The sequence below is a fragment of the Ruegeria sp. HKCCA4008 genome (genome assembly GCF_013033125.1).
Classification (GTDB): Bacteria; Pseudomonadota; Alphaproteobacteria; order Rhodobacterales; family Rhodobacteraceae; genus Ruegeria.
This window is the reverse complement of record NZ_WQDM01000011.1, coordinates 1-115,343: the sequence shown is the minus strand read 5'-3', so window position 1 is coordinate 115,343 and position 115,343 is coordinate 1. Positions and strand designations below refer to the sequence as shown.

Here is a 115,343-nt window from a genome sequence, read left to right as displayed (position 1 = left end):
GGCACAGCTTCATCCAGCACGGTGACCTCAAAACCAGCCTCTTCCAACTGCTTGACCAACTCGTCGCGCCCGAAAATCCGCATTTCGAGCACCGTGCCTGGGCCACCGTGGAAAACAACATGTTCATCATAAACCTGATAACTGCCATCGCTCTTTTTTGAGACAACCAGCCAGTCTTCCCCCATCTGGCATGTTGCAAAATCAACCATGCCCGGGAAGTGCTCGATTGTCTTTGGCGCATCACCAAACGGGGTCGAAAAGACAAGATGGCCGCCCGTTTTGAGCATCTTGCGCATGTTCGTGAACCCAGGCTCCAAAGGCTGCAGCACATGTTCAAAGACTTCGGTGCAGATCAGGAAATCACTACCTTGATAGTTTTGCCAATGCGTCTGTGAAACCACATCAAGGAATGGCTCTTGGTGAAAGAACGTATTGGTGAAGTCGAATTTCTCCGAAAGGACCCGCGCATATCCCTCCCACTCGCTCATTCCGATCCCTTTCACATGAGGGTCGGACGTAAACTGTTTGAGCGGAAGCGACTGCTTCATCAGGCCGAGGCTGAGAGCGTGAATAATCCCGCGAAAACGCGGCGTGGATCCGCAGCCGGAACAATTTGGGGCCTCTCGGTGAAAGGTGCCTGCAGCCTGGGTATTAGACCGACCACAGATATTGCAAGCAAAGGAGATTTGGTGGTCTGGAGAGAAGTCCGTTTTCATATGGCACCTGATAGTAACTAGCGCGTGCTGACAGAAGCATGTGCGGATGAGGTTTCAAAGCGCTGGGATGCTTTCTTTTCCATTGACACCAAAACATCGGCAAAACGTGCTTCAAAAGCCGCAAAAGAATAAAGCTGGGCTCGGGCCTGCGCATTGTCACGCAATTCGGTCAACTTATCCTCCGAATAGGACAGAAGCGCGCGCGTGATCTGCACAAGCTCTTCCCGGGAGCCATAATGGAACCCCGATATGCCGTCCTCAACAATCGTGGACGGCCCTCCATTGTTGACCACGACCGGGATGACCCTTGCTGACATCGCCTCTACGACACTGATGCCGAAATGCTCACAATGCTCAGGCCACTTTTTGACATCAACACCAAGACCCGCCCCATGCCAATAGATCGACGCGCGCTGCAAAAGCCCCGACAGGACAGAAACAGGGGCGTCGATATGGAATGAAACCGGCAGATCCCGAGCCATCTGTCGGCAATTGGCCAGATAGTCGCGATGGATCGGTTCGGGATGCAAAGAGCCAACAAGATCAAGGCTTGTATCTGCTCCCAGCTCGGACAGAGCCTTCATGGCCTTGACCATCTCATCCTGACGTTTGCAATGATCTCCGATAAAGAAACGGCCAATTCCGAGAATGCCGGATTTTGCCATCTGAGGATCGACCTCGGCAACGATCCCGACCGGTGGGGCCACCACATGAATGGCAGGCTCGGGTGCCTCGAAATGGCGCAACTGTTTGCGGATCTCTTGCTCGACAAATCCCGAATAACAGATCACCGCATCGTAGTCCTTGAGCAAGGATAGATGCTGCCGGGTATGATCTTCGTTGGTTTTGAAGGGAAATTGACAGCAAAACAGATTGATGTGCCCCATAGCGCGCGATGTCGGAACAAGCGAATTTCCCAGACAATAGAACAGATCAAATTGCGCACCCGCCTCTGCCTGGGTATGCGTGATGATGTCGATCCCATCCAGATCAAGGTCGAGTTGATCAAGAACCAGCGATATACGAAGCCGGGAGTAAAGCTCTGGCACAATGAGCGTCAGACCATAGCCCTGCGCGGCCAGCACTTTCATAATGCTGAACAGGTAGCGTTCTCCCCCTCCGGGGATAATATTATAGGGCGTATAGATTCCCGCTGTCTTACGCGCCGAAGCAACCCGGGCCGGCAGCAGTGGAGCAATATAGGATTTGCCGTCATGCACGCCGGTCGTCAGAAAGTTGTGCCAGCGATCAATGAACTTGGCCTGGTTGACCTCAACGATATTGTTAAGCTTGTCTTTAAGGCTCTTGTCAGCTGTCGTGGCATTTTCATGGTGGATGACCTCTGACCTAGGGACGTAATACGTCTTTTTCCCCAAAGTGCCTATCTTCAGGCACAGGTCACAGTCTTCGTAATAGGCAGGTTCATAACGGAAATCGAAACCCAGAACGGCGTAGAAATCCGCTTTGCGCATCAAAACAGTGGCCGCCGAGACGTAGTCGACAACCCGCATTCTATTAAAGCGCGGCTGATCAGGGGACTGGAACTTACCAATCTGAACGGAGAACCCTTCGGGATCGAGAAGCACTCCGGCTTCTTGCAATTCACCGCTTGGATAGATGAACTTGGGGCCTACGCATCCCGCATCGGGATGAGTGTCGAAAACATCGACCAGAGGCGGTAGCCAATCAGGCGTCACGATGACATCATTGTTCAAAAAGAGCAGGTATGTGCCTTTGGCAAATTCCGCTCCGATATTGTTCCCCTCACCAAAAAAGCGATTGATCGCAAGCGGAATAAATTTGTGCGGCCCTTCATAAGCCGCAAGGCGCTTTTGGTTTTCTGGAGAGCTGCCATTGTCAACAACAATAACTTCGTACGGGATGCCTGTCGTGTTTTTCCAAATACTTTTCAGACAGTCGATCGTCATGTCTGGCTTGTTGAGATTCAAAATAATGATCGAAACCAAAGGGGCGTCGCTGCTGTAATCAGAAGCGTTTTGCGGGGAGTCGTCTGACATTTCTGTCTCCGAAAAAATAAGCGCGCTATCTGCAGCACAAAGAGCATTCATTTTTTATTTGCTTGCATCTGAAGTTCGGGCACGAAATGTGGACGAGGAGAACCGTCCTTCTTGAAAACAATTCTTTTGGCATATCCGCGCGCCTTGCCATTGGACTTGAAAAAGGCAACTTTGAACAGCTTTTTGGGTTTTCCGGTTTTGCGGAAAACGATCCGCTTCCAGAGTGTGTCGCGGATAAATGTGTGACTTGGAATAGTTACAGGGCGCACAATCCCGGTTTGCCGCAGGATTTCTCTGATCTGCAGTTGTAGTTGCATTTCTGATTGATGAAAAGCAATTTCCATCTGGCGCATATCAAAGGCATGCTGTCTTTGAAGGGCTTCTACCTTTTCATTCAGCGCCGCGACCTGCCGTGCAAGCTCTTCCATTCTGCCCCCTTGTCCGGACTTGATTTGTGCACCGTGCAGCATGCCTTACACAACCATCCCTGCGAAGCACTCTGTCGCTGTCTTGGCATCCGAAACACTACGTGGGTTCTTATAAAGTTGCAAAATACAAGTGACAAGAGACCAAGCAGACCCCAAGCAAATCACACTATTCCAAGCCTTTACGCCGGCAGAACGTAGAACCCAAACCCGGACCATGACACGGGCCGTACAAACCGATCCAAAATCGCTTTGGCCACCTGTAGGGCTTTGAAACCAGCCCGGCACCGCTCGTTTTTGGAGCCGTGACTTGAGCGACCTTTATTGGCTGACTGATGAGCAGATGGCCAAGCTCACCCCTTTTTTCCAAAGTCGCACGGCAAGCCTCGGGATGATGATAGGCGGGTCTTGAGCAGGATTATCTTTACCAATCGCAATGGGTTGCGCTGGCGAGATGTGCCCAAGAAATACGGTCCACATAAGATGCTCTGTCTGAAGTCAGACAAAAACCGAACCAGAGCCTCCGTTACGAAACTGCTTGCGCTGTCCGGAAAACTCTGACGACGGACAACCCACCGGCTTAGGGTCGCATGATCAAACTGCACGTCCCTCTCCGCCATGATTTCTACAAGGTCGCGGTGCGAGACCCCAAAACGGACGTAGAAATAGACCACGAACAGGATCACAGATCGTGGATAGTGCATACCCTTGAAACTGATCATCAGACATTCCCAAGCGTTGTCGCAAGCCAAGCTCCAGTTGGATCAAAACGCGCGAAGGTGCGGTTTCGTTGCAAAGTTTTAGGTCAGCCAAATAGATCTGCGATCGCTTCAGTTCAGATTGCCAACTCGGAAAATTGACGAAACGGGCAGAGTCCGGGCGTGAACTGGCCTTTACGGATCATGTGCGCAACCTCGATACCCGCCAGAGTCGCTGATGCCGAAGCAAAAGACTTGAAGCCGAGCATCGGGCGGGTTCGTCTCTTGATGAAACGATGGTCCTGTTCCACGATGTTGTTCAAGTATTTCCGCCTGACCATTTCAATTGGGACCGGGCAACCAAAACCTTTTAGCATCTTGTTGATGGCCTTGAGGCCAGCGGTGTTAGCTCCACATTTTGTCAATGACAATCTTTCTCGGAAGGCCGTTGACCTCCAGCATTCGGGCGAAGAACATGGTGGCCGCGGGTTTGTTTCGTCGCGGGGAAAGCATGAAATCAAGCGTCTTGCCGTGCTTGTCGACGGCTCGATAGAGATAGACCCAGTTGCCTTTCACCTTGATGTAAGTCTCGTCCATTCTCCAGGAGCGGTCGCACGGTCCCTTTCGACGACGCGCCGCTTCAGCGATTGCGCCTGCATACCGCGTCACCCAGCGATTCAGCGTCGTGTGATCCACTGCAACGCCTCGCTCATGCATTATCTCTTCTAGATCGCGATATGACACACCGTATCGGACATAGAAGAACACAGCGAAGAGGATTACATCTTTCGGATACTGCGCGCCTTTGAAAGAGATCATAAAAAAGACTTTCGACTTCAATGTTTCGATTTCCATTCACTCGACGCACTTATGGGCGTCAACAGTCAAAAGTTTGCAACAGAGCCTTCGGATGTATCCCCGGCTGCCCCGAAACACACGTCATGGACGAAACCCCTTACTCTCCCTTGTCCGGGCATATGCGGGCACCATGTGCCCCTGCGACCGGAAAGGGTTTTACACAATAGATTACAGACTCCGCGCCTCTGATCTGATATTGTTCAAGGCTGAGCCATACTAAAACATGGCCATCATATGGCAGGTGCGCAGTACGTCAAAGGTATCCTCGACAAAGATACGTCGGGAGGGTGAGTGGATGTACGAAGCAATTGGCCAGCCTGCTGGCGAAGAAAATTTTGAAAGCACTGAAACAGCCGTAACCGACAAGGTTCTCATCGTCACGGGTGGGGCTACGGTTGGCGGCAGCATGGTGGAAAGCAACAGCACCATCGTCGATGCCCTTGGCCGACAATTGGGCATCATGCGCACGTCCTCGGCCATCTGGCAGGATGTGGCGCTGAAGGCGGTCAGCGCCGAAATGCTGTTGGCCCGCACACTTTTCAAGCGGCGGCCGAAATTCCGGCGGGCGCCTTACCGCGCCGCAGTCGAGCGGTATTTTTCATCTCAATCCTATGTCAGCGCTCCTGAACTGACCGAAGTCGTGCTTGCAGGCGATCTGCGCAAGGAAGGGATTGCTTTTGAAGCGACCACTTTCGCCGGGCTTGCTGATGCCGAAACACGCAACCGACTTCTGGGTGAATGCAAATGCGTCTTTGTTTCAAGCACATTGATGCGAGATATGAGCGAGCTCATACCGCTGGTTAAGATGCTGAAACAACCGCATAACAAGGTTGTTGTCGGGGGGGGCCTGGTTTCACTTTTGCATGATGACTGGACACATGTTCCGGGTGCCGATCTTGTCGCCATCGGCTATGGGGAAATGCTTGTTCCCGTATTGGCACGCTGGATCAAAAGCGGCTATCGCGACATTGAACCCCCTGAAAACGGTCGCGTCGTGGAACGTCTGGGCAATACGCTGGTCTACAGCGGCAGCCCATCCGGAAAAAGCCTCGACTGGCTGCCCACTCCGGACTGGAAACTGGCCGAGGCATATCACGGCCGCAGTTTCGAGATGATCAATTATGAATCCGTCCGCGGCTGCCCCTATCGGTGTTCTTTCTGCAATTTCCCCTTCCTGTTCGAAGACACCATGTTCCGGGTCAAATCCGCCCGCAAGATTTTCGACGACTGGATGATCTACGCCAAGGGAGGAGCAAAGATCATCAATTGCATGGACAGCCTGTTCACCATCCCGCCCAAGCGCCTCAAGGAACTGTGCGAGCTGTTGATCGAAGCAGGCAGCCCGGTCGGCTGGACCTGCTATGCGCGCGCGGGTGATCTTGCCAAACCGGGCACCGCAGCGCTGATGAAAGCGGCAGGCTGCCAGCTGGTGCATATCGGATACGAGACCGGCGATCAGGGCGTTTTGGACAACATGAACAAGAAATCCGATGTCGGGCACAATGTTCAGGCGCTGATCAATTGCCGCGAAGCGGGGCTGACAACGGCCATTACATTGATTGTCGGTTTCCCGGGCGAGACAAAAGCCAGCCTGCGCGAAACACTGAAACGTTTGAAGGAAGCGCCGCCGGACCTGTTCTTTGGCGGAGGCTTCAACACCCGCATGGTGTCCATGCCCGTACTGCAACCCGATCAACGGCGGCGTTTCGGGCTTGTCACACAACTCGATCATCTGTCCTCTGCGCCTTACTGGAAGCATGACACCATGTCATGCCGTGACGTACCCAGCGGATTGCGCTGGCTCAACCGCAGCTTGATAGAAGAGAAAGTCGCGCTGGAAGGCAGCCTCTTTTATGAGGGGCTTTTGGGATATGATGCTTCCGACCGCGACGACCTGCTTGATTTTCAGGCCGATCTTGTGGCGACGCTGGGACCGTTGAAATACGGGTTCGATCTGGCCCAACAAGTTCTTCGCGGAATTCTGCATTTCGATGTCTGGCGCAAGCTTCGGCACATAACCCCGGAAACCGAGATGCGAACCCCTCAGATAGACCGTACCCCTGAGCAAATTGAGCAAGCTGGCTGAGTGGGTCAAACCACTTCGACGGTGTTGTCACATTAGCTGGATGTGAAAGATAAGAAACAGTCCCCCTCATTCCCGCGCACTGTCTATTCGCAGTATTTCTCAGGGGACCTGCAAACCGCGCCAGAAAGGAAAAAGATCAGAAACCCAGACTCTTCCATATTTCTCCTTCGACGACCGAGGAGTTTCGTGTAGCCTTGGTGTGTTATTGTATCAAGTTCAGGCACGCATTTTCAATCGGAAGCCCTTGTTTAGCCGTTTGTCTATTGTGCCTGCCTATTTAGTGAGGAGACATTGCGCATGGGTGTTGGCCAGAACATAGCCGCTGAGAATGCGAGCTGGACCTTTGGGGGCAGTGTTCCCGATACGTTTGTAGACCACATCAAATTGTCTGTTCCTCTTTACGAAATGGGTCACGGCCTGATCTGTCAGGTTTCGGACTTCTTCGTCCGCAATGACAGTCTCTGCTATGAAATCGGCACATCGACCGGAGAGTTGATCCGCAAGCTGGCAGAACATAATGCGGGAAAGCCTGACGCACGCTGGATCGGCATCGATGTCGAACCTGAAATGGTGAAGGTCGCCGAAGCGCATTGCGCGGATGTCCCGAACATTTCCATTCTTCATGACGATGCCCGTCATATGGAGATGGAAAAGGCGGACATGATCGTCAGCTATTATACAATGCAGTTCATCCCGCCCCGGTACCGGCAGGAACTGTTCACCAAGATCTACAACACCCTGAACTGGGGCGGGGCGTTTGTCATGTTCGAAAAGGTCCGGGGGCCGGATGCGCGGTTCCAGGATCTTGTGACTCAGCTCTACAACGAATTCAAAATCAGTAACGGATTCTCAAGCGAGGAAATCGTCGAAAAGGCGCGCAGCCTGAAAAGCGTGCTGGAGCCGTTTTCCACCCAGGGCAATCTGGATCTGCTGGGCCGGGCCGGTTTCAAGGATGTGATGAGTATTCAGAAGTATATTTGTTTTGAAGGTTTTCTTGCTATCAAATGATTGCTTAACGCCATGCCGGCAGAGACCGGAGTGGGATAACACCGCTTATGGCCCGATTGATGGAGGCTGCCGAGGACGCTGATGAACGCGCCTGATTTTGATCCCTGTGAAATGGCACTGGAAGACGGGCTGAATGCAATAGTTGCTTGCTTTCAGCACACCGTACTTGCGGCGAAGCTGGTCGCAGAACGGATATGACCGTGTCGGCTCTTTCGGATAAGCCATCTTGGACGGTCGGGGCTTTCCTCCTGTTGATCGCGGCGCTGTTGGTCTGCCTGTCCGTTCTCATAATCAATGGCGGGCCGCTTTATTACTTCGATACCGGCAGTTACATCCGGCAGGGAAATGTGGCCTTGAGCAGTTTCCTTCCGCCGACAGCTGATAGCGTTGCGGCAGGTGTAACCCACAACGCCGATGAGGATAACACCGCAACCGGATCACGGTCACTGATCTATGGCCTCATCATGGCTGCGCTTGTTCGGGTCGATGCCCTGTCCATCCTTCCGGTATTGCATCTGGCTGCCACGCTGCTGGCCGTCTGGATGCTGGCGCGAACCGCTGGCCGGTCGCCGGGTGGAACGCCGAACACAGTCATGATGACCGCAGTGCCTTTGCTGGTGGCAGCCAGCACTTCATTGCCGTTTTATGTCGCCTATATGATGCCGGATATTTTTGCACCGGTGCTGCTGATCGTGATTGCCTCACTGACGGCCTTTGGGCGGATGATGCAAACCTGGGAACTGTTTTTGGTATCCAGTCTGGCCCTGTTCAGCGCCCTTCTGCACCCGTCTCATCTGGCGGTTGCGGCGTTAATGATACCCTTTGTCGCTTTGGCCGCGCTCTGGGGGAAAAGACCACGACGCTGGCGCGCGACAATCTTGATGATGATGGTTCTGGCGCTGGCATTGGCCGAGCGCAAGGCCTTTCAGGTCACCGTGGAAATCGCCACCAACAAAGAGGTCGTCTATACGCCGCATATCACTGCGCGGCTCATCGTTGACGGGCCGGGCATGGATTATCTGGACGAGGTCTGTCCGAATGCCGAAGTGCCCACCTGCGCTCTACACGAAGCGCTGTCGTGGTCAGATGACCCCTACAGGCTGACACCCTCCCATATCATTTTCGAACGCTCGCCCAACCTGGGTTCTTTCCGGCTCATGTCGCCCGAAGATCAGAAACGGGTTGCCCTGTCCCAACGGGAATTCGCCAAGGCGGTTTTCCTGTCCCGGCCCCTTTCCACCTCGTTAGCACTGGCCCGGAACGGCTATCAGCAGGTATTGCGCTATAGCATCGCCATGACGATCACGACGGATGTAGAGCTGGAAAACGCCCGCTGGTTGGCCAGAATGGAAGATATCCGGCCCGATATGTTCCAAGGCGGTTCATTGTCTCAGGACAGGGGCTGGATCGAAACCATCGATATCGTACACGGCGTGATCTATGCCGTCTCTTTTGCCTTTATCGTGTTTATTCTGCTGCGGCCGGGTAGTGTGTCGCGTGACATGAAGCTGTTTGCGCTGTTCATCCTGATCGGAATAGCGGTCAACGCTCTGGTCTGCGGGGGAGTATCACAACCCGCGGATCGTTACGGCGCGCGCGTGATGTGGTTGTTGCCCTTTACGGCGGCCTTTCTTTTCCTTGTTCAGCGCTCAGGCGCTTCGCGTATCATTGCCGGAGATCCTTCGTGAGTTCAGATCAACCCCTTTCCATCAGCGTGGTCATGCCGGCCTACAATGCCGAACATCTGCTGCCGCGCGTTTTGCCGCCATTGATTGAAATGTTGAATACCGGACAGGTGCAGCAGGTTCTGGTGGTGGATGACCAGTCCCCCGACGGCACCGCGGCGCTGGCACGGGAAATGGGCGCAACTGTTCTGACCACGCCCGTCAATGGCGGGCCAGGGGCTGCCCGCAACCTGGCCGCCCAGCAGGCCACGGGCGATATCCTGTGGTTCGTGGATTCCGATGTCATCGCCTGGCCGGACGGGCCGGACCATATTCGCCGGGCGATGTCCGAAGACAATGTGGGCGCCGTGTTCGGATCCTATGATGATGCCCCGGACGGGCAGGCCTGGTTTTCACGCTACAAGAACCTTCTGCACCGCTATCACCATCAACGCGCCCGCCGCGAGGCGCGCACCTTCTGGGCCGGGTGTGGCGCCATCCGGCGCGACGTGTTTCTTGAAGTCGGTGGGTTCGATGTCAAAACCTACGAAGTCCCATCGATCGAAGATATCGAACTGGGCTACCGGATAGCGGCCACCGGTCGCCGTATCCTGGTCGAGCCGCTTTTGCAGGGCAAACACCTGAAGGTCTGGACCATCCGCAACAGCCTGAGCACGGATATCTTCTGCCGCGCCTTGCCCTGGGCCCGGCTGATGATCTCGCGCGAGGGGTTGACCGATGACCTGAACACCTCGATGGCCGAGCGGGCACGGGCCGCAATTGCCGGGCTGTTGCTGCTGTCGCTTCTGGCCCTGCCAGTCTGGCCGGGGGCCTGGCCCCTGCCCCTTTTGTTACTGGCTGCGGCCCTTGTCGCCAATCTGGATCTGGTCCGCGCCATGTCCGGGCATGGCGGACCCTGGTTTGCATTCAAATGCCTGCTCTATCATCAGGTCTATTACGTCTACTCGGCCACCGTCTATGTCTGGTGCCTGTTCGAATATCACGTGCTGGGGCAGAAGCAGAAACTGCGCGTCACGCGAAACTGACAGATCGCGTGACATGGTTGATTAATCGGGCCGGGATCAGAACTGCTTGGCAGGCAGCTGCTCGAACGGCAATTTCTCGATCTGATCGAAACGCGGATTGCTTTCGTGCACATAGAACGAGTCGTAAAGCGAATTGCGCACGAAATGATAGCCGTTGGCAAACAGCAGTTCGTTGAGCTCCGGCGTCGGGCGTTCGATTGTCATCGCCAGGAAGCGGTACTTGTCGAAAGGGAAGTTGCGCAAAATCCGTGTCTCTGACCCTTCGACATCCAGGCTGAAATAGTCGATGTCCTTGGGCGCGTTATAGCGGTCGAACACTTCATCCAGAGGCACAGCTTCTACCGTGACAACTTTGCCTTTCTCACGGAACCTGGCCAGCTTCGCGGCACGGCGCTCGGTCATGTTATCGGCTTCATCCACCAGCAGGCTGCTGCGCTGGCCGTCGATCATGAATTCCAGCTGGCCGGGCTCGGGATCGACCGCCAGCGGGACTGGTGTGGCTGAACGATGATGCCAGTTGATGATCTTGTTGTAATTGACGGGGTTGGGCTCGATCAACAATCCGGTCCAGCCATAATGCTTTTCCAGAGCAAAGGTGTTGGAATCTGAAAACCCGTCCGCAGCACCCAGTTCGACAAAAAAACCATTGCGCTTGCCGTTATAGACTTCGTTGATCACCCACATACCCTGCCCGCGGTCCGAGACCTGTTTGGGCAGGTAACCAAGATTGTTCATGGCAAACCGACGGCTGAAATTCCGGGTGCTGACCACGCCGATATAAGCGAAATAGGCTGGCTTATGGAGGAGCGGATAGGCTTCAACCAGCTTGGTGAGATTCTGCTTCATAAAGTTCTCCACTTAACCGCCCGCTCTTGGCTTTTCGGGCAAAAATATTGTTGCATAGACATCGGCTATCTTAACCCTGCAATTTTCGCGATATCCCACACCGGGTACAGCGTTTCGCGCGTTCCACGTCCGAAAATTATGTCAAATGGCACGTGATAGACACGCGCAATGCTGATCGGAACGTCGGTGTTTCCAAGGTCGCTTTCGTAAGCCGCCCGATCACGCGCCACCAGGATCCGATCTTCGACCACTTCGCCGATCATGATCTCTCCGTCTCGCAGGGGCTCGGATGCAGGACGAATGAAATAGTCCGCGACGCTGTTGTCTGGTGCGGGCATTCCGGCATGCACATAAACCGAGAGCTCACCGGCCATATAACGGTTTTCAAGCTCGGCCTGTGTCCAGATCGGCGGAAAGGCTTTCTCGAGCAGTGCCTGCACGATGCGCATCTCGTCCAGATCAGGGAACGGGGCAGTCTCGGTTTCAATGGCAATGCGATGTCCCAAGTCCCGCGTCAGGGTAAAGGGGCGTAGTGTTTCCGGCCAGCTGATCCATGCGCTGATCGCCACCCCGGCCAAAGCACAGACCAACGCCGGGGCAGGTGCGGCCTGAACCGGGCGCAGGCGCCAGAAAATGATCAACGGAATGACTGCGGCGGGCGCAAAATGATGCGGCAGGATGCGATAGGCCTGAATATAGAAAAACAAAACATAGGCAATAACTGTCAGGGTCAGGGCTTTGGACAGTTTGTCCTGCCACCGCCACGCCAGCAGAGCCAGACCAGGCAATATTCCACAGGGCAGCAGCCAGAACAGGATTCGTCCGGTGTCAAAGATCGTGACGAACCGCAAGCGGCGTAGGATGCTGCCTGTGTTGAACTCACTGGACACATTTGTCAGTCCCGACGACTGCAGCCCCATTTCAAGCAGCGATGCGAGGGCCACGACGCCAACGGCGATCACCCCTCCTGTGATCACCTGCCGGAACGGCAATGGCCGTGTCAGCAGGAAATAGGAGATCAGAAAGAAGCCAATCAGCAGAATACCGTTCGGCGCGGTCAGCAACGCCAGCGTGGACACAACCGCCATCCAGCCGAACTTCCGTTCGGTAAAGAACAGGATATAACCCAGCACCCCCAACAGGATCATCGGCTCGCGCGTCATCGGCAGGGCGATATCGGCAAAATACGGATTGTAAGACGGATTGAATGCCATCACGAAGGAAAACAGCAGCAGGGCAGCCCCAAACCCAAGAACAGAGCGCACATCAATGCGCCCGTCCGGCGGCCTGCGCACAAACCCCAGCATGACCCCGAACAGAACCGACAGGCCGGGCAGATAGGCCAGACGAACGGAAACTTCATAGGGCCCAAAGAACCGCATGAACCCGGTTTGAAGAAAGGTCTCGGTTACCATCTTCGGGGTCGGATACCCTCCGATTGCACCGGAGTCCGGAGGCCAGAATGGCAGACCTCTGGTTATGAACAACATTGCGTTCAGAAAGCTGTGCGCGCCGTCATCGTTCAGCGCCTCCCAATAGAATTTGGGAGACATCAGCAACAAGACGACCAGAGGCAGCAGGACCATGCCTGCTATATCCCAGCCTCTGCCCTGAAACACCTTGGGCTCGGAACGGGCCGGAAACAGGTAAAGGCCCATCAGGCAGAGCAGCAGGATCAGCACGATGAAGGTCGTCCCCGTTATCTGAACACCGCTGACAGCCTGAACCAATGCCGCCATGGCAGGGACACCAAACAGGGACAACGTAAATCCCTTGAGCAGCCAATGTTCAAACCGATCTCCGGACGTGCGAATTCCCCATGCCAAAATCAGACCCGGGGCCAGAAAAAACGCCGAAGCCGACAAAGCGATCAGGGGAACCCATATGTAAAGAAACAGCGCGTCATCCGCCACGAAGTAAGGGGATGCCCCGTCCGCCAACGCGGCTTTTGCAGACACTGTTGCTGCAATATCCTGCCCGGCCAGCAAAAAACCGGCCAATACAATCAGAAACAAAGAAAGGCGCAATATCATCACGTCTTGAATAAACTCGTTAAAACAGGGCAAGCGAAGGTTAACCGGCGAAAGATATCCTGTTTTCTCACCTAATGTCGCTTCATTTGACCAACCAATTCACTGATAACATGTAAGCCTTATCACCTTGCCAGTTTTTTGCCGATCGGAAGAATCGCGCGCATTATGCGACATCAATGCAGCAAATTTGCTCGTATTGATAAGCTAACGTGAACAGAAAAGTTCAGGCTTCTATTATCCCCGGAAGCATGACCGATACTCGGGCTCCTCCCAAAGGTGATGTCCCGATATTGACCGCACCGCCATAAAGCTCGGCGATATCCTGTACAATCAAAAGCCCCAGCCCATGCCCCTCGGTCTCTTCCTGATCACCTCTCTGAGCGGGTGCTCCCAGTTTTGCCTTGCCCGCTTCCATGCCAGGACCATCATCCTCGATACTCAACGTGATCATGCCCGGCTCGGGTGCTGCCACGGATATGCGCACATGGCTCTTGGCCCAGAGACAGGCGTTTTCAAGCAGATTGCCCAGGATCTCCTGAATGTCGGCCTCCTCGCCCCAAAAGGTGGTTCCGGCGTCTATGGCGTTTTCGATATGCGGCATCCTGTTTCGGAGTGTGATGCCAAGTGCAAAGGATACATCTTCGGCGCAGGCATGCACCGGAGAGGATTTTCCATAGGGGCGTTCGGTACGCGCACGGCTGAGGTTGCGTTTGATGACACCGGTCATACGCCCCACAAAATCCGTTATCTGATCTCTTTTATCTCCCTCAAGCTCTTCGGCAACGCGCGCCAATGCCGCCAGCGGCGTTTTCAGACCATGCGCCAGCTCTGCGTTTTTTCGACGGTGTTTTTCGATGATCGTGCCGTTGCGCCAGTGCAGCTCGCGCAGTTCCTCGACCACGGGAACCAGATCGGGGGGCCATTTCTGATCGTCTATGATCGTGTCGTTTTTACGCATGACTTTCACGGAATTGCTGAGCCGCTTGAGCGGCATCAGCCCCCTGTTCACGGTGATGTAGACCGAAACCGAAACCACTATGGCAAGACCAATGAAAATCAATGCAATCAGCTTTGCAGCCCGGCTGGTCTCTTCCGTGACATGCATCAGCGGGGCCGCAATCCGGAAGGTCAATGTCTCATCCGGTTCCATCCCGGGAAACTCAGCCCGCCTTCCACGCAGAACATCTCCGCCCGGGATTACGAAATTCCCCCCGGCTTCCGGGACGTCCAGAACCCAGCTTTCCGCGGTGACAGGGCCAAGCGACGGGGATTGCAGCAGGATTTCGTCAGACCCGTCGCGCGTCAATTGCCAGAACCATTGCTCATTGGTCAGATCATAAAAGCTCGGGCCAACGCTCTCGAGCAGTTCAGCCTGTGCCCCGTCATAGGCGACCCGCCGGGCCTCGATCAACAAATCCTGTCCAAGCAGCAAATCCATTTCGCTGATTTCATGAGCCCGGTAGACCTGAATGCAGATCATGGCCCCGATACCCAGTATGGCGCAGCAGATCGCTATCGTGGCAATCGAAACGCGACGGGGGATCGTAGCCCAATTATGCGTCATCTACCGGAATCCGATACCCATGCCCCCGCACGGTTTCCACCATTCCCGCCGAAGTCTTCCGACGCAAACGTGAGACAAGAACATCGATGACGTTCGATTGCAGATCCATATCCTCGGCATAGATATGTTCGATCAGATCTGCCCGGCTGACGACAGATCCCGCATGTCGGGCGAGATGCTCCAGCGCCCGGAACTCGAAAGCGGTCAGCGATACGCTGCGCCCTTTGAAAAAGGCGGCTTTTTCATCCGGCAGAACCGAAAGATCTCCGACATCGATCGAGGGCGTGCCACGCCCGCTTGCACGGCGCACCAAGGCCTCGAGCCGGGCCAGAAGCTCTTCGGAATGAAACGGCTTTGACAGATAGTCATCAGCCCCGCTGCGCAGCCCGGAAACGATATCGTTCCAGCTGTCACGCGCCGACAGGATCAGAACCGGCACAGCCACATTCCGACTGCGCCATTCCCGCAGGATCGACAACCCGTCCAGCCCCGGCAGCCCCAGGTCCAGCACAATCGCGTCCCAATCCTCGGTCTCTCCCAGAAACAGCGCATCATTGCCGTTTCCTGACAGTCTTACGATATCACCCCGGGCGCGCAGCAAACATTCAAGATCACCGCGCAGTGTATCGTCATCTTCCGCAACCAGTACCTTCATAACCCCTCATACGGGACAAACGGCCCAAACGTGAACACAGCATGACAAGAGCCGACATGCACCGTTCACCCCCCCTTTTATATATTTCACCTGATCGGTTGTCGAAAGCGATCCGCTTCAGAACCCGAAATTAAGTTTTAACGATTTGAGGTGCCGGATGTGCGGTCTGTTTGGAATTTTCCCAGAGGATACAACCTCATCCCCTGATGTCACACGGCTTCGTCAAAGTGGTTTCGCCATTCGACACCGCGGCCCCGATGCCAGCAACATTCTGAGCGAGCCCGGTCTTGGCCTGGCCCATCAGCGCCTGTCTCTGGTTGATACCGACACCCGGTCGGATCAGCCATTTACGGACCCAAGCGGCCGTTACATCCTTGTCTACAATGGCGAAGTCTACAATTTCAGAACCCTGCGCGCTGAACTTGAGGCTTTGGGCATCCCGTTCCGCACCACCTCGGATACCGAAGTGGTGCTGCACAGTCTGATCCAATGGGGCGAAGATGCGCTGGCCCGGTTCGATGGCATGTTCGGGCTTGCCTTTATCGACCGGCAGACACACCGGGTTCTGCTGGCCCGGGACCGGTTCGGCATGAAGCCTCTTTACTGGATGCAAGGTATGACCGAACAAGGCCCCGCCTTTCTGTTCGGCTCAGAGATCAAGGCCTTCGAACCCTGGATAACCCTGCAACCCGATGTCAACTCGATCGCGGCTTACCTGATGAAATTCGGAGGCCCGACCAGCGGCCCGACCTTCTATCAGGGGATCCGCAGCCTGACACCCGGCACTTACCTGTGGCATGACGGATCGGGCAATATCGACACCGCCTCTTTCTTCCACCTGACCGACTTTCTCGACCTTGATGAGATGACCCGTCTCGATGGCCTGTCGGCTGCCGATATCGTCGATGAATATGCGGATCTCATGCATAAATCCGTGGCCTCTCATTTATTCGCGGATGCACCGGTTGGCGCGTTTTGCTCAGGCGGGGTGGATTCATCCCTGATCGTTGCCATCGCAGCGGCCCAGCACCAGAATATCGCCCTGTTCCACGCCAATGTGAAAGGCGCCTGGAGCGAGGTGGACGCCGCCTCGGAACTGACCAAAAGCCTGAAACTTGATCTGCATGTCATCGAGGCCGAAGAGCAGGATTTCGTCGACATGATCCCGCGCGTAATGCGTCACTACGAATACCCGTTTTCCTATCACCCCAATTGCGCGCCACTGATGATGATCGCCCAGCTCGCGGCGGATTCAGGAATCAAGGGGCTGTTGTCAGGCGAAGGATCGGATGAGCTGTTTCTGGGCTACCCCTGGCTTGGCCGCAAACGCCTGACAGACGGGTATGAAAGGATGATCAGCGGGTTGGGTTCGGCCATACGCGCACTACCGGGGGTTGGCCCGATCCTGGCACCTGACCGGATGGGAAACATGGAAAACGTCCGCGACATCCTGAATGGTCGCGAGATGGCGCAGGACAAGCGGGCCGTAGCCGACAGCCTGGCACAGCTGCCTCGCAAGTTTCAGGAAAGAGGTCGGCAATGGAGCCTGGATTACATGCACCACCATCTGCGAACGCTTTTGCATCGCAACGATACAATGGGCATGGCTGCCGGGATCGAGGCGCGGTTCCCGTTTCTGGACACACAGGTTGCCCGGTTCGGGATCAATCTGCCGACCCGCTACAAGCTCAGGGGCTCTCCGTTCGTTTTCGAAAAGGCACACCCCTTCATCCGCGACAAATGGGTGGTCCGCGAGGTTGCCAACCGCTACATCCCCAACGCCCTGAGCCAGCGCATCAAGATCGGGTTCTGGACGACGGTGTTTCAGCGGCTTGAGATCCGGCCGGAATACTTCAGGAACGCCCATTTGGGGGATCTTTTCAGCCTGACCCGGACACAGATGACGAACACCATCGAAGAGGCCGGTCCGGATCTGCGGCTGCGGTTGCTGCTGACCGAGGTTTGGCTGCGATGCCGGCTGGATCATCAGGACGAAGATCGCGAAATCAACAGATTACGCGATCACGTCAGCATCCGGCCGGACAGATTCCGGCCCCGACCGTCCTCGGCCAACAAACCTGTGGGCGCTGCGGTCCACAGTTGAAGGGCTGCCCCTTCCTCAGAGAGCCGTGCTTTTGCGGACGGCGGATTGCGGGGCCGCCTTTTTCTTGGGCTTGGCTTCAAACTCTTCGTGATACGAGCGCTCAACATTGACATCCCAGACGTCATGATCCTCGCCCAGAATATTGCGCGCGGCGTACATCGCCGACAGCATGGAATGATCCTGGTTGTTGTAGCGGTGCAGACCATTGCGACCCACGGTCTGGAAGTTTTCCAGCGTCTTCAGCCAGTCGCTGACCGTGTCCAGGGCGTCCTTGTATTCACTGTCATAGACCGGATAGGCCTTGGGCTGCCGGATAACCGCGTGGTCGATGACATCGCTGGCCTTGGCCAGACCCAGCTTTTCAAGCTCTTCACTGGCGAGATGCCTGAGATCCTCGTCACTTGACGACCACAACCCGTCACCTTTCTGGCAGAAATACTCCATCCCGATCGACGCGGTGTTCTGATCGGGCAGCATTTCCGCGGACCAGGCGCGGAAATTCTGGATGCGCCCCACCTTCACCTGCGGGCTGTGGATGTAGATCCAGTTGTCCGGGAACGGATCCGCGTGATCCAGGATCAGGGTCACGATCAGGAAATCACGATACCGCAGACGGTCTGCCGCCTCGACCACCTCGGGTGGTGGCGGCGGATCAAAAGCATGGATCAGGTCACGAACGGCCATCGAATTGACGAACTCTTCACCCTCCACCCGCTCGGTGTGTTTTTCGCCATCTTCAGTCCAGTGGCGCACATCGATCGAGGTGACGCGATTGCCATCACGGTTCACCTGAATCACTTCGGAATGGGTTTCGACCGAACCGCCCTTCTCCTTGATCAGATCGCGGGTTTTTTCCCACATCATGCCGGGGCCCAGGCGGGGATACTGGAATTCCTCGATCAGGCTGGCGGTGTCATTGGCCCCGGAAATCGCGTTCCAGACCGCCTTGGGCAAAGACAGGTTCTTGATCCGCTGCGCGGCCCAATCGGCGCGGATTTCGGACGGCGGAATACCCCAGACCTTCTTGGTGTAGCTGTGGAAGAAATGCATATAAAGCCGCCCACCAAAGCGGTTGACGACCCAGTCTTCGAACGTGTCCTCCTGCTGGCGTGGACGAATCTTCCATTTGATGAAGCTGCCGATGATCTTGTAGGTCTCGTAGGGGCCGATATTGCCAAGGGCGTTGAAGATACGCAGCGGGTAATCGTAGAATTTGTTGCGATAGAAGATGCGGCTCAGGCGTTGCACGGTGATGAAATCATCCCCCATCACCTCGTGCCACATATCCTCGACTTCGCGCACCTTGGTGAAAAACCGATGCCCGCCAATGTCGAAGCGATAACCTTTGTGCGTTTCGGTTCGCGAGATGCCACCAACCATGTCCGAGGCTTCGAACACCCGGGGAACATGTGTGTCGCTCAGTTTCTGAAGTTCATAGGCTGCTGTCAGCCCTGCTGGACCACCACCAATGACGACAACGGGAACAATATCTTTTTTCAAATGACTAACACCCATACCAAAACACTGACCTAAAGCTACAAGAGGTTATCCGAGATTCACAACAAAATCCTGTCAGTTCCCGAAACGGGGCTCCTGCGTATTAAGCTCCACCCCTTCCGTGCAGAAAAATCAACCATTCCGTTTGATGAACCGCACTTGCGCCCTTCTGTGCAAATCGATGACAGGCCAAACCCGCGTCACCTGTGCCCAAAGCCGGTTTGGGCTTTGCGAAACCGACGGTCTTTCACACCGCCTGAAACAGCACGCGTTTTCCACAATACCCTGAAACATAACGATGATTGCTGACTGGCACAGCCAGCCGAAACTCCCCGCCCGGAAGCGAAACATAGATTGGATCCATACACCTCTTGCACGGTGCCTGACCCGGACCATGACCGCTTTTTTCAGGCTGCGTCTGTGATGTCCTTCACTGTATCGGCGAACCGAAAGGGCGCATCAACAATGCTGTGACTTTTCTCGCATTGTGTATGGTTGAGCGCCAGAGCAACAGGAAATTCAGCGCCTCACGACTCGTGGCCTTGTGAATCTTGACAGGGTGGCAGCACTGCCGTCCTAATGCGTGCAAATGTTTGCAAAAGACCAGATACCCAGATCCGGGTTAAGATGAGTGTATTGGTAGCCAGTCTCGTTGTTAACGAGGGAGCAATTTTATGAAATGCGTTATTCTGGCCGGTGGCTTAGGCACGCGGCTCAGCGAAGAAACCGTCAAGATACCAAAACCCATGGTCGAGATCGGTGGTAGACCGATCATCTGGCATATCATGAAAATCTACGCGGCCCATGGCGTCACTGATTTCATCGTCTGCCTGGGGTACAAAGGTTATGTCATCAAGGAATTCTTCGCGAATTTCTTTCTGCACAACTCGGACGTTACGATCGACCTGGCCAATGGCAGTCTTGAAATTGCAAACAGCAAGTCAGAACCGTGGCGCGTGACATTGATCGACACCGGAGACAACAGCCAGACTGGTGGGCGACTTCGCCGGGTCATGCATCTGCTCAAGGATGAAGAGGCGTTCTGCCTGACCTATGGCGACGGTGTTGGTGATATCGACATTCGGGCCGGGATCGATTTTCACCGGGCGCATGGCAAGCTCGCAACCGTCACGGCAGTTCCTCCGCCCCGCCGCTTCGGCCAGCTCGAGCTGCAGAGCAATCAGGTCCTGAATTTCTCTGAAAAACCCGTCGGGGATGGTGGGCTGATCAATGGCGGGTTTTTCGTGCTGTCCCCCAAAGTGGGCGATTACATTGACGGCGACGATACCGCCTGGGAACGCAGCCCCCTGATGAACCTGACGCGCGATGGCGAGCTGATGGCCTTTGAACATAAAGGCTTCTGGCAGCCCATGGACACTATTCGCGAACGCCAGGAACTGGAAGAACACTGGGCCACAGGCAATGCGCCGTGGAAAGTCTGGGAATGAGTGCGAGCGCGTTTTCCGGACGCAGGGTGCTTGTAACCGGGCATACCGGCTTCAAAGGCGCCTGGCTGGCTGCCTGGCTGGCCGAGGCTGGTGCAGAAGTCACCGGATACGCCCTTGCCCCCGAAACGAAACCCAATCTCTGGGCGTTGCTGGATCAGAACAAAATAAGATCGGTCACCAGTGACCTGAATGATCGCGCGGCGCTGGACCAGATCATCGCGGAAACCGACCCTGAATTTGTCTTTCATCTGGCGGCGCAATCCCTGGTCCGGCGCTCCTATCGCACTCCGGTTGAGACCTTCGCCACCAATGTTCTGGGCACGGTTCAGCTTTTGGACGCACTGCGTGCAGCCCCGAGCCTGCGCGCGGTGGTGGTGGCAACTTCGGACAAGGCCTACGAGAATGTCGAACAGGTCTGGGGCTATCGCGAAACCGACCCGATGGGCGGGCATGATCCGTATTCCGCATCGAAGGGTGCGACCGAAATAGCGGTCGCAGCAATGCGGCGCAGCTATTATTCACCGGATGCTGCCGATCCACATCCGGCCCGGATTGCCAGCGCACGCGCGGGCAATGTCATTGGCGGTGGCGACTGGGCCGAAGACCGTTTGGTTCCCGATATCGTGCGCGGCTGTCTGAGCGATGAAGGACGCGTCATATTACGCTATCCCGGCGCAATCCGCCCCTGGCAACATGTTTTGGAACCTCTCAGGGGGTACATGATGCTGGCCCAGAAGCTCGAACAGGACGCCGCCTTCGCAGCGGGCTGGAATTTTGGCCCCGAACGTGACGATGAACGCCCGGTTCTGGATGTGGCCCAGGCGGTCATCAAGGCGCTTGGGCAGGGCTGGATCGATATCGACACCCCGGCGGATACGCCGCATGAGGCCAAGATGCTCCGGCTGGATGTATCACAGGCGCGTGCACTGCTTGGCTGGCGCCCGGTCCTGAGCTTTGACGATACCGTCAGGCTGACGGCAAGCTGGTATGCGGGCTGGGCCCGTGGCACCCCGGCAACCGAGCTGTGCCACGCCCAGATTGCCGAATTCGAAACATTAAGTATGAGACAGGTATGACCGGCACGACCCATCCCACCTGCCGCCATTGCGGCGCGGATCTTGAGATGACGCTTGTCGATCTCGGACTGTCCCCTCTGGCCAATTCCTATGTCGACCCCGCGAAAGCGGACAAACCGGACCCGGTCTATCCATTGCACGCCCGCGTCTGCACCGAATGCTGGTTGGTTCAGGTGGATGATGTCGTACCGGCGGAAGAGATTTTTTCGACCGATTACGCCTATTTCTCCAGCTTCTCGGACAGCTGGCTGGCCCATTGCCGGGATTACGTGGAAAAAATGGTCAATCGGTTCGATCTCGGGCCGGATGATCTGGTGATCGAGATCGCCTCGAATGACGGGTATCTGCTGCAGTATTTCGTTGAAAAAGGCATCCCGGTTCTGGGGATCGAGCCATCAGGCAATGTGGCGGCGGCGGCACAGGAAAGGGGTGTGCGCACGCTGGTCGATTACTTCGGCGAGGCGCTGGCCCAGAAGGTTGTTGCGGCTGAGAAACCCCCGGCCTTGATCGCCTCTGCTAATGTTCTGGCGCATGTGCCCGACATCAACGATTTCGTCGCCGGGATCGCCACTTTGTTGAAAGGGGATGCGGTCTATACGGTCGAATTTCCGCACCTTCTGAACCTGATCAAAAGCGTCCAGTTCGACACGATCTATCACGAACATTACTCCTATCTGTCGCTGCTGGCGGTCGAGGCAATCTTTGCCAAGGCGGGCCTGCGTGTGTTTGACGTTGAAGAGCTGCCGACCCATGGCGGATCGCTGCGGGTGTTCGCCTGTCTTGAAGGGGCCAGCCACCTCGAAGGGCTTGGTGTGGCCAAGGTGCGCGCGGATGAAGCCGCGGCGCAGTTCGACAAGCCTGAGGGCTATATGCATTTCACCACGCAGGTCGAAGCGCTGCGCGACGGGCTGCTTGCTTTTCTGCGCGAAGCAAATGCCAGGGGGGACACCATTGCCGCCTATGGTGCCGCCGCCAAGGGCAACACACTGTTGAATTATGCCGGGATCGGCCCCGATCTGATCACTTATTGTGTTGATCGCAACCCGGCCAAGCAGAACACGCTGCTGCCCGGCAGCCATATCCCGGTGCACGAGGTCGAGGCGCTGCGCGAGACGCCGCCGGATTACGTGCTGATCCTGCCCTGGAACATCCGGGACGAGGTCACAGATCAACTGTCCGACCTGAAGGCGCAGGGCACCCGGTTCGTGACCGCCGTGCCGGAGGTCAGGATCAGCTGATGGCACGGGTTCTGCTGACCGGCGCAACCGGATTGATCGGACGCGCGACAGCCCTGGCTCTGACACAGGCGGGCCATGAGGTGGTGACGCTGGGCCGCAATCCGACCAGCGACATCACCTGCGATCTGCTGGATCCCGGTGCCACCACAACAGCCCTTGAAGCGGCCCGCGCCAGCCATCTGGTTCATCTGGCCTGGCATGACGGTCCACGCGACCGATGGATTTCTGCGGCCAATCTGGACTGGATGGCCGCCACGCTGCATCTGGTGCAGGAGTTCGCACGCACAGGCGGCCAACGCGCGGTCTGCGCCGGAAGCTGCGCCGAATACGACTGGTCGATACCGAACCTCACCGAAACCAGCCCCCTGCGCCCTCGCACCTTGTATGGTGCAGCCAAGGCCGGAACCGGTCTGGCACTGTGTGCAGGACAGGTTTCGCTTGGCCTGTCCCTGGCCTGGGCGCGCATCTTTTTTGTCTATGGCCCGAATGAGCCGCCGGGTCGACTGTTTGGCGATCTGATTTCAAACCTCCGGGCGGGTCAGCCGGTCGATTGTACCGATGGACGGCAGGAACGGGATTTTCTGCATGTCGACGATCTGGCGCTCGCGGTGTCACGATTGCTGGAAACCGATGTGACCGGCCCGGTCAATGTCGCCAGCGGCACCGCAATCCAGGTTCGGAAACTCATTGAAGAGGTTGCAAACCAGATGCACCGACCCGATCTGATCCGTTTAGGAGCCATCGCCCGTGCAGCAGATGATCCGGCCCGGTTGGCGGCAGACGTGAGCCGATTGCAGGACATGACCGGTTTTTTGCCACAATATGACATTACTTCCGGAGTCGCCCGCTGCCTTTTGACGAAAGAGGAGGTTGTATGAAATCTTCGCCTTTTCTACGCAAGCAATCCTTCATGCTTTTTGCGCTGGTCGGTATTGTGAATACGGCCTTTGGATACGTGGTTTTTTCTATTCTGAGTCTGTCGGGACTGCCGGCACAGGCGGCTCTTGCGATCTCATTCGTCATCGGCGTGTTATGGAACTTCATGACCCACGCCCGGATTGTTTTCGACACCAAAGGGTTCAAAAAACTACCGTTTTATCTGCTGGCATACGTCATAGTTTACGTTTTCAACGCCTTTTCGCTGGAAGCCCTCCTGAGCACGGGACTGCATCCGATCGTTGCACAGGGCCTGCTGGTTCTACCCGCTGCCGTACTGGCATTCATCCTTGTTTCCCGGGCGCTGACCGACCGCTTTCCGTGGCAGCCAGAGGTCTGATATAATGCGTCAAAACCACAGACAAAAACACTTTCACCCCCGAACCGGTCCATCTGATACAGTAGGATATGGACTGTTAAATGTATTTGGTACCAGTGCTGGAAGGATAATCGTCAATGCGTCTTTATCTTGCTGATCTTGGACATAACCTTGTTACCGCGACGTCGGACACTTACCCCCTGGGTGTCGGAAATCTTGCGACCTTTGCCCAGGCCTATGCAAAGAGCCCGACACCGATCGAGGTCGCGATCTTCCGTGATCCTCAAGAACTCAAAACAGCCATCGACACGGCCGCACCGGATGTAATCGGCTTTTCCAGCTATTCCTGGAACCATCATCTGGCCCTGTCCTTTGCCGACTATGCCAAGGCAGTGAACCCAGACAGCCTGACCCTGATGGGCGGTCCCAACTTTCCCCTAACCGAAGACGAGCAGGACAGCTGGATCCGGACCATGCCGCAGATCGACATGCATGTGCGTGGCCCCACTTATGAAGGTGAGCGCGCTTTTCTGAGCACGCTGCAACGGTTCATCGATGTCGGCGGCCAACGCGAAGGCATGTGGGAAGAAGCCGTCGATGGCGCGCTTTATGTCCATCCTCAAAGCGGTGAAATCCTGCGCGGAGGCGAACCGCCCCGCATCCGTGATCTGGACGAAATTCCATCGCCCTATCTTGCCGGGCTGATGGACAAGTTTTTTGACACCGGCCTGTTTGCACTGATGCAGCTGGCACGCGGCTGTCCGTTTACCTGTGCCTTCTGCAACTCGGCGGTCAAATCGAATTCAAAAGTCTTCCGCCATTCGTTCGAACGCACCAAGGCCGATCTGGATTACATTGTGGCTCGTATCAACCATGCCAGCCCGCTTTGTTTTGCTGACGACAATTTCGGCATGTATGTGCAGGATGAAGAGGTGGCCGACTACCTGGGGCATCTAATGGACCGGTATGACTGGCCCAAATACATCCGGACAACCACGGGCAAAAACCGCGGCGACCGGATTATCAAGGTGATGCGCAAGGCCAAGGGCCGTTTGCCGATGACCTCGTCGGTTCAATCTTTGAATCCGGAAGTTCTGAAGAACATCAAACGCGACAATATCAGCCTGGACACCTATGCCGAGGTACAGCAGGAGCTGCATTCAAAGGGCATGCAGTCCTATGGTGAACTGATCCTGTGTATGCCCGGTGAAACCAAGGAATCCTTTATGGATGCGGTGGACAAGCTGATCGAAACCGGTGTCAGCCGGGTGGCCGCACATCAGCTGATGCTGCTGCATGGCGCGCCGCTGGCCAATCCCGACAGCCGCGAAAAATTCGGGTTCAAGACCCTGCACCGGGTCGTCGCCCGATGCCTTGGCAAATATACCGGCCCAACCGTGGTCGAGACCGAAGAAATGGTGGTCCAATCCGAGAATTTCTCATTCCAGGATTATCTGGACACCCGCGTTTTCCATCTGCTGCTGACGATCTTCTATTACGAAGACAATTTCGAAGAAGCCTTCCGGCTGGCGCGGTCTCTGGGCATCCGGCCATTTCAGATCATCGAACATATGCAAAAGATCTTGGATCAGGCTCCGGAACCGTTCCGCAATGCGGTGGCCGGTTATCTGGAAGAGAACCAGCAGGAGCTGTTTGAAACCCGCGCCGAATGCGTGGCCTGGGCTCGGGAAAACTATGACGATCTGATCGACGGAGAGCTTGGAGGCAATCTGCTCAGCAAATACTCGATGATTGGCCGGTTCATTGTGCTGGACGAAGCGCTTGTCTTCCTAAAGCGGGCCATCTCGGATCTGCTGGACGAGAACGATACCGAAGCACATGCGATGCTTGATACGATCATCAACTATTACGGTGCCGTAATGCTGCATGTGCCCTTCTCTCAGAGCCTGGAGAACGAGCCGGTCTGGAGTTCATCCTTTGATGTCGAAGCCTGGCGGAACTCGGGGTATGAGGGCGCTCTGACCGATCATCAGTTCGACGCGCCGCGCAATTTCCAGACACAGGTCGACCCGCGCATAAAAACGACTCTGCTGTCCCGGATCGACACCTTTGGTGAACATGCTTCGGGGCTAGGGCGCTTTACGCGGACGATGTTTGCCAATGATTTCAGGCGTAATTTCGTGTCAGGCGAAAACCAGCATGCCGCAGAATAATCCGCGTCCGGGAAAGCCAGACCGTCACTCTGTGTCAGTGAGGTAAACAACCTCACGTCCGGGAAAAGCTGCGATGATGGCGATGTTCTGCTCGGGACCCATATCGCGCAGGAAAATCGGCTTGTCCGGCGGCAGGAAGGGATCGTTGAGGTAAAGTGCAGATCCGATGTCTCCTTCTGTTGAGACAAAGACCAACGCATTGCCAAGATCGGTCGCCTCGACCTGTCGCCGAATGTCGCCGGTATATCCGCCATACCCGTCATATTTCGAAACACCACGCCAGGATGTGAAACTGACAACAGAAACGGCACAGAGCAGCAGGACAACACAGTACAGGCGGCCGCGATGCTGTTCAGGCAGCCGGTCATGGATTGCCTCGATTCCAGCGGCGGATAAAACCAAGGCAGGCAGCAATGCCGTATGCCAATAGCGCGGGCCAAGATAGAAGGTCCCCGTAAACCAATAGAAGAACAGAACCGCCACGAGGGCCGCAAAGACCACCAGCATCGCCCGGTCAAAACCGGTTAGTTTTTTGCCCCAGACAAAAACGATCCAGATCGGAACCAAAGACCCGAAAGTCCAACCCAAAAGCTCGAGGTTGAGTGACGCAATCGCGTTGATCAGATTCAACACGGCCTCAGCCGGGCTGTGACCGACCCAGATATCCAGCGCGCCCCAGCTTTGGACGGGCGGGCCTACATTCTCGCCAAATCCGAATGCGTTTTGCGTATCCGGCCACAGGCGACTGAGATAGTCGGCCTGCGCCGTCAAAAACGGATCACCCGTGATGGCGGAGTTGAACAGAAAAATGGCACCCCCGGACAGGATGCCTCCAACGCCGCAGGCAAGCACCTGACCGACCCCACCAGGCAACCGGCGCATCAGCCACAAGCCCGTCAAGCCGCCTACAATCAATCCGTCCAGTGGGCGGGTGACAAACCCCCACCCCAAGGCCAATCCAGCAACAAATGCCAGCAACACCGCCCGGCGGGCGGGCGCTTCTCCGGCCCGGAGCAAGCACCACCAGGCCAGCAAGATTGTCACCAGCATAAGCGCGTGGTTCATCAGTGTGGCTCCAACAGCCAACACCCAGGGCGAGGTCGCCATCAGCAACGCAACCATATCCGCGCGCTCGCGGCTGACAGCGCGACGTACAATGTCATGCGCCAGCCAGACCGCGACCCCGGTCAGGATCGGATTGATGACCCAGGGCTCTCCGATCAGCACGCCAAGGCTCAGAACAACAGCCCAACCCTGGGCGGGTACGCCAAGCCATTTGTCGCCTCTGACATCGAGCAGGTAATATTCCAGCGCCGGTTGCGCCAGCTCGGGCGGAGCCGGACTCCAGAATGTACCCGCCGCGAATGTGCGCGCTTGAAACAGATAGGCAAGCTCATCCTCGACATGAGGCACCCGATCGAACGCGGCCCAGGCGAGTACAGCACTGGCCAAAGTCGCAAATAGTACCAGACCACCCACCGGAATACGCGGCATGTGGTCGGGCCCGGCTATGGTAAACATGGCAACGATCGTGACCATCTGGATCAGCGACAAAGCACCGCCAACACCGACCTGCAAGCCATAGGCCACGTGATAGCCATAGGCGACGTAAGGGGTAGCCGGCAGGCTGAAAATCGCGACCAGACCCATCAGAATGAACAAACGCACGAAACCTGCTTCGGATACGAGCCCCCTGGCAGCGGTCCGACCGGTGGGGCGCAGCAGAACGAGCCCGGTCAGCACAGCCTGCGCTGCCAATATGGCCAGCATGATCAGGTTCTCAGGCGGGTCAGCCGAAATCTCCAGCCGTGGAAACCAAAGGGGTTGGGTCAGCCACAACCGAGCCGAACCACCTAACAGGATAGCCGCCGCCAGCAGGCCAAACAGACCTTTCCCGTTGCGCCAGAATACACCAGCCAAGCCAATCGCCGCGATGACCATAATGGCAAACCACAGACGCAGTTCGGCCAGCGTCGCGTTCGAGGTCGGAGCATCTGCGGCCAACGCGGGACCGCACCCCAATACAAAAAGGCCAATGAGCCCCCACAGAAGCTGACCTGAACGGATGCTCATGCCATATGTTCTTCTTTGACCAGCGCAGGATCCCGTGCGGGACCATCAATATTGATACGTTCCTGCTCGGTGACGATCGGTCCGCCGCGCACCTGATTGTGGATCGAGGTAATGTATTCCCCAAGCATACCGATGAACAACATCTGGATACCCGACAGGAAGAACAGCGCCACGATAATGGTCGTTGTCCCCCGCGGGGCCTGCTCGGGGTTAAGGAAATACAAAACGGTGGCAATAAGGGAAAACAGGATACAGCCAATGGCAATGACCAGACCGCTGAGCGTACAGAACCGCATGGGCGCGCGCGTGAAAGCAAAAATCGCATTCAACGCCTGATCTGTCAGAGCCATCAGATTATGCTTGGACAACCCTCGTGCCCGAGCCCGCCAGACATAAGGTACAATTACCCGGCGGAACCCACAGCTTGCTATGATGCCACGGATATACGGGTAATGGTCCCGATGCGACAACACCGCCTTGAGCACTTTACGATCGATCAACTGGAACTCTCCGACGGATGGTTCCATCGTCACATCCGACAACCGGTTGACGATCGTGTAGAAGATGCCACGCGCCACACGCATCACGATCCCCTCTTCGCGGGTGGTGCGGGCACCAGCCACCACATCGTAGCCGCTTTCCCATAACTGCACGAATTCCGGGATCATGTCCGGCGGGTCCTGAAGATCTACCGGCAGGATGACGACCACGGCATCCCCTTCGGCATAACGCAACCCGTTGAAGGCAGATCGGAACACTCCAAAGTTGCGCGCGTTTACGACAACTTTCACATTCTGATCTCTTTCGGCGATCTCTCGCAGGATCTCGACAGTCCGGTCGGAGGATGCGTTATCGACAAAGATATGCTCGCACCTGTAACCCGGCAGCTTTTCCTCAAAAATCGCTTTTACAGTTTCATAGCAATTCGCCACATTGTCTTCTTCGTTGAAACATGGCGATACAATGGAAATTGTTTTCATATCTTCATTTAACATCAATCGGCACCGCTTACCCCACCAATACTCGGGTATACTCATACCATCCCGCAAAGACCGGGATTCGCACAACACTTAACCCATAGGAATGGTGTGAAATAATGCGCGCGCGGCGCCACAGAGACAGACGAAATCATTTTTTCATGGAAACAATATCCTAAAGCCATTGTTTCCGTTAACTCTACTTCAGCCAACATTTCGTTCAATTGTAAGCAAGTAAGGCGCAGATGAACCGTAAGCTACGAAACTCACTTTTCAAACTTCACACCTGGCTGGGGCTGCATCTTTCGCTCTTTTTTGCGTTCATGTTCCTGACCGGCACGTTACTTGTTGCAGGGTTCGAACTTGAATCAATCGGCCGTCCGGCCATCTGGACCACGATCGACAAGGAAGAGCGCACCGCGAGTTTTGGCACGATCTACGATGGCATCAAAGAGACCCACCCCGAAAGTAGTATCTATCTGATGTTCAAACGCCCGACCCCTTGGTTTGCGGATCGCACCTTCAGCCGCACCGGATGGGGGGAAAGTGTCAGTTTCTGGACAAATCCAGTAACCGGTGATGTCGTCGGGGCGACACGACCCAATGGGTTTCGCGACATTCTGCGAGACCTGCACGATACCTTTCTGACCGAGAAACGGGTCGTGTTCATGCTGGTCAGCGCTACATCCGTGATCCTGCTGTTTCAGATCGTCAGCGGACTCATCATCTACCGGCGTTTCTGGAAAGGGTTTTTTCGCTGGCCCAGCCGCGCGGGCGGGTTGCGCGCATGGGCGGGCAGCACACACCGGCTGACGGCTCTCTGGTCAATGCCGCTTCTGATTGTGACTGCGGTTACCAGTTTCTATTTCCTACTGGGCAGCTTGGGGTTTGAGGGCACCTATCCGCAGCCCAAACCGCCTGTTCCGCGTGAAACCGTTCTGCCTGTCAATTTCGGTTCAGATCTAATCGACCAGGCCGAGGCCCGCGCCCGTGACGCCCTGCCCGGGTTCGACCCCTTCATCATGACCCTGCCCGACAAAAAAGCTGGCGCTTTCGACTTCAGCGGGCATGTCGCAGGACATTCGGGTTTTTTCGGGTCGGGCAGTGTGTCGATCGATCCGGTGACACTCGAAATTCTAGGCGCTTACACACCGAATGAGATCGGCGGGCTGGCCTATTGGAAGCCTTTGATGGATATGCTGCATTTCGGCCTCTGGGCTGGAGCATTTTCAATGGTGCTGTGGATCATCCTTGGCCTGTTTACGACTGGCCTTGCCCTCACTGGTGCTTTGATTTTTGCAGGCCGGCTTGCCCCCGAGGCCGCGCATCTCGGCCCGGTCAAACGGATCTGGCGTGGCATGGGGTGGACCCGGTGGGCGTATTTGCTCCTCGTGATGGGCATCATAGCAGTCGCTGTTCTCCGCTTCGGCCCCGGATCCAATACCAAAACCAGTGCGCTTGCAGTCGATGCTCCACCCTCGGTGGTCTGGATGTTCATGCACGCACCCCTCAGGCGTGATACCCCCCTGGATGTCGAATTGCGGATCAGCGAGCCCGATGTCGAAACTGTATCCATCGAAATCAATGGGAAAGAGGCGCAATCCCTCGAGGTCGTGCAAACAGGCGAGACGGCCATAGCGTCTTTTCAGTTGCTGCCCTCAGACACGGAAAACACCATCGTTGCCCATCTGCAAAAACCGGATGCAGACACAAGAACCGCCACATTCCGCCTGGGGCAGCCCATATGGTAAGCGAAGCCTCTCCGCCTTTGATCAGCAGGGATACGCAACCCGCCGGGTTATGTATCCTGCAAACCTGTTCGTTCTTTTCCTTCGGCGGCGGCATTCAACGTCATATCAATGACCTCAGCACCTCGCTGACGGCACATGGACACAGGGTAATCAAAGCAGGAGCACCCGGCAAAACCAGTGCCCCGGAGGATGGCAGCCTGTTTTTACCCTTGCAGTTCGACCGTGTCAGCGATCACACCGCCAACGGACAGCTTGATCTTGTCACCCGGCTTTATTGGCTGGCCCGTTCCGCCCGGACCCTGCGCAAGGCGCTCAAGGCCCATGAGGTCGATATCATCCATGCCCATGAAACAGCCCCGCTTCTGACGGCCCGTCTGGCCAGTCTGGGGATGGGGATTCCTATTGTGATGACCTATCACGGGTCTTCCCCGGGGCGGCTTGACAGTGTCGCGCGTGCCTGCCGGAAACAAGCGGACCTTACGATCTGCCCCAGTGAAACGGTCATGCAATCCCTGTTGGAACGCCAGGTTGGTCAAGACAAGGCACGGGTGATGCTTTTGGGTGTCCGGCCCAACCCGCCAGCCGACCCCTCCGCCGCCGCCGCACTGCGAAGGGACCTGCTGGGTGAAGACGGAACACATCTGGTGCTGTCGCTGTCCCGACTGGATCACCAGAAGGGCCTCGATGCAATGATCGAGGTGGCCCGGCGTGTGCGGCAGGATCTGCCCGGTCTGCGGATCGTTGTCGGGGGCGAAGGCGTGTTGCGCGGTCAGGTCGAAGCCTGGGCCGAAGAGGCCGGAGTTTCCGACATCATCCGCTTCCCCGGTGTGATCTCGGATGTCGCCACCTACCTCGCAGCCTCTGATCTTTATATGCTGACGTCCCGGTGGGAGGCGCTGCCGATTTCAATTGTCGAGGCGTTTCGCGCCGGGCTACCGGTGATTGCCACCGATTGCGGCGGGGTGCGTGAATTGGTGGACAGCGATGTCGGACGCCTGTGTGCGGTCGATGATCTTGACGCACTGTCTCAGGCGCTGCGCGATCTTTGCACAGACCGTACAGAATATGACCGGCTGAGCGCCAATGCCACGGCGCGCGGCGCAGAAGACAGGTTTTCGCCAGCCCATGTCCATAGCGGGTTTGAAAAGCTGTATCGGCAACTGGCCGGGCAGGGATAACCCCCGGTTAGTCCGTCGCGCCGTTCTCAAAAGCACCAGCTTCCAAGGCATGGGCCAGATCGGCCCGGCCTGCACGATGCGCTGCCTGCGCAAAAGCCGCACCGAACCGGCCCAGCACCTGATCTTCGCGCCAGAGTGTCTCAAACCCCTGCCGCGCCGCTGCGGCCATCTGATCCCGCGCGGCACCTCCGTCCTGAAAGCGGCGCATCGCCGCGATCAGGTCATCCTCGGTTTCGAACAGCTCTCCGCCGCCCGCCCGTTCGACGATCTCGGGGAACGGGCCCAGACGCCGGGCGATCACCGGTGTGCCCAGCCGGAAGCTTTCGATCAGGATGATGCCGAAAGTCTCATAACAGACCGACGGTACAATCAGGCCCAGTGCGCCACGATAGTAAGCGTTCAACTCGTCAGGCGTCTTGCGGCCAAGGAACTTGATCCGGTCGTTGCCTGCGGCCTGTGCCTTCAGTTCATCCGCATAATCGCCATCGCCGAGGATCAGAAGATCGGCATCCGGGTAGCGATCAAAGGCGGGGAAGACATCCTGCAACCCTTTGATCTTTTCCAGCCGCCCGACAAACAAGAAATAGGGGCGTTCATGTGCCGCCGGTTCCGGCAAAGCGCTCTGATCCAGATCGGGCAGGAAATAGGGCAGCACATGCATGTCCTGCCGCAGATCGAACTCGCGATGTTTGGCGCGGCTGAATTCGCTTTTGGCGATGATCAGATCCATGTGATCCAGCGCCCGATCCAGCGCACCGGTATAGCGCCACAGCTGCGGCGGACGTTTGTGCTGCAACACGCAGCGCAGGCACTGGCGCTCATCACACAGCTCGCGCCCATGCCGCCACAGAACATGGGTTGGACAGACCAACCAGTGTTCATGCGCCTCATAGACTTTCAGCCCCTCGCCCATCGGCAACAGGCCCGGCCCGCCGATCAGGGATGTGTTGTTGTGCCAGATGATATCCGGCTTCCGCTCGGCCAGTATCTCGCGGATGCGGGCAGCATGGACAACCGGGCGGCCAAGCTGCTGGGTCAGCAGGTTCGACATCATGCCGCTGCGGCTGCGCAGCCCGATCCGCCGCACCCCGTCAGGGGTGCCTTCGGGCTGCGGTTTGCCGCCCAGGATCAGATAGCTGTCTTCGTCATGCACCACCGTCACGTCGTGCCCGCGCGCCACAAGCGCGCGGGCCATGCGCTGAATGCCGATGGCGTCACCGCCAAAGGAATAGGGGGGATAAAATGTGGTGAACATCAAAATGCGTAACGATTTCATCTATCTCTCAATTCCTTGAGTGTCAGCCGCAGGCAGGTGCCCGCCTTGCGGCCCAAGCATCGAAACCAGCAGGCGCAGCCTGTCCCGCTGGAACAGAAAAGCCAGCAAACCATAGGCCAGAACACCCGTCACCGTGCCGGCAAGCAAAAGCAAAGCCGGGGACAGGCCGTCCAGTTGCCACATGACCCCCTGCACTGCCGCCACCATCCCCCCTGACAGCAGAAGCGGCGCAAGATGCTGCCGCATCAAAGCCGGGCCGGACAGCCCGGCAATATGCCCCAGATTGGCAAATTTGAGCGGCCAGACCAGCAGAAAGACAGCCACAAAACCGGCTGTGACGACCGGCAACCCATACGGGGCCAGCACCACGATCACCCCCGCCGCCAGCGCCACCTCGACCCAAGACAGAACCGCCAGGCGACCGGGCTGACCGGCCGCCAGACAAAAGGTCTGCTGCACCTTTTCGGCACACAGATACATGCCAAACACCGACATCAGGCTCAGGACCGGAGCCGCCGGAGCCCATTTCTGACCGAACAGCAGCACCAGCGCCGGTTCCGACAGAACCGCCAGCCCGGCAAAGGCCGGAAAGGCCAGAAACCCGGTCAGGCGCATGACGTCGATCAGCAAATCCGTCGCCGGACCACCATCGCGCGCCGCCGCACCAAAGGCAGGCTGCGCCACGGTGCGCAGCGGTGTGATAATCAGGAACGAGGCGGTCTCGATCACGCGCCAGGCGATTGCGTAATACCCCGCCGGAACCGGCCCCAGCATCGCGCCGATGATCACCGCAGGCGATTGCACCGCAGCCAGTTCGGCCGCGCGCAGGCCCAGAATCCGGTGACTGAAATGCAAGACCCTGCGCATGTGATCCCGCGACGCATGGAATGCCGGGCGCCAGGAGACCGCCCCCCAGGCCATCACGATATTGGTGGCCGTCATCGCCAGCCGCTGACCGACCAGGCTCCAGACCCCGTATCCCGCCAGCGCCATGCCTATGCCCACGACCCCTCCGACCGCCGCACCAAGCGCTGCACGGATGGCCAGAACACGGAACCGCATTTCCCGGCGCAGGATCGCAACCGGCACCGCCGTCAGTGAAATCATCAGCACCGTTGGGGACAATCCGATCAACAATTCACGCGCAACCGGCTCATTGTAGAAATACGAGACCGGCCCCGCCCCCAGATACAGCGCAACCGTCAACACGCCTCCCAGCAGCGCCAACAGCCAGAAAACCGAGTTCAACCGCTCTGGTGACAGCGCCTCATGGGTCAGCAGAATGTCGGAAATCGTTTCGCGCACCAGGAATTCGGAAAACAGCACAAAGGCTGCAACCATCGCCAGAAGACCAAAGGCCTCGACCCCTAAAATACGGGCAAGAATGGCAAAAATGATGAAGTTGAACGCCTGCTCGACCCAGATACCAGCCGACATCCAGGCAACTCCGCTGCTGAAACTCTGCCGCCCTGACATCCGTTTCCTTCCTGCCGCCCAAACCCCGCCAAGTGCCGATGGACACATGGCTCAAACACTCACACCTGTTGCGCACAGTATGCGCAATTACAAACTTGACGCCTTAACGGTCGAATTTGGTCAAATTTATTGTCTATGTTCAGTCTGTACGTGTTCGAATACTATACGCAATACAGGGAATTATGCCCGTCGCGTTCCGTGCGCCGCGCAAATCCTGCAGCGGGGGCTGGGGCAGGGATTATTGAGTGAATAAAAGGTTTTCATTTTCATGAACAAAGTCGCAGAGCCGATGGAGACGAACAGCACCACACCCGAAGAGCTGATCGCATCGGAAACCGCCGGCATGAGCCTGAGCGTGGTCATTCCCGCCTATAACGAGGAAAACGCCGTCCGCCACACGGTCGAGGACGTGCGCACCCATCTCGAACCGCTGGGCATTCCCTACGAGATCATCGTGGTGGACGATGCCAGCCAGGACAACACCCGCGCCGAGGCCGAGGCCAGCGGCGCCACCGTCACCTTCAACGATGTCAATTCCGGCTATGGCGCCAGCCTCAAGCGCGGGGTGCGGATGGCGCAGCATGAATATGTGGCCATTCTGGATGCCGACAGCACCTATCCCGCGCGCTATCTGCCCGGAATGCTGGCCATGTGCCGCGATCAGGACATGGTCGTGGGCGACCGGGGCGCGGCGATGAAGAACGTGCCGCTGCTGCGCAGACCGGCCAAGAAATTCCTGTTCGCCTTTGCGTCGTTCCTGGCCGAGCGCAAGATCAACGATCTGAACTCGGGCCTGCGCGTGTTCCGCAAATCCGAGCTGATCCCGTTCCTGCCGCTCTTGCCGCAGAATTTTTCCTTCACCACCACGATCACGCTGTGCATGACGTCGAACGGCAAGCGGATGATCTATACGCCGATCGAATACGGCAAGCGGGTGGGCAAATCGAAGATCCGGCCGATCGATTTCCTGAACTTCATCATCCTGATCCTGCGCATCAGCACGCTGTTCAACCCGCTGCGAGTGTTCATCCCACTGGGTCTGGCGTTCTTCACATTGGGCACAGTGAAGTTCATCGTCGATATCTTCTACTGGAACCTCAGCGAAACGGCAGTGTTCTCCTTTCTGGCGGCGATCATGATCTGGTCTCTGGGGCTGATCGCCGACATGATCTCGCGGCTGCATCTCAGACCCTGACGGGAGCGGCAGAATGCTCTCCGATCCAAATCAACGACGCTGGCTGATCCGGGTTGCCGGATCGGTTCTGGTGTTGGCGATCCTGTTCTGGATATTGCCCGCCGAGGCGATCGTGGCAGCGCTGAAGTCGATCCCGATCTGGGTGTTCCTCTGCGTGCTCGTCCTGTTCCTGCTGGCCCATGTGGGCGCGGCGCTGAAATGGTGGTTGCTGCTGGGCCGTGGGTTTCCGGCCCTTCTGGCCATCCGGGCGCATTTTGCGGGTCTGGCCGCGAACCTGTGCCTGCCCGGTGCAATTGGCGGCGATACCGTGCGCGCAGGTCTGGCGCAGGCTGCGATGAAAGACGGCGCGCGGGTTGTTGCGGGCGCAACCGTGGATCGGCTGATCGACATGGTGGCCCTGCTGACACTCTCTTGTCTGGGGCTGGTCCTGACATGGGAAAGCGCTTCGGGCGGGCATATGATCTGGCCGGTGACGCTGATCCTGCTGGCAGCGCTGGCAGGCATGGTCGCACTGCCGCGCCTGCTGCCTCTGCCCTGGCGCTATATCCCGTCCCTGCCCGGTAAAGGCTTTGCCCATCGTCTGGCCGAGGCGCTGGCCGGGATGGGCCGCAAACCCGGCACGCTGGCCGTGGCCTTCATCGCCTCGGTCGCAATCCAGCTGTTGCTGGTCCTGCTGGCCTGGTGGCTGGCCATCGCGGCGGGCGTCGATGTGGCTGCGGGGCCGTGGATATTTGCCTGGCCGCTGGCCAAGATCATTGCCGTGCTGCCGGTATCCCTGAACGGTCTTGGCCTGCGTGAGGCGACATTGGCCGGGTTTCTGGCCCCCTTCGGCGCCAGCGCGCCTGCGGTCGTGGCCGCCGGTCTGGTCTGGCAGGTTGTGTTGTTTACAGCGGGCGGGTTTGGCGCGCTGGTTCTGACCCTGTCCGGGATGCGGTTCAGCGCCCCGGCAAATTCCCAAAAGGAAGAGTGCAAGTGACGGATGTTTCCCGACCCAATGGCGACGACAAGCCCGAGATCATCATACTGGGTGCCGGACCGGCCGGCCTTGCCGCGGCCCATGCCCTGACCGGTCAGGCGAAAGTGACGGTGATCGAACGCGCACCCATCGCGGGCGGGAACTCGGCCTCGTTCTCGGTCGAGGGCGTGATCTGCGACTATGGCTCACACCGGTTTCATCCGGCGGCAGAGCCCGAGGTTCTGGCCGATGTGAAATCCCTTCTGGGGGACGATCTGCTGCTGCGACCCCGCCATGGGCGTATCCGGTTGGGCGGCAAATGGATTCACTTTCCGCTGAAACTAACCGATGCGCTGATGCGTCTGCCCAAGCCTTTTGCCGCGTCGCTGATCGGGGACATGGTGCTGAAACCTTTCCGCAAGAAAAACACGGGCCCCGAGACATTCTCGACCGTGCTCTATGACGGGCTGGGGCCGACGATTTCGGACAATTTCTATTTCCCTTACGTGCGCAAGCTGTGGGGGCTGGACCCGGACAAGCTGGCCGTGAAACTGGCCGAGCGCAGGGTCGGCAGCGGCTCGGTCGGCAAGATCCTGATGAAGATGCTGCGCCTGCTGCCGGGGCTGCGCAGTGAAACCGCGGGTCGGTTCTTTTATCCGCGCAAGGGGTTCGGGCAGATCTCGGACGCGATGCGCAACAGTGCCGAGGCCAATGGCGCCACCTTCCTGTTCAACACCGAAATCACCGCCATCGAACGGGACGGCAATCGCATCACCGGGTTGACGATCCGCGACGAAGAGGGCGAGCGGCACTTGACCGGCGATCTGATCCTGTCGACCATCCCGCTGACCGGGCTGACGCGCCTGATCGGCGACCCTCCGGTAGAGGTGGTCGAGGCGGCCCGCGCCATCCGCTTCCGCGGCATGATCCTGCTGTATCTGGTGCTGGAGACCGACCAGTTCACCGAGTTCGATGCCCATTACTTCCCGGAACTGTCGATCCCGATCAGCCGCATGTCGGAGCCCAAGAACTATAACGCCAGTGGCGCGCCAAAGGGCGTCACCGTTCTGTGCGCCGAGTTGCCCTGCGACCCGGATGAAAAATGGTGGTCCATGTCCGACGAGGAACTGGGGCAGGAATTCACCAAATGGCTGGGTCAGTTGGGCCTGCCCGTCACCGTGCCGGTGCGCCGCTGCGAAACCCGGCGGCTGAGCCATGCCTATCCGGTCTACGATGTGGGCTATGAAGAGCGGTTCGATACGGTTGATCAGTGGCTCTCAGATCTGGACGGATTGCTCGTATTTGGACGGCAGGGCCTGTTCGCCCACGACAACACGCACCACGCATTTGCCATGGCCTATGGCGCGGCGGATTGCATCGACGACAAGGGCAATGTCGACCGCGCGAAATGGAACAAATACCGCGAGGTCTTTGCCACCCACGTGGTGGAAGACTGACCCATGCCCGCCTGGCAGGCCGATATCCTGATGTATCATTCGATCTCGGACGCGCCGGGGCCGACCTCGATCGCGCCCGACATCTTTGCGGCGCAGATGCAGGCACTGGCGGCATCCGGCCTGCCGGTGGTGACGCCGGACGCGCTGGCCAACCCGCCTGCCCCCCGTGTGGTCATCATCAGCTTCGATGACGGGTTCCAGGATTTCGCCGATACCGCCTGGCCGATCCTGCGCGAACATGGCTTCTGCCCGATCGTCTATCTGCCCTCGGGCCTGATGGGTGGCACCGACAGCTGGGCCGGGGGCAACATCCCGCCCCGCCCGCTGATGGAATGGGACAGGGTCAAGGCGCTGGCAGCGGAAGGGGTCAGCTTTGGCGCACATAGTGTCAGCCATCCCGATCTGTCGACGCTGGATGCAGAGACCTTGGAGGATGAAGTCACCGGATCCGGTCAGGATATTGCCGCCCGGCTTGATCAACCCGTCCGGCATTTCGCCCCGCCCTACGGGGCGTCGAACCCGAATGTACGCGCACAGATTGCCCGGCACTACGACACCTCGGTCGGCACCCGTCTGGGCGTGGCCGGGCCAGGGGATGACATCCACGACCTGCCCCGGCTCGAGATGTTCTATTTCACCGACATCGCCCGCTGGCAGGCTCATCTGGCCGGGCGCGGCGGGTCCTATCTGGCGGCCCGCAAACTGATGCGCGGCGTGCGAAGCGGGCTGAGCAGGGTGCTGCCCATCAACTGAATGTCAGGCTTCGGGTGCAAGCGTTCCGATCCGGTGGGCATTCGCCATCACACTGAATGTAATTGTCGTGGCCGGGATGGTCGGCAGGACAGAGGCATCAACGACGTGAATGCGCGTCGCGCCATGCGGGCGCCCCAGCACATCGCTTTCACCCGGGCCCGGGGCATCTGACATCGGCAGATCACCTCCGACATGAAAACTGGCCCCCGGCGCCCCGAACCGCGCTGCAAAAGACAGGCTGGTCAGACCAAGCCCCCGCAAGGCCCGGCCATAGCGCGCAAGTGCGGCGCGCATTGTCTCGGCGGTTGCGGGATTTTCGTTCAGTTCCGGGCGTAGCCGCCCATCCTCTGCCAGACGCAAGGCTATTTCATGCGAATGATCGGAATGCAGGAAAACCTGCGCCACGATCAGACGTCGGGCCAGCGCCTCAAGCAGCGGCCCGCTGCCGGGTATCCGGTTTCCATAGTTCTGTTTCAGATCGCGGGCATAGTATTCATTCCAGGTATAGATCTGCGCGTGAACCAGTTGCCGCGACACGCTCGGGTCATCCAGTTCGGCAAAAAGCTGCGGCAGCGTCTGATAGGGCAAAACATCGGGCCGCCTGGGTGCCCGCCAGCGGTGCAGCATCGGCAGAAAGGCCTGCTGGCTGTCTTTCAACACCAACTCCATGCCCCGCAAGCCGGGTGACGCCAACAGGATACGCGCGCTTTCCAGCACCCCGGCGGCCAGAAACACCCGGTTTCCGCGGACATCGCTGCCATCTGCCAAAGTGACGGCAACCTCGTCGCCTTCCTCGCGGACCTGCCGCACCACGTGATCCGCGCGGTAGGCAAAGCCTGGCTCTGCCTGCAACGCCATGCGGGTTTGTCTTGCAGACCAGATCAGCGACCACGGGCACCCGTGCAGACACAGCCCGCAGGTCTGACAGCCCGGCCCAACCGCCTGCCGCGCCAGACCGACATGCATCCCAGCCCCCTGCAATGCCTTCGCCTTCTGCCTGGAACGGGCCAGCAGCATCTTGGCCTGCGCGGTTGGTGGAACGGGTGTTCGGCCTGTCATATCGCAGGCGGGAAAGAGGTTTTGCAGCCCGTCCTGTTGCCCGGACACGGGCATTATTTCCGCCACCGCCCTGTAATGTGGGGCAAGATCGTCGGTTGTTATGGGCCAGTCGTCGATATCCGCCTGCCGATACGGCAAGACCGCAGCGCCCCAGACATTGGACAGCCCGCCCGCCGCCCGCGACGCGCGCAAAGCAAACCAATCCGCCCCTTCCGCCAGTGTACGCGCAGGTGAGGCCAGCGCATAACCTGTCCCATAGCGCCACACCTCGCCCTCCGGGGCCTGAAACTGAGGCTCCATCCAGGCTGTACGCGCCTCGGCGCTCCAGTCTTCGGCGCGGGTTCGGGACATCTGCTGCACCCGATCCGTGACCCCGGGCCCTGGTTTCCCCCCGGCATCCAGCATCGTGACTGTCCGTCCCCGCGCCAGCAAGGCCCGGGCGACGGAAACCCCGGCAGGCCCGGACCCTATGACAAGATCGCTCACTGCGCCTTTACTGCCCGAACCAGAACCAGCATTTCATAGTTGGGATCATGGGTGGACAGTTCTTCGGGCGCAATTTCACTGGCCCCAAGGCCGTGCAGGTTGCAGATGCAGGTAAAGACATTGCCAACGGTCGACACCTCGACATTCTCTGCCGGGAAGACCGCCCGGAACAGGCGGCGCTTGGACTGGCTGGTGAAATGCCAGTATTCGCCCCAGTCATCCACGCCTTCGCGCCGCGCCACACGGGTCATCCCATGCGAGGTGCACAGCACCACGCCACCGGGTTTCAGAATGCGTTCCAGCGTAGCAATCGCCTTGTCGACCTCAAAGATCATCTGAAGGGTCTGGGTGATGATGATGCAGTCGAAACTGTTGTCGGGAATATGCGGCGCATCGGTGATATCCGCCACGATGGTCGCTTGTGGATTGCCCTCGACATAGCTCAATACATCCGCCTGCGTGACCCGATCACCGCCGAATTTCTTGATATAGGCCGGATCGCCGAATTCCAGAACCCGGCCACGGATATCGTCGCTGTGGTTTTGCAGGAACTCTTCCATGTAATGGCGTTCGATGGTCAGCAGGTCGCGATCCTGCCCGAACACGGCGCTGATCGGCGACAATCGTCGCAAGCCGCCGAAATCGACCGACCCAACCGGCACCGACTGAAGATTGTGCAATCGCTGCTGCTTGCGGATCCATTTGCGCAGCCGTTCCGGCAGCAACACAGTCGCGGTGTCGCGCACCAGCTTTTCAACTCTTTGTCCCGGTGTCATCGTGTTCGGCTCTTCATGCGTAGGCTTTGGCGCGTTTCTCGGCCATGATGTCAGCGATGATGTCGTCCAGCGTGCGCGCCGGGCTGAACCCGGTGAACCGCCGCAGCTTCGAGACATCCGGCAGACGGCGGGCCATGTCTTCGAACCCTTCGGGATAGACCTCTTCATAGGGCACCAGACGGATTTCGGACGCAGACCCCGTTGCGGCAATCACCTTTTCGGCCAGCCCCCGGATCGTCACTTCCTGTTCACCACCGATATTGAAGACCTGCCCCCGGGCTTCGGGGACATCGAGCAGACGCACAAGCGCCTCGATCACATCGGCCACATGGCTGAAACAGCGCGATTGCTCGCCGGTGCCATGAACCTGAATCGGCTGACCGGCCAGGGCCGCTTCGATGAAGTTCGGCACCACCATGCCATAGCGCCCGGTCTGGCGCGGGCCAGTCGTGTTGAAAAAGCGCAGCACGACCACCGGCAGATCCACCTCGCGCGCATAGGCCAGTGCCATGAACTCATCCAGCGTTTTGGCGCAGGCATAGGACCAGCGCAGCACGCTGGTTGCGCCGATCGTCAGGTCGTCATCTTCGTTGAACGGGAATTTCGATGCCTTGCCGTAGACCTCGGAACTGGAGGCGATGAAGACCAGGGGCTTGTTGCGCAGGGCCGCGCGCAACACGTTCTGCGTGCCGTCCACATTGGTTGCAATCGACTGGCTGGGCTGATCCATGATCAGCTTGACCCCGACCGCGGCGGCCATGTGAAACACCGCGTCAGCAGCCCCGACCAGTTCCTCGACCAATGTGGCATCCAGAACGCTGCCTTCGACAAAACGAAAGGCGGAATGATCCTGAACGGAAGACAGGTTTTGCAGCGATCCGGTGGACAGGTCATCCAGCACCGTCACCTCATGCCCATTGCCAATCAGACGCTCGGCCAGATGTGATCCGATAAAACCGGCCCCGCCCGTGATCAATATTTGCATGAATAACCCTCGTACCAACAGAATCCACTCTAATGCCACAGGCTTAGCATAGGGATCGGTGGCCACCAAATGGTAGATACCGCTATGGTGCGCTGACAGGCCGGGCCTGCACAGTTTTGGAAAAAGGGCTGAATTGTTGCACAACGCATTAAGAATGTTGAACCTGCGGACATGACCGAAAAACACGTGGACCCCCGCCCCGGCGACGGCCTTGCAGGCCAGCGCGTGGTCGTGACCGGCGCCACCGGCTTTATCGGCCGGCGCCTGATCGATGCGCTGCTGAAACTGGGATGTGACGTGACCGCCTTGCTGCGCACGCGCCACGGGGCTGCCGCGTTGGAACAGGCCGGAGCAAAGGCACTGGTTTGCCCGCTGCACCCCGGCCCGGCTCTGACGCAGGCGCTGGACGGTGCGGCGGCTCTGTTTCATCTGGCTTACGATTTCCGGGCCTCCGGCGCGGACAACCTTGCAGCCTTCGACGCGCTTGCCAAAGCCGCCGAAGACGGGTCTTGCAACCGTATCGTGCATCTGAGTTCCGCCGTGGTCTATGACAGCTGGCCCAACGGGCCGATCACCGAACGCAACCCGATCACGCCGGAAGATGTGCAAAGCTATCGCGGTGCCAAAATCGCAATGGAACAGAGACTGTTGCAGGGGAAATGCGACGCCGCCATCTTGCAACCAACCATCGTCTACGGGCCCGGCAGTGCGCTTTGGACCAATGGGCCATTGGCGATGATGCGCAGGGGCGGCATCATCCTACCCGACCCGCCCGGACAATGCCCGGCCGTGCATGTCGATGACGTGGTGCAGGCCGCCCTGCGCGCGGCCTCATCACCCCGGACCGGGGTCGAGCGATACCTGATCAGCGGGCCGGACACGCTGGGGTGGAAGACGTTTTTCGAAGGCTATGCCCGCCTTGCCGGATGCGGAGAGGTTCGGATTGATCCGGCTGCGAACCCGACCCCGCCCCCACCGCCCAATGGCAATGCGCCCTCAGGCCCCTCTCTGGCGGGGCAGCTCAGCGCGCATCTACGCCGCCTTGTCGGGCGCCGCCGGGTCGAGGCCGCCGCAGACTGGGCACGGTCCGTTCAAGCCCGGCTGGCAAAACCCCGGCCCGTGATGCCTGACATGGCGGGACGCAGGCTTTTTGCCGGTCAGCCAGAGGTTTCAACCCGACATGCACAGGATCAGATCTGCTATGCACCCCGTGTTTCCTTCGACGAATGGATCGAGCATATGCGAAAACAATCGGCGCGCTGATTCAAGACTGCCTTGCTTTTGGAAACACCCATTCCGGGTCTTTGCCGGGAACGACAAATTAGTTGGCTTCGTTCCCGATCTGTCCTATCCGATGAAGAGAGAAGGTTTCCAATCTGCTAAGCTAATTTTAATTCAGTGTGACTTTGTACGATCAGGATAGATTATGAACTACGAAACCTCGCACCATCAGTCCCTCAAGCAGCTTATCGCGGCGCGCGATGCGCGGGTTGCCGTGGTCGGGCTGGGCTATGTTGGCCTGCCGCTGGCGCTGACGGCTTATGATGAAGGGTTTGATACCACCGGCGTTGATCTCAACCCCGACCGGGTGGCGCGGATCAATCAGGGCGATCAGGTCATCTCCTATCTGGCATCCGACCGGATCGCACAAGCGGTAGAGAGTGGGCGCTTTCGCGCAACGCAGGACGCCGCAGCACTGGCCGAGGCCGATATCATCCTGATCTGTGTGCCGACCCCGCTGACCGACGCACAAGATCCCGACATGCGCTTTGTCGCCGCCGCCGCGCAGACCATCGCACAGCATCTGCGCCCCGGTCAGATGGTGGTGCTGGAAAGCAGCGTCTGGCCCGGAGCCACGACCACGCTGGTTCAGCCGATCCTCGAAGCGGGCGGTCTGCGGGCAGGTTCCGATTTCTTCCTGGCCTTCTCGCCCGAGCGCGAAGACCCCGGCAATGACAAGTTCGACACGCACAGCATCCCCAAGGTGGTCGGCGCCGATGATCCGCAATCGCGGCAACTGGTCGAGGATTTCTATCGCGCCATCGTCACCAGCGCCGTGCCGGTCAGCTCGGCCGCCACGGCCGAAGCGGTGAAGCTGGTCGAAAACAGCTTTCGCACCGTCAATATCGCGCTGGTCAATGAATTGAAGACCGCGCTTGAAGCCATGGACGTGGATGTCTGGGAAGTGATCGAGGCCGCGGCGACCAAGCCGTTTGGCTTCATGCCCTTCTATCCCGGTCCCGGAATTGGTGGGGCCTGCATCCCGGTGTCTCCGGCCTATCTGGCCTGGCGCGCCGCGGATGCAGGATCTGATACGCCGCTGATCAATCTGGCCCGCTCCAGCAATGACGCCGTTCCGTCGATGCTGGCGGCACGGATGGCGGCGGAACTGGCCGCGCGCAACGGGTCTGCATTGGCGGAAACCGGACAGCCCCTGACCGGACAGCGCATTCTGCTGATGGGCATCGCCTATAAACGCGATGTCGAGGACACCCGCCGCAGCCCGGCGCTGGTGCTGCTGGACGAGCTGGAAAAGCTGGGGGCCGAGGTTGACTATCACGATCCGTATTTCCCCCGCCTGCTCGAAGGGGGCGAATATCCGCAGCTGGCGGGCCGGACATCCCAGCCGCTGACGGCGGACAACCTGAAACGCTATGCGGCGGTGGCCGTAATCACCGATCACAGCGCCCCGGATTATGGTCTGGTCGCGCGCGAGGCCGCGCTGGTCTTCGATACGCGCAACGTCTTTGAAAAGCAGGGGATCAGGGTGGCAGACGGACGGCTGGTCAAGATGTGACCCCCAAAAAACCTCTGATCATTCAATGGCTAAAGCGCACGCGAGTATGCCATTTCATCCAAATGATCGCGGATTGACAAAACTGTGTCATAGGCGGACCTTTGCACATTTTCTGGGATCGTCGGCGTTCTATATTGCTGTCACAAAAGTTTTAAGGAACTATCTGTTCAGACATATTCATGTCTCAATAAATTATAAGCAGTGTTGCGCGAGTAGTGGAGCAATGCTCCTCCCGGTAAAAATAACCAAATTTTAACCTCTGGTGGTTCAAAGTTTTGCCATGATTTCATCGCGGAATCATTTTGGGCATCTGCTCAATGGTCTGCTCAATGGCATGACGGCGCCCACTTGGGGTTGGCAAGACCAAGACCATAGCCGGAGGACTTGGAGAAGATGATTGGAATTATCGGGATAGCCATTCTAGTTGGCCTGTGCGCCGGCGGGTTTGCTTTGATTTCCGGTGCGTCCATCCTGATGGCTCTGGGCAGCTACATCCTCTTCGGCTGGCTGTTCATCATTGCAGCCCTCATTGTTATCGGCGCCGTCAAAATCGTGAAGACACGCGTGCAGAAACAAAACCCCGCCTATTCCGGCTAAGCGCCTAGTCCCGTCCGGCGACCCGCTTGGCCACATAGCCCAGAAACGCCCGCTGCGGATTTCTGATCTGTGGGCGGCCTGACGCGGCCCAATAAGCCAGCCAATCCGCTTCCAGCGCATAGACATCGTGGCCAGGCGCCATCGCCCTGGCCTCCTCCAGCGCCTGCGGCGGCAGGATCGGCTTGTCCGGTCCCTCGACCAACTGACCCCGGCGCGAGAACCGGATCAGGTCGCCCGGCTCTTCGGTCATCTCATAATCGGGCAGGTGATCGGCTGCGATCATGTCACGGATCATCTTGCGGAACACCCGCCGGGGCGAGGCCGAGCCGGACTTTTTCAACAGCACCTCGACCGAGATCCGCCACTCGGGCTGACGCCCGCAATGTTTGCGTGCCAGCTCATAAATCCGCCGTTCCAGCGGTTTGCGCAGGCGGAAGTAATCGCGGCTGAGGGTCAGCACCGATTTCGCCAGCACCGCGCGGAACAGCCAGTCCGACAGTTTCACGCTGACGCTGGCCATCCGCCCCGCCCTTGTGTGACGCACGATTTCCCAGCTTTCGATCAGGCCGAACCCGGTGGTGGTTTCCTTTTCACCCGTCACAATGTTGGTGGTGATCCTTGTGCCGGCCAGCCGCTCGAACGCTTCGCGCAGACGCTTGTAACCGTCACCGCTGGTTTCGCGGTTGGTAGCCACCAGCAGGTCATGCGCCTTCAGATGCAACACCCGGCTGACCGTCCGGCCGGCATTGATCGCCGCCATCAGCTGGCTGATGCAAAAGATCAGGATGTCCTTGTCGTGGATCGTCGCCAGGCCGCGCACCGAAGGCGTCACCGTGATCTGGACCCCGTTATGTTCGTAATTGAGGATGCGCCGGTCCGGCCGGGTCGAGAGCGAAAACATAGGATGCTCCATCGAACCCATATCTGTCTTGGGCAGCGCATCGAAGATATCGCATACAAAAAAATCGCCCGTTGGGTGCCGGTCAGGCAACAACGCCCCTGACCCGCTCATACTGCCCTGCCCATATGTCCTGCCCGAATCTTTGTTCGTGGTTTTATTGACGCTCACCGTAGAGTTATCCACAGGATGCGTAAAGCCGCCGGAACGTGGGTTCAGAGTCACTGCAACGTGGGATCAGAGTCACCCTATCGTGGGATCAGATTCAGTGTGATCTGCAAGAAATACAAAAACCTCTTTTTTTTCTTATACTTAGTAGAACTCAAATTCAGCCGTAACTAATAAAATAACAGGATTCTAACTGAACATTTTTTTGCTATACGCCCAAAAGCAGCGTCTCGAAGGCTTTCTACCCTTTAATTTTGCTTAGAAAATCCGGTTTTATGCTCATAATGCTTTCACATGCTTCCTTTTGTGGTATATTGGCGAAAACATAGCACATGGGCAGTATTTCAATGCGAGCAGCAACGTCCGAGGGGCTTCCCCCGTATTTCAATATCGACCCGGATCTGGCCTATGCTGAACTGGGCGACCCAACCGGAACACATGAGTTCTCGCAAATCGCGGATGCCTGTGCACGGGGGCGTAGCGACCTGGCGAACCGGGGGCTGGAAGAAAACGGTCAGAAAAAGCTGCGCCTGTTTTCGACCTGGGAAATCACCAAATATCTGATCCCTGTCGCGCCCGCTCATTTTCGCCGGGTCCTGAAAGGCAATCCGGATTTGCCTCAGGGACAGTCCGAAACCGAAGGCGGTGCCAAGTGGTTCACGCTGGATGAGGTTCTGCGGCTGCGGGCACATTTTGCCTCGGAAGGATCCAAGGCAAAAGAATACCGCCCGTACCGCCCCGAGGGTTTGCCCGCCAAGATCGTGTCCGTGGCCAATTTCAAGGGCGGTGTTGGCAAAACCTCGACCTGCGCGCATCTGGCCATGTCGGCGGCTCTGGACGGTTACAAGGTACTGGTCATCGACCTGGACAGCCAGGGTTCGATGACGTCGATCTTTGGCGGCAAGGTCAGCGATGAATGGCAGACGGTGTTCCCCTTGCTTGCCCGCCACTACGCCACCCATCTGCGCCGGGACAATCAGGGACGTCTTGACCGGGGTGAGGCCCCACATCCGATCGACGATACCCTGTCCGAGGCGCTGAAGACCCGCAGCCGCGATCTGATCCAAACCACCCACTGGCCGAATATCGATCTGATCGGTGCGCAGCTGAACCTCTATTGGGCGGAATTCCAGATCCCGGTCTGGCGGATGCAGGGCCGCAGCTGGAAGCTGTGGGATGCGCTGACCGATACGCTGGACGAAGATGGGGTGCTGGACGATTACGATATCATTTTCATCGATACCCCCCCTGCCCTTGGCTATCTGACGATCAACGGGCTGGCCGCCTCGGATATCCTTTTGGTGCCCATGGGGGCCTCGTTCCTGGAGTTCGACTCCACGGGGCGCTTCTTTGACATGCTGCATTCCACCTTCCAGTCCATCGAGGATGGCGAGAACATGGCCGCCCGCGCCCTGGGGCGGCCCGAGATGGCGTTTCAGTGGGATGCGGTGCGCACGATCATCACCCGCTATGACGGCAGCCAGCAGGCGGAGCTGGCCGGGCTGATGCAGGCCTATCTGGGCCGGACCCTGTCGCCGCACTGGCAGGGCTACACGGCGCTGATCGGTCAGGCGGGGGAACAGGTCAACGGCATCTACGAGGCCGATTACCGCGATTTCAACCGCGAGACCTATGTGCGCGGGCGGGAAACCTTTGATGCCACCTATGCCTCGTTCAAGAAGCTGCTGATCGGCGTCTGGCGGGGCGAAGAACGGGCCCTGCAGGCCGAAGAGGCGGGAACACCGGAATTGTCGCTCTGAGCGCGATGTTTCGCGCGCGAAACACGCCTGACACGTCCCGAAACCGAGTCTGATCCGCGCAGGAAAAGGAGAAACCAATGGCAAAACGCAAACGACTGACCCCTGCCCGGCCGGATTATCTGGAAGACAACCGCCCTGCCCCCGGGGTGAACCCGATGTTCCCCACAGACGCCCCCCGGACCACGCCGCCGGTTGCGCAGGTGGCCGGGGCCACGGCGGCTCAGGCGGCGCTGGAAGAGCTGTCCGGAGAATTGCGGGCCGCGCGGGCCGAAGGGCGCTTGGTGCAGGACCTGCCGCTGGACGCCATCGAGGAAACCTATCTGGTGCGTGATCGCATGGCGGCAGATGACGCGGACATGGAGGCGCTGAAGGAAAGCCTGAAGGCCCGCGGGCAGCAAACCCCGATCGAGGTCGTGGAACTGGAGGGCGGGCGTTACGGGTTGATCTCGGGCTGGCGGCGTCTGACAGCGCTGCGGGCTTTGGCGCAGCAGACGGGCGAGGCCCGCTTTGAGACCGCGCGTGCGTTCCTCAGGCAGCCGCAGAGCGCATCTGATGCCTATGTGGCCATGGTCGAGGAAAATGAAATCCGCGTCGGGCTGAGCTATTACGAGCGCGCCCGGATCGTGGCGCGCGCGGCAGAGCAGGGCGTTTACCCGGATGAAACTGCGGCCCTGCGCGGGCTGTTCGCCTCGGCCAGCCGGGCGAAGCGATCCAAGATCGGCTCGTTCATCGCGATCTATCACGCCCTGGATGACCATCTGCGCTTTGCGTCAGCTATTCCTGAACGGTTGGGGCTGTCGATTGCCAAGGTTCTGAAAGAGGAGGCAAAAGCAGCTTCCTTGATCACCACCGCTCTGCGGAAGGCTATGCCTCAGAGCGTGGAAGCCGAGATTTCAGCTCTGACCCGTGCAGTGAGCGGCTTGGGGTCGAATGGGGAAAACCCACCTGCTGCCAAGACCCCCCTGAAAGAGACATTCGGCGGCATTCAGTTGAAACAGAGTCGAAGCGGTGCACAGGTCACCCTGTCCGGCGAGGGAATGTCCGAGACATTTCTTGCGGAGCTGAAAGCCTGGCTGCACGCGCGCGGCACATGATGTTTCGCGCGCGAAACAGCGTGAACGGCTTGCAAGCTTTACGCCGGGCCGACTTGAAATCTGGAGCATGCAAGCCGACGGAGTTGTGCCCGCCTCAGGCAGTTCCGTGCCACGCCTGTCATTCAAGATACCAAACTGAGTAACGCTGGCCGGCATGCAGAAGCTCAGCGCCGCGGCTGTCCATCCAAGACAGCAATGCAGGCTGATGAACATTGTCAGACAAAACCGTAAACGGTTCGCCCAGCTCGCTACGGATCAGACTGTAAGCCTGTTCCCGGTCCCGTGATACTTCGCTGTTGAAAAATGCGTCCAGACGGTTTTGCCTGGACGTCAGCAAAGCCGGATCAAATCCTTTGACATCTTGCAGCAGATAGCCAGTCTTCATTCCCAGGCCTGTCAAGTAGGTGTCGTCATCGTATAGGATGTAAATCGGACGGCGCGTGAACGGCGTGATGTGCAGGGGTGTGGCAGCGACCAATGTAGGTGTGCCCGGTTCGGTTCGGTCACGTATGACGGCCAAAGCATCCCCCAGGCCCTCTGCATCTGTCAGCCTTTGATCTTCACCGGAAAAGGTTACCTGAAACGGCGGTTCATACATTCTGGTTCTGGGATAGGCGGTCGCAAAACCCCCGGCCACTATCAGAAGAAGAAGTGCGCCTAGCGCCCAGGGTCGTTTCGATTTCCGCCAAAGATACTCTGACCACAAGGCGACAAAAGGCAGGCCGCATAGGGAGGCGACCATCACATATTTGTATTCGTTGCGAAAGTTGGGAACATGCAGAAGCACCGCCATGGAACCTGCTGCGAATGCCGCGAGAGTCAGGAAAGTAAGCTGTTCACGCGGCATGATGCCCCGGTTCATCAGTGCGAACACCCATGCAGCAACAGGAATCAAAAGCCCGGTTGCCGCGGCCACGCCATGGCGCCAGATCTGACCGGGAACATGAAGCTCAATCCCGGCTCCTGCCACGCGATCATTTGTCTGGGCCGTCACCAGGAAATAGGTGCAGGCCGTTCCCAGCAAGACGGAAGCGTATAAGAGCGAGACGTTTTTCAGGCGCGATTTCATAGTCTGTGTTTGATCCAGAACCCACATAATGCCAGCGGCCCCAAGAAATGTCGCTGCTGCCGGAAGATAAAGGGGGTAAACCAACCCGATACCCACCAGTAACAAAATCCAAAGCGGAATAGCCGTCTTGGGGCTGGAATTGGTTGCCGAGCGCAGGATAGTCAGCAGCATTGCCAGCATCAGGATCAACCCAAGCTGGTTTGTGTTCAGAAACAGGAATTTCAGGCCTGTAGCATCGTAGCGCGCGTCGCCGATGAAATGATGGTAACGCTCGGCCCCGTTCCAGAGAGACGAAGAAATTGCTCTGCCAAGCACGCCGATCGGGTTTGTGGATAAGGCTGCGAGGATCGGGGCGAGCAGCATTGCCACAGGGCCACCGCCGACAGACCTAACGACGAGAATGGACAAAACGCCAAAGCCAAATGCCATTGCCGGGTTTATCCACAAATATGCATTTATCGGCGATTGATCGAGAACCTGCCCAAGCAAGACCCTTTGCAGATGGCCAAACCATGGATATCCCGTGCCCAGCCCGGCCAATTGCCATTCTTCTGGTGCTGTTGGATTTTCTATCAGGGCATAGATTAAATCTGCGTGTAAAAATGTATGTGACCACTGATAAACGTAGGGCGCATTTGCATGTACGACGAGTACAATAAGCGGCAACACCAATGTCGATGGAATAATCAGGCGATAGTTCTGGAGCGGTACCCACTGCCAGGATCGCATGATGAACCAAATTGATCCCAAGTTTATTGTCAGGATGGCCCAGGGGATCGTGCCCGTTCCCATACCTGCATAGGCCAGCGTCAGGTATTGGGCGCAAGACATCGGGATCGAAAGAGCAAACGAAACACCAAAACGATCCCAGATGTCCACATTTCGAAGCAATCGGGAAAACGCAATCCAGGCACCTGGCAGAAAGAGCAGCAAGACAACTGAAATACCGCGCAACAAAATCTCAAACATAAACAGAACACCTGTACTTACCTGTGATTAGGGTTCCATTTGGCAGGGTGTGACGCAATAAAAAAATCTTGCAGAATCTCGCGGTGCCAGCAGGGGATTGTGATAATCCGGGCTTGAAGCGGGTTCACCCCAACAGATCGGTTGCCGGGTTCTCAGAGATATCGACGTCGTCATAGTATTTCTGCGCCTGGGCCATGGAGCGGTGCAACGAGAGGCGCATGGCAGCCTGGATTGGTGCGCCGTCCAGTGCGGCTTGGGTTAGGAACCCAGAACGCAGACCGTGCGGCGAGGCGAAGTCCTCCGGCAACCCTGCCAACTGGAGGCGATGTTTGACAATCTGATAGATAGCGTCCGGCGAAAGCCGACGTTTCAGCACCCGATCCGCTTTTGAGACTGGTCTGAACAGTGGCCCGTTCTTAATCTGTCCCACTTCAATCCAATGCACCAGCGCCTGAGCTGCGCGGGTTTTCAGCACCAGCCGCGGCGTTTCACCTTTGGTTGTCGTCTTGGTCTCCAGCAGTGAGATCCAGACTAGGCTTTTCTCGTCGAATTCCTTCAGCGAGACGTCCTCAAACATCAACCCGGTGATCTCCGAGCGCCGTCTACCACCAGAGGCCCAGCCCAGCATCAGAATCGCCCGGTCGCGGCAATCCCGGCGGCTGCCGCGGCAGGTGGACAGCAGTTGCTCGAGGATGTCCCGGGTGATCGGGTGCTGCGATTTTGGGGCAAGGGGCCGGGCGGCGGCGCGGCGGGCTTTGGCGCGGGCCTGTTTCACCTGGGGGCTGGCAAACGGGCTGGCGAGGTTCTTCATCCGGTGGAAGGCCAGCCAGGAGGCGATGCGCCGGTCCAGCGTAGAAGGGGCAGGGCAGGCGAGGGACTTACGCAGCCCCTGAGCAATCAGCGCTTCTGCGGTTTCACGCGCCACATCCGTTTCTGGTGCGTCATTCAGATCGCGGGCGTGATCGAGAATGAAGGCGAGGGCGGTGGCCTCAGATTCCGGCCAGTCCAGCGTCGCTGCGAACCGCGCGGACTTCCAGGCGGTGACATAAAGTAAATCCCGTTCATATGCCCGCAGCGTGTTTTCCGGTGTGCCGCGCACATAAAGATCAGTGAGCGCCTCCTGATCTGTTTCCGAGAGGGCAGGGGCCGCGGCGGGGAGGTATGGGGCAGGGGGCTTCATGTACCCATTCTGCGTCAATTTGGGTCAGATATCAATTATCATGATAAGCGGGACTTATCAGTAGTAGTAACAAATTTTCAGGGTGACGAATGTAATATGCAAAGAGGTCATTTTTTGCGCGTAAGGAATACAGGGGGTTTGTGACACGGTGACATCAGACGGATGTGTCGCAAACTCTGGGGTCTAGTTGACGCGCATGCGTGATCTTAGGTTTGTTTTCGTCGAATATTCTTGAGAACGGCGGTGAGAAAGTCGACCACGGTAGCGGCGGGATGACCCTGCTGCGGGCGGCGTAAAAGTCGTCCATCTTTGCCCTTTCTTTTGACGGAGGGAGGGTGGGAGGATCTTCACCGTGGACTTGTATCGTAAAGTTCGTCTGGCTTGTTCCGAGGGCATGAGTCAGCGAGAAGCAGCCCGTCATTTCGGGATATCTCGTGACAGCGTTCGCAAGATTTTGGCGTTCTCGGTCCTACCTGGTTACCGGCGGTCAGCACCGATCCGGCAGCCCAAGCTGGATGGGCTCACCGGGATCATTGATCAATTGTTGTCGGAAGACCGGCAACGACCGCGCAAACAGCGGCATACGGCCAAGCGGATCTTCGAGCGACTGCGCGATGAGCATGGCTTCGAGGGGGGAGTGGAAAGAATGTGGGGATACCTGCAGATTCTGATCTAATGTCTCGTTGTTTTTGCAGGAGGCATAGCGATGAAATTCAAGATCAGGTTAGAGACTGAGTTTGGTTGGGGCGAGAAGCGATCACACGAGATTTGCACCCTGGAACGCCGGTCGGTTGATGCGTCCGAGGAAGACATTGGACTGTGTCTGGTCGAGGCGAAATCAATACTTAATGAGATCCAGCGCGCGCTGCTGCAGGATCAGGTTGAAGAGATCGGCGAAATCGCTCGTGTCTGCCGTTTTTGTGGCACCTATCTACCGGTTCATGACCGCCGCCGCCGCCGCATTGACACGCTTTTCGGTCGGGTCATCGTCGAAGCGCCGCGTGTTCGGATATGCATGTGTGGACTCCCGGGATTTCCAACGTTGAAAGTCGCGCATTCTCCTCTGACACGTCTCTTGCCGGGTAATGCCACACCAGAGCTTCGGCGATTGCAGGCGGAATTGGGAGCGCGTCATAGCTTTCGAGAAGCTGCACGGCTTCTGAATGAATTGACACCATGCGGCAAGCAGAACCATGTTACGATCCGCAATCGACTCGCGACCCTCGCTGACGACCTTGCAGACGACGAAAGTACAGCGGCTTCCGAGACCGACCGACGCCCAAAGCCGCCTGATATTACAGTGTTTCTGGATAGCGCATATGTGAGGTCGAGACCGGAATACCAGCGCCGGAACTTTGAAGTCATTGTTGGTTCCATCGAGAGCAAAGGATGCGAAAAACGCCGATTTGGATTGAGCGTGATTGGTTCGAACAATGCGCGCGAATATCTGCGACGAAATCTGGAAGCGGCCGGATGGCGTGATGGCACAACCGTAACGGTTCTGTCTGATGGTGACCCCGCATTGCCCCGATTGGTGAGGGACGCCACAGGTGCGGATGTCAGTCACGTCCTGGACTGGTGGCATATTTCGATCCGCATCAGGCATGTGGAAACAACATTTCAAACTCTGCTTTCTTTACTGGAAGGGGTCGAGGTTCCAGGACTTGAGCCATTGGCACAAAGCCTTCGATGGCGCATATGGCACGGGCAAGCGGATCGGGCACTTGATGCGATTGAAACCCTGCTCAGATTTGGTATACGCGTGCGCCGCGAAACAATTGGCCGAACGAATGAAGCGGCCTTTTCAGCGGTTGCACGAGCAATGGAGCTGCGCACCTACCTGGAATACAATCGTGCTGCACTCGTCGATTATGGTCGTCGGCGTCGTAACGAGAAGGCAATCTCGACATCACGAGCAGAAGGACTGGTCAATGATGTCGCGAACGCCCGGATGGGCAAGAAGCGCCGGATGCGTTGGTCCCCGCAAGGCGCGCATCGGGTGGCAACGGTAAGGGCCGCAGTTTTGGATGGAAGGCTTGGCGAAGGTCTACTCCGAGCGGCTTGATCCCCACATTCTTTCCACTCCCCCTGTTGAGAGTGGCATGGTTCACCTGAACGCCGCGTTCTGCCAGGATTTCTTCCAAGTCCCGATACGACACCGTGTATCGCAAATGGAAGTACACAGCGTACAAAGCTGCATCCTTGGGGAAATGACAGCCCTTCAATGAGATAATGCTCAAACAACCTGTTCGAAAACTATTCGACGAGTACAAACCTCAGATCACGCATGCTCGTCAACTAGCCCCCAGAGTTTGCGTCACATCCCTTAAACATGCTGCTACAGCGCGTTCTCTTCATCCAACCAAAACTTCGCAACAGAACCCTTGGAATCTAAGAGAAATTTAGGTTAAGTTCCAGTCTAGCAGGGAGAAACAAGTCAGTGCGTGGTAGCGTCTGGATCGTGTTAACCGTGCTGGCGACCTTGACTGTCAGCCTTTTGACCTTCGCGGTGATAGGTACACCGATGGGGCATTCCTACGGATTCAACATGAGCTGGGCAGTGGCCTTTGCGGACGCGCTGAATGCGGGCGCGATTTATCCCCGATTTCTGCCTGCCCTTTGGGATGGGGTCGGGGGGCTCGATTTTTTCTTTTATGCGCCGCTTCCGTTTTATGTAGCGGCTGGTCCGGCACAGTGGGTTTGTCCGGATTGCAGCCCGCAGGTGCTTTTGGGGTTGTCCGGCGGTTTCCTCTGCTGGTTGTCAGGTGTGACGTTCTGGATCTTTGGGCGGCAGTTTCTGCCTCCAAAGCCTGCACTAGTGGCTGCCTTCGTGTGGGCGCTGGCCCCTTACCATGTGGGCATCGACTGGATGGTCCGTCAGGCCGCGGGTGAGTTTGCGGCTTATGTTTTCGTGCCTCTTGCCGCGCATGGGGTGCTTGTGGCCCTGCGTGACCGCTGCCCGGTCTGGTCTTTGCCGGTTGGGCTTGCAGGGCTTGGCCTCAGCCATCTGCCGACCCTGCTTCTGGTCGTGCACGTGATGGCCGTTATCGTTGTCGCGTGGATTTTGATCCATCGCACCTGCTTTGCGCGCTCGCTTGTCCTGCTGGCCGGGCTGGGAATTGTGGGGGTCGCCCTGTCTGCATTTTATTGGCTACCAGCCATTATGTTGCTTGGGGATGTGTCGCCCGAAGGCCTTTATACAAAGGAACTCATTCCAGAAAGCTGGTACCTGATCGGGGCGGATGTCCTGCCCGACAGCATGTACAAACTTGCTCTTCTGATATGCCAGTTGACCGCCGCCGCCGTGGCCGGGCTGGCTGTACTGATGACGCAGAGTGGAACCAGAAGAAACCTCATCATCTGGGCGTTAGGACCCGCAATCCTTGTTATCGTGCTCAACAGCTCGTTCTCACGGGTTCTATGGGAGAACTGGATCATCGCGAAGGTTCAGTTTCCCTACCGGCTGACTGTAGTTTCCGATCTGGCGCTTGCGCTTTCTGTAGGAACGTTGAGCACTGCCTTCGCCTCGGACTGGCGTTCGCGCCGGATTGCCTGGATCGGGTTTGGGGGGCTGTTGATCTCTTTCTTTGCCGTAGGAATGCTGGTGCCAGACCGAGTTGCAAAAGGTATTGCCGCGCGCAGACAACCGGTCGCGATGATTGGCGCGCCGGAATACCTGCCACCAGCAGTGTTCGACCCGCTTGCTGAAGAAGTCAAAGCTGAGAGTCAACCGATCTGGAGATTGACGCAACACATGCTGGAACTTACGGCTGAAATCGAAGCTGCGGGGTCCGGTTTCAGCCTGCCTGTTCAAGAGGCGCCGCGTCAGTGGATCGTTCGCGTTGAAGCCTCTGGGCAACCGGAAAAGCCACTGCGCGTTGCGCTGATGTATTGGTCGCATATGAAGGCCGAAACCACAGACGGCACACCGCTGGCACTCTCTTGGGATCCAGAAACCGGCTTTGTCACATTCGCCCGAGTAGAGGCAGATGTCAGGATCATCCTCCCGCGACACTGGAGCGAATGGATCGGTGTGCTTTTGACTGGGTTTGGCCTGATTGCAGCGGTCTTTATTCTATTTGGCGCGCGCGGGGCAGAACGGGACCTAACCGGCTCTGCTGCAAAGATTTGAGCCGGGGTTTTGTCACGTTAACTTCCAGACCACGAAAAAATCCTGATGCTTGGGTGTCAAGCTGCTCGGGTGGCTGCATTCTAAGCGTCAAATGCTTCGAGGCGGTGATATTGGATTGTTAAGGCTGAGCAACGGCGTACAGGAACACAAGGTTCTGTTGCGAAGTTTTGGTTGGATGAAGAGAACGCGCTGTAGCAGCAGGTTTAAGAGGCAAGTTTCGCAAATTGCCGAAACGGACAGAGTCCGGGCGCGATTTGACCTTTGCGTTCTTGAGCGTCAATGGCAAAAAAGTTTGCAACAGATCCCTCAGACCCCATTGTTTCCCGCTTCAAGGCCAGCTCAGAGGCTGCAAAGAAAACAGGAAAGGAGACCAAAACATTGACCGCGTCATAGACCACGGCGCATAACTGAGGGTGGGTCAAATCTCGGTGAAAATACCGGGTCAGTTCTCAGTGACAATCAACATGCCTGTCAGAAAATCGCTTCGTTTCGAATGTTCAAGGGTGCCGGAAATGTCCACAAAGTATTTTGGGCGCTGGACATTGACCACTTGGCTGTGGTGGGACGAAAGATGTTCCATGCAGCGGCTTCCATAACTTAAAAAACAAGATCGCTTCTACTCATTTGTGCCGGGGTTTGCCAGATGCGTTGAAGGAGGTTGTGTTGCAAACTTTTGACCATTGACGCTCGCGCCGCCAGCGGGTGACTGATCTTCTGTTTTTTCAAGTCGAAAGCCAGTTCATGACCTCATTCAAAGGTGCACAATATCCGAGCGGCGTGATCCTGTTCGCAGTCGTCTTCTATGTCCGGTACCAAGCAAGGCACGCACACCGACATAATCACTGACCTGTCCGGCGGTGATGATGTGGGTTCAGCGGACGCCCTTGGCTGTTGCAGATGGCGTGCAGTTTCGTGTTCATGCCACCCTTGGTGCGGCCTATCAGGCGCGCCATCTGCTCGTTGTGCAGCCAGACATGTTCACCGCTTGTTTTGGACGTGATGAATCATAGACAGCGGCTGAAATCAATGGATCCTGACCCTAGAGCAAAACTGTTCCGAGGACAATTTTAGAAAATACGGATTTCTAAAATCATCCCCGGCGTCCTATTGGAGAGTATGACAGGATAAGGTGGTTGTGTTACAAATTCGATCTACCCGTGGGATGTTATAAATCCGTCAATGAGCCGCACCGTCGAAACACCACTTTTTCCTTTCGCTCGCAAGTAGATGCGTTGGTGCATCTGGAGGTTGCTGCGACTCTGTTCGAGGCCTGTCGATGTTGCCGCGGATGATGCGAAGGCATTGACACCCAGCATCTGCGCAAGGAACTTCGTAACGGCAGGCTTGTTGCGGCACGCTCATAGCCGGCAGGTCCTGCGAGCGAAATGCCAAAGGGCCTGTGTGATAGCGTCAGAGTTTGCATTTAGTCTTTTAGACCATGCTGACAAGTGACGGGACCACATTCGGATCGAGGTGATATCGGTGAAACCCAGGAAGCTTTCCGCTGTTTTATCGTAGCGGGTTGCAACACGTCGCGCGCTCATGGAATTCCTGACGCTGTCAGCCTCGGATTGAAAGCTGAATCGGTGATGACCGAAATAGGATACTATGAACCCTGCTCCAAAGCCAAATGCGTTGGCTGAGAATGGATGCAGGCTGCAGATTTCAATCAATGCAATCGCAACAAGAGCGTGAGTGACTGTAGCGAGGATACCAACAACCCCGAAGGACAGGATACTTCTTAGATCAAAGGGTTTCACGAGTGCTCGTCCGGACCTGAAACGACGCGCTCCACCACAAAGTGGGGGCGTCGTTTGCTTTGCAGATAGAGCCTGCCAATATATTCCCCAAGAATACCAATTGTCAGAAGCTGAACCGAGCTCACCAATAGTACCACCACCATCACCGAGGACCAGCCCGAGACGACATCCCCGGTAAACCATTGGAATAAGACCCATACGATCAAAGTCAGCCCTAGTACGGTGGTCAAAAGTGCCAGCCATGTTGCCAGCCGTAGCGGAACAATGGAAAATCCGGTGATAGCATCGACGGCCAGGCGCAGCATTTTTTTGAACGGGTACTTGGTTTCCCCGGCAAAGCGTTCTGCACGGTCATACGGCAATGGTATTTGCCGAAACCCTAGCCAGCTGACCATGCCGCGAATAAAACGGTCTTCTTCCGGCATAGTATTCAGGTAGTCGACTACAGTGCGGGACATCAGGCGGAAATCTCCGGTATCGAGCGGAATGTCGACATCGGTCAGTTGATCCAGCAGGCGATAAAACGCGGCTGCAGTTGTCCGCTTGGCTACCGTTTCACCCGCCCGCTGCCGACGTTGCCCATAAACGACATCAGCTCCGTCCTGCATCAGCTCCAGCATATCGGGTAGGAGCTCGGGCGGGTCTTGCAGATCCGCATCCAGCACCAGAATATTTGTCCCGCGCACATACGTCAGCCCGGCTGAAAGTGCCTTCTGGTGGCCGTGGTTTCGAGACAGGATAATTGCACGGATATTGAGCTTGGTTTCCGCAAGCTCCGTAATCATGTCTCGTGTGCGATCAGTGGATCCGTCATCAACCAGAATGAGCTCCCAGGATGATCCAACGCATGTTTCGGCCACGGCGCTGACCCGGCGAATGAGTTCCGGCAAAACCGCTTCTTCGTTGAAGCAGGGCACTACGATTGACAAGCTGACGGTGACCTGCTCCATCCGTTTTTTCGCGTCCGTTTTTTGTACTTTGATCATCGTTACAACAACTCTTTCTGGTTCACGCACCGATTAAGGTTTTTGATCTCAAATATTAGGTAAAATAACAATGCCCCGGCGATCGTATGCTTTTGGAAACGCTGCTTTCCCATATCGCTCGTCTCCAGGGCGTCGGGTGACAAAAGGCAAGAAATTCATTAATAATGAAGCGGGAATTCAAAGAAAGGTGCTATAGGGTGACATTGGTTTGTGTGGTTCCTAATTGGACTTTGCTATGACCAATGTCAGGATACCGGCACGGTTTTTGTTTTTATCAGCGATCATTGCAGCCCTTTTTTTTCTGCCCACTACCGGAATAGGAATTGCGCGATCTGGCTTCAATCCGGATGAATGGCGATTTGAAGCTGGTCTAGAGCGTGTATTTGCGGAAGTTCATGGTCGCTGGGCGACACATTGGACCCACGAAGTTCTTTTTGAGCAGGGCGCACCAATTGCCACCCTGATCTTCATCGTTTTTGCGGCTTTGTTCGGAGTTTCCGTTCTTATTGTCCGTGGGGCTATTGCTTTGACGGGGTCGGTCTTGATCTTAGCTGCCATCCTGGTGGTTTTTCTGACCGGGTCTTCGCATGTCTATCTGACCGAGCTTTTACACTATCAGACGCTGGCTCCGTGGTTTTGCCTTGGTCTTCTTGCATCTGTTGGGGCCATGGTACTGATTGAGCCCTCGGGTGCGCGGTCGCGTTCCGGACTGATTCTGCGAATGGCTGTAGCCGCTGAACTGCTGGCCATATCCATTGGCTTTTATCAAAGCTATGTTTTGTTGGGGTTTCTTATTCCGGCTCTGGTTCTGATCCGGGTTGATCGGTTTGATCACCGGCAATGCCTGTTTTGTCTGTTGAGGGTCCTGATCATCTCAAGTGCAGCTCTGATCCTGTATCAGCTGCAACGTGATGCTACGATTTACGCTCTGGATCTCAAGGCAAATTTCCGTTTCTCGGGTGGTGTGGATATTGCTGTACTTGCCGATAAGCTGTCTGCGCTCTACTGGATCGAGAGGTTGATACATAGCGGTGGGCTTCTGGGGATGCCGTCTTTTTATCGACGCCTGTTTTTGCTGAGTGTAGCCGCAGCCTGCATCTTGGTTTTGGCCGCGGCGGCAATAGCCGTCTTTGCCAACAGTAGGCTTGCTGCAGGTGGTTGGGCGGGAGGACTGCGCGTGTTAGTCGGAGGACTAGGTGCGCTTTTCATCTTACCGGTTCTGATCTGGTTTCTTTATCCGGAACCCTATTTGATAGGGCGTAGCATCGGGTTTGTCGGATTTATCTTTGCGGGCATTGTTTTGGCTTCGGCCACAGTTATCGCGCAGGCGATGGAAGGGATGCCTGTATCACGTCTGGTGCTGGCTGGGGGGATGAGTTTGTGCTTGGTTTTTGGCGTAAGTCAGGCAGTTGCCTCATCACATATCTGGCTCTTGTTTAACCAAACGGCGGAGCGGGACATTGAATTGGCGGATGCGATTGTCGAGCGAGCCCGGTTGCTCGATGGGTTCGACGTTATGACCACGCCGATCCGTTCAGTCGGTGAGCCTTTTTTCCCGCCTCTAAAGTTTGGCAGTTTTCAAACACCGAGTGTGTTTCACCGCGGGGTGGATATGAACTCTATTTTTCAGGTTCGTAATGGTGCGAACGACTATGCCGGCTCGGTTTTGACGCCACCGCAGGCGTGTATGGGGTTCCCCGCAGAAGGGGCTGTTTTTATGGCTGAGGGTACACTCTTTGTCTGTTTTGAAGATTTGACGCCCTTGCCAGCGCAATCTACCTGTTTCCCATTAGGCGGTGAGGTGACTGGCGCACTTTGTTATTCTGGCAAGATGGCCGTTCTGATCGGCCAGACCTGCGCTGATATCAACCTTGGCACTGGTCAGATTGTTGCAACTCAACTGGATGAAGCAGGGCGCAGTGTCAGATCCAATCAGTTCGCCTGGCAAGCCAAAGCTACCGAGATGAACGGCCTTTGCCATCGATTTGTCGAGACGGCAGACCTGCCGTTCTCGGCCTTGCGGATCGAACACAAGTTATCAGCGTTAGAAACTGCGTGGATGATCGAATATGACGTGAAGGATGCACGCCCTTTGAAGGAAATATTCTATAAAGTTAATTAGCCGGAGTACCTTGTGGTAATGAGTAGGAATGTATTGAGGCTTGTCCTTTTTCTGGCAAGTGGTGCGATACTCGTTTTTCTTGCGGGCGTTTGGGCGCGGTTCTGAACCTGCCATCGACGGCTTTGATCCGCGAGGCCAAGGATACGGCATTGGAACTGATCCGCGGCCTGCGGTATCGCGACACCGGGTGGATGCCGCGCTGGTATGAAGGCGTTGGTTTGGTAAAGTATGACCCTGAACGCAGTTGGGCCGGGCTTACGGTTATTCAGGGCATGTTCGACGAAGGCATGCAGGCACAGGTCTACGATGCAGATTGTACGCTTCTGCGTGAGTGGCCGCTGGATTTTCACGCCTTCTGGCCTGAGCCGACCCATATCGTGCCTGCCAGCGCAATCTCCCAAGGATCAGGGGGATATCACGCGCAAGGAATTGATCTGCAGGAAGACGGGTCTGTCCTCATCAATTTCGCAGAACGCGGCCCGATACGTCTTGGCCCTTGTGGTGATGTTGTCTGGGCCGTTGATCAGATGACCCATCACTCGATCACGGTGAACTTGCCCCCATTTCGACCGGACACCTTGGTTTGACCAAGGAGGCTTAAGGATAGCCTTAAGCACATGCTTATGTCTGAGATAGAAATCATCACCGATGGCGGCCGCCGTCGGCGCTGGCCCGCGGCTGAGAAACTGCGGATTGATCCAAAGGGGCGCGTTGTCGAAGATATCCCGATCCTTGAGCCGACAATCGACTGGCTGGCTGTGAAACAGGAGTTTGACATCATCTACGGGCTCAATCAGGAAGATCTAGGTTCCGTACATCTCAATGATATCAAAGTTGTCACTCCTGTATTTCGTGCGCGCATTCCTGGTTCGGAATGCTGGTGACTTACTGCTGTCCATGCGTAATTTCAACGCGCTGGCTGTGCTTAACAAAGCCAGTGGCAAGATCGTCTGGATGCAGCACGGTCCATGGGGACAGCGGCATGATCCGGACATCGCGCCGGACGGGACAGTCACGGTTTTTGACTATGGCGCCCGGGCGTGATTTCGCCAGCGCGCGCGCCAGACTTTGCCCAATGGGAACATCCTATTGACCGAAAGCATGTCTGGTCATGTTTTAGAAATCACCCCAGACGGAGAGCTTATCTGGTCTATGGTGTTTGTGGCCGGAACCTACCTGGCTGCGCTTGTAGAAGAGGCCCGGCGCTATCCGTTGGATTATGCCGACCGGTCCGTCTGGGTCTGTTCCTGATCACCACGCGCCTGCGGGTAGCCGGAGCGCGTGGCAAGCGAGGCATAGATCGCCTCGGCCTTCGCGACCAGTGCCGGTGAAAACTGTTCAGGATCGGTTTTAAGTGTCAGTGGGCGGATCAGATCGGTCGCTCCGAATAATCCATCCGGATCCAGATCCAGCGCTAGGCACAGTTGTTGCAGGACCGGTTGGGGATCGGAACAAAGCGCTTCATAGGGCAATATCTGAACGTGTTCGTACCGTTCTTCGACATGTCAGAACACGGCGACCCAATAGGTCAGCCAATAATCATACGTGTCAGGTGTTGCGTCGTCTGGCAGTCCGAAAAATCCGAACGGGCGATGCAGTTCTCCAAACTCGAAATGGCCGACATCTACCATATACCGTGTGACAAACGAATTCGCGGACTGTTGTATGGCAAAATTTCCATACTGACGCAAAAGCGAGGCCGCGTGTTCTAGTGGATGACGCAAGACAACCAGAATATGAGCATCGGGCAACATCTCTGGCAAAAGGTCCACACGTTCGATGTTGGCGTTATTCTTTGAGACATAGCGCACCACGGGGCTGTTCTCGGACCGCCTGAGGGGCACAATCTTTTGCATGCGTTTGCGAAAAATGCTGTCGCCTCTGTATCGTGATGACGCGGTTTCCAAAGCGGAATCTGCTGTGCATGCCGATAATGATCGGGCCAATGCGCTTTCCAAAATACCTCTTCAAAGCTTTCGGGGCTGTCGAACCCAATTTGTACCCCATCGCCATGAGCGCGTTCGCGGGTTTTGCCCTCCCGACGGAAGCGCCCAAAGAACCGGTCCCAGAAAATCGGCGCCAGAACAAATGGCATGTCGAGATAGGTATGAGAGGTCAGATCCGGATACTGGGATAGAAGCTCCAGTACTGATGGTTCCAGGGTCGTTGCGACGTTTTCCGCTATCTCAGTTTCATCATCTCTTCCCTGAAGCCCTCGATCGGGGTGCGCTATCTAAGGCACTTTCTGGGCGTGCGGTTCAGGCGCCCTCAAATCGCCTTCGAAGTGCGATTTGAGAGCGCTGCGAGTTGGGTGTCTCGCGGGAGATTTCTGCGCGCTCGCTTGTTCAGGTTCTCGATCGATCCTTTCTGCCAGAGTGTTTGCGGATCGCAGAACCAGCTTTCTGTGCCGATGCCGGCCTTCAGCTTGCGCCCAGCACGGAACTCGAAGCCCCGATCAAAGGTGATCGAGCGACGGGCTGGCTGGGGCAGAGGTTCCATGACGCCCATCATCAGGCAGCGTGTGCCAAAGGGGGACTTGCGGTAAGGTTTTGGCCGTTCGAGAGGTGATCCACTTCCTCGTCAATGCCCATGGCCTGTCCATGAGAGTAGAGATCACGCTAGGGCTGACTTCAGACTATCTAGGGTTCAATCATGGCCGAACCTGCCGTAACCGAGAATGTAGCTGGCGGATCGTGGTTACAATGCTGAAAGCGTCAGGAATTCCATGAACGCGCGACGTGTTGCAACCTGCTACGATAAAACAGCGGAAAGCTTCCGAGGTTTCACCGATATCACCTCAATCCGAATGTGGTTCGGCCATTTGTCAACATGGCCTAAGTGGGGCTATCAGAACATCTTGGACTCCTTGAATATCCACGCTGTCTTCAAGACGCAGATTCGCCTTATTCGGGTGATTCTGGTTCACGATGGGGAAACAAACTGTAACTTGGGCATCCATTGTGCCGAGCAATGGGCCTTCGCGCCAAAAAAAAGCCACAATTCCGAGAAAAATCCTTCGCAATCAAATAGAAATGAATTATCAATAATTGCAGTAGGTGCCCTGCCGAGATTTCGAGCGGGTTGTGTGTATAAAAATCAAAGGTGGGACTTTGTATGTTTAGAACTTTTAAGATGATGGCGGCGGGGCTTGCTACTGCTGTGATGATGGCTGGATCGGCCAGCGCTCTGACCTCGGTGTCAGCGGGTGGTGGTCCTCTGCCGGGGGGTGGATATGACATCACCTCCGACACGCTCTTCTCAGGTACGGTTTCCACGATGGGTGGGCCCGGGGTTTACATGATCAACTTCCAGTCACCCATTGATCCTCTTTTTGGTGTTGCGAACGCTTCGATCACCATCAATCTGCTGAGCACGTTCACAGGTCTGACGGTGAGCTGGGTCGACGCCTTGAATCCGGCCAACGTGCTGGCATCGACGTCGGTTCTGGGTGGTGTTCAGACGACACTCAGCACGCTGTTCAGCAGCGTCAGCCCGAACACCTTGAGCCAGAATTTGGTGTTTAGCTGGGCCAACTCTCAAGGGGCGACCGATGCCAATGGCAATCCGGTGCCGGTTACGTTTGATTTCGACGTCGCACCAGTTCCGCTGCCCGCCGGTGGTCTGCTGCTTCTGACAGCGCTTGGTGGTTTGGCTCTGACGCGTCGCCGCAAGGCCGCCTGAGCGACACACAAACCTGAAGAACAGGACAAGGGGCCGTTTCGCGGTCCCTTTTCTTTTGATCAGATGTTGCCACCTGCTGCCTGGCGCAACATCCAGATCATCCGCTGACATCTGAGCCGGAACAGCGTGATGACCGCCCGGCTGGTTTCGCCCGCCGAGGACAGCTTGTTGCTGCTGAGGATTTTCGGGGTGTGCACAATTGCACTGGCCGGCATGGCCAATCCACGGATCGCCCACCGCATGCGCGCGGCGGCATTGGTGCCATGCAGCAGATATGCCTCTTGGGTCGTGCGCCGCCACTTGGCCTTGAGCGCGGGCCAATTCTGCCGGGATGGATGACTGACACGAAAGTCGTCCCGGTAGATCAGGCTATACCCGTGCGCGACCGCGCGCATGGTCCATTCCCGATCCTCCGAGACACCGTTGATGAACCCGCCGATCGCATCGAACACATCGCGTCGGGTCAGCAGGTTGCCGGCACCGGAAAACCCCTGAACCTCGATATACCTGCGGAAGTTGAATGCAAAAACAGCCTCGAACGCTTCTGCGCCGCTGCGCGGGGGCGGGGTTTCGTCAAAGACATCGACCCGGCCACCAATCAGATCGGCCTGATCCGCGACCTGACGCCCGACGCTCAGCCAGTCCGGCGCGGGTACGCAATCGGCATCGATGAAAAACAGCCGGGGCGCCCTGGTTTCTGCAACGCCGCGATTGCGGGCATGGGCCGCGCCCTTTTGGGTTTCCACCACAAAACGCACCTCGGGAAAGGTCTGGCGCATCGTGTCCAGCGACACCGGAGAGTTGTTGTCAACGACAACGATTTCCGTCGCCGTCAGATCATTTTCTCTGAGGGCAAGAAGACACCGTTCCAGCCGGGGCAAATCGTTGTAATGGGGAATGATCACCGCATCGGCCGGGGCCGTGTCAGTAGGATCCGTACTCATTGCCAAACGTTCCGCTGATGTATCGGCATTTGTTCAACACGATCCCCATGACGCTGGTCAGTTCCGCCAGTTGCTGTTCGGAAACGTCGATATGGTCGATGCTGGTCTCTTCGGCGGCCGCCAGAAGCAGGGCACAATCGACATTCCTGAGAAAGCCGTGGCTGTCATCGCTCATCATCAGGGGGGGCGTGTCGAACAGAATGATGTCGGGTTTGTAATCCGCCTCGAGCTGTTCGAGAAATTCGATCGCCCGTCGGCTTTGCAAGATCTCCGCCGGGTTGCGCGTGGGCGTGTAATTCAGCCCGAAGATCACGTTCTTGCCATACCGCAGTGCATGTTCGTGAAACGGCACCGACCCCTGAATGACGTCGGCCATACTGTGGTTGCCGGTTTGCTTCAGAATCTCGGCCAGCCCCCTGCGCCGCATGTCGAAATCGATCACGATCGTCCGCAGATCTTCCTGCCGCCCCAGGCTGAACGCCAGGTTGGCCGTCGTCGTGCTTTTGCCGCACCCGCTGTACGGGGAGGTCAATGCCACCCTGCGCCATTTGTTGGACAAGATCTGCTGCAGCATCTTGGTCCGCAACATGTCGTAGGGGGTGGCGTCTCCGCCGCCAGCCAGAGATGCAAGCCGGTTGCGCACTGCGAGCTTTGGGTCGATCTGTATCTCGGGCACGCTTTGCCACCGGGCGTCACGAGTGTCTTCTGACGGGGCGTGACGGGGCGGTTGTTCCATGACCGGCGGCGGGCTTTCGCGGCTCTGCCGTTCCTCGCGCGCCTTTTGAATCGCTTTCTGAAGACGGTCCATCACACATTCACCAAATCAATCGAAACAATACTCACCAGTATGTCTCCAGTTTATCCATCACTCTCTCGGTAATAAGATCGAGGGGCAGGTAATAGGTATGCACCGCCCAGACCCCGGCTGGCACTCCGATTAGAATAGCCAGTATGATCCCACCCCATACCGCGCGCTGCATCAACACTTCACCGCGTGATGGAGCATAGGGAATAGTGGCGATCGGCCAGACCTCAAGCTTGTTGATCAGGTCTTCGGGTCGACGCACGGACCGGTTCAGGACCTCCAGCAAAACCACCAGCCCCAGCCCTAGCAGGATACCAAAGGCCGATCCCCCTCCGGCAATCATCAGGCGGTTGGGTTTCGAAGGCTCGCTTGGCGTAGAGGGATGCTCAATGACGGAAATACGTTGCCCTTGGGACGTGACCTCAATCCGTTCCCCGGTCGAGGCTGCGGCCAGACGGCTGACTGCGGCATTGTACTGGGTTTGGATGTTGTCATGTTCGCGCTGCAGTTCAGATAGTGTGATGGCATTGGCCGGCGTCTGATCGATGGTCAACGTCAGAGCGTTAAGACGGTCTTCCATAATCCGCTTCTGATCCTCCAACGCCGAAATCTGCGAGTCGACCTGGGCCAGTTGCAGATCAAGGGCCGAATTGCCTGTTTGCACATCAACCGGGGCTGGGTTTGTCGCCTGTTCGGCGGCAACCACTTCCTCAAGCTTTTCGATCCGGGCTTGCAACAACTTAATCTGAGGGTTGTTTTCGGAATAAATCACACGCTGATTATCCAGTTGATTGCGCAACTGGTTCAGTTGTTGTTGCGCAGGGGACAGGTTCTGCTGGGAGACCCCGACAACCTGACCGGTTGAACTGAAGATATTGACCAACTTTTCGCGCTGCGCTTTGAGCGAAAAGATCTGCTGATCCGTCTGTTCAAGATTCGTCTGCAATGCCCCCTGCTGTGCCAGCCGAAATTGCAGGCTGTCGGGCAGAGCGCCGGAGTTTTCATTCTTGAATTCGAGAATGCGGGCGCTGCGCCGGCTCAACTCGTCGCTCAGCCGTTCTACTTCGAGCTCGAAGAACGCCAGGGTATCTGTGGCCCGTTCCTTGCGATAGGCGACATCCAGCTTCTGGATTTCCGTCAGGTATTTGTTCAACACACCTGCCGCAATCTGGCCACTGCGCGCTTCGAAGGTGATCGTCATCAGATTGGCTTGATTGAGGCCGCCAGAAGTCCAGATCGAGGTGTTCTTGCGCATGGCTTTGACGATCTGGTCAGGGCTTGCCTCATCCTGATCGGGCAGCACCTGAAACTCACGTGCGATCTCCAGAAGGACCGGACGGGTCAGCAGGCGCTGTTCGATGATCTGAAGCTGTTCCGCCGCAGGTGTGGTGACAGTACTGGCCGCCAGACTGCCCGGAATCTGAGGTGATTCAACAATCAGGCGCATGGTCGAGACATATGTGGCAGGCAACGTTCTGGCGACAATGAATGACGCTACAGACACGATCAGGGCGACGATCAGGAAATACGGAAACCGTCTCAGGAAAATGGAAAAGTAATAGCGAACCGGGCCCATATCAGACTGTCAGCTCCTTCTCGAGTGAGTTTCCGCCAAAGAACACGCCATCTCTGACAACTTGCTCCACAACCTCTTCATCCACCTTCTCGGCCTCATTCGTCCAGGCATAAAGCAGGGCAAAGTCGCAGAACTGATTCACAAGTCGCGGAACACCGCGCGTTTGTTTGAAAATCTGCTTGCAGGCTTCTTCGGTGAATTCATCGCCTGAACCGCCAGCCGTTTTCATCCTATGCCTGATATAGGCTTCGACCGAAGACTCATCCATCCGTTCAAGATGAAAACTTGCGGCCACGCGCTGTGTCAGCTGGCGCATCTTGGGATCAAGAACCATGTCGCGCAATTCAGGCTGACCAACCAGAACAAGCTGGATCAGCTCATCCGTGTTCGAGTTGATATTGGTCAGCATCCGGATTTCTTCCAACCCTTCGACGGTCAGGTTCTGCGCTTCGTCAAAGATCAGAACCACACGCCGCCCTTCTGCATATTCCGCGACCAGGAAATCCTGCAGCGCCCGGAATATCTGTACATAGCTTGCATCCGCCTCGATCGGCAGACCCAGCGCGTGCAGGACCCATTGCAGCAGCTCTCCGCGACCGCCCTGCGCATTCGAAATTAGCCCAACCGTGATCGACTGCTCCATCTCGCTGAGGAGATGCTGTATCAGGGTGGTTTTCCCGGCCCCGATTTCCCCGGTCAGCACGGTGATGGGCGCACAGCTCATGATGCCGAATTGCAGGACCGAGTAACCGCGCTTGTGCAGCGGCGACCAGTACATGAATCCGGGATCCGGAAGCAGCGTGAAGGGCCGTCGGTCAAGCCCGAAATAATCTAGATAAAACCCGTCGCTGGACGCCATTGCACCTCGGTTGCCTTCTGCCTTGTCAAACCTCGTACTGGCCCCCCGGAGATTATCCAAACTCATACTCTGAACCACCAGAAATCCCTTACACAACGAACACATCACATAAACAAAAAGTACTTGGATACTAGTTTGTCACAAAATCAAGATAGCAGGCACCACTAAACTGCACACGCGGTGAATTGACCTTCTCGCTTTCTCAATCTGAAGTGATCGGTGCGATTGTTTCCGTTGCGTCCTTATTAGGTTGACCAAAAAAGAGGCGACCAGAACCTGATGTGATCACACATTAAAAAAGATTCTAAGGGCGGAAATCAAACCTAAAGGGTGAAATTTTCGCTCATTGTGTCCTGCGGGGAAACGAAAGTTCATGAATTTGCGGCCAATCAGCTGATCGCATCTTCACGATACTGTAAAAAAGCACCTGTATTCAGCGACCAGAGAACACGTTCGCCAGCATTAATGTTTTGCAAGGCAGGTGGAATTTGTTAACAGTTGGATACGGGAAAGCGGCCTCGCAAGTGAGTAAGTGCAGGGTCGAAGTGGTATAAAAATATAAGATTTTAAATATATGTGGTTGAGGTCGAGCGTGTTCGGTTCGTAAGTTTGGTGAGTGGTTCGTGAGTAATTGTGTGTGTTGGGGGTTTAAATAGTGACAAGTCATTCGAAAGAAGTGGCCAACGCTGGCGCGGGCTACTCCGGTATTTCTGTTGTACCCACTCCGTTGCCGTGTCGAGGGGTGTACAGAAGTGTGGGCAAGCGTCTTTTTGACATTACGTTCGCTTTGCTCGCAGCACCTTTCGTTGTGCCTTTTGTTCTTATGCTGGCCGCATTTTTGGCATTCCAGGGCGTGACTCCGTTTTATCGGCAGGAACGGCTGGGCAAGAACGGCAAGGCGTTCAAGATGATCAAGCTACGCACAATGGTGCATGACGCCGAAAATGTGCTGCAAGAACATCTGAAAGAAAACCCTGAAGCCCGTGAGGAATGGAATCGCGACCAGAAACTGCGGAATGATCCGCGCATCATCAAGTTCGGGACATTCCTGCGCAAATCCTCGATGGATGAGTTGCCGCAATTCTGGAATGTTTTCGTTGGCGAAATGTCCGTGGTTGGCCCCCGCCCCATGATGGTTTGCCAGAAAGAGCTTTATCCAAACAACATGTACTACAGAATGCGCCCTGGGATTACCGGCTCATGGCAGGTCTCCAACCGGAATAACTCGACATTCGCCGAGCGCGCGCAGCATGATGTGGAATACTGGAAGGATATGTCGCTCAAGACGGACATGCATATCCTGTTTCGGACAATTTTTGCGGTTCTGCGCGGGACCGGTTGCTGAAACGGTCATTTTGTAGCCTTTTGGGATGACTGTATCCTTGTTGCGCCCAGATCGTGTGGAAACCTACCCATGAACCAGTCCGTCTTTTCCCATCTCCCACGTCTTGCATCGCTTCTGTGTGTTGCGTTCCTGTTCCTGAGTGCCTGTGACACCGCTGAAGAGCGGGCCGAGAAACATTATCAGGCCGGGCTGGCCTTGCTGGAAGAGGGCGACGTCGAGCGCGCTCTGGTCGAATTCCGCAACGTCTTCAAACTGAACGGCCAGCACAAAGAGGCGCGCCTGACCTATGCCCGGCTTGAGCGTGATCGAGAGAACATCCCAGTCGCATTCGGCCAGTACCTGTTGTTGGTCGAACAATACCCGGACAATTTCGAAAGCCACTTCGCACTGGCCGAGATGGCGTTTGACTTGGGCAACTGGGACGCTGTCAGACGCCATGGTGCGATAGCCGCCGAACTGGAACCCGACAATATAGAGGTCGAGTCCATCAATAACAGCCTGGCCTATACCGACTCGATCCGTAACGGGGATGTGGCCAGAACGGATTCCATCATTCGGACCGCACGCGAAATGATCGACGAAAAACCCGATCTGATGAGCGCGCGGAAAATCGTGATCGACTGGCTTGTCCGCAACGAGCTCTGGGATGATGCGGTCAACGAGATTGATGCCGCACTGGCCGTAGTGCCGAAGCAGGACAATCTGTACGCGATCCGACTGCGTGCCCTACAGGCTCAGAACAAACACGAAGAGATAGCCTTGCAGCTCAAAGGCATGCTTCAGCTTTACCCCGAGGATGAGGGCGTCGAGGCGATGCTGGTTCAGCATTACATCGACTGGAACGAGCTGGATGCGGCCGAGGAAATTCTGCGCGGGAAGATCGACCCCCAGGCCGAAGATCATATGCCAATTCAACGGCTTATTGCATTCCTGAACGACCATCGCGGCCCCCAGGCCGCCATCAACGAAATTGATGCAATCATCGCGCAGGACAGCACGAACGCCGTAAAGCTCCGCGCATGGCGGGCCACTTTGAAATTTCACAGCGGGGACACGCAAACCGCACTTTCTGAAATGCGCAATCTTCTGGCAGATGCAGAGCGAACCGCGCAAACCCGGGAAAACGAAGTAGAATTCGCCCGGATGCTGTTCAGCGAGGGAAAATCTGAAGAAGCTCGTGCTTTGGTCGAAAAGATACTTGAAGAAGATCCGAAACAGGTGGGGGCGCTCAAGTTCAAGGCTGCCTGGCTGATTGAGGACAATCAGACCGGTGATGCGATTATCCTGCTGCGCGAAGCCCTGAGCCAGACCCCCCGCGATCCGCAATTGATGACCCTTATGGCCAATGCTCACGAGCGCAACGGCGATCGCGAACTGATGGGTGAAATGCTTGCTCTGGCTGCGGAGATGTCCCAAAACGCAGGAACCGAGGCTGCGCGCTATGGTCAATATCTGCTGTCAAAAAATGACTTGGAAATCGCCCAGAGCGTGTTGCTGGATGCCTTGCGCAAAAGCCCGCAAAATCCGGACCTGCTGTCTCTGCTTGCCCAAACCTATATGCGTCAGCAGGACTGGGACCGCCTGGAAACTGTTCTGAAGTCGCTCGAAGCGCTGACAGACCCCGACGGGCAACGCCTTTCGAACGAGCTCAGGGCATACATGCTGGCCTCCCAGAACCGCTCTGACGACCTGATGGAATTTCTCAACGAATTGGCCGCAGATCCCCAATTCGGCTTGCCCGCTGATATCGCGGTTATCCGACTGATGCTGGCTCAGGACAAACACGAAGAAGCCTTTGCCCGGATCGATCAGAAACTTACGGAAACCCCGGATTCCCTGCCATTGCGCTTTGTAAAGGCGCATGCGCTGGCGGAAGAAGGGAAACTTGACAAGGCCGAACAGATTTATCGCGCGATCATCGATGAGCGCCCCGACATAACACGGGCATGGGTCGCGCTTCACATGCTGGAAGCCGAGCGTGGCAATATCGAAAAAGCCCAGGATGTCCTGGCCGAGGCACTGATTGCCCTGCCCGAAAATCCCGATCTGCTATTTGTGCAGGCAGCGTTTCACGAACAGGCCGGCGATATGGAGCAGGCCATTGCCGTTTACGAAAAGCTCTACCCCCTCAGTGGCCAGTCGATTTTGGTTGCCAACAACCTTGCCAGCCTGCTGACAACCCAGCGCAGCGATGCCGAAAGCCTGCAACGAGCGCATGTTCTGGCGCAGCGCCTGCGGGGCACGCAAGAACCCGCCTTTCAAGATACCTATGGCTGGGTGGCGTATCAGGTCGGCAACTATGAAGAGGCCGTCCAGTACCTGGAATCTGCGGCACAGGTTTTCTCTGGGCATCCTCTGGTCTTGTACCACCTGGGCAAAACATACGCCGCTCTGGACCGGCACGAAGAAGCTTTGCGCAGTTTTCGTGCAGCTGAAGCGACCGGGGCAGCCTCGGCTGAGATTGCCTCATCCATAGAGGCCGAGATCGAACGGCTGGTCACGATGAGCAACGCAGGTCAGTAAGCGCACAGAGTGCACGCGCGCCGCCGCTGCATTTCTGCCGCATCTTGTATGTATCAGACTCCCTGCTGATTGTTTTGCAGCTTGTGGGAAGGCATAAGTAGGAAAAAGTGAGAGATTTGAATATGCGTACAGTCATCGGGTCCTTGACCGCACTTGTCATTACCATGATCGTGGCCACCGCATCATGGGCGCAATCCTATCAAATCCAACCGGGTGATGCGCTGCAGGTTGAAGTTCTCGAAGACCCCACCCTGAATCGGACCATTCTGGTTCTGCCGGACGGGTCCATCAACTTTCCGCTTGCCGGCTCGATCCGTGCGGCCGGTCAGTCGACCAGCGGATTGAGCGCGTCGCTCTCATCGGCGTTGGCCTCGAATTTCAATACACCGCCGACAGTCTTTATTTCAGTGGCGTCGCTGGCTCCGCCGCCGCTTCTGGGCGGACAGGCCGCATCCGGACCAACCATCGATGTTTTCATCATGGGTGAGGTCAATGTGCCCGGCAAGCATCTGGCAACCGAAGGCACAACAATTCTCCAGGTTTTGGCTCAGGCCGGTGGCCTGACCAATTTCGCGGCTCGCAAGCGCATCGAATTGCGCCGGGCTGACAGTAAAACAGGCGTGATGAGAAAATACACCTATAACTACAAAGGCTCGGGCGGTGGCATCCAAGGCAATACAGTGCTTAGACCCGGAGACGTTGTTGTCGTACCAGCACGCCGCTTGTTCGAATAGGGGCTGATACAGGTGGGGAAATCCAGGAGCAGGCTGTCCACCATTCTGGGGGGCGGGATCGCTGTCATAAGTTCGTTTACACCAGCTGTCGGGCAGCAGGCCTCGACACAGCAAACGACTGCGCAGCAAACACAAACCTCGACACAGCAAACATCCGTGCAGCAGACAACCGTCGCACCGACGGTTGTGCAGCAGACACCCAGCCAGCAACTGATCGCACAACGGGCACAGCGAAACCCGGCCCGAAGGGTCGGTCTGCCAACCGGTCAGCAGATTGGGACCGGGACCGGCCTGAGTGTGACCCTGGATTATCTCTCGTCGCTCAGACATGACAGCAATCTTCGCCTGACCGATCCTTCGCTTGGGTCCACGACCTGGTGGGAGAATACGCTGGCATTGGGTATTCTGAAGCAGACCTCGGATTCGAGATTGGCTCTTGACCTTTCCGGGCTGTACCGGATCGCCAACGAGCCGATTATCGGGACGGATTCCAGTTTTTCAGACCCGTCTGCCCGCCTGTCGTATCAGCGGTCGCGCCTGAACAGCCAGCTTGACCTGCTATTGGATTACCGCGAACAGGATCTGGCTTTTAATCGTTCACTGACCGACACCAATCTGGATGGCAGAATTGATGCCGCCGATGTGACCGGAACCATCGGGGATCAGGTCAACTCCTTGGGCAACCTGAATTGGCAAACCGGCCTGAATGATCCAATCGGGTTCCAATTCATCTACAGCTATAGCGAACGCACTTATACAAACACGATCGATCCGAACCTGTTCGACAACAAGTCAAGCGATTACACGGCGATCACGACATTGCGGGTGTCACCGGTTTTTCAGGCCAACTTGCGTCTCGGCTACACTGATTTCTCGGCAGAGGACAACGTGCGAACCGATGAGCAAACAACGGTTGTGACAGTTGGCGGAACCTATGACATATCCCCTGTCACCACCGTCAGTGCGAATATCGGTTACAGTCAGGTGGATGACACGCAGCGCACAACCAATACCAACACCGTAACCGAGGATTTCGTCTGGGATTTCGCATGGAGCAAAACCCTGCCAGACGGCTCGGCGGATTTTCAGATTGACCAGACATTCGGGGTCAATGGGTCGCGGATAAACGCAACGGCCGGCCGCAGTTTTCAGCGCGCCAACGGAGTATTCAGCTTCAACGTGGGCCTGACCAGAGGACCATTCGACGAAGTCACGCCGATCGGGCAGCTCGACTACAGCTATCAGCTGGCCAGTTCCCGGATCGGGGCAACAGTGCAACGCCGGGTCGGCACCAGTACGCAGAGCATAGAAACACGTGAAACACTGGTGTTTCTGACATATGACTATTTCATCAACCCGGTATCGGGGCTGTCTTTCAGCGTCGATTACATCGATCAGGAAGACGAGGGAACCGGTCAACCCAACCCGCGCCAGCGCGGTACGTTCAGTGCGTCCTATACACGGGCGGTTACGAAAGACTGGGCTGTAAACGTGGGGTACCAGTATGAAATGGACGATCAGAACGGCTTTAAGGCAACTTCAAACTCGGTCTTTCTGACTTTGGGCCGGCGCTTTTCTCTCAAACCCTAACGTTCATTCACGCGGTTCATGATATCGACAATCAGGGCATCCCGCGGTCAATGTCCCGAAAACGGATCAAAATAGCGGGAACTTGAGCCGTCATAATTTCAGGCCACACCTTATTGTGCATGATGGACCGTGATGCATCACTTCGATTCGAAAAACAGCCGCAGTAATATCCTTGAAGCGGCCAGAAGAGGCTTGCCGGTCATGAACACCGTCGGGCTGTTCTGGTTTGTCCTGCTGCTGCTTGGATCGGTACCCGTCTTCTGGATCGGGATCGTGTCTCTGGGCGCCGCCTGGAGCACCCCCGAATACAGCCATGGCCCGCTGATCCCGATCATCTCACTGTATCTGTTCCTGCGTGAATTGCGGGATATGCCACCACCCAACCCGGTTGTGTATGATCGCTGGCCGGGTGTGGCGGTGATTGCCGTGGCCCTGATCATCGCCATTCTGGGCAACCTGGCCCGTATTCCCGATATCGTCACCTATGCCATGATCATCTGGACGGGCGGCGTCATGCTGACCGTGTTCGGCTGGCAGCGGGGCAAATACCACCAGCTGCCCGTGCTGCATCTGGTGTTCATGCTGCCGCTGCCGCAGTTCGTCTATTGGAAGCTCACGATCTTCCTGCAATGGGTTTCGTCCGAGCTGGGCGTCTGGTTCGTGCAGATGGCCGGTGTTTCGGTTTTCATCGAAGGCAACATCATCGATCTGGGGGTCTACAAACTGCAGGTGGCCGAGGCCTGTTCCGGGCTGCGCTATCTGTTCCCGATCCTGAGCTTCTCGTATCTCTTTGCCCTGCTTTACCGTGGCCCGATCTGGCACAAGGTGGTTTTGCTGGTTTCGGCGGCCCCTCTGACCGTGCTGATGAACTCGATCCGCATTGGCGTGATCGGCGTGCTGGTCAATCAGCACGGTATCGAGCAGGCTGAAGGCTTCATGCATTTCTTTGAAGGCTGGATCATCTTCCTGCTCTGCGTCGCCATTCTGTTCCTGATGGCCATCGGCTTGCAGCGCCTGGCGCCGAATCCGCAACCCTTTGCCGAGACCATTGATCTGGATACCCAGGGGCTGGGTTCTGTTGCCTTGCGTATCTTTGGCATCCGTGCATCGGTGGCGCTGGCGGTCGCGGGCCTTCTGACGCTTGCGGTTTCAACCGCCTGGACCCTGCGGCCCGCTTCCGAAGTGCAGCCTGTGGAACGTGACCCGTTTGTTCTCTATCCACGGCAACTTGGCCCCTGGTCCGGGTCGCCCACCACGTTGGATCCACAGGTTGAACAGGTTCTGGGTGCCAGCGATTACCTCAATACCACCTATATCGACACCGGATCGGGCCACTTCGTGAACATGTTCGTGGCCTTTTACGACAAGCAGACCGACGGTGACGGCATCCATTCGCCCGAAGTGTGCCTGCCGGTGGGGGGCTGGGAAATCTTCAGCCTCGAACCTTATGAGATCAACCCGGGCAACACGCCTTATGGCAGCTTTACGGTCAACCGCGCCGTGATCCAGAAAGAGCTGTCAAAACAGCTGGTCTATTACTGGTTCGAACAGCGCGGCAAACGTATGGTCAATGATTTCCGCGCCAAGATGAGCGTCATTCAGGACGGCTTTACCATGGGGCGCACCGATGGCGCTCTGGTCCGGTTTGTGACCCCCATCCTGCCCGGTGAAACCGAAGCGGATGCGGATGCAAGGTTGCAACGTTTCATGGAGCCAAGCCTGAACCGCCTGCCCCGCTTTGTACCGTTTTGAGGAGGGAGGTCAGTGTTTGGGCTTCCAAGCCTTTGACGCCAGATCGTCGTGGACGGGTTTCGAAGGACTGCGGCAAGAAAAATAGATTGCATAATGATGTGCTATTGATACCTGATGAAACAGTTTTTTAGTTTTTAGTGTATGGTTGGAAAAGTGCCTGCGGCAGAAATGATTACGACATCCCAAAGCCGTTCTCTGCGACCAGTTCTGGCACTGACTCTGCTTGCCAGCCTCATTCCTCTATGCGTGACACCCGTTCTGCCATTGACGGATTTCTACGCCCATATCGCCCGCTATTACATTCTGGCCAATCTTCCGGACTCGGCCATACTGCAACAGAACTATGAGGCCGCCTGGCAATTGCTGCCCAATCTCGGGCTGGATGTTCTGGGTACAGGTGTCATGAAAGTGCTGCCCCCGCTTTTGGGTGCTAAGCTGATCGCCGGTCTGATCATTGCGGCCCCGTTTGCGGGTATCCTGTATTTGTCACGTGTTCTGCATGGGCATCTCTCGGTGCTGACCGTGTTTCTGGCCGGTCTGGTGGCGTATAACCATATCCTGATCTGGGGCTTTTCGAATTTCCTGCTTGGCTTGGGGGTTCTGCTGGGCGCAACCGGCTATTGGATTGCGGCACAGGACCGGCCCGTCCGGCAACTGACCATTACAGCCTGTCTGGGGCTGCTTCTTTTCTTTATTCACGGTCTGGCCTTTGCGCTGTGGGGGCTGCTGCTGGGCATGGTCGAACTGTCGCTTGCGCTCAGATCAGGCTATCCGGGGCTGTCGGTTTTGATGCGCAAAGCCGCAAGGCTTGCATTGATCGCCGTCGCACCGGCCGTGATCTTCCTGCAAACGAAAACCGCAAGTGGAGGCGTCGCCACGCCTGTCTCGAACCTACTGGCTCATGCCGAGCAAGGAACATTATGGGCACGTCTGAGCACCGAGGCCTATCTGCGCGTCGACGGGTTCCTGCGCGTGGCTGAATCCACATGGCGCACGTTCGACTGGGGTCTTGGCGTCCTGTTATGGGGCGTGCTGATCGGTGGCCTCATCACCGGGATATGGCGGATCGACCGGCGTATGAAGCTTGCCGTGGCGCTGTGCGGTTTGCTGATCCTGATAACCCCTCCGAACCTGTTCGGCGTCGGACATCTGAGTGAGCGGATCCCGCTTCTGATGCTGGCCCTTCTGGCCGCCAGCCTGTCTCTGAATCCCAGCGCCAGGCTGCGATCACAACAAATAGCTGTTGCGGCGATCGCCGGGCTGTTTCTGTTGCGCAATCTGATGTTGACCGTCGGGTGGTATCAGGATGGCAAAATTTACGCCTCTTATCTTGAGGCGTTGAACCTCCACGACACGCGCAGTCTGGGCGCCGGGGCTTATGTGGAAGACGCAAAGGACGCGTGGGTTTTCAAGCCCAGTTGCAGACCCTTGTCCTTTCTCATGATCTTCAATGGTACGGCAGTTCCGACCTTTGCCAACCCCACGCAGCAACCGCTGCGCATAGTTGGTCCGTTAGCCAGCGTGCAAGGCGCAGTTCAGAAAATTGCGCTGGAGGCCAATCACACGCTGCCATCGGCCTTGAATGCATTATCGAACGCCAAAGCCGATACAATCGTGACATGTTCCACGGAATCGTTTCCGCCACAGGTTCAGGGTTTCGAGATACTTGCAGCAACTGAACCGTGGATATTGTATCAAAGGATAACTTCCAAATAATTGCGGACCCATATGTTTATGCCACCAACCCAGAGGACTCGCGGATGAAAGACCAGGATGCGCATGCTGCCTCGGGCGATCCTGCGCGCTGCTATATCGCGGACCGGGCAGACGGGCGGGACAACAATTTCAACCTGATCCGGATTCTTGCCGCCAGCGGCGTGCTTGTATCGCACGCCTATCCGCTCAGCTGGGGTGGCGCGGTTGGTCAACCATTTGAAACCGCTCTTCACGGGCTGTCCCTGGGCATGGTGTGCGTATGGATCTTCTTCGCCATTTCAGGATTCTTCATCACACGCAGCTTCGATAGAAAACGGTCTGCCAGTTCATTTCTGATCGCCCGCGCGCTGCGTCTGTTTCCGGCACTTGCGGTCGTGACAGGAATTACGCTCTTGGTTGCCGGGTTCATACTGACACAGGCCCCTGCATCCGTTTTCTGGGCGCAGGCCGGGGAATTTTTTGTGCGCAACATGCTGCTGTTCAAGATTCAGTACGTGTTGCCCGGCGTGTTCGAATCCAACCCTTACGGCCCGGCAGTCAACGGCTCACTCTGGTCGCTGTCTTACGAGGTGACCTGCTATGTCGGTGTATTGATCTGCGGCATCCTCGGCATTCTGGGTCGGAAAAAAATCTTTGCTGTTGTTACCCTGCTGTTCCTGGTCGTCTATGCGGTGGCCATGGTGACCGATCTGAACCCGCGCATCGAGCAGCTCACCCGGCTTGGCCTCCCTTTTCTCACGGGGATGGTCTTTTATATCTGGCGCCAGCACATCCCGCTGTCCCCGATCCTGTTCATCACGGCAACGGCGCTGTCCATTGTGGCCTGGTTCACACCGCTGTTTCTGCCGGTCTTTGCCGTCTGCCTGTCATATATGGTGTTTTTCTTGGGTTACGCGAAAACACCTCTGCTGCTGCATTACAACAAGCTGGGCGACTATTCCTACGGGGTCTACATTTATGCCTTTCCCATTCAGCAGTTGGTGGCGCAGGCCGGGGTCACCACCCCTATCGTGAACATGGTCATATCATTTCCACTAACAATGATCTGCGCGATGCTGTCATGGCATTATGTTGAGGCCCCAGCCATGCAATTGCGGCACCGGAAGGCTCAAAAGCCCCTGAAGACCAAACAGGCTGCGGAATAGCCGACCTTACCCCTTCCAGATCCGCTGATACGCCGCGATCAGCGCAGGGACCTGATGCGGCCAGGCCATCTCGGCCTCGACCCGGGCGCGGCCATAGCGGCCCATGGCGGCGCGGCGGTCGTCATCTGCCAGCAGCTCGGTGATCTTGTCGGCCATATCCACCGGATCGTTGGCCTTGGCGTAAAGCGAGGCTTCCTGTGCCGAGAACCGCCCTTCGGTCACGTCGAACTGAACGATGGGTTTTTCGAACGCCATGTATTCAAGGATCTTGTTCATGGTGGATTTGTCATTCATCTCGTTCACCCGGTCCGGGTTCACGCAGACATCTGCGGTCGACAGGATCTCAAACAGATCATGATCCGGCGCACGGCCGGTGAAGGTGACATAGTCCGACAGGCCCATTTCAGCAGATTGTTCGCGCAGCTTGTCCAGGCTGGGGCCCCCGCCCACAAGGCAGAACTGGATGTCGTCGCGCCCCTGAACCTGCACCAGATGCGCCACGGATTCCAGCAGCAGGTCAATGCCTTCCTGATCGCCCATGACACCGACATAGCCCACCATGTATGTCCGCCCGTTGCGCCACGCGGGGTTTGGCGGCAGGTGCTGCAACCGGCTCAGATCCGGACCCGAGCGAACCACAAAGACATCCTCGGGCGCCATGCCGCCGCGCTCGATGGCGATCTTGCGATAGCTTTCATTGGTAGCGATCGACACCCGCGCCGAGGCGAAAGTCAGCCGCTCGAACGTCTTCATCAGCTTCCAGAAGAAGCCGCGTTTGTCGAACTTGGCCTCGTAAAGCTCGGGGTTGATGTCGTGGTGATCGAACAGATAGCGCACGCCAAACAGCTTGAAGGGCAGTGCCACCAGAAAGATCAGATCGGGCGGGTTGCAGCCATGGATGACATGAAAGCCGCGGGTGAACTTGATCTTCAGTGACAGCCAGCTTTCCCAGAACAGCGCCGCGCCATATTCCAGCAGATACCCAAGCGCCCCGCTGGCATCCAATGGCAGCGGGTGGCGATAGACCTTGATCCCCTCGTCTTCCCAGACGCGTTCCTCATGCCCCTTGCCAGTGGGACAGATGACCGAGACCAGCGCGCCTGCGGCGGCCAGCGTGCGGGCCTCCATCCAGACGCGGCGGTCAAAGGGTACGGGCAGGTTTTCCACCACGATCAGAACCTTCAGCCCTTTCAGCGGCTGGCTCTGGCGCAGCTCGTCGAACGAGATCGGCTGAACAGCGGATACAGGGCTAGTCATATTCATAGGTTCTTATCACCTCTGCATCGCCAAGGTTCAGCTCGTTCACGATCCTGTTCGATCCGACCACCAGATCCCATGGCCCGGCCTCGGCCGTGGCGCGATCCACCAGCAGGCTGCCCACGTTGGGTAGGTGGGTAAAGGCATAACCAAGGTTCTGCCCCCGCAGATCGGCAGGCTTGATGGCCGGATCATAGACCGACAGCTGATACCCCGCCTGCAGCAGCCGCCGGGCAATATCGACATTGGGGCTTTCGCGCAGATCATCGGTTCCGGCCTTGAAGGCCAGCCCCGCCATCAGCACCCGACCGCCTTCGGGCAGCCGCGCCATGATGTCCTGCGCCTGATAGGTTTTATGCGCCTGATTGGTCTGCAACAGGCTGTCAATCAGATGGGTATGGGCCCCCACCTCACCCGCAATATGCTGCAATGCACGCACATCCTTGGGCAGGCACGAACCCCCGAACGCGCCGCCCGGACGGGTGTAATAAGCCGAGATGTTCAGCTTGGTATCCGAGACGAAAATCTCGTGCATGGTTTTGGCGGATACGCCCATGCTGTGGCAGATACGGCCGATCTCATTGGCGAAGGCCACCTTGGTGGCATGCCAGGTGTTGTCAACGAATTTGGTGATCTCGGCCTCTTCAAAAGCGGTGTAGAACACCGGCGCGTCCAGACCCTCGTGCATTTCGTCCATCACCGCCGAGCGATTGCCACCGGCTGTACCAACAACGATCTTGGGCGGGTTGAAGAAGTCATCCACTGCCGACGCCTCGCGCAGGAATTCGGGGTTATAGACGATCTCGACCGCCTGCGCCGTCCGCTCGCCCAGATAGCTTTGGAAGATCGGCTCGATCAGCTGCCGCACGGTGCCCGGCCGGAAGGTTGACCGATAGGCCACAGTCAGCGGCCGCGCGCGGTCGGGCGAGACGGCCTTGGCAATCTGCCGCGTCACCTCGGCCACGAAATTCATGTTGTGCGACCCGTCAGTGGAACTGGGCGTGCCGACGCAAACGATGGCCAGATCCACATTCGACAGGTCTGGAATTTCAACCGTGGCGCGGATCAGGTTCTTGCCCAATGCCTCGGTCAGCAGCTCGGCCACCTTGGGTTCCTTGATCGGGGGCTGCCCGGCATTGATTTCCGAGACCTTGTCGGCATTCACATCGACGCCGATCACCTCATGCCCCTCACGGGTAAGACAGCATGCTGCCGTGAACCCCACATACCCCAGACCAAAAATCGCAATCTTCATACTGTTATACCATCTTGAAAACAGGCGCCGGGTCCAGAAAACACCGGTCTCTTCTACTTGTTACCCTTGCGCAATCAGAATCCAATCTGAGACACTGAGGTGAAACTTCATTTTGCTATGTAATATTCTGCGCCGACTCGCCGCGACGGTACTGATTGAAACATGGTGTACCTCTCTGAAACTGGAAAAACATGCGATTTCAACACAAAAATATACTTACAGGTTTGACTAGCAGCCAGCCGACTAAATTCCTAGAACAGCAAGTGCGGGTTTTTTGAAGCGACGTTGAGGGTAGCCAGATTGGAAACATTGGTGCGTTGATAAGTTTTTTGTTCCGAGTATGGAAAGGCAAGTCTTTTGAAGCCTCCAGTTGAACCAGGCGTGACTATCGCCCCGGGCACACCCGATCACAGCGCGACCCTTACCAAGGGGGCCGCAACATTGTTTGCATCGGGCGTTTTCAGCCAGTTTCTGGGCGTTTTGACATTGGTTGTGACGGCCCGTCTTCTGACGCCAACGGATTTCGGGATCATTGCCTATTTCATAATCGCGGCCGCGTTTCTGGAAATCGTCCAGCGGGCTGTTTCCATGATTCTGATCCGCCAGCCCGAAATCACTGACGATCACCTGAACACCGTGTTCACGATGCAGGTACTGTTGGGCATCTTTTCGGCACTCCTGATCTGGGCCAGCGCCCCTCTGATGACATTCTTCGGGCTTGCGGAACTGACATCGCTGATCCCCGCGCTTTGCTTCATTGCTATCGCAAGTTCCATCAAGAGCACACGCTTCCCACTTTTGGAAAGAGATCTCCGGTTCGGTTTCATCGCGGGGGAAGAAGCCACCAGCAGAATTGCATATACACTGATGGCCATCAGCCTCACCTGGTTCTGGCGTGACTACTGGGCCATTGTAATCGCCTATGCCATCACTCAGGCCATCCGGGTCATCTGGAGCTTTTCCGTCGCCCCGATGCGGCCCAGGTTGACGCTCAGATGCTGGCATGACTGCATTGACGTGTCGTCCTGGTCACTGGGGGCTCAGATTACCCAGTTTCTGATCAACAACATGCCCCAGATCGTCATCGGAAGCTCGCTTGGTTTGGCCGACGCGGGGATTTTCAGGGTTGGCTACCGCCTTGTGATCATGTTCACTAGCCAGATCATCGGCCCGTTGGAACGGGTGGTCTATCCAAGCCTTGCCAATACCTCGAGGACCCGAGGATCCAGCCGGGAAGCCTTCGAACAGGTCAACGCCGTCCTTTTGGGGATCATCGTTCCTGCCAGTGTCGGCATGGCTTTGGTTGCCAATCATTTGATCGTTGTCGTGGCTGGTTACCAGTGGTTGGCCGCCGCACAGGTCATCTGGGTGCTTGCTCCGCTGAAAGCAATCGAGACGTTGCAGGCCAATGTCCGGTCTGCCAGTTATGTCGAAGGCTCTACAAAACGCCTGTTCGTGCGCAACACGATCCTGTTGATCGCTACAACCGCGCTGACAGTGCTGGGATCAAGCTATGGCTTCACCGGTGCGATCCTGGGATCCGGGGCCGCCAGCCTGTTTGCAATCGGTCTGGCGCTCAGCATGGCCAAGGATTTCGGATCCGGTGGATTTCTGACACCAATCTTGATGGCTTGGCGCACGTTTGTTTCGACCTTTGTCATGTTGCTTGCCGTTTTATTTGTCAGCAGCGCCTACGGCAGTGGTGACGCGGTAGGATGGGCTTACGAGACAGCGGAAGACCTGCCATTACTGCGCATCCGGTTTTCGATCAAAGTATTGGTCGGGGTTTTTGTATATGTCGGCACGCATTTGCTGCTCTGGCGCCTTGCCGGGAAGCCAAAAGGTTTTGAAAGTCTGGCACTGGACATGGCCGCGAAAGCCAAATCCAGGTTTATTCCGGCAAACTAAGGTACCGCCTGTTTCGAGGCGTTTTTTTCCTGTAACTCAGGCTGCAAGCGCCTCTTTCAGTGCAAAAACGATATAATCAACATGCGCATCTGAGAGAGATTGGTGCAACGGCAATGCCACAACACTGTTCTTAATCACCATCGCCTGATCCTGATCGGTCCAGTCCAGATTGCTGTTGAAGCCTGCCCACCAAGGCGTCGCCCCGATCCCCAAACTTTGCAACTGTTGTACGATCCTGTTCCTGTCCGCGACCAGGATCGGCATGTTGAGCGGACAGGTCTCGGGCACGAGCTCTGGTAGCAGCATGCGTATTCCTGACATACCATCCAGCAGATCCCGATAACGTTCCCAATGCGCCCTTCTGGCTGAAATGGCTTCTGAAACGGAAAATGCACGCAGCGCTCGTGACGCAAAAACACTCATTCGGGCATTCCGAAGGCCCGGATCGAAATAGTAATGTGGGGGAATATCTTCGAGTTGATCTTCATCAGAGTTGACCACTGCGTCAACCTGATCCGGTCCACGCAATGCCTGCTTCAGCCCTTTTATGCGCTGTTGACCCAAGACATTTGCCAAGCCGGCGCGCGCCAGCTTCTTTGCGACTTTTTTACGTGGAGGAGATTGCGAAAACGGGTGTGCAAGCGCCAAATCCGCTGCATTAACAACAAGCGCTCCTCCTTCCAGAACGGGGACGAACTTGTGAAAGCAGAAGACCGACACGTCCCCAATACGCCCTTCAGCCGGAGAAGCGCCGCTCAGAAGGCTCAGCGCGCAATCCTCGATCAGACGCAGCCCGTGCCGATCACACAATGCGCGCAGTTCCGTCAGAGCGGGCTGAATCACTCCAAAATAATGCGTCACATAGATGGCCCGCGTCTGTCCTGTGATAAGCGGTTCAATCCGCGCGGGATCGGCAAGCAGGTCGTCGATGACCGGATACAACCGGACGGAAAGGCCGGCATCAATCAGCGGATCAATCTCTGATCCGCAATTATAGGCCGGTGCCAGAACCTCGTCCCCAGGCTTCAGGTCGAGAAGATCACAGGCTGCCCGGATCGCTACACGGGTATTGAAACTCCAGAAAACGGAACGGTCCCTGAACAGCGCCGTATACCCGCCCGCAGGATCGCGGCGGAACAAATTGGCCAGCCGCATCGAAGGGTCGCCGCAATAAAGCGTGCTCTTACCTGTGCCGTTTCTCATCCCCGCTCCACAATTCAATAACCCCGCCAAGTCCGACGGCGTGTCAGACGGTTCTCATAACAATATCCGACAGGCACGAGCCCCATTTTCAGAATATTGCGTCTGGACGGTAAATTGTAACCCCGGCAATCGGTGAAAAGTTTTTCGAATTCTTCGGGTAATCTGTCTGCAAAAACCGCGCGCCGAAGCATAAATCACCTTGTTCCCCAGCCTTTGTTCTGAAACTGCAAACGATGACGATTGCCGGGGGTGCTGGTGCTTGACCCCATTCAGGAATTCCACCCACTCATCATGTGGCTCTGTGCTCAGTGCATTCAATCGCAACACTATCTTGCCCTTCAAGTTCCTGCACAGTTAAACTAATACCTCAATATACCGGTTTATTCGCTCTGAATTTCACAGCTACTATTTAACAACAGCCGTCGCTTAATGACGTTGAGTGTATTCATAGATCAGAACAATGGCTAAACAATTTGAAAATGTAAGTGAGTAACGAGAACAGGGTTTCATGACTTCACCGTCACACGGCACGCAGAGCGAATGCGCTGTTTCCATTGTCATCGTGAACTGGAATACCCGGGACATTCTTCGGGACTGCCTGATTTCCATTTCCCGGCAGACCCGGAAGCCGCATGAGGTCATCGTCGTCGATAATGCATCAAGCGACGGATCCGTCGATCTTGTCCGTGACGAATTCCCTGATGTTCGGTTGATCGCCAATGACACGAACCGGGGATTTGCCGCGGCCAACAATCAGGGTCTGGAAATCGCACGGGGTGACAATCTGCTGTTGCTCAATCCCGATACCATCATTCTGGATGGTGCGATCGATACCATGCTGGACTGGCTGGATCAGCACCCGGATGTCGGCTGCGCTGGATGTCAGGTCCTGGAAGATGAAACCACCATTCAGCGCACCTGTTTTGCCGACCCGGGTCCGGGAAACCTGGCGCTGATCGAGTTTGGGCTGCACCGCCTGTCTCGGGGCAATCCGCTTCTGGCCCGCGCCGAGTACGGAGACTGGGATCGGCGTTCGCAACGCGAGGTCGACGTCGTCTCGGGCATGTTCATGCTTGTGCCCCGTCGTGTCTTCGAGGCCGTGGGTCTTCTGGACGAGGCATTCTTCGTCTACTCGGAAGAGGCCGACTGGTGCCGTCGCATCCGCGATGCAGGCTGGAAATGCGTGTTCACCCCCGCAGCGCGCATCCTGCACCTTGAGGGAGGCGGCAAAAGCACCGCCCAGATCCGCTCGCGGATGCACGTACAGATGCAGAAAAGCAAGATGATCTATCTGCGCAAACATTATGGCCTTTGGGGCCTGTTCCGAGGCCGGATGGTATTTGTGGGGTCATCCATATTGCGCTTTGTCATGTCGGTCGCAAATCAGCGGGAAGAAGCTGCCGCGCGGCGGCGTCTGGCCCGGGCCTCGCTGCGCTATCACCTGACCAGCCAGGAGCCGACAGAGTGACCGACACAGACGTCCGGCTGACATTCAAATGGGTTGATGGGGTCAAAGGCCTTGAACGCATGACCGATGCGTGGGCCGCACTGGCCCGACAGACCGGCGCGGATATCTATGCCACTCCGGTCTGGGTCCTGACCTGGTGGGCTCATTTCGGGCGCGGGAAAACGCTCCGGACCCTTGTGGCATATGACGCTCAGGGACAGCTGGTCGCCTTGCTGCCATTCATGGTCTATCCGGTTTGGCTGGGGCCTGTGAGGGTCCGTATCGCCAAACTGGCCGCAACCGATCCCAACACGGTGATTTTCCAACTGGCCGCCACGGAAACCGCGCTAAAGAACAGCTGCGCCGAGGCCCTGAACGGCCTTCTCGGCGATGGCCGGGTGCATCTGGTCAGTTTCACCCCCGCCTCGGAACGCGGCACCATGCTGGCAGCCATCCGCAATGGGGTGGCACCGGGGCTGACGCTGACCGACACGCCGGCTGGCACCCATACGGTTTTTGAACTGCCCGATACGTTTGAGGGCTATCTTGCCAACCTGTCCAAGAAACGGCGGGGGCAGTATCGGCGGGATCTGAAACATCTACAGAATGACCACGGCCTGACAACGCGGATGGTCCATCCTGATGCGCATCAGTTCGGGGATTTCGTCGGCTTCCACAACCGGCAGTGGCAGGAGGTTGGAAAAGGAGGCCATTTCGCGGATTGGCCTGGCAGCGCCGCCTTCTACTGCGATCTGGCAGATGCCGCCTTGCAGGGGCAGGAAACCTGGTTTGTCGAACAACATGGTCGAAACGGCCCCCTTGCCACTCAATTCTGTCTGGTCGCGGGGCAGACCTGCCATTGGCGGTTGCCCGCCAGATCGACCGACCCGGAACTGGAACGCCTCAGCCTTGGGAAAATCGGCCTAGTTCAGATGATCGAACAGCTGATCGCCGCAGGCGTGACGCGGATCGAAGCCGGGGTTGGCGCATATGGTTACAAGCTGATCTATGGCGGTGAATCGGTGCCCACTCATCGCCTGATCGTCTCACGGCGATCAGGAATATCCCCTGTCTTGCTGAAGCTCTGCCTTGGTTGGGCGCGTGTGTTGCACCTGATCTATTACAGGCTCTGGTTCGGGCGGGTTGCACCCCGGCTGAGGGCCGTGATCCCGCTGAAAAACAAATCGCTGTGGTCCAGCTGGATCAAAACAAGAATATGAGGCGGATATGATCGCACATCAGCTCTCCGCACGGGTTCTGCCTGAAGAAAAGTGGCCCGCCCTCAGCGCTTCATTCCACGACCTGACCCTTGAACACAGCCTGACCTATGCCCGCGCGGCGGCCCGCCGGATCGGGGCAGAGGCACAGTTCCTGATGCTGGCCACCCCGGACGGACAGCCTGTTGCCGCCGCATGTATGCGTATCAAACATGTTCCCGGACTGGGGCGCGGCATTGCATGGCTTGCCGCCGGACCGCTGGTACAGCATGTCGATCGGCCTGATCCCGACGCTGCAACACTGCGTGCCGTGCTGGCCGCACTGCGTGCATATGCTCAGGAGAGCGGGCATATCCTGCGCCTGCGGTTTCCGGCCACACCCTGGCATGATGTTGCATTGTTGGATCAGCTGGCCCGTAGCGAAGCGTTTTTGCCCACCGATCGATCCCCGACCTATCGAACCGTGGTCGTGGATTGTACCCAGGACGAAGACACGCTGATGCGTGCTCTGCACGGGAAATGGCGCAACCCCCTGCGCAATGCGCTGAAAGCTGGCCTTGATCTGGATATCGTGCCGATTGCACAGGCAGCCGACCGGTTTCATCCGATGTATGCCGAGGTTCAGACAGCCAAAGGCTTTCGGCCGGATATCCCGCCAGAATTCTATTATGCCCTTCAGGGATCGGATTTTGCCCATGAGGTTCTGTTTGCCCGCAAAGACGGGGCCGACATTGCCGCGATGACGCTGGGACGGGCTGGGTCCAATGCCGTCTACCTGTTCGGGGCCACTCTGGACACCGGGCGGCGCCTGAATGCCGGGCATTATCTGATGTGGCATTCCATGCTGCGCTGTCGCGACCTGGGCCTGAAGTATTTCGACCTGGGCGGGATAGATCCTGAAGCCAACCCTTCCGTCACACGTTACAAGCTGCGCACGGGCGGCACAGAACTGCGCGCGGCGGGCCCGTACGAGTTCCGCCCTGCCGGCGCAAGCTCTACCCTGATCAGCATCGCCGAAACCATTCACGCCCGCCTGAAGAAACTGCGCTCATGACAAAGCCCATCGGTATCAACTTTCACGGCATCGGAACACCAAAACGCCCTCTGGAACCGGGCGAGGCCCCCTATTGGCTTTCGGTCGAGCAATTCGAACGGGTTCTGGACCGGATCGCCGCAGACCCTGATCCGAACCGGTTCACCATCACCTTCGATGACAGCAATCTTTCGGATCATGACATCGCCCTGCCAGCGCTGTCGGCCCGGGGGCTTCGGGCACGGTTCTTTGTCCTGACCGGGCGGATCGGACAGGCCGGATCACTGGATGCAGACCATCTGCGTCGCTTGCAGGATGCGGATATGACAATCGGCAGCCATGGGATTGACCATCTTGCCTGGCCGACACTGGATGACGCCGCGCTGGTCCGAGAACTCAGCGAATCCCGCGCGCAGTTGGAAATGATATGCGCACTCCCGGTAACCGAGGCAGGCATACCCTTTGGACGGTATGATGCTCGTGTACTGCGCGCCCTGCGCATGGCCGGATACACGGCCGCCTGGTCAAGCGATGGCGGAACCTGGCAAAAGAACGCTTTCCTGCGCCCCCGAATATCCTTGCGCGAGGATATGACTGATCACCAGATACAAGCGGTCCTGTCTGGCAGGGGCGCGCCCTTACGCCGCCTTCGGCGTGCATTGGGAATGGCCAGACGGCGCTGGACGACGACCGGCTAGCGGGTGCGTGCAACCCGCCCGATAGACAGTTCTCCGGGCAGGGCCTTGGGAAACCGGGTATACCGCATCTTTCGCCCTCCTTCCTCGGCCTGGGCCTGGTCCCCATCCTGACCGGACCCGTCATCTGCATCCAAAAACCAAACCCCTGCCCCCAGCAGAAACATCAAAAAACAGAACGTGGCATCCCAAAGGTGGACGGTGACGGCCGACACGCAAAGGCCCAGCAGCGAAATCAGGTATCCAAGGCGCGCATCTGCCGTTGCCCCGGTCAAGTTTCTGCTGCCCAGTTTAAAGAACGTGACAATGACTGCGCTTGCCAGCAGGAACAGGCCTGGAAAACCATGCCGCATTGTGACCACCAGCCAGAAATTGTCGACGCTGCTCAGCAGTACCATCCAGTGAGGGCGCGTCCAGTCATTCAGGCCGATACCGAAGATCGGGTTTCGCAGAATATCGTCGGATGCGAAATTGAACGTATGGATGCGGGCCCATGCCGTGCCGGGGGTCAGCGTGAAATGGGTTGCAAAGATGTGGAACATACTCCGGTTCGAGCCAATCTCGGCAATGAAATAAAGAACGCAGAATATGCTCAGCAGAACTTTCCACTTGTTCCTGAGGAAATCAAAAATCCAGTTCCATCCCATGAGCGCCAGCTGAATGATGACATTCAGGAAGGCGCCCGATGAAAGGGAAAAGAACACAGCCCCCCCGATCACCGAAGTCAGGCCAACTTTCTTGAAGAGCGATTTTTGCCACCCCAGCACATACCAGGTCAGCGCGAAGGCCGGCGCGCAAAACACTCCGAACAGGATGGGATGAGGCATGGTTGTCTGCGCCCGCAGCAACCCAAGCCGAGGTTCGAATATCCATTTCTGATAGACGCTCAGGACCTTGCCAAACAGGTTCAGCAGCGGCGTCTTGCCCGTAAAGGATTCGAATAAAGCAAAAGGCAGCAAAATGAGGATAAGCAGAAACAGGCATTTTATGAAGTACCGAAACGATTCCAGATTCCGGATATAGGTGCGGGCAATGAAATAAGGCGCCAGGGTTTCGATCATGAACATCCCGATGAACTGCCACAGCGACGCCAAACTGTGATTTACGGAAAAAGACAGGGCCGACCAGAAGCTGAACATGATCACCAGAATATCAACGAGCCTGATCTTTCCGGCCTTTCCGCTTAGCCATCCGATGATCGCAGGAAACATAAACAGCAGCAGGATCACCCGATATCCGCTGAGCTTGAGCCCCCCCAAGTGGAAATAGAACGGCATCGCAAAGGAGAAAATGAGCAAGGCCAGAACGACCGGCTTTGTCGCCGGGGCACTGGCTTTGGCTGACAATACAGCGGTCATTCGAACGTCCTGCTTTTAACTGGGTAACGCGTCACAAAATGCATAAACATGTTGTCAGTATTCTGGCGAAGCGCCCAAGGCCAGTCACTTTTCCACAACTTTGCTCTGCACCTCTCATCGCGAGGGATATGATTTCGACAGCGTGGACCCCGCATTCAAGCGATCAAGCTGGCTGCCAGGACGGACACCATATTCATTGTACCCGTTCTTCCTGCCGCGCGCGTAGTAGATGAATTCGTGATCGTAATAGCCACCCTGTGACGGGCTTTGATCCTGAATCATCGCATTATTGAGCACAACCCAATCGCGCTGATTTTGGTACCCGATGATGCTTGCCACCGCGTTCTGTTCGATGACCACCGAAGTCGAATCCGAAGAAATATTGATGGCCGGAACAGAGTGCCCGTCGGGCACATGGATCAGTGAGTTTTTTCTGATCGAGATGTTATCGGAGCCGTGAATGGAAATGCCGTGAATATGGGCATTGTAGATCATGTTGTTTTCAACCAGCACATTGCGATGCCGCATGACGGGGTTGTTCAGATCCTTGCCGTCGCCGCCGGCCCATATCGTCTGGGTGAAATCGCCGCCGGCCATGTCAAAGACATTGTCCCGGATGACAATATCCGAAGACCCCCGGGGCGACACCCGCATGATCTGGATCATGTCGCGGTGATCTTGGGATCCGGCCGCGCCGCCAAAATCGTGAAACCTGTTGCGTTCGATTGCCAGGCCATCTGCGGCATCGATATCGATCCCATCGGATCTGATCGTGTGGATATTGTTGCCCGAAAAGGTGAGCTGCCTTGACTGAACCGCCAGAACAGCGGTCCACCATTTGCGAAACTCGTTGCCTGATAGTGTCAGGTTGCCGCCGCGCTCGATCTTCAGACCAATCCCAGTACTGTAGCCGTCCGCCTCGGTCCCTGTTCCACGCGCGGTCCCGCCGTCGAACACAGAATTCGCGATGTTTATGTCCGTACTATCCAAGAGGACAAAATAAGCGTTAAAATGCGGGTCTCCGCCACTATATGTGTAGTCGAAATAGAGACCATCCAGATGCACGTTTCTGGCCCCTTCCAGAACCAGATGCGTAAAGCAGGCTGGCGCTGCAGGATCAGCAGACCGGATCGTCACAGGTGACCGGTAGGACGCACTCAGCCTCAGGGTTCCATAATTCCCGGATGCAAGCAGAAAGGTCTCTCCGCCGCGGGCACTTTGCAAGGCTGCGCCAAGGGCCGGGGCATCCGCAACGGGCTGACCTTTTGTCTGAACCGCAGGAAGATGGGATTGTACATGCCGCCCCTGGCATGGGGTCTGGGCTGCAACATCAAATCCCAGCGTACATACCAACACCCCCGCCAGGGCAAGTATTCTGAACCCGACCATAACACATCTTTCTAGCCACTCACATTTACCTGAAAGTTTAGGCGAGCCAGGTTCTGCTGTCTATTGCGACCTGCGCCTTGCAAACCCCGACATCGTTGATCGACCTGCCTAGATCACCGCTTTCCCTTGCGTCATCGGGCAATTCGTTGCCGACTCTTTTCAGAGATACGCAAGGGCACGCCGGAATAGTGGTATTTATGTGTTCATTGTTGCTTAACGGGAATCAATTACCCAAACACGCAACTACCGCCAAGGGAAGTGGAACAATTCCCAGTATCGAGTATCGAGTTCATTTGGAAATAAACGCACAGGGGCAGAATTGTCCCGATACGGGCAACAATTTCCAAACATAGCCATATTTCGGCCACTCTGCTGCCCTCGGGCGGCTGTTCCATCCGTCCTGGGTGTGCGGGATCTCGTGCGCTGCCACTCACAGCGCCTATGAAACAGAAGGTGAAATATGTCGACGACAATCACGGTAACCTCTGCGGCAGAGCTGAACCAGGCCTTGTCACAGGCGAAAGGTGGGGAAACCATACTGCTAGCGGCGGGCGACTACGGCCAGCTCAGCCTCCACAATACGAATTACGCATCGAACGTGACAATCAAATCCGCGGATTCGAATGCGCAAGCCAGCTTTTCCGGTATTCACGTCAAGCAATCGTCGAACGTCACATTCGACGGCATCAAGTTCGACTACACTTACAACAGTGGCGACTACAATTTCCAAAGCCCGTTCGGCGTCTATGGCAGCCAGAACATCGCGTTCAAAAACTCGGTCTTCGATGGCGACTTCGCCCGCGGCACAGGCACAACCGCAGATGGCACCGGTTATGGAACAGGCCTGACGATCAGCGGTTCGACCAACGTCGACATCGACAACACCGAATTCTCAAAATGGTTGAAAGCCGTCATTGCCGTGAACTCCAATGGGGTCAGCGTTACCGGCAGCGATATCCACACGATACGGTCCGACGGTTTGGTCTTCGACAATGTCGACAACATTCTGGTCGAGAATAACTATATTCACGATTTCGGCGGCGCAGCCGGGTCCGGCGATCACCGCGACATGATCCAGATTCAGCGTGCCAACGGCAGCGGCAGTGATAACATCACCATCCGCAATAACGTGTTCGACATGGGGAACGGAGACTTTACCCAAACCATCTGGGCTGGTGGTGACGGCAAGGATATCAACGATCCCAACGTGATCCACCACAACGTGCTGATCGAAGGGAACACGATCTATAATGGCCACTTCCACGGCATTTCCCTTTATGGGGTGGACGGGCTTACGATCTCCAAGAATTCGGTTCTGCACGTGGACGAAAAGACGCTGACCGGCGGGATCGAGATCCCGGTGATTAACGTTTCCTCTGGTTCCAAAAACGTCACGATTACTCAGAACATTACCTCGCTGATCGTGGGACATAACGGGCAGGCCGACTGGAACGTCAGCAACAACGCCCTGGTCCAACCCGGTGAGTACGACCAGAACTTCACCTATCAGGCAACGGCACAGGGGAATGGCTACAACCAATATGTCGTCATCCCGGGCAGCCTGGCTGACACACTGAACGCCGGCTCTGCCGTCTCGCATGGTGCCACGGGATCCACGCCCCCGCAGCAGGTTCCCCCCGGGGGATCACAACCCAACACCAACCCCACACCACCGGACGGCGGATCCGGGCAACCCGACACCGGGTCCGGGCAACCTGACACGGGATCCGAGCAGCCCGACACCGGGTCCGAACAGCCCGACACCGGGTCCGAACAGCCCGATACCGGGTCCGAGCAGCCTGACACGGGATCCGAGCCTGTTCTTGGTGCCGACCCGCAGGGCGAACTGATGATCGACATAACCCATCAGGACAGCCCGGAGACCATCGGACGCCTGGACGGGGTTTCCGAGGTTGGCAAAACCCATGTTCCGGCCGATGAAACGCAGGCCGAAGGCGATACAAGCGCCGAGCAACCTGACACCGGCTCTGAACCTGTCCATGGTGACGGCTGGCAAAGCGAGTTGTCGATGATCGACATATCCAATCAGAATAGCCGGGGGAACATCGGAACCCTGGACGGAATTTCTGACGCGTCGCAGGTTAGCTTCTCGGTCGACATAACCCGTGACGAAGGTGAAACGGGTGCTGAACGGCTTGTATGGAACCATTCGAATTTCGGTCTGAAGCTGAACAAGAAAGGGCATCTGGTCGCAAAAGTCGACAACAATGATGACGGGTTCCGTAAAGGCTTCAAGGCCAAGGATGTCGAGTTGAACGACGGTGAAACACATCAGGTCACCCTGATGGTTGATCAGGACACCGACCGCCTTCAGATTCTGGTCGATGGTGCCGTTGTCCTGGACGAAACCAATACGGATTTCGACTTCGCCGGCGGACAGGAAAGAGACTGGTACGTTGGTGACAGCGTTGACACCTTTGCGATCGGCGAAGAAGCCCCGTTTGTCGAGCCGTATTCTGATTTGTTCGCGTAACGGCAAAGATCACTGAAAATACAGCCTATTGATTACCACTGCATGGGCGGGTTCCGGGAAATCGGACCCGCCCATATCTATTCTGACCACCGGCATTGCCAGTTATGTAAACTTGGGCGCATACGTTCTTTGAATGCGGCCAGCATTCATCTAAAAGATTAGTCAAACAGCTATGCCAGTGCCCTATAAGGCGTATTATATAAAAGCATTTTGTCGTGATTGGTCCCGTTTTAAATGCCGCGCAAGGTTACGGGTTTTTTGGGAGAGTAAATGGTACAGTCAGAAATACGCTGGCATACGGATTGCAGGCAAGACTATCTGGACACGGTCTGGAACATCATAACAGATGAAAAACCGGCCCGGATCATGGAAATCGGTGGCACGACCAGCCGCTCGACCAGCGACAAACCCCTGCCGGATCACGTCACCTCGTTCACGATCAGCGATATCAGCGCCGAGGAACTGTCCCATGTCTCGGACGATTTCGACACGCTGCAGATCAATGCCTGTGGCGATGTCAGCCATGTGGATCAGAAATTCGATTTGATCATGTCGAAATTCTGTGGCGAGCACATGCCGGATGGCAAGCAGTTCCACAGAAACATGCATCACCTTCTGGCGGATGGCGGTGTTGCCGTGCACCTGGTGCCGACCATTTTCGCCTCGCCATTCCTGATCAATTGGCTGTTTCCCGAGCAACTGACCCGCAAGGCGGTCCAGCTTTTGCAGCCCCAGCGTTTCGATGGTAGGAACACCGGCAAGTTTCCCGCCTATTATTCACTCTGTCGCGGCTCGACCGGGTATATGCGGAACGCTCTGGCCGATATCGGGTTTTCCAGCATCGACGTACACGAATATTACGGCCATCATTACTATGACAAGATTTTTGGTTTGCGGCAGCTGGACAATGGACTGTCGCGCATATGCGCACGGCGCCAATGGGCGGTCTATTCATCTTACGCCATCATCGTGACGCGCAGATGATGAGGTTGAAGTGACACCCCCCCCCCGGGCTCCGTAGACCTGCGTCGGCCTGTGGGGCGATTAACAAGTTGAGATTCGAAGGAATGGCGATGTCAGACTCGAAAAGCTACCAAGCCTATATGAACAGCCCGTACAAAAGTAGTAAGCACTCAACTTACTTCGATGTTTATGACAAACTTTTTGCCCCTTATATCGGAAAGAAAATCACCTTCATCGAAATCGGGATTCTGAGCGGCGGGTCCCTGTTCATGTGGCGCGAGTTCTTCGGACCGCAGGCCCGCATCATCGGTGTTGAACTGAACCCAGGCGCAAAGCGTTGGGAACAGGAAGGCTTTGAAATTTTCATCGGCAGCCAGAGTGATCCGGCCTTTCTGGAGAAACTTGCACAAGAGGTCGGTGAAATCGACATTGTTCTGGACGATGGCGGCCACACGTATGAGCAACAGATCATTACCACGGAATGCCTGTTGCCGCATATTAAAGATGGCGGAATGCTTGTCGTGGAAGACACGCATACATCCTACATGGAAGGGTTCGGGCTTCGGAACCGATCCTTCATCAAATATGCCATGAACATGGTTGATCGTATCAACCACCGATTCTCAGGGCTGACACCGCATGCCGCGGAAAAACGTGTCTGGGGGATCAGTTTTTTTGAATCCTTTGTGGTCTTTGACGTTGACCGCAAAGCGACCTCGGTTGAGTCTGTGCCGACCGAGAACAACGGTGAAGATTTGCACGCCAAGGATTTCAGGCATGCAGATAATCAGACCTACGAAACCCTGCTGAAAACATCCAAGGGGCTTTCCGCGCTCAAGGCGGTTCCGGGCATGCGTGCAGTGGCGAAACTGGTTAGGGCGACGGTGTCTCTGCCGTCCAACATGAAACGCGCCCGCAAGTTGAAAGAGTATTTCTGAGCGGGTGATGGGCACTCGTGCGCCACGTATCTGCAGAAAACGAGTAACATGAGCTTCGCGCTATCAGTCAAATTCCGTCAGCCTACTTGTTTATGCGTTCACAACCGCACCGGGCTTGGTCAAGGATGGCAGAAACCCGGATGACTGGCGCACCCGAAGATGGGATGCCTCTTAACTGGACGACCGAGGAAGGTCGTTGGGCGATGGAGGTTCTCTATTTCATGTTTTACAGGAACGTTTTCTGCCTGTCTCGCAGGCCAGTTTGGCGGCAGGTATCTTCCTTCTGTTGTCATGGATGCTGGCGCGGCAATCCAGCGATCGTGATAGCCGACCCTTCGCGACCTTCTTGATTTTCACGCTTGGCATTCATCACATCTACATGATCAACGCCCTTACTTTTTGGCCCAACTGGCCCGAACGTGCATATTTGAGCGTTGTGAGGAACAATAGCGGAACATGGTGCCCAGTGATCATTTGTTGCCGAGTTATGCAGATTGACCGCGACCAAGCTGCCGCTCGACACTTACAGGCCGAGCGGCAGTTCCGGGTTGTCAAACGAAAGAGAACTGATCTTCGGTCAGTGACGCCGCTGCTATGTGTCTAACGTCAGCACCAATGGGACAGTTTAGGTCGATTTGATAAGAGAGGGTTTCTGGATATCCAGGTCCTGGCTTGATGAGCTGACGCGGGCGTATCCGATCCTGGGCATAGCAAACTGTCACATTAGGGTGGTTTACACCCTGATACTGTAACAATGAGCGGCTGACCATTCATTTGTGACATTCCTGCCTGCCTCCTAAGGGTGTACCCTTTTGTGACGCACAGGTCAGGGGGCCATCGCCCCAAAGTCGATCCGCTTGTCCAGGTCAACATCGAACCGGCCATACGGATTGATGGGGAATAGATCAGTGGCGTGAGGCCGTGATAATCCCGCTCGGACAGGCGGGTTGCCCATCCCGGTTCTGACAACACGGACTGCACCATGCGTGTATTCACATAGACAAGGGATGCCTGAAGCAGATGCAAAGCATGGGCGGAGATTTCCTGATCGGCAATCCGGTTGCTGGAAATTTTGCCGCCTTTGCCGAATCTATGGACGCCCCCTGCGCAAGGTGTTTTTGTGATCGTGTTGACGGCATTGGATGCGTGAATCTATCCGGCCTTTGATCGAAGCACTTTGGCTCCTGGCCTCGATGGGATCCGCAGATTTCAGTGCCTTCCAAGATGACCGGCCTTTGATGGCCACCACTCCTTACAGGCTGTTGAATAGGCGGCCCCTGCCGTTACACCATCGTCATGTCACCTCGCATTCTTGGAAGCCGGAGCTTTCCGGGCTGCTCGCTACACCGTTTTGTAGCCTGCTCCACTTTGCAACACTGCCCAGGCGATGCGCGCTGTCTTGTTAGCGATTGCCACGAGCGTTTTGTTATGGCCCGCGCGAGCAAGGAGGTCTTGCGCCCATTTGGCACGCCGATCACTTCGCCCGGCGATCCTGATCAGGACCGACCTTGCACCGTGGATGAGCTGGCGACGCAGGTATTGATTGCCCCGTTTGCCTATTCCGCCAAGCCGAGGTTTGCCTCCGGTCGTGTATTGTCTGGGGACCAAACCGATCCATGCCGCGAGAGCCCGACCCGACGAGAAGTGTCGCCCGTCATCAACGGCAGCGATCAGTGCTGTCGCGATCACCGGCCCGACGCCGGGAAGGGTCACCAGTCGTTTGCAACGATCGTCGGTTCTGCAGATTGCGATCAGCTTTCGATCGATCTCGGCAACGCGTTTGTCTGAGGCTTCGAACTCAGCAATTAGCGCGTTGAAGTTCTGCCGTTCCAATGCCGACAGCTTGGCGTCAGCGACGGCAGTCCTGATATCCTTGCGGAACCGGACGGCACCGACAGGAATGACAACGCCATATTCCCCAAGAAGGCCACGAATGTGATTGATCAGTCCGGTGCGTTGCGTGATGAGCCGGTCGCGGGTTCTGTGCAGCATCTGCAAATCCTGTTGCTCCGTTGTTTTCACCGGGACAAATCGCATAGTCGGGCGCAGTGCGGCCTCATAGATCGCCTCGGCATCGACAGCGTCGTTCTTGGAGCCTTTGACAAACGGCATGACGAACCGCGGATGAATGAGGCGCACGGAATACCCTTGAGCCTCAAACTGTCGGCCCCAATGATGAGCGCTGGCGCAAGCCTCCATGGCGACGGTTTCCGGCGAATGCTCCTGAACGGCCGCTTCGAGTTTTGATCTGGTCACCTTCTTCGAGATCACCTCGCCTTCATTGGTGATCCCGTGGATGTGAAACGACTGTTTGCCTAAATCAATCGCAAGTAACTGCATTATGTGCACTCCTTCTGCTTGCCACGTTTGCCGAAAACTATCGGCGCAGGTGCAAGGGGCGCTCATTCCATAAGATGATATGGGTCAAAGCGTTAAGCATTTGATCCAGTGGATCAAATGTAGCGCATGACCGGAACGGGTAAGAGCCACGGCCAGAAGGTCGTCAAAGATTTCCGCCGCGCCACCCGCAAGCAGTATTCAGCGGAAGAGATGATCAGGATCGTGCTGGACGGCCTGAAGGGCGAGGACAGCATTGCCGAGCTGTGCCGTCGCGAAGGCATTGCCCAGAGCCTCTATTACAGTTGGTCCAAGGAGTTCCTCGAGGCTGGGAAGAAGCGCCTGGCGGGCGATACGGCGCGGGCGGCGACCTCGACCGAGGTCAAAGATTTGCGCCGTGAGGCCCGTGATCTGAAGGAAGTCGTGGCCGAGCAGTCCGAAATGGGAAGCCGTGATGAGGCGCTTGCCGAGAAAATCATGATACGGCTCGCGGAACTGGAAGGGTATGACGGCGCGCCATTCCGCATCGTCGGCCATACAGATTACCCCGATCTGGCTTGGGGGGACATGATCGGCTGGACCGTATTTCACGCTGGCAACTCCCGCCCGGGCATCTTCAAGGACATGTTCGATCTAGATTGGTACGCCGAGGGCGGGCTGTATGAAGGACCGCTGGCCTGCGAGGCCTTCCCGGCCGAGAATTCCGTCTATTTGTATCAAGGTGCCGCCTATGTCTGCCTGTCGCAAAGCCCCGGCTTTTCCGGCAACCTCATGTGCGCCGACAGTGACAGGCCCGAAATCGGCCGTGTCTGCGTCACACAAACAGCGGTTCTGCGGTTCTCGGAAATCTGTGCGCCCCCCGTTCGGGGGGACAGAATTGACGTGATACATACCGCGACGCCAACCATCCGCAGCGCTTTTTACGACGTTCAGAGCCGTGGCCACACCATACATGGCGGGTGCTTCTATACCGCAGGCTGGAATGGTGAGGTGCCCGATGTGATCGACGTGTCGATGGTTGGCGGGGATGGTGCAGTCATCTGGTCTGAAAAGCTGACGCTCAGCGCGGTACGATATCCATTCGATAGCGCAGAATAAGGCGTGCCCGAGCCCGGCCACGCAACGCGCCAGAGTGACTTGAGCCACATCCTGTAGTATCATTCCCGGATTATCGGTCCGAGTAGATGTGTTTCAGAGTGGCTGTTTTTTGCAATGATATCATCAGATGAGAAAAGCGTTTTTCTAATCGGGCGTGAATACCGCACATATGCTGTCCTGTGTGTCCTGGGTGTTGCTCTTGCATGTGTCGTCCTGCTGCGGCTCTGGGGGATTGAGCAACGCAGCATGTCCCATCCGGAAATCTATGTCCCCGGTATCGAGCTGGTTCCGGGTATTTCCGAGCCACCGCCCCGCCATGATCTTGCCGGAACGGTCTGGTGGCATTTCCATGACGAACCGCATCCCATGGGATGGTATGTGAGCATGCTGGGCTGGACAAAGCTGTTCGGAACGTCACATCTGTCACTGCGGTTTCCGGGCGTCCTGTTTGCCATGGGATCGGTGCCGCTGATTTTTCTGATTGCGCGCAGCATATTCGGATCGTCCATCGGCTGCCTGGCCGCATTGCTGTTGTCGCTTCACGGCTTCCACATCTTCTGGAGCCAAATGGCACGTATGTATGTCGCCGGCGCCTTCCTCTCCCTACTGGCGACCTGGCTTTTGCTCTGCCTGGTGAGAACACCCAGACCACGGCCCTGGCTTGAGCTTGCTTATGTCGCGTCAGTTGTGGCCGGAGTGCTGACAGTCGAGTTTTTCTGGCCCCTGATCATGATCCACCTGTTGTGGACTGCATTGGTTCTGCCCCGGTCCGAGTTGGTACCGACCCGCTTTTCACACAGGATCGGCCTGTGGCAGGGTGCCCGGTTGTTTCAGATACAATCCCTTGCCTTCATCCTTGCCGCCCCTGCGCTGCTGCATGCCGTCTATCGCGCGCGCAAAGGCGCAACGTTTGATCCATACCCGGGTTTTCTGGTCGAGTACTTCTCTTTCGGATTTCTGTTCGCCAAAGACGCATTCTCCATTCCACAGCTACAGATCAATGTGATCTGGAGCTGGTTACTTCTGGCCTTTGCCCTGCTGTTGCTGACAGCCAGCCTGAAAGCCCCCAAGCGCGAGGCACCGATTTTCGCCACGACCCCTCGGATTCCCGTCTGGATTCCGGGCCTGCTGGCTGTTTGCTCAGCCAGCTTCATATTCTGGCTCGCCTCAATCGCACACCGTCGGAACGAAGCCCTGATGGCAATGACCATCTTGCCGTTTTTGGCATTGCTCATCCCTGCCTTGGGCGCGGTCTGGGGCAGGTTTGTCCCCCGCCTTCCATCGCGCACCCTGCATCACCCTCAGGAACGGGCACTGCTTTTGTGGCTGCTGGCGGTTGCCGCACCGTTGATCCTATTTGCAGCGTCCCATGTGGTATCCGTCCTTGCCTCGCGGGCTTTTCTGGTTTTTGTGCCTTACCTGCTGATCCTTTCTGCGGCCGGGGCGGTCTGGTTGTTTCAGAACATTCGCTTCAGGCTGGCAACGACAAGCCTGTGCCTGCTCGTCTTTGCTGCCAGCGTACCCTACGCCACCCGAAAGCCCGGCGCGCCCAACGATTATCAAGGCATTGCGCAAGCCGTGCTATCTGAAATGCAGCCCAGCGATCTTGTTTTTCTGAGGCACCGGGATTGGGTCGATACACCGCTGTTCTATTACATCAATGACGCGAATTTCGTCGTCTCGGAATACGATACATCTTTGCGCACCAACCCCACATCCCGCGTTTGGCTGATAACGTGGCCCCACGAAGAAGACCTTGTCATCACCGATGCACGGCGTGAGGCGTTGAGTGACTATGAAATGACACAGAAATTCGAAAAACTACGCGCGCGCGCGGAACTCTTTGAGCCTGAGGGAAAACCATGATCACCTGTGCCCAAATGAACGGAAAAAGGCCCGCGTCATGGTGACGTTGAACATGAGTACCCCCACAACTCCGTCCCGGGGAAAAGCCCCGGACCAAAGCGCTCCGACGCTCAGCATCATCGTGCCCATGTTCAATGAAGAAGAGGTTCTGCCGGCCCTGTTCGAACGCTTGGGACAGTTCCTCGATCAGCTTGGGGAAAGCTACGAGATCATCTGCGTGAACGACGGCAGTACAGACGCGACCGCCAGGATTCTGGCCGCCGCGCATGAACACGACAATCGCATCAAGGTGCTGAACTTTTCACGTAATTTCGGCAAGGAAATCGCATTGACGGCGGGGCTGGATGCAGCTGCGGGTGAAGCCGTTGTTCCGATAGACGCGGATTTGCAGGATCCGCCCGAACTGATCGAAAAATTCCTTGAAAAGTGGCGCGAAGGGTTCGATGTCGTCTATGCCGTCCGGCGTCACCGCGACAGCGATACCGCGATGAAACGCTGGACAGCGCGGAAGTTCTATAAGGTCATCAACCGGCTCTCAGGCGTGCCGATACCCGCCAATACCGGCGATTTTCGCCTTATGGACCGGCGCGTGGTCCAAGCTGTCGTTCAGCTGCGCGAGCACAACCGCTTCATGAAGGGCCTTTTTGCCTGGGTCGGGTTTCGCCACACCGAGGTGGCGTATGATCGCCCCGAGCGTGCGGCGGGGCAGACCAAGTTCAACTACTGGCGCCTTTGGAACTTTGCGCTGGACGGTATTACCGGGTTCAGCACCGTACCGCTCAGGATTGCAGGTTATGTCGGTATGCTGACTGCGTTGGCGGCGATCATCTATGGTGCTTTCCTGATCTCACGCACCCTTGTCTACGGGGTGGATGTGCCCGGCTATGCCTCATTGATGGTTGCAGTGCTGCTGATCGGCGGCCTGCAGCTTGTCGTGCTGGGCGTCATCGGGGAATATCTGGGGCGGCTTTATGCAGAGGCTCAGAAACGCCCGCTTTACATTGTCGAAAGCAGCCTGGGGTTTGAGCCCCTGGACGGTCATTCATCCTGATCCCTCGGCCTCATCTGCGCCGGTAGACAAGAACCTGCCCGTCCCCCAGTGTCCCGGCAAACGCGTGCACGCGTTCCAGCCGCCCTTCCGCATCACGTTGCAGATCAGGAATGGCACGGAACATCCGGTCGGGGAACAGAACAACCAGCGCCACAGGGCCAGGTTGGGCCATTGCCTCGGAATAGTCCTGCGCATCCCCGATGGTTCCCCAGTCGGCGTCGAAATGGTCTTCGAAAAGAGGGCCGCCCGGGTTGATCGCATATATCCGCTCTGACGGGCTGCGGGTTTCTTCAACAAGCGCAAAAGCCCCCGCCAGATCCTGTTTCGGAGCAGAATAGTTCCGCTGCACCAGGAACACGGACACCACGATCATCGCCAGAACGCCCAACGCAAAGAGCGGCGATCCAAACCCGGGCTGCCGAAGCCACCGTGCCACCGCATCAGCACCGTATCGACACCCCACAACGGCCAGAATAAGGATCAGCCCGATATCGACGAAAAAGAACCTCGGCCAGATCCGCATCTCAAGCGACAGCAGAAGCAGCAGCGTCACGGCGATATGCATGGCGATGGACGGGAAAAACAACGGCTGCGTCGCATGCGCCCCCACGGCACCGAAGACGATGACGGCCAGCCCACCGATCGCGATGAACAACATCAGCGGGCCGGTATCCCCAACCGCGGTCCGCAAACCTTCGATAATTGTCCAGAGCGGGTTCTGGTATTCCTGCATGGGGTCCACGGCGGATGTCGCCGAAACCTCGCTCACCGTGCCCGCTATGCTTGGCAAGATCGGCAGATACGCAAGCAGGACCAGAACCAGCGCAACCGCAACACCCACCAGCGGATGCAGCACCCATTCGCGGGTCAAAGTGCCTCGGCCGAACCCGGTCACAAGGGAAAGCAGCCAGATGAGACCCAGTGCAACAAAGAAAAATACACCGGTCAGATGGGTGAAAACAGCGGCCGCGGCGGTAAAGCCGAATGCAACCCAGGTGCCGGTCGCTGGCTGGCGCATCCCCCGCAGAAAGAAAATGAAGCCAAGCGTGCTCCAGAATGCAAGCTCGGTATATCCGCGCGCGTTCTGAGAGAACCAGACCTGATGATAGGACAGGGCCACCAGCAAGGCAGAAACATGCGCAATCGTGCTGTCTGCAACCTCTTTTGCCAGCCACCAGATTACCCCGACAAGACCGACGCCAAACAGGACGGCCGGAAACCGGTATGCCCATGCCTGATCTCCGAATATCTGGGAAACCAGCTTTGCCTTCATGCTGAAAAAGTAATGATGGTTCATCGAATATTCGCGCATCATCTCATTCCACGGAAGGCTGACATGCGTATCGACGGTCCGGATTTCGTCATACCACAGGGGCGCGTTCAGCCCGGCGCTTCTGAGGACTGCGGCAAGAAGAAGAATGAACAGGAGTATTGCCAGATCGTTGCGGTCAAGCGCGGGGGAAGGCTGTTTCATGGGCTTCTCCAGTCCACTCGGTTCAGGTCAGGCACCCGGCAAAATCGTCGGCCTGGACGCGGCGCATGCAGGTGCCGGTCCTTCTTTCGCATCCCACCGTATCCGGGGCGCATACTGACACAAGGCTCGGATGCAGGCGGTTTCACCTCAAAGCAGCCCAAATACTCGATAATATACAAAACATCCCCTTATTGTTTCCACTTCCTGCGCTCTGTCAGGCCACCCCATCCAGCATCTGCCGATAAATCTGTTCGATCCGTTCATGCACATGGGTTGGGTCGAAACGGTCCTCACGTGCCAATGCGCGGGCGTTGGCCCCCAAGGTTTTACGCAGCCCCTCGTCCCCTGCCAGTTCCAGAACGGCAGCAGTCAGTCCTTCGACATCACCGACAGGGCAAAGCCGCCCAACCCGGTCCGACACAAGCTCACTCACACCGCCGCAATCGGTCGCTATCACGGGCAAACCGGCGTGAAAGGCCTCGACGATTGAAATCGGCAGAGCCTCCCACCGGGACGTGAGCAGCATGAAATCCGCGGCGGCCATATGCAGGGGGACGGTATCGATCGGCCCCAGAACCCGGATGTTGTCACGCACCCCGGCCGAAGCAATCCAGTCCGAAAGCACGTCCGCCAGAGGACCGTGGCCAGCCAATGCGATCACGATATCGCGCCGGACCTTCACCAGCCGGGCCAAAACATCGATCATCACGTCGATACCTTTTTGCGGATCCAACCGGGCCGGGCTGAAAATCAGCACGCCTTCCCCATCGCGCAAAAGCTCCTGTCTCAGCGCCAGAACTGCGGCGGGATCCTGATCCGGTGGCGGCGGCACACCAAGCCCAAGCTGGGCGGTGCGCGCCCGTGGCAGACCACGCGCAATCAGTTCATCAAGGGTTTTACGGCTGGGACAGGCGGTGACATGCGCCGCGAACTGAGCACTGCGCGCCACCCCGCCATACCGTTCGGGCGTCGAACCATGGAAGGTGAAAAGGCGACGGGTCGGCTGACCGGCAAGCGCCAGCCGGGCGACAAGCGCAGGGGCGGTTTCGTGGGAATGAACAAGGTCGAAACGGCCGCGGGCTACGATCTTTCGCAGTTTTTGCGCACACCCCATGGCGGCTCCAAGCCGTCTCGTCATGCTGAGACGCTCATCTTCCGATACACGTTTCAGGTCCAACGCATGAAACCCGACATCACGCCCTTCCCGGCCCCATGGGCCCGGCGATCCGCCCAGTTCGACATGATGCCCCCGATCCCGCAGATGATCTGTCAGATCCAGAATATGGCGCTGAATTCCACCTCGTTCGAACGCAGGCCCCAATTGCAGAACGCGTAGCGGCCGGGTGGAACGTCCGGTTGCAATATCCACCTCCTGTTCTGGTTGCCCTGAAACATAGGCCATGGACGAAACCCCTTACCCCCCTTGTCCGGAGCACATACGGACGTCACACAAACCCGCCACCCGGAAAGGTCTTACCAAATCGATTGCAGGCTCGGCACCGTTGATCTGATATTGTATGAGGCTGAGCCATGTTGAAACACAGCCATCATATGGCAGGTGCGCAATACGTCAAAGGTACCCTCGACATTAAGTACGTCGATAAATGGACGTGAATGCACCAATTGTCTGACGTCAGCGCCTACCAGACAGATTTAGGGGTTTGAGCAACGGAGGATTTCTGGTTCATCGAAGCCTATATGGAGCGAAGATGAACAAGAAGTCCGGAACATCGAAGGACGCCGCTGACAAGCTGGTCAGGGGCATCAAGCGCAAGATGCGCAAGCATTACTCGGCCGAGGAGAAAATCAGGATTGTCCTGGCTGGCCTGCGGGGCGAGGAAAGCATTGCCGCACTGTGCCGCCGCGAGGGGGGTCGCTGAGAGCCTGTATTATTCCTGGTCGAAGGAATTCCTCGAAGCAGGGAAGGGCCGACTGGCGGGCGATACAGCCCGGCGGGCGACGGCTCCTGAAGTCAAGGAATTGCGATCCGAAGCATTGGCCTGAAGGAGGTCGTTGCCGAGTTAACACTTGAGAACCGGCTGCTCAAAAAAAGCATGCTCGGCCCCTCTCGGGACATTGCTGCGCAATGCCCTGCCGGTCAATGGATGGGGGCGACGACGAATGAGATACCCAGCCTCAGAGAAGCTTGAGATCATCCGCACGGTGGATGCTTCGCATCTGCCGGTGAAGCAAACACTGGCGATGCTCGGTATTCCCAGCAGCACCTACTACGATTGGTATGCCCGCTGGGTTGAAGGTGGCGTTGATGCGCTCGCTGATCGCTCTCCCCGACCGAGGTCGGTGTGGAACCGCATCCCGGACGACATCCGCGAGGCCTTTGTCGACTTTGCACTGGATCATGAGGATCTGACGTCGCGCGAGTTGGCGGTCAAATACACCGATGAGAAGCAGTATTTTGTATCTGAGTCATCGGCTGGGGTTGGTTCTATCTCAGCACGATCCTCGACGATTACAGCCGCTACATCATCACGTGGAAACTCTGCACGACGATGAAGGCTGGGGATGTGACGGACACGCTGGAACTGGCGCTGGAGGTCTCCGGATGCAATCAGGCAACGGTGGTGCAAAAGCCCAGGCTTCTGAGCGACAACGGATCATCCTATGTGGCGGCCGATCTGGCAGATTACCTTGAGGACAAAGGCATGGATCATGTTCGCGGCGCACCGCATCACCCGCAAACACAGGGTTCTGCTGGAAAACTACTTCCTGCCCGGCGATCTCGAACGTCAGATCGGCGCCTTTGTCGACTACTACAACAACTGGCGATACCACGAGAGCCTCGGCAATTTGACACCAGCTGACGTCTATCACGGCCGGGGCGCGAAGATCCTGAAGAGGAGAGAGGAGATCAAGAAACAGACAATTCGAAAACGCCGGTTGCAGCACCAATCTGCGGCCGCGTAAACTTAAACAGACACAGAACCAGAGCCTCCATCACGAAACAGCCCGTTCTTTCCGAAAAACTCTGACGACGGACAATCACAGTGCCTTCAGTTCTTTTTGCAGTTCATCGGTTTTGCCACGCACCGCTGATACTTTCGCACTCAGCGGTACATCTTCATCCAGTCCTTTTTGCTCACTGCAACGACAGCCTTGTCTTGGATGGCCAACGCCCGGTGAATACCCGTGCCCGGCCTCATTTGACTCAGGGTGGTATCATGGATCACGTATTCAGCATCCATTGCAGCGTCTCTTCCAGCTTGTGGCGAACGCCCACCGGGATCAGACTTTCCAGATGTGTTGGATCGCCCATCAGAATTTTTATTTCCTGAGCACGCGCAAAAGCAGGGTTGGACACCACTTCGATCTCATGGCCGGTGATGGTCCGGCACATATCCAAGATCTCTCCCAGCGCCGTCGCCTTGCCCGAGCAGACATTCACGGTTTCACCCCGAGGCGCGGTTTCAAGCAGCAACCTGTATATCCGCGCCACGTCGCGCACATCCGAAAAATCCCGCGCGACGTCCAGATTACCCAGCTCCAGCTGCGGCTTCTTTTGACGAAAATGTGAAACGATCTTCGGTACGAGGAATTTGGGGTCCTGCCCGTTGCCCGTATAATTGAATGGCCGCGCGATCACGATAGGAAGGCGGTCGTCAAACAGCCGGGCCATGTGCTCCATGGCAAGTTTTGAAACCGCGTAATCATTAACCGGCGCCGGACGAGTGATTTCCCGGATGGACGCCTCTGTGGCGTTGCCATAGATATTTGCGCTGCTGGCCAGAACAACGGCCTTGCTTCCGTGCCCGGTGTTGGCCAGCGTTTCAAGCAAGCACCGCGTCCCCATCAGGTTGACCTGATAGAAGCTCTCTGCTGTCCCATGCGCCACAAAAGCGACCCCCGCCAAATGCAGCACTGCGTCCGGCGCAACATTGGTGATAACCCGCTCAAGGCTGCGAGCATCGGTTAAATCCGCTTCCAGGTAATTGGGATCGGGTTCAGGGGCCGGATGAGCCCCAGTCCCCCAAACATCCCATCCCGCCCTTGCAAGCTCTTTCGCGGCGTAGCGTCCGGTAAACCCGTGGCGTCCGGTAATCAAAACTCGGAGCGCAGACATCAGAAGGACACGCCCTTCTCGTTACGCGCCAAATCTGCCTCAACCATCATCTGGCAAAGGTCCTCCAGGGACGTCGAGGCTTCCCAGCCAAGCTCTTGTTTTGCCTTGCTTGCGTCACCAATCAACAAATCCACTTCGGCAGGCCGGTAGAATTTGGGGCTGATCTGCACGAGAACACGGTTGCTTTCGGCGTCGACGGCCACTTCCTTCTCGCCCTCGCCTTCGAAACGCAGCTCGATTCCCGCACTCTTGAATGCCATGGAGACAAAATCCCGTACGGTCTCGGTACGACCGGTTGCCAGCACAAACGTGTCGGGTTCATCGGCTTGCAGCATACGCCACATGCCGTCCACGTAATCCCGGGCAAAACCCCAGTCGCGTTTCGCGTCGAGATTGCCCAGCTCAAGGCAGTCAAGCTGGCCCAATTTGATTTTGGCGACTGCGTCGGTGATCTTGCGGGTCACAAATTCCAACCCCCGCAGAGGGCTCTCGTGGTTGAAGAGAATGCCCGAGCTGCCAAAGATACCATAGCTTTCGCGGTAGTTTATCGTCATCCAGTGCGCATAAAGCTTGGCAACACCATACGGGCTGCGCGGCCAGAACGGGGTCGTCTCGCGCTGTGGCACTTCCTGAACCTTGCCGAACATTTCGGAAGTGGACGCCTGATAGAACCGGATCTTGGGGTTCACAATCCTGATGGCTTCAAGCAGATGCAGGGCACCGATGCCGGTAATCTGCGCCGTCGTGTGCGGTTGTTCGAACGAAACGCCCACAAAACTTTGAGCGGCCAAGTTATAGATTTCGTCCGGCTCTACCTGCTGAATAAGCCGGATCATCGTCCCCATGTCCGTCAGATCGAGCTCGGACAGAACCAAATTGGGGTGATTGCGAATTCCCAGATCTTCAATGCGCCAAAAATTCGTGGAAACAACCCGGCGAAAGGTGCCAACGACCTTGTATCCTTTGTCCAGCAACAGCTGTGCGAGATAAGCACCATCCTGCCCGGTGATACCTGTAACGATCGCAGTTTTTGTCACTCCTAATCCCTTTCTGTTTTGTCGATTGCCCATCGGATGAGACACCCCGACATGAGCAATACTCTTTTTTGTCAACTTCGCCATGTCTACATGGCCGCTGCGGTGTGATTTCGCTTAACTCCCGTTGCAGGGCAAGCGACCTTCAAAATTTTGTATCGGAGGGAAACCGTTCTGATCCGGACTTTGAACCGGGGGGCGCAAACTTTTCGATCAAGGGCTGACCGGCTTAAGCGCCTGAAACTCTCCAATATGCATTGAATTATCTGAGTGCGTACATAGCCTGCCCCATATCCTGAGCCACATCAGACCAGCTACGCAGATCCGTGGTCTTGATTTTGTTTTCTAGGGTTGTCCGGTGAGAGGGATCATTGAGCCGTAGGACGGCTTCGGCAATGCTTCTGACACTCATTGCATCACAATATTCCACCAGAGCCATTCCAACTTCGACAAGCGAGCTGTTCTCGGCGACAACTGCGGACTTTCCGTAAGCCAACGCCTCGCCCACAGGCAGGCCCCAACCTTCGTAGACACTGGGCATCAATACAAACTGGCAATTCTTGTAGAGAACGTGAAGCTCTTCGTCCGTTGGGCCCTTAACTTCGCTGACATAACCGTACACATCGCCCGTCCCCTTCATCAGAAGATCAAACTCTGTCGTCACCCAGCCCCTGCGACCGGCAAATATCAGCTTTGGCAGGTCCGTATGACCCTGATCAACCAGATATTTCCATGCCATCGCCGTGCGCCAGATATTCTTGCGCAGTTCCACCGTGCCAACACAAAGGGCGTAGGGTTCACCAACAATTTTCCGCAAATGGGCATTGAGGTGGCGAGCATCTTCAAGCTGAGGGTATGCGTCAAACGAAATCCGGGAAGACACGGGGCCTTGCTGTTGCACCTCGATCTCTGCGGGTTCGGTTTTGGACAGTCCCGCCTGCGCCAAAGGAATAGCTGTTGCGTTGTGCCGGATGTCATGCGCCTGAAAAAAGCGTAAAAGATCGCGCCGGGTGGCTTCGGAAATAGTCATATAGCGGCTCGTATATTCCCGAGAGGTCAAAAGCCAGTCATAGAATATGTAAGGCATGCTTCCAGCTGTAAGCTGCGTGACCTGAGCCCCAAGTTTCCTCCACCTGGCGGAGAGCCCTTGGGTTTGGTTGCTCTGCTCCCCAACCTTGGACCGCCGGGAGCTGGAATTTTCCGGCTGTCTCATGATGACGGGCTGGTAACGCCATCGGGATAATGCAGGCAATCGGGACGTTGTATCCAATAGCGCTGTGGGGTCTGTCCTCGTTGTAGTGCCTACGCCAATCCTCCAACTTTTCCCGAGCATCCGCAAGGCTCATGAACCAGTGGGCGTTCAGGCACTCCGCCCCGGGCGGTTCCAGTAACCCAGTTTTTGCAACACCCCGCGCAAGTCCACGGCAACGTCCGTCCAGGTGCGAAGCTGCGGTTTATGTGCGGTAATGCGCGTGCGCAGTTGTTCGGTGAAATCCGGATCCGTCAGCAACCTTGTGATGTGATCTGCAAGCTGATCGGCTCGATCCGGGTCGAAATAAACGCCAAGGTCTCCGCACACTTCTTTCAGAGCGGCCGCGGTAGAGCAGAGCGCTGGCGTGCCGAACCACAAAGCTTCGCCTGCGGGCAAACCCCAACCTTCCATTCGGCTGGGCATGATAAGCGCCAGTGCATTTTTATATAGATTTACCAAATCCGTCTGGTTGGGGTTTTCGCGAAAAACCACATGATCGCGGATTGTGCTGCATTCATCCGATTGCAGATAGGCCGTGGTCTTGTGGCGCAACGCCCCGGCCAGAACCAGCGTGGGAACGTCCTTTCCATCCCGTTTCAGAATGCGCATCGCCTCGAAGACCACATCCAGGTTCTTGCGGCCCAGCATTGATCCAACGGTCAGAATATAGGGCTGCTCAGGGGCGTCCTGCTCAGCCTGTTCGGTTCCTTCCGGACATTCATGCACAAGAGGCACAGCAAAGGTTTCTGGCGCTTCAGGCAGGATATCTTTTTGGGAAAAATCCAGAATCTCCTGCCGCGTGAACTCGGAATTGGCCAACAAGGCTTTGGACCGCGAAACCAGCAGTTGGTTGTCCCCGATGAAGTTGCGCGGAAAGCTTGCCAGCCGGTGTTCAAAATCGTGCAAGGGGATCATGTCATGCAGCATGGGAATGATGTCGCAAGACACGCCCTTGCGATCCAGTGCGCACAGAATCTCGACGATCAGCTTGGGTCGCCCGCAGCTCACCAGGGTTTTGCCGGACATGTCTATGGGCGTCATGCCCGGTGCGATCGCTTCCCAGGCCTTGCGGTTTCTGCGCATGACCAGCGGCCGGACAGCTGCAAGCGCCAGATCCCGCAACACGGATTTGGTATAGTGGTGACTGCGCACACGCACTTGCCGGATTCCGCTGGGAACGTTCAGGTCCACCCCGCCATCTGCCCGCAGACTTGGGAAGATTTCAAACAGCTCATCATGACCTTGTGAGAAAACGGCGAACCTGACGGCGGTGCCCTGTTTTTTCAGTTCTGCGCCAATCTCGGCAACGACCCTGGCAATCCCGTAGTAGCGCAGCTTACCGGTTGAGGCCAAAAGAACCTCAGTCAGGTCATAGACAACCTGCTGCTTTTCGGCTGCATTAAGCTCTTTCACCATTCCCGTTTCCGTTTGATCATCCGTTCAGTTGAGGCAGTCTTCCCGGAGCGCCCTAGACCCGGGAATAAACATCCTCATAGCGGATGATGTCATCTTCGCCCAGATAACTTCCAGTTTGTACCTCGATCAGAACCATTGGCACTTTGCCGGGGTTTTCCATGCGGTGCACAGCGCCAAGCGGGATGTATACAGACTGATTTTCGGTGACCAGTTTGACGTCGCCGTCGACCGTGACCTTCGCAGTGCCCTCGACCACGATCCAGTGTTCGGAACGGTGGTGATGGCTTTGCAGGGACAGGGCCGCGCCGGGGTGGACATGGATGCGTTTGACCTGGAAGCGTCCACCAATAACCAGACTTTCATACCAGCCCCACGGACGGAAATCCTTGGGAAATATAGTGGCCTGGTTTGCGCCCTTGGCCTTAAGCGCTTCGACGGCTTTCTTCACGTCCTGCGCGCGGGATTTATCCGCCACCAGAACCGCGTCAGGCATTGCCACGGTGATGACGTCCTTCAGGCCGATACCCACCACTTCCAGATTGCCCGCCTCTGAACGCAAAAGCGTGTCGCTGCAGTCAATAGCCGTAACGCTGCCCGCCGCCACAACCCCGTTTTCATCGGGGCCCGCTTCACGCCAGACCGAGTCCCAATCACCCAAATCAGACCAGCCAGCGGAAAACGGCACGACGCTCAGGTTGCCGGCTTTCTCCATCACGGCATAGTCGATCGAGATATCCTCGACCTGCCCCCAGGCCTCAGGGTCCAGCCGCAGGAAACCAAGATCCGTCGTGGCTGCCTCGCAAGCTGCCTTGACCGGGGCCATCAGCGCCGGCGCGTGGGTTTCAAAGGCGGCGATGACATCATTGGCCCGGAACAGAAAGATACCGCCATTCCACAGATGTTTGCCATCGGCCAACATCGCCGTTGCCGTATCCACATCCGGTTTCTCGACAAAACTGTCGAGCTTGACGGGCGCGGTGCCGTCAGGCGCCCCCGCCAGCTTGAGATACCCATATCCGGTCTCAGGGCGGTCCGGCATGATGCCAAAGGTCACCAATTGCCCGGCCTGGGCCGCGGGCACGCCTGCGGCCACAGCGGCGCGGAACGCATCTGCATCAGGCACGACATGATCGGATGGTGCGACCAGCAACAGGGCCTCGGGGTCGGATGCCGCCACATGCAGGGCCGCAGCCAGAACCGCAGGCGCGGTATTGCGCCCTTCCGGCTCGATCAGAATGGCACCTGGATCAATACCCGCTGCCAGCAACTGTTCAGTCACGATGAACCGGAAATCAGACGCGGTCACCACCAAGGGCACGCCATACCCCTCTCCGGACAGGCGCCGGGCCGAGGCCTGAAACAGGGTCTCTTCCCCGGTAATGGCGGCAAACTGCTTTGGGTAGGATTTCCGGGACAGCGGCCAAAGGCGGGTGCCGGAACCGCCGCAGAGAAGAACAGGAGTGATGGACACGATCAAACAACCTTTGCCAGTAAATAGAGGTTTCTACTCTCAACTTAACACCGGTTTTTCAAGACGGTTCTTTTGTTACGGGATCGGTTTTCGGCAAAAAA

The 115,343-nt window shown here is 56.8% G+C and carries 89 protein-coding genes and 11 pseudogenes (1 of these 100 running past the window's edge); 52 read left to right on the top strand and 48 right to left on the bottom strand.

The annotated features are described in order from the left end of the window. The 3 genes from GOW60_RS19105 to GOW60_RS19095 all read right to left on the bottom strand — a co-directional run. Window positions 1–548, bottom strand: the 5' portion of a protein-coding gene (locus tag GOW60_RS19105) for a methyltransferase domain-containing protein (protein WP_171230530.1). Its footprint begins 91 nt before the window's first position; only the first 548 of its 639 coding nucleotides appear in the window; its start codon is at window positions 546–548; its stop codon lies off the left edge, out of view. Between the two features lie 185 nt (window positions 549–733). Then, window positions 734–2,785, bottom strand: coding sequence for a glycosyltransferase (locus GOW60_RS19100; protein ID WP_171230529.1), 2,052 nt, complete (start codon window positions 2,783–2,785; stop codon window positions 734–736). Then, window positions 2,782–3,162 (bottom strand): hypothetical protein, encoded by a 381-nt coding sequence (locus GOW60_RS19095; RefSeq protein ID WP_171230528.1) that lies wholly within the window; start codon window positions 3,160–3,162, stop codon window positions 2,782–2,784. Before GOW60_RS19095 ends, GOW60_RS19100 begins: the two co-directional genes overlap by 4 nt. 307 nt (window positions 3,163–3,469) lie before the next feature. Between GOW60_RS19095 and GOW60_RS19090 the strand changes: the two are divergent. Further along, window positions 3,470–3,648 (top strand): annotated as a pseudogene (locus GOW60_RS19090) (transposase); the annotation flags it as partial. A gap of 74 nt (window positions 3,649–3,722) precedes the next feature. Here GOW60_RS19090 and GOW60_RS21255 read toward each other — a convergent pair. Continuing rightward, window positions 3,723–3,881 (bottom strand): annotated as a pseudogene (locus GOW60_RS21255) (IS6 family transposase); the annotation flags it as partial. A 113-nt stretch (window positions 3,882–3,994) separates the two neighbouring features. Beyond that, window positions 3,995–4,676 (bottom strand): IS6 family transposase gene (locus tag GOW60_RS19085; RefSeq protein ID WP_254444037.1). Its coding sequence is split into 2 segments (ribosomal slippage): window positions 3,995–4,276 and window positions 4,278–4,676, totalling 681 coding nucleotides; the frame shifts between segments, so codons are not numbered across the junction. 334 nt (window positions 4,677–5,010) lie between these two features. Here GOW60_RS19085 and GOW60_RS19080 point away from each other — a divergent pair. From GOW60_RS19080 to GOW60_RS19065, 4 genes are all read left to right on the top strand, one after another. Then, a complete protein-coding gene (locus GOW60_RS19080; RefSeq protein WP_171230527.1) occupies window positions 5,011–6,801 on the top strand; it encodes a radical SAM protein in 1,791 nt (596 codons plus the stop codon). A 297-nt stretch (window positions 6,802–7,098) separates the two neighbouring features. Beyond that, window positions 7,099–7,809 carry a methyltransferase domain-containing protein gene (locus tag GOW60_RS19075; protein ID WP_171230526.1) on the top strand — a complete coding sequence of 237 codons (711 nt, stop codon included), beginning with the start codon at window positions 7,099–7,101 and terminating at the stop codon, window positions 7,807–7,809. 200 nt (window positions 7,810–8,009) lie between these two features. After that, window positions 8,010–9,497: a hypothetical protein gene (locus GOW60_RS21495; RefSeq protein ID WP_171230525.1), complete on the top strand. Its 1,488-nt coding sequence runs from the start codon at window positions 8,010–8,012 to the stop codon at window positions 9,495–9,497. Next, on the top strand, window positions 9,494–10,519 hold the full coding sequence (locus GOW60_RS19065) for a glycosyltransferase (RefSeq protein ID WP_171230524.1): 1,026 nt from the start codon (window positions 9,494–9,496) through the stop codon (window positions 10,517–10,519). Before GOW60_RS21495 ends, GOW60_RS19065 begins: the two co-directional genes overlap by 4 nt. A 36-nt stretch (window positions 10,520–10,555) precedes the next feature. On the opposite strand, the gene GOW60_RS19060 is transcribed toward GOW60_RS19065, so the two are convergent. The 4 genes from GOW60_RS19060 to GOW60_RS19045 all read right to left on the bottom strand — a co-directional run bounded on the left by GOW60_RS19060 (window position 10,556) and on the right by GOW60_RS19045 (window position 15,617). Beyond that, window positions 10,556–11,365 (bottom strand): FkbM family methyltransferase, encoded by an 810-nt coding sequence (locus tag GOW60_RS19060; protein ID WP_171230523.1) that lies wholly within the window; start codon window positions 11,363–11,365, stop codon window positions 10,556–10,558. A gap of 65 nt (window positions 11,366–11,430) precedes the next feature. Continuing rightward, complete coding sequence (locus GOW60_RS19055; protein ID WP_171230522.1) at window positions 11,431–13,398, bottom strand: hypothetical protein; 1,968 nt, start codon at window positions 13,396–13,398, stop codon at window positions 11,431–11,433. A 223-nt stretch (window positions 13,399–13,621) separates the two neighbouring features. Beyond that, complete coding sequence (locus tag GOW60_RS19050; protein ID WP_171230521.1) at window positions 13,622–14,962, bottom strand: sensor histidine kinase; 1,341 nt, start codon at window positions 14,960–14,962, stop codon at window positions 13,622–13,624. Continuing rightward, window positions 14,952–15,617, bottom strand: a complete 666-nt coding sequence (locus tag GOW60_RS19045; protein ID WP_170347020.1) for a response regulator transcription factor — start codon at window positions 15,615–15,617, stop codon at window positions 14,952–14,954. Before GOW60_RS19045 ends, GOW60_RS19050 begins: the two co-directional genes overlap by 11 nt. A gap of 157 nt (window positions 15,618–15,774) precedes the next feature. On the opposite strand from GOW60_RS19045, the gene asnB reads away from it, so the two are divergent. Next, the gene (gene asnB, locus GOW60_RS19040) at window positions 15,775–17,721 is read left to right on the top strand and encodes an asparagine synthase (glutamine-hydrolyzing) (protein WP_171230520.1); all 1,947 of its coding nucleotides are present in this window, start codon (window positions 15,775–15,777) and stop codon (window positions 17,719–17,721) included. 15 nt (window positions 17,722–17,736) lie between these two features. Here the strand turns inward: asnB and GOW60_RS19035 are convergent, their stop codons facing one another. Next, on the bottom strand, window positions 17,737–19,221 hold the full coding sequence (locus tag GOW60_RS19035) for an NAD(P)/FAD-dependent oxidoreductase (protein WP_254444033.1): 1,485 nt from the start codon (window positions 19,219–19,221) through the stop codon (window positions 17,737–17,739). Between the two features lie 671 nt (window positions 19,222–19,892). Here GOW60_RS19035 and rfbF point away from each other — a divergent pair. The 6 genes from rfbF (at window position 19,893) to GOW60_RS19005 (ending at window position 26,409) form a co-directional block, all read left to right on the top strand. Further along, a complete protein-coding gene (rfbF, locus tag GOW60_RS19030) occupies window positions 19,893–20,666 on the top strand; it encodes a glucose-1-phosphate cytidylyltransferase (protein WP_171230518.1) in 774 nt (257 codons plus the stop codon). Further along, window positions 20,648–21,742, top strand: a complete 1,095-nt coding sequence (gene rfbG, locus GOW60_RS19025; RefSeq protein ID WP_371813393.1) for a CDP-glucose 4,6-dehydratase — start codon at window positions 20,648–20,650, stop codon at window positions 21,740–21,742. The genes rfbF and rfbG overlap by 19 nt, the downstream gene beginning before the upstream one ends. Then, the gene (locus tag GOW60_RS19020) at window positions 21,739–22,980 is read left to right on the top strand and encodes a class I SAM-dependent methyltransferase (RefSeq protein WP_171230517.1); all 1,242 of its coding nucleotides are present in this window, start codon (window positions 21,739–21,741) and stop codon (window positions 22,978–22,980) included. Before rfbG ends, GOW60_RS19020 begins: the two co-directional genes overlap by 4 nt. Further along, window positions 22,980–23,858, top strand: a complete 879-nt coding sequence (locus GOW60_RS19015) for an NAD(P)-dependent oxidoreductase (protein ID WP_171230516.1) — start codon at window positions 22,980–22,982, stop codon at window positions 23,856–23,858. The genes GOW60_RS19020 and GOW60_RS19015 overlap by 1 nt, the downstream gene beginning before the upstream one ends. A 32-nt stretch (window positions 23,859–23,890) precedes the next feature. Further along, on the top strand, window positions 23,891–24,256 hold the full coding sequence (locus GOW60_RS19010; RefSeq protein ID WP_171136193.1) for a GtrA family protein: 366 nt from the start codon (window positions 23,891–23,893) through the stop codon (window positions 24,254–24,256). Between the two features lie 116 nt (window positions 24,257–24,372). Next, complete coding sequence (locus tag GOW60_RS19005; protein WP_171230515.1) at window positions 24,373–26,409, top strand: B12-binding domain-containing radical SAM protein; 2,037 nt, start codon at window positions 24,373–24,375, stop codon at window positions 26,407–26,409. Between the two features lie 24 nt (window positions 26,410–26,433). On the opposite strand, the gene GOW60_RS19000 is transcribed toward GOW60_RS19005, so the two are convergent. Further along, complete coding sequence (locus GOW60_RS19000) at window positions 26,434–28,482, bottom strand: glycosyltransferase family 39 protein (RefSeq protein ID WP_171230514.1); 2,049 nt, start codon at window positions 28,480–28,482, stop codon at window positions 26,434–26,436. After that, on the bottom strand, window positions 28,479–29,462 hold the full coding sequence (locus tag GOW60_RS18995) for a glycosyltransferase family 2 protein (RefSeq protein WP_171230513.1): 984 nt from the start codon (window positions 29,460–29,462) through the stop codon (window positions 28,479–28,481). The genes GOW60_RS19000 and GOW60_RS18995 overlap by 4 nt, the downstream gene beginning before the upstream one ends. Before the next feature lie 242 nt (window positions 29,463–29,704). On the opposite strand from GOW60_RS18995, the gene GOW60_RS18990 reads away from it, so the two are divergent. After that, entirely contained in the window at window positions 29,705–31,210 is a 1,506-nt protein-coding gene (locus tag GOW60_RS18990) for a PepSY domain-containing protein (protein WP_171230512.1), read from the top strand. Further along, complete coding sequence (locus GOW60_RS18985; RefSeq protein WP_171230511.1) at window positions 31,204–32,388, top strand: glycosyltransferase family 4 protein; 1,185 nt, start codon at window positions 31,204–31,206, stop codon at window positions 32,386–32,388. The genes GOW60_RS18990 and GOW60_RS18985 overlap by 7 nt, the downstream gene beginning before the upstream one ends. A 7-nt stretch (window positions 32,389–32,395) precedes the next feature. Here the strand turns inward: GOW60_RS18985 and GOW60_RS18980 are convergent, their stop codons facing one another. Further along, window positions 32,396–33,643, bottom strand: coding sequence for a glycosyltransferase (locus GOW60_RS18980; protein WP_171230510.1), 1,248 nt, complete (start codon window positions 33,641–33,643; stop codon window positions 32,396–32,398). A 21-nt stretch (window positions 33,644–33,664) separates the two neighbouring features. Further along, window positions 33,665–35,101 carry a lipopolysaccharide biosynthesis protein gene (locus GOW60_RS18975; RefSeq protein WP_171230509.1) on the bottom strand — a complete coding sequence of 479 codons (1,437 nt, stop codon included), beginning with the start codon at window positions 35,099–35,101 and terminating at the stop codon, window positions 33,665–33,667. 307 nt (window positions 35,102–35,408) lie between these two features. Here GOW60_RS18975 and GOW60_RS18970 point away from each other — a divergent pair, with 307 nt between their 5' ends. From GOW60_RS18970 to GOW60_RS18955, 4 genes are read left to right on the top strand one after another with little or no spacing between them, the layout of a single operon-like run. After that, window positions 35,409–36,335 (top strand): glycosyltransferase family 2 protein, encoded by a 927-nt coding sequence (locus GOW60_RS18970; protein WP_171230508.1) that lies wholly within the window; start codon window positions 35,409–35,411, stop codon window positions 36,333–36,335. 13 nt (window positions 36,336–36,348) lie between these two features. Beyond that, window positions 36,349–37,311, top strand: a complete 963-nt coding sequence (locus GOW60_RS18965) for a lysylphosphatidylglycerol synthase transmembrane domain-containing protein (RefSeq protein WP_171230507.1) — start codon at window positions 36,349–36,351, stop codon at window positions 37,309–37,311. Further along, window positions 37,308–38,747: an FAD-dependent oxidoreductase gene (locus GOW60_RS18960; RefSeq protein ID WP_171230506.1), complete on the top strand. Its 1,440-nt coding sequence runs from the start codon at window positions 37,308–37,310 to the stop codon at window positions 38,745–38,747. Before GOW60_RS18965 ends, GOW60_RS18960 begins: the two co-directional genes overlap by 4 nt. 3 nt (window positions 38,748–38,750) lie before the next feature. Next, window positions 38,751–39,500, top strand: coding sequence for a polysaccharide deacetylase family protein (locus GOW60_RS18955; RefSeq protein WP_171230505.1), 750 nt, complete (start codon window positions 38,751–38,753; stop codon window positions 39,498–39,500). Between the two features lie 3 nt (window positions 39,501–39,503). Here the strand turns inward: GOW60_RS18955 and GOW60_RS21490 are convergent, their stop codons facing one another. Genes GOW60_RS21490 through GOW60_RS18940 form a run of 3 tightly spaced genes read right to left on the bottom strand, consistent with a single transcriptional unit; the run spans window position 39,504 to window position 42,806 of the window. Beyond that, window positions 39,504–41,045 (bottom strand): GMC oxidoreductase, encoded by a 1,542-nt coding sequence (locus GOW60_RS21490; protein ID WP_171230504.1) that lies wholly within the window; start codon window positions 41,043–41,045, stop codon window positions 39,504–39,506. Then, on the bottom strand, window positions 41,042–41,821 hold the full coding sequence (locus GOW60_RS18945) for a methyltransferase domain-containing protein (protein ID WP_171230503.1): 780 nt from the start codon (window positions 41,819–41,821) through the stop codon (window positions 41,042–41,044). The genes GOW60_RS21490 and GOW60_RS18945 overlap by 4 nt, the downstream gene beginning before the upstream one ends. A 13-nt stretch (window positions 41,822–41,834) precedes the next feature. Next, window positions 41,835–42,806, bottom strand: a complete 972-nt coding sequence (locus GOW60_RS18940) for an NAD(P)-dependent oxidoreductase (protein ID WP_171230502.1) — start codon at window positions 42,804–42,806, stop codon at window positions 41,835–41,837. Window positions 42,807–42,977: 171 nt separating this feature from the next. On the opposite strand from GOW60_RS18940, the gene GOW60_RS18935 reads away from it, so the two are divergent. From GOW60_RS18935 to GOW60_RS18925, 3 genes are all read left to right on the top strand, one after another. Further along, window positions 42,978–44,069, top strand: coding sequence for an NAD(P)-dependent oxidoreductase (locus tag GOW60_RS18935; protein WP_171230501.1), 1,092 nt, complete (start codon window positions 42,978–42,980; stop codon window positions 44,067–44,069). 163 nt (window positions 44,070–44,232) lie between these two features. Then, window positions 44,233–45,603, top strand: coding sequence for a nucleotide sugar dehydrogenase (locus GOW60_RS18930; protein ID WP_171230500.1), 1,371 nt, complete (start codon window positions 44,233–44,235; stop codon window positions 45,601–45,603). A gap of 384 nt (window positions 45,604–45,987) precedes the next feature. Beyond that, window positions 45,988–46,200 carry a hypothetical protein gene (locus GOW60_RS18925; RefSeq protein ID WP_171230499.1) on the top strand — a complete coding sequence of 71 codons (213 nt, stop codon included), beginning with the start codon at window positions 45,988–45,990 and terminating at the stop codon, window positions 46,198–46,200. A 4-nt stretch (window positions 46,201–46,204) separates the two neighbouring features. Here the strand turns inward: GOW60_RS18925 and GOW60_RS18920 are convergent, their stop codons facing one another. After that, window positions 46,205–47,212, bottom strand: coding sequence for a replication initiator protein A (locus tag GOW60_RS18920; protein WP_171230498.1), 1,008 nt, complete (start codon window positions 47,210–47,212; stop codon window positions 46,205–46,207). 386 nt (window positions 47,213–47,598) lie between these two features. Between GOW60_RS18920 and GOW60_RS18915 the strand changes: the two genes are divergently transcribed. Further along, on the top strand, window positions 47,599–49,026 hold the full coding sequence (locus GOW60_RS18915; protein ID WP_171230497.1) for an AAA family ATPase: 1,428 nt from the start codon (window positions 47,599–47,601) through the stop codon (window positions 49,024–49,026). Window positions 49,027–49,103: 77 nt separating this feature from the next. Continuing rightward, window positions 49,104–50,120, top strand: coding sequence for a ParB N-terminal domain-containing protein (locus GOW60_RS18910; RefSeq protein WP_171230496.1), 1,017 nt, complete (start codon window positions 49,104–49,106; stop codon window positions 50,118–50,120). Window positions 50,121–50,238: 118 nt separating this feature from the next. Here the strand turns inward: GOW60_RS18910 and GOW60_RS18905 are convergent, their stop codons facing one another. Then, window positions 50,239–52,158 carry a hypothetical protein gene (locus tag GOW60_RS18905; RefSeq protein ID WP_171230495.1) on the bottom strand — a complete coding sequence of 640 codons (1,920 nt, stop codon included), beginning with the start codon at window positions 52,156–52,158 and terminating at the stop codon, window positions 50,239–50,241. A 124-nt stretch (window positions 52,159–52,282) separates the two neighbouring features. Continuing rightward, window positions 52,283–53,257 carry a tyrosine-type recombinase/integrase gene (locus GOW60_RS18900; protein WP_371813392.1) on the bottom strand — a complete coding sequence of 325 codons (975 nt, stop codon included), beginning with the start codon at window positions 53,255–53,257 and terminating at the stop codon, window positions 52,283–52,285. A 433-nt stretch (window positions 53,258–53,690) separates the two neighbouring features. On the opposite strand from GOW60_RS18900, the pseudogene GOW60_RS18895 reads away from it, so the two are divergent. Both GOW60_RS18895 and GOW60_RS18890 read left to right on the top strand, forming a co-directional pair. Continuing rightward, window positions 53,691–54,002 (top strand): annotated as a pseudogene (locus GOW60_RS18895) (helix-turn-helix domain-containing protein); the annotation flags it as partial. A 42-nt stretch (window positions 54,003–54,044) separates the two neighbouring features. Further along, entirely contained in the window at window positions 54,045–55,403 is a 1,359-nt protein-coding gene (locus GOW60_RS18890; protein ID WP_171230493.1) for an ISKra4 family transposase, read from the top strand. Between the two features lie 22 nt (window positions 55,404–55,425). Here GOW60_RS18890 and GOW60_RS18885 read toward each other — a convergent pair. Beyond that, window positions 55,426–55,572, bottom strand: a pseudogene (locus GOW60_RS18885) (IS6 family transposase); the annotation flags it as partial. A gap of 206 nt (window positions 55,573–55,778) precedes the next feature. Here GOW60_RS18885 and GOW60_RS18880 point away from each other — a divergent pair. Continuing rightward, window positions 55,779–57,470 carry a hypothetical protein gene (locus GOW60_RS18880; RefSeq protein ID WP_171230492.1) on the top strand — a complete coding sequence of 564 codons (1,692 nt, stop codon included), beginning with the start codon at window positions 55,779–55,781 and terminating at the stop codon, window positions 57,468–57,470. Between the two features lie 814 nt (window positions 57,471–58,284). On the opposite strand, the pseudogene GOW60_RS18875 reads toward GOW60_RS18880, so the two are convergent. The 4 genes and pseudogenes from GOW60_RS18875 to GOW60_RS18865 form a co-directional block, all read right to left on the bottom strand. Further along, a pseudogene (locus tag GOW60_RS18875) lies at window positions 58,285–58,417 on the bottom strand (IS5/IS1182 family transposase); the annotation flags it as partial. Between the two features lie 492 nt (window positions 58,418–58,909). Then, window positions 58,910–59,011, bottom strand: a pseudogene (locus GOW60_RS21245) (IS5/IS1182 family transposase); the annotation flags it as partial. A gap of 27 nt (window positions 59,012–59,038) precedes the next feature. Beyond that, window positions 59,039–59,230: pseudogene (locus GOW60_RS21485) on the bottom strand (GtrA family protein); the annotation flags it as partial. Next, on the bottom strand, window positions 59,227–60,216 hold the full coding sequence (locus tag GOW60_RS18865; protein ID WP_254444032.1) for a glycosyltransferase family 2 protein: 990 nt from the start codon (window positions 60,214–60,216) through the stop codon (window positions 59,227–59,229). The pseudogene GOW60_RS21485 and the gene GOW60_RS18865, both read right to left, overlap by 4 nt. 235 nt (window positions 60,217–60,451) lie before the next feature. Between GOW60_RS18865 and GOW60_RS18860 the strand changes: the two genes are divergently transcribed. The 5 genes from GOW60_RS18860 to GOW60_RS18840 all read left to right on the top strand — a co-directional run bounded on the left by GOW60_RS18860 (window position 60,452) and on the right by GOW60_RS18840 (window position 63,589). Continuing rightward, entirely contained in the window at window positions 60,452–62,338 is a 1,887-nt protein-coding gene (locus GOW60_RS18860; protein ID WP_171230490.1) for a hypothetical protein, read from the top strand. A gap of 89 nt (window positions 62,339–62,427) precedes the next feature. Beyond that, a complete protein-coding gene (locus tag GOW60_RS18855; protein WP_171230489.1) occupies window positions 62,428–62,925 on the top strand; it encodes a hypothetical protein in 498 nt (165 codons plus the stop codon). A gap of 36 nt (window positions 62,926–62,961) precedes the next feature. Further along, window positions 62,962–63,222 carry a hypothetical protein gene (locus tag GOW60_RS18850; RefSeq protein ID WP_171230455.1) on the top strand — a complete coding sequence of 87 codons (261 nt, stop codon included), beginning with the start codon at window positions 62,962–62,964 and terminating at the stop codon, window positions 63,220–63,222. A 13-nt stretch (window positions 63,223–63,235) separates the two neighbouring features. Then, window positions 63,236–63,382, top strand: coding sequence for a hypothetical protein (locus GOW60_RS18845; RefSeq protein ID WP_171230488.1), 147 nt, complete (start codon window positions 63,236–63,238; stop codon window positions 63,380–63,382). Between the two features lie 57 nt (window positions 63,383–63,439). Further along, entirely contained in the window at window positions 63,440–63,589 is a 150-nt protein-coding gene (locus GOW60_RS18840; RefSeq protein ID WP_171230487.1) for a hypothetical protein, read from the top strand. On the opposite strand, the gene GOW60_RS18835 is transcribed toward GOW60_RS18840, so the two are convergent. From GOW60_RS18835 to GOW60_RS21025, 3 genes are all read right to left on the bottom strand, one after another. After that, window positions 63,556–63,810: a hypothetical protein gene (locus GOW60_RS18835; protein ID WP_171230486.1), complete on the bottom strand. Its 255-nt coding sequence runs from the start codon at window positions 63,808–63,810 to the stop codon at window positions 63,556–63,558. The two genes, GOW60_RS18840 and GOW60_RS18835, sit on opposite strands and share 34 nt — an antisense overlap. A gap of 33 nt (window positions 63,811–63,843) precedes the next feature. Further along, complete coding sequence (locus GOW60_RS18830; RefSeq protein ID WP_256369194.1) at window positions 63,844–64,245, bottom strand: sulfotransferase; 402 nt, start codon at window positions 64,243–64,245, stop codon at window positions 63,844–63,846. 361 nt (window positions 64,246–64,606) lie between these two features. Beyond that, window positions 64,607–64,849, bottom strand: coding sequence for a hypothetical protein (locus tag GOW60_RS21025; protein WP_254444038.1), 243 nt, complete (start codon window positions 64,847–64,849; stop codon window positions 64,607–64,609). Between GOW60_RS21025 and GOW60_RS21240 the strand changes: the two are divergent. Both GOW60_RS21240 and GOW60_RS18825 read left to right on the top strand, forming a co-directional pair. Then, window positions 64,841–65,168: pseudogene (locus GOW60_RS21240) on the top strand (IS5/IS1182 family transposase); the annotation flags it as partial. The gene GOW60_RS21025 and the pseudogene GOW60_RS21240 overlap by 9 nt on opposite strands. A 284-nt stretch (window positions 65,169–65,452) precedes the next feature. Continuing rightward, a complete protein-coding gene (locus GOW60_RS18825) occupies window positions 65,453–66,019 on the top strand; it encodes a VPLPA-CTERM sorting domain-containing protein (protein ID WP_171230484.1) in 567 nt (188 codons plus the stop codon). A gap of 59 nt (window positions 66,020–66,078) precedes the next feature. Here the strand turns inward: GOW60_RS18825 and GOW60_RS18820 are convergent, their stop codons facing one another. Genes GOW60_RS18820 through GOW60_RS18805 form a run of 4 tightly spaced genes read right to left on the bottom strand, consistent with a single transcriptional unit; the run spans window position 66,079 to window position 70,203 of the window. After that, complete coding sequence (locus GOW60_RS18820) at window positions 66,079–66,963, bottom strand: glycosyltransferase family 2 protein (RefSeq protein WP_171230483.1); 885 nt, start codon at window positions 66,961–66,963, stop codon at window positions 66,079–66,081. Beyond that, complete coding sequence (locus GOW60_RS18815; protein ID WP_171230482.1) at window positions 66,944–67,771, bottom strand: CpsD/CapB family tyrosine-protein kinase; 828 nt, start codon at window positions 67,769–67,771, stop codon at window positions 66,944–66,946. The genes GOW60_RS18820 and GOW60_RS18815 overlap by 20 nt, the downstream gene beginning before the upstream one ends. Before the next feature lie 31 nt (window positions 67,772–67,802). Continuing rightward, window positions 67,803–69,344, bottom strand: coding sequence for a lipopolysaccharide biosynthesis (locus GOW60_RS18810; protein WP_171230481.1), 1,542 nt, complete (start codon window positions 69,342–69,344; stop codon window positions 67,803–67,805). Window position 69,345: 1 nt separating this feature from the next. After that, window positions 69,346–70,203: an ExeA family protein gene (locus GOW60_RS18805; RefSeq protein ID WP_171230480.1), complete on the bottom strand. Its 858-nt coding sequence runs from the start codon at window positions 70,201–70,203 to the stop codon at window positions 69,346–69,348. Window positions 70,204–70,858: 655 nt separating this feature from the next. Here GOW60_RS18805 and GOW60_RS18800 point away from each other — a divergent pair. The 7 genes from GOW60_RS18800 (at window position 70,859) to GOW60_RS18770 (ending at window position 81,008) form a co-directional block, all read left to right on the top strand. Continuing rightward, a complete protein-coding gene (locus GOW60_RS18800) occupies window positions 70,859–71,548 on the top strand; it encodes a sugar transferase (protein WP_371813391.1) in 690 nt (229 codons plus the stop codon). Between the two features lie 69 nt (window positions 71,549–71,617). Beyond that, window positions 71,618–74,071, top strand: a complete 2,454-nt coding sequence (locus tag GOW60_RS18795) for a tetratricopeptide repeat protein (RefSeq protein WP_171230479.1) — start codon at window positions 71,618–71,620, stop codon at window positions 74,069–74,071. A gap of 122 nt (window positions 74,072–74,193) precedes the next feature. Further along, window positions 74,194–74,805 (top strand): polysaccharide biosynthesis/export family protein, encoded by a 612-nt coding sequence (locus GOW60_RS18790; RefSeq protein WP_170346999.1) that lies wholly within the window; start codon window positions 74,194–74,196, stop codon window positions 74,803–74,805. A gap of 156 nt (window positions 74,806–74,961) precedes the next feature. Then, window positions 74,962–76,395: a hypothetical protein gene (locus GOW60_RS18785; RefSeq protein WP_171230478.1), complete on the top strand. Its 1,434-nt coding sequence runs from the start codon at window positions 74,962–74,964 to the stop codon at window positions 76,393–76,395. 201 nt (window positions 76,396–76,596) lie between these two features. After that, on the top strand, window positions 76,597–78,147 hold the full coding sequence (gene xrtD, locus GOW60_RS18780) for a VPLPA-CTERM-specific exosortase XrtD (RefSeq protein WP_254444031.1): 1,551 nt from the start codon (window positions 76,597–76,599) through the stop codon (window positions 78,145–78,147). Window positions 78,148–78,315: 168 nt separating this feature from the next. Further along, window positions 78,316–79,863 carry a hypothetical protein gene (locus tag GOW60_RS18775; RefSeq protein ID WP_171230476.1) on the top strand — a complete coding sequence of 516 codons (1,548 nt, stop codon included), beginning with the start codon at window positions 78,316–78,318 and terminating at the stop codon, window positions 79,861–79,863. Window positions 79,864–79,907: 44 nt separating this feature from the next. Then, window positions 79,908–81,008 (top strand): acyltransferase, encoded by a 1,101-nt coding sequence (locus GOW60_RS18770; RefSeq protein ID WP_171230475.1) that lies wholly within the window; start codon window positions 79,908–79,910, stop codon window positions 81,006–81,008. Window positions 81,009–81,014: 6 nt separating this feature from the next. Here GOW60_RS18770 and GOW60_RS18765 read toward each other — a convergent pair whose 3' ends face one another. Together GOW60_RS18765 and GOW60_RS18760 are read right to left on the bottom strand one after the other, a co-directional pair. Beyond that, on the bottom strand, window positions 81,015–82,271 hold the full coding sequence (locus tag GOW60_RS18765) for a glycosyltransferase family 4 protein (RefSeq protein ID WP_254444030.1): 1,257 nt from the start codon (window positions 82,269–82,271) through the stop codon (window positions 81,015–81,017). Next, entirely contained in the window at window positions 82,258–83,520 is a 1,263-nt protein-coding gene (locus tag GOW60_RS18760) for a nucleotide sugar dehydrogenase (RefSeq protein WP_171230474.1), read from the bottom strand. The genes GOW60_RS18765 and GOW60_RS18760 overlap by 14 nt, the downstream gene beginning before the upstream one ends. A gap of 381 nt (window positions 83,521–83,901) precedes the next feature. On the opposite strand from GOW60_RS18760, the gene GOW60_RS18755 reads away from it, so the two are divergent. Then, window positions 83,902–85,428, top strand: a complete 1,527-nt coding sequence (locus GOW60_RS18755) for an oligosaccharide flippase family protein (RefSeq protein WP_171230473.1) — start codon at window positions 83,902–83,904, stop codon at window positions 85,426–85,428. Window positions 85,429–85,464: 36 nt separating this feature from the next. Here GOW60_RS18755 and GOW60_RS18750 read toward each other — a convergent pair whose 3' ends face one another. Further along, window positions 85,465–86,631: a DegT/DnrJ/EryC1/StrS family aminotransferase gene (locus GOW60_RS18750; RefSeq protein ID WP_171230472.1), complete on the bottom strand. Its 1,167-nt coding sequence runs from the start codon at window positions 86,629–86,631 to the stop codon at window positions 85,465–85,467. A gap of 508 nt (window positions 86,632–87,139) precedes the next feature. On the opposite strand from GOW60_RS18750, the gene GOW60_RS18745 reads away from it, so the two are divergent. From GOW60_RS18745 to GOW60_RS18730, 4 genes are read left to right on the top strand one after another with little or no spacing between them, the layout of a single operon-like run. Beyond that, a complete protein-coding gene (locus GOW60_RS18745) occupies window positions 87,140–88,099 on the top strand; it encodes a glycosyltransferase family 2 protein (RefSeq protein ID WP_171230471.1) in 960 nt (319 codons plus the stop codon). Next, window positions 88,096–89,298, top strand: coding sequence for a GNAT family N-acetyltransferase (locus GOW60_RS21480; protein ID WP_171230470.1), 1,203 nt, complete (start codon window positions 88,096–88,098; stop codon window positions 89,296–89,298). Before GOW60_RS18745 ends, GOW60_RS21480 begins: the two co-directional genes overlap by 4 nt. A 7-nt stretch (window positions 89,299–89,305) precedes the next feature. Continuing rightward, window positions 89,306–90,349 (top strand): GNAT family N-acetyltransferase, encoded by a 1,044-nt coding sequence (locus tag GOW60_RS18735; RefSeq protein ID WP_171230469.1) that lies wholly within the window; start codon window positions 89,306–89,308, stop codon window positions 90,347–90,349. Further along, complete coding sequence (locus tag GOW60_RS18730) at window positions 90,346–91,026, top strand: polysaccharide deacetylase family protein (protein ID WP_171230468.1); 681 nt, start codon at window positions 90,346–90,348, stop codon at window positions 91,024–91,026. Before GOW60_RS18735 ends, GOW60_RS18730 begins: the two co-directional genes overlap by 4 nt. Here GOW60_RS18730 and GOW60_RS18725 read toward each other — a convergent pair. Next, window positions 91,023–92,381, bottom strand: a complete 1,359-nt coding sequence (locus tag GOW60_RS18725) for an O-antigen ligase (protein ID WP_171230467.1) — start codon at window positions 92,379–92,381, stop codon at window positions 91,023–91,025. The two genes, GOW60_RS18730 and GOW60_RS18725, sit on opposite strands and share 4 nt — an antisense overlap. A 114-nt stretch (window positions 92,382–92,495) precedes the next feature. Beyond that, window positions 92,496–93,770, bottom strand: coding sequence for a right-handed parallel beta-helix repeat-containing protein (locus GOW60_RS18720; RefSeq protein ID WP_171230466.1), 1,275 nt, complete (start codon window positions 93,768–93,770; stop codon window positions 92,496–92,498). A gap of 460 nt (window positions 93,771–94,230) precedes the next feature. Here GOW60_RS18720 and GOW60_RS18715 point away from each other — a divergent pair, with 460 nt between their 5' ends. The 3 genes from GOW60_RS18715 (at window position 94,231) to GOW60_RS18705 (ending at window position 98,165) form a co-directional block, all read left to right on the top strand. After that, window positions 94,231–96,264: a right-handed parallel beta-helix repeat-containing protein gene (locus GOW60_RS18715; RefSeq protein WP_171230465.1), complete on the top strand. Its 2,034-nt coding sequence runs from the start codon at window positions 94,231–94,233 to the stop codon at window positions 96,262–96,264. A gap of 270 nt (window positions 96,265–96,534) precedes the next feature. Beyond that, window positions 96,535–97,248 (top strand): bifunctional 2-polyprenyl-6-hydroxyphenol methylase/3-demethylubiquinol 3-O-methyltransferase UbiG, encoded by a 714-nt coding sequence (locus tag GOW60_RS18710; RefSeq protein ID WP_171230464.1) that lies wholly within the window; start codon window positions 96,535–96,537, stop codon window positions 97,246–97,248. An 89-nt stretch (window positions 97,249–97,337) separates the two neighbouring features. Beyond that, complete coding sequence (locus GOW60_RS18705) at window positions 97,338–98,165, top strand: class I SAM-dependent methyltransferase (RefSeq protein WP_254444029.1); 828 nt, start codon at window positions 97,338–97,340, stop codon at window positions 98,163–98,165. A 723-nt stretch (window positions 98,166–98,888) separates the two neighbouring features. On the opposite strand, the gene GOW60_RS18700 is transcribed toward GOW60_RS18705, so the two are convergent. Together GOW60_RS18700 and GOW60_RS18695 are read right to left on the bottom strand one after the other, a co-directional pair. Beyond that, on the bottom strand, window positions 98,889–99,206 hold the full coding sequence (locus tag GOW60_RS18700) for a Tn3 family transposase (RefSeq protein ID WP_371813395.1): 318 nt from the start codon (window positions 99,204–99,206) through the stop codon (window positions 98,889–98,891). A 300-nt stretch (window positions 99,207–99,506) separates the two neighbouring features. After that, window positions 99,507–100,505, bottom strand: coding sequence for an IS110 family transposase (locus GOW60_RS18695; RefSeq protein WP_171230463.1), 999 nt, complete (start codon window positions 100,503–100,505; stop codon window positions 99,507–99,509). A gap of 126 nt (window positions 100,506–100,631) precedes the next feature. On the opposite strand from GOW60_RS18695, the pseudogene GOW60_RS18690 reads away from it, so the two are divergent. The 3 genes and pseudogenes from GOW60_RS18690 to GOW60_RS18680 form a co-directional block, all read left to right on the top strand. Beyond that, window positions 100,632–100,934: pseudogene (locus GOW60_RS18690) on the top strand (transposase); the annotation flags it as partial. Window positions 100,935–101,846: 912 nt separating this feature from the next. After that, window positions 101,847–103,466 (top strand): glycosyltransferase family 39 protein, encoded by a 1,620-nt coding sequence (locus tag GOW60_RS18685; RefSeq protein ID WP_171230462.1) that lies wholly within the window; start codon window positions 101,847–101,849, stop codon window positions 103,464–103,466. Window positions 103,467–103,518: 52 nt separating this feature from the next. Further along, entirely contained in the window at window positions 103,519–104,517 is a 999-nt protein-coding gene (locus GOW60_RS18680; protein WP_171230461.1) for a glycosyltransferase family 2 protein, read from the top strand. Window positions 104,518–104,527: 10 nt separating this feature from the next. Here the strand turns inward: GOW60_RS18680 and GOW60_RS18675 are convergent, their stop codons facing one another. Both GOW60_RS18675 and GOW60_RS18670 read right to left on the bottom strand, forming a co-directional pair. Beyond that, the gene (locus tag GOW60_RS18675) at window positions 104,528–105,991 is read right to left on the bottom strand and encodes a glycosyltransferase family 39 protein (RefSeq protein ID WP_171230460.1); all 1,464 of its coding nucleotides are present in this window, start codon (window positions 105,989–105,991) and stop codon (window positions 104,528–104,530) included. A 214-nt stretch (window positions 105,992–106,205) separates the two neighbouring features. Beyond that, a complete protein-coding gene (locus tag GOW60_RS18670; protein ID WP_171230459.1) occupies window positions 106,206–107,393 on the bottom strand; it encodes a glycosyltransferase family 4 protein in 1,188 nt (395 codons plus the stop codon). Window positions 107,394–107,700: 307 nt separating this feature from the next. On the opposite strand from GOW60_RS18670, the pseudogene GOW60_RS18665 reads away from it, so the two are divergent. Continuing rightward, window positions 107,701–108,916, top strand: a pseudogene (locus tag GOW60_RS18665) (helix-turn-helix domain-containing protein). Between the two features lie 140 nt (window positions 108,917–109,056). Here the strand turns inward: GOW60_RS18665 and GOW60_RS18660 are convergent. The 7 genes and pseudogenes from GOW60_RS18660 to GOW60_RS18630 all read right to left on the bottom strand — a co-directional run bounded on the left by GOW60_RS18660 (window position 109,057) and on the right by GOW60_RS18630 (window position 115,242). Next, window positions 109,057–109,194: a hypothetical protein gene (locus GOW60_RS18660; protein WP_171230458.1), complete on the bottom strand. Its 138-nt coding sequence runs from the start codon at window positions 109,192–109,194 to the stop codon at window positions 109,057–109,059. Further along, window positions 109,176–110,069, bottom strand: a complete 894-nt coding sequence (locus GOW60_RS18655) for an NAD-dependent epimerase/dehydratase family protein (protein ID WP_171120436.1) — start codon at window positions 110,067–110,069, stop codon at window positions 109,176–109,178. The genes GOW60_RS18660 and GOW60_RS18655 overlap by 19 nt, the downstream gene beginning before the upstream one ends. Beyond that, window positions 110,069–111,106: a GDP-mannose 4,6-dehydratase gene (gene gmd, locus GOW60_RS18650; RefSeq protein ID WP_367397138.1), complete on the bottom strand. Its 1,038-nt coding sequence runs from the start codon at window positions 111,104–111,106 to the stop codon at window positions 110,069–110,071. The genes GOW60_RS18655 and gmd overlap by 1 nt, the downstream gene beginning before the upstream one ends. A 259-nt stretch (window positions 111,107–111,365) precedes the next feature. Then, window positions 111,366–112,133 carry a glycosyltransferase gene (locus GOW60_RS18645; protein WP_371813394.1) on the bottom strand — a complete coding sequence of 256 codons (768 nt, stop codon included), beginning with the start codon at window positions 112,131–112,133 and terminating at the stop codon, window positions 111,366–111,368. A 220-nt stretch (window positions 112,134–112,353) separates the two neighbouring features. Beyond that, window positions 112,354–112,476: pseudogene (locus GOW60_RS21230) on the bottom strand (transposase); the annotation flags it as partial. Then, window positions 112,464–113,771, bottom strand: a complete 1,308-nt coding sequence (locus GOW60_RS18635) for a glycosyltransferase family 1 protein (RefSeq protein ID WP_171230456.1) — start codon at window positions 113,769–113,771, stop codon at window positions 112,464–112,466. The gene GOW60_RS18635 and the pseudogene GOW60_RS21230, both read right to left, overlap by 13 nt. A 52-nt stretch (window positions 113,772–113,823) precedes the next feature. Continuing rightward, window positions 113,824–115,242, bottom strand: a complete 1,419-nt coding sequence (locus GOW60_RS18630; RefSeq protein ID WP_371813388.1) for a mannose-1-phosphate guanylyltransferase/mannose-6-phosphate isomerase — start codon at window positions 115,240–115,242, stop codon at window positions 113,824–113,826. Window positions 115,243–115,343 lie beyond the last annotated feature (101 nt).

Bases quoted from the DNA above. Each gene is read 5' to 3' on its own strand.
- GOW60_RS18720 (WP_171230466.1), bottom strand. From the start codon at position 93,770: ATGGTCGGGTTCAGAATACTTGCCCTGGCGGGGGTGTTGGTATGTACG.
- GOW60_RS21025 (WP_254444038.1), bottom strand. From the start codon at position 64,849: ATGATGGGCGTCATGGAACCTCTGCCCCAGCCAGCCCGTCGCTCGATC.
- GOW60_RS18815 (WP_171230482.1), bottom strand. From the start codon at position 67,771: ATGGACCGTCTTCAGAAAGCGATTCAAAAGGCGCGCGAGGAACGGCAG.
- GOW60_RS18905 (WP_171230495.1), bottom strand. From the start codon at position 52,158: ATGTTTGAGATTTTGTTGCGCGGTATTTCAGTTGTCTTGCTGCTCTTT.
- GOW60_RS19055 (WP_171230522.1), bottom strand. From the start codon at position 13,398: ATGATATTGCGCCTTTCTTTGTTTCTGATTGTATTGGCCGGTTTTTTG.
- GOW60_RS18970 (WP_171230508.1), top strand. From the start codon at position 35,409: ATGAACAAAGTCGCAGAGCCGATGGAGACGAACAGCACCACACCCGAA.
- GOW60_RS19045 (WP_170347020.1), bottom strand. From the start codon at position 15,617: ATGAAGGTACTGGTTGCGGAAGATGACGATACACTGCGCGGTGATCTT.
- GOW60_RS19075 (WP_171230526.1), top strand. From the start codon at position 7,099: ATGGGTGTTGGCCAGAACATAGCCGCTGAGAATGCGAGCTGGACCTTT.
- GOW60_RS18840 (WP_171230487.1), top strand. From the start codon at position 63,440: ATGTCTGGTCATGTTTTAGAAATCACCCCAGACGGAGAGCTTATCTGG.
- GOW60_RS18980 (WP_171230510.1), bottom strand. From the start codon at position 33,643: ATGTTCACCACATTTTATCCCCCCTATTCCTTTGGCGGTGACGCCATC.
- GOW60_RS18930 (WP_171230500.1), top strand. From the start codon at position 44,233: ATGAACTACGAAACCTCGCACCATCAGTCCCTCAAGCAGCTTATCGCG.
- GOW60_RS18750 (WP_171230472.1), bottom strand. From the start codon at position 86,631: ATGAGAAACGGCACAGGTAAGAGCACGCTTTATTGCGGCGACCCTTCG.
- GOW60_RS18825 (WP_171230484.1), top strand. From the start codon at position 65,453: ATGTTTAGAACTTTTAAGATGATGGCGGCGGGGCTTGCTACTGCTGTG.
- GOW60_RS18965 (WP_171230507.1), top strand. From the start codon at position 36,349: ATGCTCTCCGATCCAAATCAACGACGCTGGCTGATCCGGGTTGCCGGA.
- GOW60_RS18990 (WP_171230512.1), top strand. From the start codon at position 29,705: ATGAACCGTAAGCTACGAAACTCACTTTTCAAACTTCACACCTGGCTG.
- GOW60_RS19000 (WP_171230514.1), bottom strand. From the start codon at position 28,482: ATGAGCATCCGTTCAGGTCAGCTTCTGTGGGGGCTCATTGGCCTTTTT.
- GOW60_RS18995 (WP_171230513.1), bottom strand. From the start codon at position 29,462: ATGAAAACAATTTCCATTGTATCGCCATGTTTCAACGAAGAAGACAAT.
- GOW60_RS18735 (WP_171230469.1), top strand. From the start codon at position 89,306: ATGATCGCACATCAGCTCTCCGCACGGGTTCTGCCTGAAGAAAAGTGG.
- GOW60_RS18865 (WP_254444032.1), bottom strand. From the start codon at position 60,216: ATGATCAAAGTACAAAAAACGGACGCGAAAAAACGGATGGAGCAGGTC.
- GOW60_RS18820 (WP_171230483.1), bottom strand. From the start codon at position 66,963: ATGAGTACGGATCCTACTGACACGGCCCCGGCCGATGCGGTGATCATT.
- GOW60_RS18680 (WP_171230461.1), top strand. From the start codon at position 103,519: ATGAGTACCCCCACAACTCCGTCCCGGGGAAAAGCCCCGGACCAAAGC.
- GOW60_RS18915 (WP_171230497.1), top strand. From the start codon at position 47,599: ATGGGCAGTATTTCAATGCGAGCAGCAACGTCCGAGGGGCTTCCCCCG.
- GOW60_RS18945 (WP_171230503.1), bottom strand. From the start codon at position 41,821: ATGACACCGGGACAAAGAGTTGAAAAGCTGGTGCGCGACACCGCGACT.
- GOW60_RS18675 (WP_171230460.1), bottom strand. From the start codon at position 105,991: ATGAAACAGCCTTCCCCCGCGCTTGACCGCAACGATCTGGCAATACTC.
- GOW60_RS18805 (WP_171230480.1), bottom strand. From the start codon at position 70,203: ATGGCGTCCAGCGACGGGTTTTATCTAGATTATTTCGGGCTTGACCGA.
- rfbF (WP_171230518.1), top strand. From the start codon at position 19,893: ATGAAATGCGTTATTCTGGCCGGTGGCTTAGGCACGCGGCTCAGCGAA.
- GOW60_RS18910 (WP_171230496.1), top strand. From the start codon at position 49,104: ATGGCAAAACGCAAACGACTGACCCCTGCCCGGCCGGATTATCTGGAA.
- GOW60_RS19020 (WP_171230517.1), top strand. From the start codon at position 21,739: ATGACCGGCACGACCCATCCCACCTGCCGCCATTGCGGCGCGGATCTT.
- GOW60_RS18730 (WP_171230468.1), top strand. From the start codon at position 90,346: ATGACAAAGCCCATCGGTATCAACTTTCACGGCATCGGAACACCAAAA.
- GOW60_RS19060 (WP_171230523.1), bottom strand. From the start codon at position 11,365: ATGAAGCAGAATCTCACCAAGCTGGTTGAAGCCTATCCGCTCCTCCAT.
- GOW60_RS18770 (WP_171230475.1), top strand. From the start codon at position 79,908: ATGAAAGACCAGGATGCGCATGCTGCCTCGGGCGATCCTGCGCGCTGC.
- GOW60_RS18715 (WP_171230465.1), top strand. From the start codon at position 94,231: ATGTCGACGACAATCACGGTAACCTCTGCGGCAGAGCTGAACCAGGCC.
- GOW60_RS18790 (WP_170346999.1), top strand. From the start codon at position 74,194: ATGCGTACAGTCATCGGGTCCTTGACCGCACTTGTCATTACCATGATC.
- GOW60_RS18975 (WP_171230509.1), bottom strand. From the start codon at position 35,101: ATGTCGGCTGGTATCTGGGTCGAGCAGGCGTTCAACTTCATCATTTTT.
- GOW60_RS19100 (WP_171230529.1), bottom strand. From the start codon at position 2,785: ATGAATGCTCTTTGTGCTGCAGATAGCGCGCTTATTTTTTCGGAGACA.
- GOW60_RS18765 (WP_254444030.1), bottom strand. From the start codon at position 82,271: ATGAATATGACTAGCCCTGTATCCGCTGTTCAGCCGATCTCGTTCGAC.
- asnB (WP_171230520.1), top strand. From the start codon at position 15,775: ATGTGCGGTCTGTTTGGAATTTTCCCAGAGGATACAACCTCATCCCCT.
- GOW60_RS18810 (WP_171230481.1), bottom strand. From the start codon at position 69,344: ATGGGCCCGGTTCGCTATTACTTTTCCATTTTCCTGAGACGGTTTCCG.
- GOW60_RS18985 (WP_171230511.1), top strand. From the start codon at position 31,204: ATGGTAAGCGAAGCCTCTCCGCCTTTGATCAGCAGGGATACGCAACCC.
- GOW60_RS18635 (WP_171230456.1), bottom strand. From the start codon at position 113,771: ATGGTGAAAGAGCTTAATGCAGCCGAAAAGCAGCAGGTTGTCTATGAC.
- GOW60_RS19080 (WP_171230527.1), top strand. From the start codon at position 5,011: ATGTACGAAGCAATTGGCCAGCCTGCTGGCGAAGAAAATTTTGAAAGC.
- GOW60_RS18760 (WP_171230474.1), bottom strand. From the start codon at position 83,520: ATGAAGATTGCGATTTTTGGTCTGGGGTATGTGGGGTTCACGGCAGCA.
- GOW60_RS18795 (WP_171230479.1), top strand. From the start codon at position 71,618: ATGAACCAGTCCGTCTTTTCCCATCTCCCACGTCTTGCATCGCTTCTG.
- GOW60_RS19095 (WP_171230528.1), bottom strand. From the start codon at position 3,162: ATGGAAGAGCTTGCACGGCAGGTCGCGGCGCTGAATGAAAAGGTAGAA.
- GOW60_RS19005 (WP_171230515.1), top strand. From the start codon at position 24,373: ATGCGTCTTTATCTTGCTGATCTTGGACATAACCTTGTTACCGCGACG.
- GOW60_RS18685 (WP_171230462.1), top strand. From the start codon at position 101,847: ATGTCCCATCCGGAAATCTATGTCCCCGGTATCGAGCTGGTTCCGGGT.
- GOW60_RS19015 (WP_171230516.1), top strand. From the start codon at position 22,980: ATGGCACGGGTTCTGCTGACCGGCGCAACCGGATTGATCGGACGCGCG.
- GOW60_RS18935 (WP_171230501.1), top strand. From the start codon at position 42,978: ATGACCGAAAAACACGTGGACCCCCGCCCCGGCGACGGCCTTGCAGGC.
- xrtD (WP_254444031.1), top strand. From the start codon at position 76,597: ATGAACACCGTCGGGCTGTTCTGGTTTGTCCTGCTGCTGCTTGGATCG.
- GOW60_RS18660 (WP_171230458.1), bottom strand. From the start codon at position 109,194: ATGGATGCTGAATACGTGATCCATGATACCACCCTGAGTCAAATGAGG.
- GOW60_RS19010 (WP_171136193.1), top strand. From the start codon at position 23,891: ATGCTTTTTGCGCTGGTCGGTATTGTGAATACGGCCTTTGGATACGTG.
- GOW60_RS18645 (WP_371813394.1), bottom strand. From the start codon at position 112,133: ATGACTATTTCCGAAGCCACCCGGCGCGATCTTTTACGCTTTTTTCAG.
- GOW60_RS18725 (WP_171230467.1), bottom strand. From the start codon at position 92,381: ATGACCGCTGTATTGTCAGCCAAAGCCAGTGCCCCGGCGACAAAGCCG.
- GOW60_RS18955 (WP_171230505.1), top strand. From the start codon at position 38,751: ATGCCCGCCTGGCAGGCCGATATCCTGATGTATCATTCGATCTCGGAC.
- GOW60_RS18655 (WP_171120436.1), bottom strand. From the start codon at position 110,069: ATGTCTGCGCTCCGAGTTTTGATTACCGGACGCCACGGGTTTACCGGA.
- GOW60_RS18850 (WP_171230455.1), top strand. From the start codon at position 62,962: ATGTCTGAGATAGAAATCATCACCGATGGCGGCCGCCGTCGGCGCTGG.
- GOW60_RS18860 (WP_171230490.1), top strand. From the start codon at position 60,452: ATGACCAATGTCAGGATACCGGCACGGTTTTTGTTTTTATCAGCGATC.
- GOW60_RS18710 (WP_171230464.1), top strand. From the start codon at position 96,535: ATGGTACAGTCAGAAATACGCTGGCATACGGATTGCAGGCAAGACTAT.
- GOW60_RS18745 (WP_171230471.1), top strand. From the start codon at position 87,140: ATGACTTCACCGTCACACGGCACGCAGAGCGAATGCGCTGTTTCCATT.
- GOW60_RS19050 (WP_171230521.1), bottom strand. From the start codon at position 14,962: ATGACGCATAATTGGGCTACGATCCCCCGTCGCGTTTCGATTGCCACG.
- GOW60_RS18705 (WP_254444029.1), top strand. From the start codon at position 97,338: ATGTCAGACTCGAAAAGCTACCAAGCCTATATGAACAGCCCGTACAAA.
- GOW60_RS18695 (WP_171230463.1), bottom strand. From the start codon at position 100,505: ATGCAGTTACTTGCGATTGATTTAGGCAAACAGTCGTTTCACATCCAC.
- GOW60_RS18940 (WP_171230502.1), bottom strand. From the start codon at position 42,806: ATGCAAATATTGATCACGGGCGGGGCCGGTTTTATCGGATCACATCTG.
- GOW60_RS18775 (WP_171230476.1), top strand. From the start codon at position 78,316: ATGATTACGACATCCCAAAGCCGTTCTCTGCGACCAGTTCTGGCACTG.
- GOW60_RS18845 (WP_171230488.1), top strand. From the start codon at position 63,236: ATGCGTAATTTCAACGCGCTGGCTGTGCTTAACAAAGCCAGTGGCAAG.
- GOW60_RS18670 (WP_171230459.1), bottom strand. From the start codon at position 107,393: ATGGCCTATGTTTCAGGGCAACCAGAACAGGAGGTGGATATTGCAACC.
- GOW60_RS18890 (WP_171230493.1), top strand. From the start codon at position 54,045: ATGAAATTCAAGATCAGGTTAGAGACTGAGTTTGGTTGGGGCGAGAAG.
- GOW60_RS18920 (WP_171230498.1), bottom strand. From the start codon at position 47,212: ATGAGCGGGTCAGGGGCGTTGTTGCCTGACCGGCACCCAACGGGCGAT.